Source organism: Thermodesulforhabdus norvegica (assembly GCF_900114975.1).
GTDB lineage: Bacteria > Desulfobacterota > Syntrophobacteria > Syntrophobacterales > Thermodesulforhabdaceae > Thermodesulforhabdus > Thermodesulforhabdus norvegica.
Genome location: NZ_FOUU01000002.1, coordinates 46,649 through 161,991, shown reverse-complemented (window position 1 = coordinate 161,991; position 115,343 = coordinate 46,649). Strand labels below are relative to the sequence as shown.

Here is a 115,343-nt window from a genome sequence, read left to right as displayed (position 1 = left end):
GTTGGAATAATCACCCACGACGACGCGGCCGACATCATTACCCAGGAACATACCGAAGACTTGGAAAAATTCACGGCAATCGGCGGTCCTCACGAAGCCGGGGTTTACATGAAAACCCCCGTGTGGCATTACTTCCGCTATCGCGCCCCCTGGGTTATAGGGCTCGCCGGCCTGGAACTTATTTCCGGTTTCATTATTCACAGCTTTGAAGAAACCCTTTCCAGCCTTATAATCCTGGCCATGTACCTTCCCATGATGGCCGCAACAGGTGGAAACACCGGGAGTCAGACCGCGGCACTCGTAATAAGAGCCCTGGCGCTTGGAGAAGTATCGGCAAGGAACTTTTTTAAAGTGATCTTTAAAGAACTACAGGTGGGACTTCTCATCGGCCTCCTTTTGGGCCTGCTTCTGTGGCTAAAGGTCAGTCTGTTTGCCCAGTACGGCCAAATCCCTGCAGGCCTTTCTGCATCAAAAGTGGGCTTTGCCATAGCTCTTGCTTTTTCCCTTCAGGTTCTCCTGGCAACTTTCCTTGGAGCCTCGCTCCCCCTGGCCGCATCGGCTTTAAAACTCGATCCGGCATTCGTTGCAGGCCCGACACTCGCAACACTGATGGACATTCTGGGAATGCTTATATACTTTTCGTCGGCAAAAATTATCCTGAACCTCTGAAGCTGAAAACAGGGGTAACCTCAACGGGTTACCCCACGCAGTAATGCTCAAAAACCCCGAATCGCTAAACGTACCGGCCGGGTTTTGAACGCTATAGAGCTTCCCGCGAAAAATAACCTGCCGAGCGGGTTTTCATATCCTTTCCATTTGGCTACATTAAGACGCTATCTTACTTTAACATCTAAAAGGAGGTATCCATGCAGGGTAAGCGGGTACTTGTTACCGGAGCCGGAAGCGGCATAGGAGAAGCAGTAGCCAGGGCCTTTGCAGAAAAGGGGGCTAAGGTCATTGTGAACGATCTCAGAAGCGATGCATCTTCCGTAGCAGATGAGATAGGCGGTGAGTTTATAAAAGCCGACCTTTCCGTAACCGGGGAGGTCATCTCACTTGCCCGGCAGGCTCTGGCCGGAGGACCCGTTCACATTCTCATCAACAATGCCGGCTTTCAACACATAGATCCCGTAGAAGATTTTCCCATAGAAACCTGGCAAAAGATGCTACAGGTAATGCTAACGGCTCCTTTTATATTGATCCGTGAACTAGTCCCCGCAATGAAGCGGCTCAGATGGGGAAGAATAATAAACATCGCAAGCATTCACGGCCTTGTAGCCAGCCCTTTTAAATCGGCCTACATCAGCGCAAAGCACGGCCTGATCGGCCTGACAAAGACGGTTGCTCTGGAAGTAGCGGAATTCGGAATCACAGTAAATGCAATATGTCCGGCCTACGTAAGAACGCCTCTCGTGGAAAACCAGATAGCCGATCAATCCCGCACGCTTGGAATTCCCGAAAAGGAGGTCATAGAAAAGGTAATGCTTGCCCAGGCGGCGATAAAACGCCTTATTGAGCCCGACGAGATAGCCTCCTATGCTCTGTTTCTCGCCTCTGAAGCCGCCTCGGCAATAACGGGAAGCACCCAGGTAATCGACCTTGGGTGGACCGCCAGGTAAGGAGGACTGCCGCCGATGATCATAGATGTACATACCCACGCATTTCCACCGGAAGTATGCCGTTATCGTGAAAAATACATGGAAAACGAGTGGGCCTTTAAAACCCTTTATGGTCATCCCAGGGCACGAATGGTAACCTCGGAAGAACTGGTGCAGGCTATGGACGAGCATGGGGTGGACATGTCCTTCGTCTTTGGTTTTCCCTGGGTCGATAAAGAGCTTGCAAGGCGTCACAACGATTACATTCTGGAAAGCGCCTCGAAATATCCCCATAGATTAATTCCCCTTGTCTGCGTGAATCCTGCCCGTGATTACGCTACGCAGGAAGTCGAAAGGTGTCTGAAGGCCGGTGCCAGAGGAGCCGGAGAACTGGCAGTTTACGGAAATTGCGACGCCGATGCCCTGATCGAACGATACAGAGACATCGGAGAAGTTACCAGAAGGCACGGGGGGTTCTTGCTCATACATGCCAACGAACCGGTGGGACACAAATACCCGGGTAAGGCCCCACAGGGGCTTCAATTTTACTACGAAGTGGTAAAAGCCCTTCCGGAAATCCCGGTGATACTCGCCCACTGGGGAGGGGGGCTCTTTTTCTTCGAGCTCTTAAAAAAAGAAGCGAAAGACATTCTAAAAAACGTTTACTACGATACCGCCGCATCCCCTTTTCTGTACGACAGCCGTATCTATTCCATTGCGGCCGAGATCCTGGGTGCAAACAAAATACTTCTCGGAACCGACTATCCTTTACTTCCCCCTGAAAGATACATCAAGGAAATGCAAGAATCGGGCATTCCGGAAGACCGGGTAAGGGCAATTTCGGGAGGGAACGCCCTGAGAATCCTTGATTTTTACAGAGCCCACTCCGGTTGACAGGATCAGAACCGGTGTGTCATAGTCACTGGACGCAAAAGGAACTTCCTGGAGATGAAAAGACGGAACCCCATGGACAGGGAATCTCTCATTACAGGTTGCTGGATTCACGGTCGAGAGGTGGTAACGCATCGTTTCTGGAGCGTGGAGGATCCTGCCGAAAGGGCTGTTATTGCCAGAGTTCATACGGCTTCTGAGGAAGAAGTAAACCAGGCCGTCTGCTCTTCCGCTCAGGCCTTCGCAAACTGGCGGATGCTGTCCCCCGAAAAACGATCCGAACTGATCAAAAAATGGGCAGAGCTGCTGAAGAGGAATGCCGAAAGGTTATCAGAAGTACTTTCGTTGGAAGTGGGTAAACCCATTCGATCCGCCCGATCCGAGGTTGTAAGTGCCGCCGATTTTCTGGATTACTGCGCCACTGAAGGAATCAGAATTTCCGCAAGATATTCGGATAGCGGATTTATCGTAATTCGAGAACCCGTAGGTATCTGCGGAATCATTACCCCCTACAACTATCCTTTAAGCACACTGGCGGTAAAGGTCGGGCCTGCTTTGATGGCAGGATGTACGGCTATCGTAAAACCCGATGAGCACACGCCTCTTTCCTCTTTAATGGCAGCCAAACTCGCACTGGATGCGGGGATACCTCCTGGGGTTATAAACGTCCTGTGCGGGCCCGGAGAGGAAGCCGGACGGCTTCTGGTTCGTCATCCATCGGTACGGTTAATTTCCTTTACGGGCAGCACGAAGGTGGGCAAGGAAATATATGCGGAATGCTCGGCCTACATAAAAAGAGTGATTCTGGAACTCGGAGGTAACTGCCCTGCCATCATAGCTTCAGATGCATCATGGGAAAGACATCTCGATTCAATAACCCAACAAACTTTTAAAAACACGGGTCAATACTGTTATCGAATTACGAGAATTATCGTGCACAAATCCATCTACGAATCCTTTACGGCCCGTTTTGTCGAAAAGACCAGGAACCTCAGGGTGGGCAACCCCAAATCGGAAGAAACCCAGCTGGGACCTCTCAATAACCTGAAAATCTACGAAAACTTCCGCAGACAGATTCTTTCGGTCCTGGAACACGGAGGTGAAATGCTCTTAGGCGAAGTTCCCGAAGAAACGCCTTCAGGGGGCTACTTCGTCAGGCCTGTGGTCTTTCGAAATGTCCCGACTTCGGCCAGAATCGGTTTTCAGGAGTACTTCGGGCCCGTTGCTTTTATCATACCCTTCTCCGACGACGATGAGGCTCTTGAGCTGGCAAACGATACCATTTTTGGGCTTGCCGCTTACATCTTTACAGAAGACTACCGCCGCGCACTAAGGTGGTCGCGTAACATCGAGGCAGGTAGCATCTGGGTTAACCGAATCCATCAGGCCAGATTTGATGCACCCTTCGGAGGATTCAAACAGAGCGGCATAGGTCGGGAGAAGTCTCTTCACGGCATTGAAGCCTTTACAGAGTTGAAAACCCTGTACTTTAAGCTTGATGGAGATCACCGCTAATGCACTGGAGGTAAGCTGTGATACCCGTTGTTTGCATTGTCGGCGCCAAAAAAACGGGCAAAACGACTTTAATGGAAAAGCTGATACCGGAACTCAGGAAGCGAGGCCACAGGGTTGGCACCGTTAAGCACGATGTTCACGATTTTTCAATAGACCACGAAGGAAAAGATACCTGGCGACATCGGCAGGCCGGATCGCGCACCGTTGTCATCTCTTCTCCAGGTAAGGTTGCCGTGATAAAAGAAGTTTCGCAGGAAATGACCCTATCCGAGATAGTGCAACGCTTCTTCTGGGAAGAAGATATAGTGATTGCAGAGGGATATAAGAATTCACCATTCCCGAAGATTGAAGTGCTGAGCCGTGAGAAAAACATTGTCCCTTTGTGCGGCGTCAAAGATCACCTGATAGCCACCTACGGAGGCGCACCGGAAAAATCCGAGGTGCCGCACTTCGGCTACGACTCTGTTGAAAGCCTGGCCCGGCTTATTGAAGACAGATACCTTAAAAGCAGGAAGCGCCGTTTTGTTTCGGTTGTTGCAGACGGGAAAAACATTCCGTTAAACGACTTCGTTGAAACAATCGTCGGAAACACGGTGGAAGGGCTTTTGAAATCCCTTAAGGGGTGGGGAAGCCCTATGCAGGTAACGATAACCCTGCTCAACAGAGAGGCGACCGATAAGGAGTAATGGAGAAGAAGGTTACGGGGGTTATTCTTGCAGGAGGCAAGAGTAGCCGTTTTGGTCAAAATAAGGCACTGGTCGAAATCGGGGGTGAGCGTCTAATTGACAGAAGCCTCCGTATGTTAAGTAAAAGCTTTTCCCCCCTGTTGATAGTCGCATCGGATCTGCTCAACTATGCGGGCCTTCCTGCCATCCTGACAAAAGATGTCGTGCCCGTTCCGGGCCCTTTAACCGGAATATATACTGCTCTCCTGTTCAGCCCCAACGAGTGGATTTTCGTTCGAGCCGTTGACATGCCCTTCCTGAACGGCTCATTGGTTGAGCTGTTTTTCGGCACTCTGTCCGACTCGATAGATGCCGTTATTCCCGTTACCGGACGGGGATACGAACCTCTTTGCGCTTTTTACCGTCGCACCTGTCTAAAACACATAGCAAAAGTGCTGGAGTCAGGAGGGGGCAGAATTATCGAGTTTTTCCCCAAAATTCGTGTGCGCGAGATAAGGGAAGAAGACTGGAAAAATGTCGATCCAGGGGGGATGAGCTTTTACAACATCAACACCCGAGAAGACCTGCTGGAGCTTCGACGGAGTGGACTTTTATAAAGCCCTGTCAACGGTGAAAAGTTTTGCAGAGGAGCTCGAAAAGGAGTGGGTCTCTCTGGATCGAGCTCCGGGAAGAGTTTGTGGTTCGACGATCCGTGCTTCTCTGTCCGTTCCGTCATCTCCTCTGTCCAGATGGGACGGATTTGCCGTCGGGTCGATAGACACTGCCACCGCTTCGGTTAGTCGGCCCGTAGCCCTTGAGATAGTTCAGAGCGAACCCATAACAGCGGGCTCTTACACAGAACCTGAAGTTGCTCCCGGAAGGTGCGCAAAAATAATGACCGGAGGGCTCATACCCCCGGGATGCGACGCCGTGGTCAGGTATGAGGACGTAACGGAAAGAGAAGGCAGGATTTTCGTCAGGTCACCCGTTTCTGCCGGGGATGGGATCATAAAGACAGGTCAATTAATCCGTAAAGGCCAGATCATTACACGGAAGGGAACGGTGATCTCGCCATACAATCTCTGCATACTGGCGGAAACGGGTGCGGCAACGCTACCGGCTTTCAGGAAGCCTCGAATAGGTATTCTGGCCATAGGAGACGAACTCCTTCTTCCCGGCGAAAGGCTTGATGGTCCAAAAAGGTATGCAGGAGGGCAATACTTTCTTGCAGGCCTCGCCGAGAAGGTTTTCGGAGCTTTTGTACTGAATCTCGGGATAGTCAGGGACAGCCCCGAAGAAATCGAAAAGACGGTAAAATCGGTGAAGTGCATCGATCTTCTCGTTACCACCGGAGGAACCGGCAAAGGTACAAAGGACCACATAGATGCCCTGTGGAAAACCCTCAATGTTAAGGAGTTGTTTTCGGGTTTAAACATAAAACCCGGAAAATCTTCCAGATGTGGAATTTTTAACGACACGCTCTGGCTTGCCCTGCCGGGGGGTGCAATGGGCGGTGTGGTGATTTTTACCGAAGTTCTCAACGAAATTGCGAAAATATGGTATGATCGCCGGGAAGTCTTGACCCCAAGGATACGGGTTGAGGTTTCCCTGACCCCTGATGGCAACGGTTTTGAACCGGGTAGTAATTATCTGAGTTTTTTGGGGTTTGTTGAGAGAAAGGACGGAGAGTTTATGTTCCGTCTTCAAGACGATAATATCTACAGATCCGTAAATGCTTACATTATCGTTCCACCCGGAGAGAACATTGTACCGGGTTATACCACCGAAGCTACTTTGCTCATGTCAGGATGGGATTGAGGGTATTATGCTCAAAGGCTCTTTCCTTGAAACTCACTACTATTCTTTCCTGGAAAAAACCTTTGTACCGGTGCTCGTCAAATTGAAGCTTCGCCCCAATCACCTAAGTATCATGGGGCTGATAAGCAGTGTTATTTCAGGAATCTGTTTTGCCTTCTCACCTTTCTGGGGAGGGGTATTTGCACTTCTTTCCGGTCTCTTCGATACTCTGGACGGATCTCTTGCAAGAAGCACGGGTCAGACAAAGAAAGCCGGCGCTTTTCTGGATTCCGTGCTTGATCGGTACACAGAACTCGTGATCTTCCTTGGGATATGGACTTACTTTTACCGTATTAACTACCACATACACTTGGTATCTCTTCTAATAATACTGATTCTGTTCGGATCACTTATGGTAAGTTACACCCGTGCCCGAGCAGAAGGCCTGGGCGAAAAATGCATGGTAGGTGCCTTCCAGAGAGCCGAAAGGATTATTCTTCTCGGGTGCACGGGTATAATTAATCTTTTTTATCCCAATCCGGGCATTGTTTTCGCAATACTCTGGGTTTTCCTGATCGGTACCAACACGACCGCCCTGTGGCGTTTTTTTCACGTTCTCAGAAACCTGAAACGCCAGGGACGGTAGACACCTTCAAAATCGGCACGAATTCAATAGCCCTCCGGCTCTTTGCACAGCCCGGATTCTCCGCGTGAACTACTCCGCCCTTACGGACGGAGCTTCTGTTAGGGATTAAGCCATCTGACGAGAGTTCTCCCACCCAGAAGACTCGCAAGGGGTTTCCTGCTTCAACGGGGGTTGACCGGTCCCCTCATCTGAGGAGACCCCGCCAGTGTCCTCTCCACAGGCGTAAGTTCGGGTCGCTCCGACCCTACTACCCGTGAGGTGGGTGAGCCCTTTTTTAATATGTTCACACTCGCAGCAATGCCTGTCAACAACAACGCCTTACGGCGTCGCTATGTATCCCCTCCTTTGCGCAATGGGACTTACAGCGTAAATTCAGTTAAAAACCGGGCATCCTGAACGCCGGGATTTCCTGTTTTGCCTAATCCTTTACTGTATCAACAAGAAATAAACTGCCTTATGGAACTTCATGAAGATCTATCTTCTGTAGCACTATCCTGTCATCCTCACGATAAATCTCAAAGGCGTCCCCTATGGAAAAACCCAGCTGGTCAATAAGAAGCGATTTATTCAAGGTGATGCTTCCACTCTGGCCTATAGTTCTCAGATTCTGAGTCTTTATAACAACTCCGGGTTTGCGTTCACGCCTGCGGATAACCACAGGCCTTTCACTCCGGGGCTCTCTTTCAGGCATTTCTGCAGGAATTGAGAGTTCCGGCTTCCTGTGCTCAACATATTCAACCACAGGAGCAGCCGGCTGGCCTCTATGAGCTAAACCCTGCTGCGCGGTCTTTGCCTGAACCTGAGGCTGAGACGAACCCTGAACACCCGAAGGTTTGCTACCTGCCGATTGTGCCTTCTTTCTTCCGAAATCCACAGGCGGAATTTCCCCGAGCTCCATTAATCCCTTCATGTAAAGATCCTGAACCTCACTTTTAAAGCGCAATCCAAAAAGCTTTTGAACCGCTTCTATGGATCGGCCATTTCTGATCTCATTGACAATGAGCTTGGGATCTATGTTTTTGTACTCAACTTCCATCTGCCAAACCCTCCTATGGGCCTATTTTCCGATTCAGGACAAAATACCCCATCTTTGTTCCAATATACGAAACACTGTCCTGATATTTTAAGCAATTTGAGACCGGGGGCGGCGATAACCTAAGAACGCACCCCCAATTTGTCAATATGAAAAAAACGAATTAAAACCCAAAATAATCACGGATATTATCTGAAGTCCCTATTAAAAGCTCAATAACCCGTTCCGCCGCCTTTTCACTTAAAGTGCCGCACCCACAACTGGGAGTAATTATAGCACGCTCCGCCACCCACCTATCCGGAGCTCCCAACTTTCCAAAAAGCGCTATTGCCCGCTCGAACAACTCCCTCGAAGTCTCACAAAAGACCTTTTCTTCTTCGTCAGTGGGAATCAATCCCCATGCAACCAGACCACCTCGCTCCAGGAAGGAAACTATCTGTGACCCGTAAATAAGAAATTTTTCGCCATAATTATATGCATCAAAATTCACAATATCAATGGAAGAATTCAACAGAAGGGACCAATCGGTATTGGCGCAAACGTGGATTCCGATAAGAGCTCCCGCAGGCTTCAAGATCGACACAACCTCGTTAATAAGGTTGCTCACGAAACCATGCGAAATGCTTATGAAAGCCGAAGAACCGAACCCCGCCAGAGCGGGTTCATCGTAAAATATAATTACCCTGTCGCTAAGCTCCTTCAACTGATAAAGCTGCCACAAACCTTTCATGGCCAGATGTCGGGTAACGACGTCCACCATGCGGTCATCGTATAACAGGAGCCTTCCACGATGATCCCTGAGACCGCTCAACAGTGTAAAGGGTCCAACAACCTGACCCTTAACGGCCTTAACGGGAAGCCTTTTTTTCAGTGCTTCCACAAAAAAACGAAAAGTTCGGCCCGTTTCGGGGCCGAAGGCAAATCTTTCCGATTTCTTGATCGACGGCGGGTCCTCGGAAATCCTTACGCAGTCGTCATAAAAATCATACAATTCCTTCTCAAAAAGCTCATCTTCCGTGTTAACAAAAACCCTTCCGTCGGTCTTCCGCAGTCCCGGAAGGCCTTCTAAATATTGCTCCATCATACTTTCTGCAGGATATGGAGAAAGCTGAGGCCAGAAAGGCATGTCCCTTACGTTAGACAGGACGAGATCCATCACGACGGTTCTATCCTTGTGAGGCATTGATCCGACCATTGTCGGTACCGCACGGGGTAACCACGAACCTGACACGGGCAAATCCTCCTTTTCTTCGCACAGCCGAAAAGTTTGCACCAGAAGCAAGGGTACAGGCAAAAAGGGGCTTCGTAAAGAGTACCCCCTATAATAAATAGCTAATTTCACCCCCACCGTCCCGATACGAAATAACCCCTCTTAAAAAGTTATCGAATATCCTTTATTTTGACTTTACATTCCTGAGCCCTCTCGGCAAAGACTATTTGTCGATTTTTATCAGGGTAGCCAAATCTGTAATCGGCACAGCAGGAGGAAAGGCTTATGACGCAGGATTTAAGGCAAATGTACCGCAGGATCGTATCGGATCACTTTCCTGAGGAAATAACCATAACCTTTGGCAATCAGAAGCTGGTTTACAAAAAACGGACCTGGAAGATCAGGCAGGATTCCGGGGAAATCGTTGAACAGGGCCTAAGATACGGCGAAAACCCCGATCAGCAGGCGGCATTGTACGAACTGGTAGGAGGAAACCTGATTCTTGGAGACTGCCAGTACATCGATCCGGGAAAAGGTCTGGTGAGCTCAATTACGGAAGAAGATCTTTTACAGTCCGGAAAGCACCCCGGGAAAATAAATCTCACAGATGTGGATAACGGTCTTAACGTGTTAAAATTTCTCATGGAAAAACCAACGGCCCTGATCCTGAAACACAACAACCCCTGTGGGGCTGCATCCGGTGGGTCTCTTGCCGAGGCATTCCTCAGAGCCTATCGTGCGGACCGCGTAGCGGCTTTTGGCGGTTGCGTGGTCCTGAACAGACCGATCGATAAAGAAACGGCAGAAGCGATTTCCGCTCACTATCTCGAGGTAGTCGCCGCCCCGGAGTTCGAGGACGGCACGCTTGAGATTCTCAAAAAAAGGAAGGATCTCAGGCTCATACGCATAAGTAGGATAGACAGACTGGCCGACTATTGCAAATACCGCTACATCGATTTTAAATCCCTGATAGACGGAGGTTTAATAGTCCAGCAGTCTCAAATTAACCGTATAATGACCCCCGATGACTTCATTCCCGCCACGGCGGAACATAACGGAAGGGTTTACAAAATCAAGCGCAAACCGACAGAACGGGAAGCCAGAGACCTCCTGTTCGGGTGGTTCGTGGAGCAGGGCGTAACGTCCAATTCAGTTCTATACGTTAAAGACGAGTGCACGGTAGCCATAGGCACGGGAGAACAGGATCGCGTGGGTGTTGCCGAAATTGCCGTTTTTAAGGCTTACCAGAAGTATGCCGACGCCCTGTGCTACGATCGCCACAAAATGTCTTACAAAGAGCTTGAGCTTGCCGTTCGAAAGGGCGAAAAGTCCGAAGAGCTTCTGAAGGAAATTGACGACGAAACCAGAGAGGCTCGAGGGGGTCTAAATGGGGCCGTAATGGTTTCGGACGGCTTCTTTCCTTTCAGGGACGGAGTGGACGTGGGCATCAGAGAAGGTATAACGGCGGTGATACAGCCCGGTGGCTCGGTCAGAGACTGGGAAGTAATAGAAGCCTGCAACGAAGCAAATGTGGCCATGGTATTTACCGGACAGAGGGCCTTTAAACACTGATAAGCCATGAATACACAAAGAACCCTTGAGGAGCGGGCAATATCGTACCGTCTCGACGACTACGACTATGATCTGCCTCCGGAGCTTATAGCTCAGATGCCGGCAGACCGCCGTGATGAATCTCGACTTATGGTTCTGGATCGACGATCACGCACGTGGGAGCACAGGGTCTTTTCCGAGATCGTCCACCTTTTGAGGCCCGGTGACGTTCTTGTGTTAAACAATACCAGGGTGGTCCGGGCACGGCTTACGGCAAGGAAGCCCTCCGGCGGTAAAGTAGAACTCCTGATACTAAACCCCTTTGAAGGCCGGGAAAGTCAGAAAGGAAAAGAGTATGGGTGCATAACCCGGTCCTCTAAACCGTTAAAACCCGGAATGATACTTACCCTGGAAAACGCTTCCGAAGATATTCAAATAGAGATAGCCGAAGTTCCCGAACCCGGGAAAGCACACATCAGATTACGCACAGACCTTCCGCTTCTTTCGGTATTAGAACGGTTTGGCTCCGTACCGCTTCCACCATACATCCGGAGAAATGAGGCGAACAGGAAAAAGCTGTTGAGTCTCGACCTGAGCCGTTATCAAACCGTATATGCCCTGAAGCCCGGCGCCGTGGCCGCCCCGACTGCCGGATTTCACTTTACGGAAAACCTTCTCGAGGAACTCCGGAATAAAGGAATTTTTCTGGCTTACCTGACCCTGCATGTGGGTTACGGAACCTTTGCGCCTGTTAGATCAGAAGACATACGCCATCACGTAATGCACTCTGAATGGTGCGAAATAGATGATTCCTGTGTTAACACAATCGAAGAAGCAAGGCGTTCCGGCGGAAGGGTGATCGCCGTAGGCACGACCTGCGTAAGAGCCCTCGAGTGGGTGATGACAAACCTTGGAAAGCTGCAACCCCATGCGGGCTGGTGTGATCACTACATCTACCCGGGCTACCGGTTCAAGATTGTGGATGCCATGGTCACAAACTTCCACTTACCCCGTTCAACTCTTCTTCTACTGGTTGCGGCTTTTGCAGGTAAAGACTTCATCCTGGCCGCTTACCGGGAAGCAGTAAGAGAGCGCTATCGCTTTTTTAGCTATGGCGACGCCATGCTGATAACCTAAAAATCCAGGGGTGATCGATCCGATGGATAGGGTTTTCTCCTTTTCCGTTTTGAATAAAGATCCGTCGTGCAATGCAAGACTGGGCCGCCTTCATACGGCTCACGGTTCCGTGGATACTCCCGTCTTCATGCCCGTGGGTACCCAGGCAACGGTAAAAAGTCTTGACCCCGAGGATCTTCAAAAAATGAACTGCCGCATTATTCTCGGCAACACCTATCATCTTTACCTGAGGCCGGGGACAGAGGTGATTTCTCGATTTGGCGGTCTCCACGGCTTCATGGGATGGGATGGGGCTATTCTTACGGACAGTGGAGGCTTTCAGGTTTTCAGCCTTGCGAAAATCCGGGAAATATCCGAGGAAGGAGTCCTGTTCCATTCCCACATCGACGGGTCCAGGCATATGATGACGCCGGAAAAGGCGATAGAGATTCAGGAAATCCTTGGATCCGACATTGCCATGAGTTTTGACGAGTGTACCCCCTACCCCGTTGACAGGGAATATGCTCGCCTGTCGATGGAGCGCACCTTGAGGTGGGCTATCAGGGGCAAAAAGAGGCATGGGAAGGTGGATCAGGCCCTTTTCGGGATAGTTCAGGGCAGTGTTTTTGCTGACCTTCGCATGGAATGCCTTGAACGGCTTGTGGAAATCGGTTTTGACGGCTACGCTCTGGGAAGCCTTTCGGTAGGAGAACCGAAAGAGATGATGCTGGAAGTTCTCGAAAAAACGCTCCCCCAGTTTCCCGAAGATGCACCAAGGTATCTGATGGGGGTTGGGACTCCCGAAGACATCGTCGAAGGAGTAAGGCTCGGTGTGGATATGTTCGATTGCGTACTGCCCACGAGAAATGCCCGTAATGGAACTCTTTTCACCTCCTTCGGCAGGATAAATATCAAAAATTCCGCCTATGTTGTGGACGGATCTCCCGTAGATCCCGAGTGTGACTGCTATACCTGTCGAAAATTCAGCAGGGCCTATTTAAGGCATCTTTATGTGTCTAGAGAGCTTCTCGCTTACCGCCTGAACACCATCCACAATGTTCATTATTACCTGTCCCTGATGGAGAAAATTCGGGAAGCCATTACAAAAGGGAATTTCATGGAGTGGCGAAAGGAATTTTACGCAAAAAGATGGGAACAAAATGAAGCTGAACTTCATTTTCGTGGGTAAAACGGGGCACAGGGACATGGGGCGGTTGATTAAATTCTATGCAGATAGGTTGGCCCGTTTTACCCGAATTGAGATCAAAACGGTACGTGAAGAAAAAATTACCTCTTCAAAAACCCCCGAATTGATACTACAGGCAGAAGGAAAGCGCATTCTGGACGCCACCGATCCTTCCGACGTACTGGTAGTCTGGGATTCCAGCGGTGAAATGATGTCATCGGTTGAGTATGCGGAGGTCCTTGGTGCATGGGAACGGCAGGGAATAAAGCGGGTCTCGATGGTTATCGGAGGACCCCTTGGCATCGGCTCGGAAGTAAAAAAAGCGGCTCAGAAAATTTTCTCCCTATCACCGATGACGTTTCCTCACGATCTGGCGCGTGTTATAGTACTTGAGCAAACTTACAGGGCCTTTTCAATTATCCGGGGGATACCCTATCATAAGTAGTCAACGATAAGTGTAATCGGAGTAAACCATGGAGCACGAATTCGACTTTCTCGTGATCGGAAGTGGCATAGCAGGGCTTACCTTTGCACTGAAAGCGGCATCCATGGGCACGGTCGCCATCGTAACCAAAAAAGACAAGCTTGAGACGTCAACCAATTATGCCCAGGGGGGCATAGCTTCTGCCCTGGGGCCCGACGACTCTTTTGATCTGCACATTCAGGACACCCTTGCAGCCGGAGACGGTCTCTGCAAGAGAGAAATCGTAGAACTGGTCGTAAGATCGGCTCCGGAGCGTATAAAAGAACTCGTTGAGTGGGGAGTTGAGTTTACCCGAAGAGGTGATGGCCCTCTGGAATTCGATCTGGGTAGAGAAGGAGGACACAGCAGGAACCGCATTGTCCACGCCCAGGATATGACGGGTCAGGCCATCGAAAAAGCACTTATCAGGGCCGCAGAAAAACACCCTAACATAACCATCTTTGAAAATACCTTTGCCATAGACCTCATAGTTGAGTACGAGGGCTTCAGGATTGGAGACATTCTCAGAAATCAGAGAAAAACCTGCTGGGGGGTTTATGCCCTGAGGAGAGAGTCTTCGGAGGTTGATGTTTTTCTGGCAAAAGCTACGGTTCTGTGTACCGGAGGAGCCGGAAAGGTATATCTTTACACCAGCAACCCCGACGTTGCTACGGGAGACGGACTTGCAATGGCTTATCGGGCAGGTGCCCGTCTGGCAAATCTGGAATTCGTGCAATTCCATCCAACCTGCCTTTACCATCCCAAGGCGAAGAACTTCCTCATATCGGAAGCCGTAAGAGGTGAAGGCGGGAGGCTCATAGACCGGCATGGCCGACCTTTCATGCACAAGTATCATCCTCTTGGGGATCTCGCCTTCAGAGACGTCGTTGCTAGGGCAATAGATACCGAAATGAAGCAGAGCGGCGATGACTGCGTATTCCTGGACATAACCCATCGCGGCAGAGACTTCCTGATCAAGCGATTCCCCAACATCTATCAAAAATGCCTCTCTTTGGGCATCGATATGGCAAAGGAACCGATTCCCGTCGTCCCTGCGGCTCACTACATGTGTGGCGGCATACAAACGGACAGCTTCGGAAGAACTTCCATAGAACGAGCTTATGCTATCGGTGAGTGTGCATGCACAGGGCTACACGGCGCAAATCGCCTTGCAAGTAATTCTTTGCTGGAAGCGGTGGTCTTCGCCCATCAGGCCTATCTGGATATTGCTGCCAACGCCGAATCCTTGAAAAAAGTAAAGTTCCCCGATGTAAAAAGTCTGGACAATCCCTTCCGGACAGCCCTGGAAGCCAACCAGAGTGAAATGGTCTTTATTGCCCACAATTGGGATGTTATCAGGAAAATTATGTGGAATTACGTGGGAATCGTAAGGCGTGATAAGAGGCTGGAGCTGGCTCAAAACCACATCGCACAGATACGAAGAGAAATCGAAGAACACATGCCGAATATACCCCTTAATACGGACGCCCTCGAATTACGCAATCTGTCTCTTGTAGCCCAGCTCATCGTGTCCTGTGCACTGAAACGAAAAGAAAGTCGGGGACTGCATTATAATCTGGATCACCCCAAAAAGGACGACGAAAAATGGCAAAAAGATACGATTATCGTAAGGGACAATGAATCAGAATAAGGGCTTCCTTTTTCTCGTCATTACATGTCTGGCTCTATGTTCCGTAGCTTCCTTTCTGGGAATCAGGATTTACAACGCCTTATCCACGGCATCGCCATGGCGCATTCAACGCATAGACATTAAGGGGAACAAACACCTTAGCAGGTCCGAAATATACGATGCTCTTGGGATACCTCAGGGAGCCTCGATATGGTGGTACTCCCTGCCGGACCTTGCGCAACGGCTGGAAAATCATCCATGGATACGGGAAGCCTTTGTAAGATGGGATTTTCCGCAGGTTCTATCCGTTGAGGTTCTTGAGCGCCAGCCCTTTGTCACACTGTGCTGTAATGAATGTTATTATATTGACAATTTCGGCGCAGTTTTCGATAAATGCAATGAGTGTTATTTGAGCTCCCGGGTTGTTAAAGTGGAACAGTGCAACGATGTCGTTATCGGTCAGGGAAAGATCGGCTATCTGCGTTCAGAGTTTCTTCAAAGGCTTTCCTCTTTGTTGAGGGCTGTGGCAGAAAATCGCTTCCCTGCTGGATCTTATGCTTTGAATTATAGTGCCGAAAGGGGGTTTTTGATAGATACCGAAAATATCCAGATTGTCCTTGGTTTTGAAGATTTTGACAGGCGCATCAAAATCGCCAAGAGGATTATGCAGAGGAATCTGATCAATTCCGAAAGGGACATAAAACTGGAACTCGATATCAGATATAGGCGGAAAGCCTATGTACGCCCGTGCTTGACGGACGGAAAGGAAAAACATGGCACGCGGTAATGAGATAATAGTTGGTCTTGATGTGGGTACCACCAAGATCTGCGCCGTAGTGGGTGAAGTCAACCCCGAGGGATTGAACATTATTGGCGTCGGAACTTCACCGTCCTACGGCATGCGCGGTGGTATGGTAATAAACGTGGACAAAACCGTCCAGGCAATAAAAAGAGCCGTCTCGGATGCCCAGTTTATGGCGGGCTGTGAAATTGAGCGTGTACATGTGGGAATTGCCGGAACGCACATCAAGAGCGAGAACAGCACGGGGGTTGTGGCAATAAAAAACCGTGAGGTTATGCCCGGTGATATCGAGCGGGTGATGGATGCCGCTCAAGCAATAGCCCTTCCCCACGATCGAGAAATTCTCCATGTCATCCCTCAGGAATTTATAGTGGACGATCAAAAGGGAATCATGGACCCTCTGGGCATGAGTGGGGTCAGATTGGAGGTCAGGGTTCACATAGTCACGGTTGCATCAACAGCCCTCAGGAACATTGAAAAATGCTGTGAGAAAGCAGGATTATATGTCGAGAGCTTTTCTCTGGAGTCTCTTGCATCGAGCAAAGCCGTACTGTACCCGGACGAAAAGGAACTGGGAGTCGCCGTAATTGACATGGGGGGAGGAACCACGGACATTGCAATCTTCAGTCGCGGTTCGGTGAGACATACTGCGGTAATAGGTCTGGGGGGGAATAACATAACCAGTGACATCTCCGTGGGGCTGCGTACTTCCCTGGATGAAGCCGAACGCATCAAACGAGCTTACGGAAATGCTCTGGCCAGCAGGATAGATAAATCGGCCGATATAAGAGTTGGATCGGTAAGCGGTCACCACATGAAAAAGGTTGACCCACAGCTTCTGGGACGAATTATCGAAGCCAGAGTTGACGAAATACTCACCATCGTGGACTGGGAACTCACGAGATCGGGCTACGGAGACCAACTCCACGCCGGGATAGTCCTGACCGGTGGAGTTGCGCTGCTTCCGGGCATTAGAGAACTGGCCGAAACCATATTTGAGCTTCCCGTAAGAATAGGTTTTCCTTATGCCTTCGGGGGACTTCAAGATACCATCAAAAACCCCATGTTTTCCACTGCCGCCGGTTTGATTATGTCGGCCATTTCGGACTCAGAATATTCGGAGAAGATTTTTTCAAGAAGGAGTGTAGAATCAGAAGGATGGCTTGGAAGGATCTGGCAAAAATTGAAAACATGGCTGAATGAGCTTTAATAAACAAGGGGGATGAAAATGGATGGGAAAAAAAACCGGCCCAGGTATGATTTTTCCGGCTCCCATGGTAACGAAATGATGAACTCGGGGGATTTTGTAGAAACCCAGGCCCGAATTAAGGTTTTCGGGATTGGCGGTGCCGGAAACAACGCCATAAATAACATGATAAACTCGGGACTCGACGGAGTTGAATTCATAGCGGCCAATACAGATTACCAGATACTGCAAAGGTGTCACGCTCCGGTAAAGATTCAGCTCGGCACCACCCTTACCCGCGGTCTGGGAGCAGGAGGCAATCCGGAGCTCGGCGCCAAGGCGACAGAGGAAGAAGTGGAAAAAATCAAACAGGTACTGGACGGAAGCGATATGGTCTTCATTACTGCCGGTCTCGGTGGAGGAACCGGTACAGGAGGAGCTCCCGTAGTTGCAAGAGTCTGCAAGGAACTGGGCATATTGACCGTCGCCGTCGTAACCAAGCCTTTTTCTTTCGAAGGACGGGCCCGTATGAAAAATGCCATGGAAGGCCTATCAAGGCTTGAAGAGGTGGTGGATACCATCATCACCATACCCAACGACAGACTAACGACTCTTGCAGATAAACGGGCAACCTTCCTGGAAATGTTTAAGAAAGCCGACGATGTACTCTACTACGCCGTCAAAGGCATATCGGATCTCATCGTCAATCCCGGATACATAAACCTGGATTTTGCAGATGTTCGTTCCGTGATGAGCGAAGGCGGAATGGCGCTTATGGGCACCGGAATCGGCAGAGGAGAAAACCGTGCCTCCGATGCAGCAAATCAGGCCATTTCAAGCCCACTACTGGAAGATATTTCCATACACGGAGCAAAATCCATACTCGTAAATATCACCGCCGGCCCCGATCTGACCATGCACGAGTTCGAGGAGGTATCCAGCATTATAAACAGCGAGGTTGACGAAGACGCAGAGATATTCCTCGGAACTGCCATTGATCCGTCCTTTGGAGAGGAGCTTCGCGTTACCGTCATAGCTACCGGCATGGGATCGACGAGGAAACAGCAGGAAGGACGGGTTCAGCAGAGTCCCCGGGTTGTGAGACCCACGCGGGTCAGAACGGCGGACCCGATTGCCGAAAACATGATACCCGATCCGGATTATGTTTATCTCGAAGTTCCCCCCTTCGAAAGGCAGGGCCGTGGAAGAGGAGCGGAGATCCGCAGGGATCTAAACCGGAATCCCGACGAGGATCTGCAGGAAGATCGCCAGCAGAAAAAGCAATCCATTTTCAGGCGAATCCGAAAGGCCATAACGGAGGATGAGGATCTCACGATTCCAACCTTCATACGCAGGCAGGTTGATTGATGAAATGAGTCAATACCTTTTCCGGAGCATGGTTGAACCCCCAACGAAACCCAACAAGCTTCCTGTAGGTTTCGAACCCGAATCGGCAATCCGGCGCTTACGGGTCCATGTCGAAAGTTTCAGACCATGCTCTGGAAATTAAAACAAACCCAGCTTGAATGGCTTAAGCACGAACGAGGTACCGTCAAAAAAGACTGGGGAGGCAAGATAACCGTAGCTCTGGCCTTTCCCAACCGATATCATCTCGGCATGTCTAACCTGGGTTATCAGACCGTCTACGGCCTGTTTAATGTCCCGGACGATGTTGTCTGTGAAAGAGTCTTTTTTCCGGAACCCGAGGACGAAAAAATTCTGGAAAATGATCAAGGACCTCTTATCTCACTGGAATCTCAAAAACCCGTAAGAGACTTTGATTTTCTTATATTTTCCGTCCCTTTCGAAAACGATTACACAAACGTTTTGAAAATACTCAAGTGGGCCAAAATTCCTTTAAGATCGAAAGAGCGGACTGCCGAACACCCACTGGTTGCAATGGGAGGGGTGACGGCTTTTCTCAATCCCCAGGTCCTGGCCCCCTTCATGGATTTCGTATTCGTTGGAGAAGCAGAAGTATTCCAGAAAACATTCCTGGATTACTGCAGGTCTCAGCCCAGAGGCAAAAACCGCAGAGAATGGCTTCTTGAGCTTGCCCGTTCCGTAAAAGGAATTTATGTCCCTCAATTTTACCGTGAGGAGTACAACTCAGACGGCACATTGCGAACCGTTGAACCGGAATTTAAGGACCTCCCGGAGCGAATTCCCGTTCAAAAGGCCTTATCGGATTCCTTTACCATTGCCCGGTCCGTCATAACAACTCCCAAAACGGAATTCAGCGATGTTACCCTGGTTGAAATAGGCAGGGGATGCGGCAGAGGATGCAGATTTTGTGCTGCCGGTTACATCTACCGTCCCCCGAGGTTTCATCCGGGAGACTCAGTCGTCTCTTCTGTCCTGGGCAGAAGTTCCAGATGTGGCCTTATCAGTGCCGCAGTGGGAGATCATCCCGATATAGACCTTATATGCTCTGCACTTGCAGGGGAAAACATTCAGGTCTCCTTTTCGTCCCTGCGGGCAGACGGCCTCAGAGAATCGATCGTAAAAGCCCTTCAAACAGGCGATCATCACTCGGCCGCCATTGCTCCGGAGGCAGGGTCGGAAAAACTCAGGCGCTCTGTAAACAAGAAAATCAATGAAGAAACGATAATAAACGCCGTAGAAAGCTTCGTAAGGGCTCAGATGCGAAGCATCAAACTCTATTTTATGATAGGTCTCCCGACGGAAACACGTGAAGATGTGGAAGACATCGTAAGACTGGTAAAAAAAATCCGCCATGAGATGATGAAAACGGCCAGAGGAAAAGGAAACGCAGGAAATCTCGTGGTAAACGTTAACTGCTTCGTTCCCAAGCCATTTACCCCCTTTCAATGGGCATCTTTCGAACGGGTCGAAGAGCTGAAAGAAAGGATCAAGATACTCCGCAAAGGACTTGGAAAAGTCCCTAACGTCAGGTTTCACTCCGATATGCCCAAATGGGCCTACGTACAGGCTTTACTGGCCAGAGGAGACAGTCGAGTGGGAGATATCGTTGCAGCCGCGGTCGAATCAGGCTGGCAGCGTGCCATGAAGCAAAGCCAGTGGAATCCCGACTTCTGGGTTTACAGAGAACGGGGGGAAAGAGAATTTTTCCCCTGGGAAATTATAGATCATGGGATTCGCAAAGAATTTCTTCGCTCGGAGTACGAGCGGGCACTTCAGGGGATAGAGTCGCCGGGGTGTAATGAAAGGCCGTCATGCAAAATCTGTGGAGTCTGCAACAGGTATCGACAGGGCGGACAATAAAAAGTGTGGATTGCCCATCAGGAATGGATATAATTTAGCCGTCCTAATGCTAATTTTGCACAAAGCGGAAGGTAACCATGAGGTTTGCAGCAGAAGATTACTACGAAATCCTCGGCGTACCCCCAAACGCAACGAAGGAAGAAATAAAAAGAGCCTACAGGAAACTGGCTTTAGAATACCATCCCGACAGGAATCCCGGTAACCCGGAGGCAGAAGAACGATTCAAAAAAATCAGCGAAGCCTATGCCGTACTGATAGATCCGACCAAAAGAGCCGAATATGACAGGATGCGAGAGTTTTCCGGGAAGGGGCGGGACTACGAAAGATACGGCAGAAGGTTCTACTATTCTCAGGAAGATCTCTTTCAGACTCTTTTCCGTAATCCCGAAACCCTGGATCTTTTCCGGGAAATTCAGAGAGAACTTTCCAGAATGGGAATACGTTTCGACGAACAATTTTTTAACCGCATCTTTTTCGGTGGAAGAACCGTCCTCTTCGGGGGCTTCATATTCGGCCCCATGCATATCCAATACGGCCACAGGGAACGGAAAAGTGAAAGTTTCCAAAAGATTAACCTGGACGACTACATACCGAAACAAAGTAAACCGTCAATCTTGGAAAAGGGCCTTCGGCTTGTAGGATCTCTCGGAAAGAAGATCGGAGGTTTTATTCTCGAAAAAAGCGGGGTTCTTCCGCCGGCCCGTACTGCGCCACCAGAAGAACCCGAATCCGACGTATTTATGGACATAAACCTTCCCCGGGACGTAGCCGAAAAAGGCGGAAATATAACCGTGAAATTACCTCACCTTGATTCTTTAAAAACCGTAGAGGTTAAAATACCTGCCGGAGTAAGAGAGGGTGTAAAAATCCGACTTAAGGGCATGGGCCACGTAAGCTCTAACGACGGCAAGCGAGGCGATCTGTACCTCAGGGTAAAGCTCACCTGAAAACCCCAAAAAAGACCCTCGCCCGATTATCCCACTTGTAAACCAATCCACATTAGGCTATTAACATTAATCCGTAACTTAACTGCTGGCGGAGGTGGTGGTTAAATGCGTCAGATGGTTTATTCTGCCCTGTTCGCTTCTATGATGTGCATCGGAGCTTATATTTACATTCCCATTGGGCCCGTCCCCATAATTTTGAACAACTTCTTCGTGCTTCTCTCAGGCCTGGTTTTAGGACCCCTCTGGGGCGCTCTGAGCGTAATACTTTATCTCGTTATAGGAGCAATGGGGTTTCCGGTTTTTGCCGGAGGGAAAAGCGGTCTTGCCCATCTCGTGGGGCCGACAGGAGGATACCTGTTCGGCTTTGTGGCTTCGGCATGGATTGCCGGCCTTATTTCCCATTCGCAAGCCTTTGGCAATCAAAGATGGCGTAACGTTCTGGCCGTGCTGGCAGGAGGGCTTATAGTTTACATTCCCGGGCTCCTGTGGCTACACGTGGTTACCGGGATGAGCTGGGCTAAAACCTTGGCCGTGGGCTGCTTTCCTTTCCTGCCCGGAGACGCCCTCAAGGCCGCCGGAGCAGCTATAGTGGCATCCAGATTAAATAAAGTGATCCTACCTGCCGGGACTCATACCACATGATAGAGATAAGAAATCTTACGTTCACATACCCAGACGGCACCGTAGCCTTTGAAAGTGTGGATCTTTCAATTCCTCCAGGATCTATCTTTCTAGTATGCGGACCCAACGGTAGTGGTAAGTCATCACTCCTGAAAGCAATGGCGGGGCTACTGAAGCCCCAACAGGGTGAAATCACGGTCACCGGTTGCCCGGATGAAGGCAAAAAGGGCAAATTGAAATCGCCGACATTCGGCCTGGTCTTTCAGAATCCAGAGCACCAGATCCTCGGCGAAACCGTTAAAGAAGACGTTTCACTGGGGTTGAAGTATATGGGATTACCGGAGCAAGAAATTGAAAAACGGGTCTTCGAGGCCCTGGAGTTCTGCAATCTCCTGCATCTCGCCGAAAAACCCTGCCACCTTCTTTCCGGCGGTGAGAAAAAAAGGCTCTCAATTGCTTCGGTACTTGCAATGAAACCACGGGTCTTTCTGCTTGACGAACCTTTTGCGAACCTCGACTATCCTTCAACCAGATCGGTTCTCGACTGCCTTATAAGGCTTAATCGAGAAGGACATACCCTGGTGGTAGCAACCCACGACCTCGATGTGGTTGCTCCTTATGCAACGGCCCTGGCTATTCTCAACAACGGACGAGTTGCCTGTGTATCCCACAGGCCGGAAGAACTCTTCCCGGGACTTGAAAAATACGGAGTACGCCCGCCATGCTATGCTTTATACGGCCTTCGGCCAGCGGCGCGGATCATGAGCTAATTTTCCACTATATCCCTTCGGAAGGATGGCTTTACCGATGGGATGCACGATGCAAATGGCTATCCTTTATGACGATGAGCACACTGGTTTTAAAAACCGGCCCTCCGGGGCTGGCCGTCTTTACTCTGACGGCCCTCACGGTATTTGCGACACACAAACCCATTCTGCGCCATTTCCGAATGCCGGCAACCTGGTGGTACCTGCTCCTCCTGATTCTCCTGATGAACGCATTGAAACTACCTCCTGACAGATCAATCTTCAGCACCGAAGGGATTATCAGTGGATGTGTGGTATGCTGGAAGATAATGACACTCATATCTTTTGCGGTAATCCTCACGGCCACTACCTCTCCATCAGAAACGGTTCAGGCTATCAATTCCTTTTTCCGGTTTCTACCTCTGCACTGGAACCACAGGCTTACTACTATGATCACTTTAACCCTGCGTTTCGTACCCTACCTTATGGGTGAATACCGCAAAATTGAACTGGCCGCCCGAGCCCGCACGGGGTCGTCCGGCCCGGGCATTATAATACGCCATGTTATGCCCGCTTTCGTAAGGCGAAGCCTTACAATAGCAGAAGACATAGCCACGGCCCTGCAGGCCAGAGGCTACCGGGAGGATCTCCCTGTAAAGGCCAATCCTTTGAAGAAGCAGGACATTTTTGCATTGATTGCCATTATGGTATTTGCAATACTTACCTTTGCAATCGATTGGGCTTTAGGGGCTAAATTATCGTAAAGAGGGAAAAAGATGGCAGAGCTAAACGAAATTATCATTACCAGAGCTATTATCGATCGTTATCATGCTAAGATCACTGGCAATCTCGATGTTGATGTGGCGATTGTAGGCGCAGGGCCTTCGGGGCTTGTTGCCGGCTACCATCTGGCTCAAAAGGGTTACAGGGTAACCATTTTCGAAAGGAAGCTCAGCGTTGGAGGCGGAATCTGGGGTGGAGGCATGCTTTTCAATGAGATAGTGGTTCAGGATGAAGCGAGGAGGATACTCGAAGAGTTCGGCGTGAGGGTGAACCGTTATGAAGAGAACTACTACACGGCCGATGCCATTGAAACCGTCAGCCTTCTTGCCGCAAGAGCCATCCAGAAAGGCGTAACGATCCTTAACGGCATCACCGTAGAAGACGTCGTTATGCGCCCCAACAGGGTTATCGGTCTTGTCATACTGTGGTCCGCCGTGGAAATTGCGGGATTGCATGTGGATCCCCTCGCAATAAGAGCAAAATACATTGTGGACGCCACGGGGCACGATACCGAAGTGGTTAAAGTGGTTCACAAGAAGGTTCCGGGAAGATTAATGACACCAACGGGTAATATCGAAGGCGAAAAGTCAATGTGGTCCGAGGAGGCCGAAAAACTAACACTGGAAAATACCCGAGAAGTTTTTCCCGGTCTGTTCGTTGCCGGAATGGCAGCAAACGCTACTTTTGGCGGTCCGAGAATGGGTCCCATCTTCGGAGGTATGCTTCTTTCCGGCGAAAAAGTAGCCCATCTGATCGACGAGCGCCTCAAGCAGGGAAGCTGAGAACATGCCCCCGGGGGCTTTTCACTTCCCCGGGGGTTCAAGAAAGAATTTCATAAAGTCAAGCACGTTTTTCAGGTACTTCAATCTTCTCGAGAACTCCCGGCAATCGATCCACATACCTCCCACAAGGATCAGCACATTTTCCGGGAGATTCTGATCAAGGCTCTTCAGATCCATCAGGCTGGACTCATGGAGAACTGTAAGTCCCAGAACACCCGGTCGAAGTTCTTCGCATTTCCTGATTATGACTTCGGGTGAAACGATCAACCCCAGAAAAACATAAGGGATACCCAGAACATCACAGGCGGCGTGAATTACCTCAATGCCCACTCCCCATCCGTCATCAAGAGTTGCAGTCAGGATCAAAGGAGGGCTTTCAAAAAGAGAGGCAACTACCGTATCGCGGCGTTTCTTGAGTTCTTTAAGAGTGTTTATAAGGGTCCACCGGGGAGGTAGCCCACGGAGCTCCCAGCGACGGATAACTCCCAGTACTTCGTTTCTGAAACCGTCAGCGGTCATCATGTCCGATCGTGATCATGGATTAAGCCTAAAATACGCCTTTCTTCTTCAAGCCTCTGACGTATCCACACCAAAACCTTATCGAACTCATCCCTGAGTTCTCTCAGAGCCTTTCCACGATGGCTGACGGCCGATTTTTCCTCCATGGTCATCTCGGCAAAGGTCTTTCCAAGAGGAGGATAATAAAAGAGGGGATCGTAACCAAAGCCGTTACGACCTCTCGGTTCCGTCACAATCTCACCCTCACAGACACCCTCGTAGGTTAAGGCAAAACCGGTGGGCACGGCAATCGATATCACACAGCAAAACCTGGCCCTCCTGTTTTCAACCCCCTCCAGCTCCCTCAAAAGCTTTGCGTTGTTTTCTTCGTCTGTGGCGTTAGGACCGGCAAACCTTGCGGACATTACCCCAGGGCGACCTCCAAGAGCCTCCACCTCCAGACCTGAATCATCGGCAAGGGCGGGTAACCCCAAAATCCTGGCAGTAAAGGATGCCTTCTTGTAAGCGTTTTCTTCGAAGGTCTTTCCGTCTTCCTCGACTTCCGGTATGGGCCCGAAATCGTTCAAATCTCTAATTTCAACGGGAAAGTCCTTAAGAAGTGCCTTTATTTCCCGGGATTTACCCCTGTTTCGCGTGGCAATTACCAGAATAATCGGCTCACTCATTTGAATTCACCTCTTCCTTCTCCCCATTCTCCGCATTACCCCTTCGTCCAAAAAAGTAGGCAATCCAGACACTTATTTCATAAAGCACAAGAAGCGGCCCAGCCATAAGGAGCTGGGTAAACACATCGGGAGGGGTTAAAACGGCGGCAACAATAAATATGACCAAGATAGCATACTTTCTCTGCCGTTTAAGAAACCTGTCGGTTATCAGCCCGAGTCTGGCGAGGAAAAAAACTATAAGGGGTAACTCAAAAACAAGACCGAAAACCAATAGAAGCCGCACGGCAAAGGAAAGGAACTCCTTCGTGGAAATCATGGGGGTAATGAAGTCCGTGGCAAAGGAAGTAAAGAACTTAAACCCAAAGGGAAAGACCACGAAATAACCAAAAAGGGAGCCTCCCAGAAAGAAAATAACGGAAGCGGCTACGATGGGAAAGAGGTATCTCTTTTCGTGTTCGTACAAACCGGGAGCAACGAACCTCCAGAACTCAAAGATGATGACAGGACTTGCGAGGCCAACCCCTGCCAGGACGGCCACTTTCAGGTAGGTCACAAAGGCCTCGTGGGGAGCCGTGTAAATCAATGTGTGCCCCGAAGACTGGGGCAGGGCTTCAACCAGGGGCCGAACGAGAATTCTGAAAATCTTTTCTTTAAAACCAAAACTTATCACGGTCCCGACCAGGACCGCTGCTATACAGACGATTATCCGCCGCCTTAACTCTTCCAGATGATCCAGAAAGGGAGCCCTGTCTTCAGGTGTCCGAAGGTTTGTCATCAGACAGCTCTACGCCTTTGCTCTGAGTATCAGGGTTCTGTAATCCGTCTTCTTTTTTAGAATTCGTCTCCAGAGGACGAACCTTTATGCCGTGTTGAGCCTGATAAAACTCTTTGCGAAACTCTCTTACGACATCCGTGGATTCAACGGTCTGCTGGAGCTCGTTCATCGCTCTCCGGAATTCCGCAAAAGCCCTTCCCAGAGCCCTTGCAACATTGGGCAAATTCCTGGGGCCGACCACAACAAGGGCAATCAACAGTATAAGCAATAGCTCTTGAAAACCTATATTAAACATAGCCTATCGCCACCTTATTTTGTGGCGTAAGAGTGAAGCCCACTCAGAAGAAAATTTACACCGAAGTAGGTGAATAAAACACAACAAAATCCGGCTATCGAGAACCAGGCCACCCTGGTTCCCCGCCAATTACGAACGGCTCTTGCGTGCAGAAGTGCCGCATAAACAAGCCAGGTAATGAGAGACCAGGTTTCCTTGGGATCCCAGCTCCAGTAAGAACCCCACGCCGAATTGGCCCAGATCGATCCCGTAATTATCCCAAGAGTGAGCCATATAAAACCGAACATGACAACCCTGTAGTTAAGATCTTCGATCACCCGCGGGGCAGGAAATACTTCCAGGAGCTTCGAATGTTCGAACTTCTTTCTGGCGAGGAATATCAGGCTCAATCCGAAAGAAACCGCAAAAGCCGCATATCCCAGAAAACAGGTAATCACATGAGCTATAAGCCAGTTGCTCTTAAGGGCAGGAACGAGAGGTTGAATACGATCATCCACTCTTGGTGAAAAGGAAGCATAGGCCATAGCCAGAAAAGCAAGAAGAGACGGTATAACCCCAAAAGAGCGAAAGCGGGAACGGTATTCCAGAAGGAGATATATGACCATAATCGCCCAGGCTCCAAAGACAAGAGATTCGTACAGATTGGATAGCGGTGCGTGGCCTATGCCTAAATCGTAGGATTCCTTCCATCTGAGCAAAATCCCTATTGTCTGAAGGCATAAAACCAGAAAGGAAACCAGCGTACCAAGTTTGCCAAACCTCTCCCTGCGAAAAATCACCATGATCATGTATAAAAGGGCTGAAACCAGCCAACCAAAAGTAACAACACTCAAAATCAGCGAACTCTTCATCAGGCACCAACTCCACCGTCTTCCCTAGTTTCCAGCCTTTCCCTGAGGCTACTCACCAATTCTCTAAACTCCGACTCGAAAGCCAGGGTATTTTTACTCGACCTGGCCGCTATGTACACAACCGATCCGGGATTTCTTTCCTCCACAACAACCCATATCCTTTTATATGACCAGAGATAGGTGGCAAGTAGAAAAAGAGCAAAAGCGCAAAACCCCGCTATGACTATACCCACTCCCGGGTCTCTCTTTACCTGGAGCCCCGTATAAAACCTGGTTTTCATCTCCTCTACAACAACCCTGAAATTGTTTATTCTGTTGCCGTGAAACTTCGGAAACCTGGCCAGGATCCACGAACCCTCAGGTTCCTTCCCCTGCCCCGTAAGAACGATCCCGAGAGCAGGGCCAAAACCGCTGAAATCCTCACGGAAATCGACCAGATGGGCGACGATGCCTGTATCCCCTAACGGTGCCGATCGATTCATCCCAAGAACTACACGATAGCTCTGCCCTCCGGTCTCATCCCTGAAGGTTACGGCGGCCTCCTCAAGTATCGAGCCGTAAGAGGCCTGGTAAAAGGTAATTCCCCGGTATGTGAACGGTTCGTTTACCCGGATGTGTGCACGGGCCACTTCACGCTGATTTTCGAGAACGACCACCTCAGACCGGTATTCCTTGGGTGTGCCCTGAGGATAAAACTCTACGGTGAACTTTTCGCACTTTATTTCATAGGGCAGTCGAATTGCTCTATCCTTCCCAAATATTCGGACGATCCTTTCAGCTTCACCCTCCGGAATGTTCATAATGCCTCTAAAACCCAAAATCGAACCGATAAGGGCTCCAAAGAGAATCAATATAATCGATGCGTGGATACCGTAAACGGTAAAAAGAGAAAGCTTTCCCTTGGAAAGGGAAAAACCCGTCAGATTGTCCTGGCGATAGACCGCATCGAGTCTGCCACCAAATCGCTCCGAAAGGGTTCTTTTACTTTCCTCCAGGGTGTCATCAAAATTCCGCGTGCTGGCAATGGTCTCAAAGAGCCCGAACTTTTTTATTCGTTCGGGTGTAATGTTCGTTTCTTTGTGAGACCAGAGGCGCAGGGTTCCGGGAAGCCGCTCCAGAGTGCAGAGGATCAAGTTCAGTGCAAGGGCGGCAAGAACGGCTCTGAACCAGAGGGAATGATATACATCGTTAAAATTCATGGCCGTTATAATTTTTGTCAGAAAAGCATCTGCTCCGTATTTTACCTTAACCGCCTCATCGGGCATACCCTGAGGAACCAGGGTTCCGATACAGGACGCTACAGCAATGATAATCAGTAGCAAAATGGCACACCGCAAAGAAATGCAGAAGCTATAGAAGGAACGAAGAAGTGATCTCATTTCAATCTCCCGTAAAAAATATCCGGGGAGCCCGCACCGTACAGCCAAAAGCACCCTTACGGACCCGCCTTTTAGCCCGGGAGTCCCAATCTAATCCGGGCTGACGGGCCCCGGGCAGTCGATTGCGGGTAAGGCACTATTTCTAGCCTTTTTCTTCCTTTCCGGACAAGCAAAAGTTTCGGGCTTTTTTGTTTTCTTCTATAAAAGACACGAACATTCTTGCGGCAGGAGACAAATGACGTTTTTTTCTCCTTACGAAGTAAAAGGGTCTTAATAAACGCAGGCCTTTTATACGAAGGGGTACAATTTCACCGACATCTCCTCCATCCTTAAGTGCAAAACGAGATATAAACGATCCCCCCAGACCTGCACGAATTCCCTGTTTAACCGCTTCTGTGCTTCCTAACTCCGCCACAACCCTGAAGGAATCCGTCGAGATACCGTGACTCTTCAATATTTCTTCGGCCATTTTTCTGGTGCCCGACCCGGGTTCTCGAACAATTAACGGAATTCTACTGAGATCTTCTCCCGAAATTTCCTCATCCTTCCCAAAAGGACTATCTTTAGGTACGGCAAGAACAATTTCATCAAGACAGAATTCATCCCATTCGAGCTTTGGATCATTCCACCTTGCTCCGGTAAAGCCGATCTCGATCTCTCCGTTCAAAATCATATCCACGACGGCCCGTGATCCTCCTATTTTCAGAGACACGGTAACATCAGGGAATTGAAGGCGAAACCCGGCAATTAGCTCAGGTAGAATGTAAGTTCCGGGTATGGTACTGGCTCCAAGGTAGATTTTGCCGGAGACGGTACCACGATGATCCCTGAGGGCCTGAACCATCTGCTCTCTAAGCCGCAACATTCTTCTGGCGTAATCATAAAATATACGCCCTGCCTGTGTAGGCTGAACCTCCCGACCCATGCGATCCAGAAGGGGTTCTCCCAGAATTTCCTCCAAGTATCGAATGTGTTCGCTAACCGTCGGCTGCGACAGGTACATGGACTCGGCAGCCCGGGTAAAGCTCTTAAGCTCCACGACTTTGCAGAAGATCTCCATTCTGTGAAGATCGAGAAGCGATTCCATTTATCTCACCTCTTCTCCGCAATATCTTAATATTTCTTGATTTTATACCACATTTGTATCGATTTTTTTTATTTTTAAAATAGAAAAATGTCCAGAGGAATTGATCTGATGGAATGATCAAAGGCGAGATTTTTTCCTTCAGACCCTCTTGATTTTCTCCGGGGATGTTTTTATATGTTATTAGCACTCAACAATGATGAGTGCTAATGAGGGAAGGTGTGGCAAATACAACACCATGGAGGGAGGAGAGGAGATATGAGGCTGAGACCGCTTCATGATCGGGTCATTGTCCAGAGAGTGGAAGAGGAGAATAAAACCCCCGGTGGAATTATCATCCCCGACACCGCCAAAGAGAAACCTCAGCAGGGCAAGGTCATAGCCGTAGGTAACGGAAAACTCCTGGACGACGGCAAGACCGTTCCTCTGACCGTAAAAGAAGGCGATAGAGTGCTCTTTTCCAAGTATGCCGGTACGGAAGTAAAAATTGAAGGTGAAGAATTCCTGATCATGAGAGAAGATGACATCCTCGCCATTATTGAAGATTCCTCTAAATAACGATAGGGAGGAGGGATAGCTATGCCCGCCAAGATGATCGCTTACGGAATGAATGCCCGTGAAAAAATTATTCGAGGTGTGGATATCCTGGCTGATGCCGTCAAGGTAACGCTTGGACCAAAGGGTCGTAACGTCGTTATAGAAAAAGCTTTTGGATCTCCTCTGGTAACCAAAGACGGAGTAACCGTCGCCAAAGAAATTGAGCTGGAAGACAAGTTCGAAAATATGGGAGCCCAGATGGTTAAAGAGGTTGCCAGCAAAACCAGCGACGTGGCCGGCGACGGTACGACAACGGCAACCATTCTCGCCCAGGCAATCTTCCACGAAGGTTCCAAACTCGTTGCCGCAGGCCACAATCCGATGGCCCTGAAAAGAGGAATTGACAAGGCGGTGGAAAAAGTAGTCGAGGCTCTGAAAGCCCAGAGTAAAGAGGTCAAAGATCAGAAAGAGATTGCTCAGGTCGGAACCATTTCTGCAAACAACGACCCTGAAATCGGCAACATCATCGCCGAGGCCATGAGCAAGGTCGGAAAAGAAGGCGTCATAACCGTAGAAGAAGCCAAGAGCATGGAGACCACCCTTGATGTGGTCGAAGGTATGCAGTTTGACCGTGGGTACATCTCTCCGTATTTCATAACGGATCCCGAAAAGATGGAAGTGGTTCTGGAGGATGCCTATGTTCTGTGCCACGAGAAGAAGATCAGCAATATGAAAGATCTTCTTCCGCTCCTCGAACAGGTGGCCCGCATGAACAAGCCCCTGCTCATCATTGCCGAAGATGTCGAAGGCGAAGCCCTTGCGACCCTCGTTGTGAATAAGCTCCGCGGAACTCTTAAGGTCTGTGCCGTAAAAGCCCCCGGATTCGGAGAACGGCGTAAAGCCATGCTACAGGACATTGCAATCCTCACGGGTGGTCAGGTCGTATCGGAAGACCTGGGCGTAAAGCTCGAAAACGTAACGCTCAATGATCTTGGAACGGCCAAGCGAATTGTCGTAGATAAGGATAACACGACCATAATTGACGGCGGCGGAAGCAAAGAACAGATCGAAGCCCGGATTAAGCAGATCCGTACTCAAATCGAAGAAACCACCAGCGATTACGACCGGGAGAAACTTCAGGAGCGTCTGGCCAAGCTGGTCGGAGGCGTTGCGGTCATTCGTGTAGGTGCGGCAACGGAGACGGAGCTCAAAGAAAAGAAGGCTCGAGTTGAAGATGCCCTGAACGCCACAAGAGCTGCCGTCGAAGAAGGTATCGTTGCGGGAGGCGGTGTTGCCCTTCTCCGCTGTCAGAAAGCCCTTGAAGAACTGCAGCTCGACGGAGAAGAGCGTTTCGGAAAGGATATCGTGATGAAGGCCCTTGAGGCTCCGCTCCGCCAGATTGCCCAGAACGCCGGTTACGAGGGCTCCATCGTGGTGGAACGGGTCAAAGAAGGCGAAGGAGCTTTTGGATTCAACGCCCAGACCGAGCAGTACGAAGACCTCATTGAGGCGGGCGTTATCGATCCCACAAAGGTGGTCAGGTTTGCGATCCAGAACGCCGCAAGCGTGGCATCTCTCCTTCTGACCACCGAAGCTATGGTTGCCGAAAAGCCCGAAGAAAAGAAGAAAGAATCCACACCGCCAATGCCTGAATACTAATTGATCAAAAACCTCTTACCCCGCTCAATGGCCGGGGTAAGAGGTTTACTTTACCGGAATTACGGTTTATCCCGAAAATAATCCTGGTACATCTTTCTAAGATCCCTTTTAAGGATTTTCCCGGTGGGAGTCTTGGGCAGGGTATCCACTACTATCACGGCCTTGGGTACTTTAAAACCGGCAAGCTCTTTTTTGCAAAGATCGATAATTTCCCTTTCGTCTATTCTCTGATCGGGTTTTGGCACCACAATTGCCGTTACTGCCTCAATCCACCTGGGATAAGGCAAACCGACCACGGCCACTTCTGACACCCTGGGATCTTTGTATATCACCTCTTCAACTTCACGGGTCGAAACGTTTTCACCGCCCGTTTTTATCATGTCCTTCTTGCGATCAACCACCGTTATGTAACGATCCTCGTCGTAAACCCCTATGTCACCGGAGTGAAACCAGCCGCCTTTCATGGCTTCATCGGTTTTGTCCGGATCTTTGAAGTACATGAGCATGACGTGAGGTCCCCTTCCGCATATCTCCCCGGGCACCCCCGGTTTATCTATAGGCCGACACTCGTCGTCGAGCAGAACCGTTTCCATGTTCAACCCTGGTTACCTGAACTGCACATTTCTGCAAATGTGCAGTCGTCCCTGCACCAGGAGCAGGAACTGGCCTTTTTGCTACCCTCTTCCAATCCCCTGAAACCAACACCGGTCTCAAGGGAGAGAAGTCTCTGGCAAAAGACTTCCCAAGAAGAGGGATAGCAAGGGCTACCCTGAGAACTCGCCAGGCTTTTTGTCCCTCATGAGAGGAACCCCTCACCTGTTCCTTCCGCTGGTTGACAGGGTGTTGGGTGCCTGACTCACCCTCAAGGCTTTGCAAATGTTCCTCCAAAAGTTTTATGTCCCTGTTCAGCTTGATTATTTCCCCTCTTATTGCTCTCCTCTTGTATTCGTTCCTTTCATCCTTTAGCCTGCCCTTCAGGTCTTCTCTTTCCTCAATCAATCTTTGCAGAGAACAGAGGAGATACTCCCTGTCTGAAAGAAGTCCGGCATAGTTTCGAGGCACTCTTTCTTTCAGCCCCAAGGCCCTTCTTCCAACCACATAGGCCCCAGCAATGTCTTTGTCTATCAGATGATTGGGGCAGTATTTTAGAGTTCCAATAACCGATGTATAAGCAGGACTTGCCTTTACTACTTCTATCCCCTCTCTCCCTGCCAAAACCTCTATCTTCTGAAGCAGGCTCTTATATACAAACTGACCCAATCTCCTTCTTAACCTCGCTTTTCCGTCTCCCCTCGTACCCCCTGGCAGTTTCCTCAAGTCCTCAAAAGCTATGGCTTTTCCCTTCTCCTTCGCAATCTCCACAATCCGGTGAGCTATCTCCCATAAAAGGTTTTCCCTCTGGTTCCTGTTCTTTCCTATTAACTCGTGAAGGTCTATCCTCCCATACTCCATGAGATTCCCATCCCCTCCCACCTCCGCCCAGGCAATATGCAAGGGGCTTGCATTCAGGTCTATCCCGATTGCTCCGCAGTCCCTTGCGATGCTTACGGGAGGCAATACTTCTTCATAGCTCGCAAAGGCGTAAACCTTTCCATCTTTTAACTTCAGCTCCACAGAGTAGGGAAACCAGCTACCCGTTGCCTCTGCCTGAGCCAACCTCCAGACAAAATCTGTCCACCTGTCGTTTTCTCTCTTCAACCTTACAGACCTTACCACCCTTGCATGCACATACTCTCTTTTTCCCACCGTTACTCTCAGACAGGTGTTATTTCCTGTTCTTTCAAATCTGAGGTTTAGATTTCCCTTTTTGCTTTTATCCCCCCTGGAGTAGAGCTTCCCTTTCCTTTTCTCCTGCCACTTTCTTCTATACTCCTCTCTTTTCTTTCCGCTCACATGGACACTTCTGAGCCTTTGAAAGAGCTTCCTCCCCCCGAAGATGACCTTCCCGGGATCCTGTCCTCTCTCTTTGCAGGAGGAAATGACGCTTTTGGCCCGAAATACCGCATCTCCTGCATACCTTGTGTTTATTCCAAAAAGTTCAGCCACTTCCTTCTTGATCTCTTTTCCCTCTTTGCCTTCCAACAACCTCCTGTAGCTGTAACGCACAGCGGAGGAAAACTTCCTCATCAGGTAAAGAACCTTCTCCCTGTCTTCCTTGCTTTCAAACTCCAGCCTGCATTGCAGGGTTATCATGTTTTTTCATCCCCCTGCTACCGTAAACCCTCGCCACAAAATGTGAGATATAAGATGTGAGATGTAAGCAAATGCTCACATCTTACATTTTACATCTCACATCTCAAGTAGATTCTCTTGCCTCCGGGTGTTTTCAGGGGCTTGAGCAGACTCTTTTCTCCCAGTTCAGAAGAGTATTCCCGTGGATGCTATAAAGTTCTTTTATCTTCTGTGTGGTTAACAGCGCCGATAGTAAATGTACGGCTAATGTGCAGTTTTGTCAACGCAACCACAACTGTTGTTAGCCTCCTGCCTTCGCTGTCCCCAGCCAGGTCATCACGTGGTGCACGGTGTTATGAGCCAGAATGGCAACCCGACCGTGCCGCCTCAGCCCCAGCGCAAGAAGCCCGTTGGCAACTCTGTTTATCGCTTCGTCCAGTTGAGAATAGGTAAGGGTTGTGTCGCCATAGATAAGCGCCGGTTTCTCAGGATAACGATAGGCACTACGGCTAACAATGTCCGCTATCACCCATCGGGTTATGTAGTTGTAGCGTTTCCTCAAAAACCGCACGGTTTCCGGCTCCAGATGATTAAAAAGCTCTCGCTCTTGGGGAGTTAAGCCGGGAAATTCTACAAACCCTCTCATAGCGGTTCCCTCCCCGTTATTGAACCACCTGTTTTTAATGCCACCCGTAACAGTCCTTTATATTTTCGGTATCAGCTATCTCTACGATTAGTCGATCGTCTGCTTTTCCCCGGACCTATTACGTTTTACATATTCAGCGGCCTCTATCCCTGCAACACATCCTTCTCCTACGGCCTTTGCGATCTGCCAGGGCGGGCCGCAAATATCTCCGGCAGCATAAACTCCCGGAATATTCGTCTCCTGCTTCTTGTTGGTCACGACAAACTGCATAGTTTCCGGATCCAGCTCAACTCCCAGATTCATGGCCAGTTCAATCGCTCCTTTAGCACCGAGCTCGATAAAAACGCCGTTCACCGCAATTTCCCTGCCATCACGCAATCTTACAGCAGTAACCCCCTTATCATCACCGACGATCTCTTTAACGGCACTATTTTCGAGCACATGCACTGCGCTGTCCTTAAGTCGTGATGCCAGTTCCGGAGATACATTAAGCTGATCGGGGCAAATGAGAAAAACATCCCTGGCGTAAAAGGTCAGCGTAAGAGATCCCGCTACGGCGGCACTTTCGCATCCCACTACGGCCACCACTTTATCTCGGAAGAAACCGGCGTCGCACTCAACGCAGTAACTGACCCCCTTTCCGAGAAACTCCTTTTCACCGGGAACCCCAAGGCGATTGCGTGAAACCCCCATCGCCAGAACGATAGCCCTGGCGTGAATGGTCATCCCACCTTCGGTTAATACAACAAAACGATCCCCTGCCCTTTCAATGTTAAGCACGTCTTCATCGATGAATTCGGCACCGGCCTTCTCCGCCTGTTTTCTTCCCTGCTCTATCAGTTCGGCTCCGGACACATGGGGGATACAGCAGTAGTTTTCCACATGAGCACGATATGCACTGCTCCGATGAACCTTTCCGACCACCGTCACCCGCACCTTTTTTCTGGCGGCATGAATTGCCGCCTGAAGTCCCGCCGGTCCGGAACCGATTATAAGCACCTCGGTCTCGACAACCCTCATGACTCACCCCTGCTTCAGAAGATCGATTACCTGCTGACGCATAACCTTCTTATCGAGCTTTCCTACACTCGTCTTCGGTATCTGATCAACCATTAAAATCCTATCAGGAACACCCCACTTGGAAATGACGCCCTTATCGACGAAATCCATGTAAAAATTCCTCAAATCCTCTTCGCTTACCTTACCTCTGTATTCAGGCTTCAATACCACGAGAACCACGGGGCGCTCTCCCCATTTTTCATGTGGTACGCCGATTGCCGCCGCTTCGCTAACCGCTTCGTGTTTGAGTATTATATTCTCCAGATCGAGCGAAGAAATCCATTCCCCACCGGTCTTTATTACGTCTTTTATTCTATCCGTGATTTTCAGGTAACCCTTTTCGTCTATATGACCGACGTCGCCTGTATGGAGCCAGCCACCATGCCACAGTTCCTCACTGCGCTCCGTTTCCTTGAAATAGCCCTGAGTAAGCCATGGGCAGCGAACCACTATCTCACCCGTGCTTTTACCATCATGAGGAAGCGGCTTCCCTTCCGGATCGACCACGTGAATATCCACAAGGGGTACGGGAAGGCCGGTCTTACAGCGAACGGGAATCTGTTCGTCTTTGCTCCAGCCCACCATTTCGGGCCTAAGATGTGCCAGGGTAAGCACGGGGCATGTTTCCGACATTCCGTATCCAGTGTACACGTCGATTCCTCTGTCAAGGGCCGCTTTACAGAGTGCCTCGGGCAGGGCAGACCCGCCTATTATCACTCTCCAGCTGGACAGATCGATTTCTTTAGAGGCCGGGTGAGAAAGGAGCATATGAAGGATGGTCGGCACGCAGTGACTGAAGGTCACTTTTTCTTTTTCTATAAGCCTCAAGAGCATCTCAGGTTCGTACCTTCCGGGATAAACCTGCTTCACCCCGATCATGGTTGCAGCATAGGGCAATCCCCAAGCGTGAACGTGAAACATAGGCGTAATGGGCATGTAAACGTCGTCGCTACGAAATCCAACACCGTAGGGCTTTAAAGCGTTAGCCCCGGCAAGCACCGAAATGGTATGAAGAACCAACTGCCGGTGGCTGAAGTAAACTCCCTTGGGAAGTCCTGTTGTTCCGGTTGTGTAGAAAGTCGTCGCCCTGGCATTTTCGTCGAAATCGGGGAAATCGTAACCTTCCGATGCCGAAGATACCAGATCCTCATATTCACCCGCCAACTCAAGGGTCGTGGAAATCTCACCGGGTACATCCTGCAGAAGAACTATTTTTTTGACCGTGGTAAATTCAGGTTGGATCATTTCAACAAGCTTGAGAAAGTCACTGTGAACGAGCAGAACGTCATCTTCTGCATGATTAATAGTGTAGACTATTTGCTCCGGCGCAAGTCTTACATTGACGGTGTGCAGTATGGCTCCCATCATGGGCACGGCAAAGTAGCATTCCAGATATCTGTGGGAATCCCAGTCCATAACTCCCACGGTGCTTCCGGGGCCGACGCCGAGAGCTTTAAGCATATTGGCCACTTTCCCGATCCTGCCCATAAATTCCCCATAGGTGTATCTTTTGAGATCCCGATAAACGATTTCCTGGTCTCGTGCTATTCGTTGTGGGGTGTGCAACAGGTGTTTGATAAGCAGAGGGTAATCATAAGCCGATCTGGTTCTTTCTATAACCTTTACCGACGTAGCCATACAAACCACCTCCGGTACTTGAATTGTTTAAGTAGACTTATTAGCGACAAGGTTTAAGGCTCGGGGGATGGGTCAACAGGAGTTATGGTTACGAAGGAATGAGCGGGTTAACGGAACCGAGAGTATCTCCCCCTCCATGTACAAAGTACAAAGTACAAATCGCATACTACGCAATATGTTTATGCCTGTCAACAACTTTTCTACGGCTTGTTCCACAAAAAGAAACAGACCTGCTATTGAACGAAAATGGGAACCGATAACGGAAATAGCCCCGACTTTGAAAAAACCCGACACTTCCCCGAAGTAAGCAAACGAACCACCTCGCCTTTCACGGCGAAGTGATTCGCACTGGATAACACCTGGTAAGTCAAGATTTACTAACAGAGGCTCTTCTCTGCCCCGGGCTGTTCCTCGTAGTAAGGCCTTTCAACAACGGGGAGTTCGTCTCTTGGCTTGAGCTTTTCCGGCTCCAGCAGGGCTTTATTCAGCACTTCGTCAACATTATCTACCAGCTCAACGGTCAATTCGTCACGAATCTGATCGGGTATCTCCTTGAGATCCTTTTCGTTATCTCTCGGAATAATAACGGTCCTCATCTTTGCCCTGTGAGCGGCAAGAATCTTTTCCTTCAGCCCCCCTATGGGAAGTACCCTGCCCCGGAGAGTGATCTCTCCCGTCATGGCTACATCGTGACGGACGGGAATCCCCGTAAGTGCCGAAACTATGGATGTGGCCATCGTAATACCCGCAGAAGGCCCGTCTTTCGGTACTGCACCTTCAGGGACGTGGATGTGGATGTCCAGCTTATCATAAAACTCCGGATCTATCCCAAACTGCCTGGCCCTCGACCTTACGTAACTGATAGCAGCCTGAGCAGATTCCTGCATCACCTCGCCGAGCTTACCCGTAATGTTCACCTTACCCTTGCCGGGCATCGTCACGGTTTCGATCGCAAGGATCTCACCACCGAACTCCGTCCAGGCAAGACCAAAAGCAACACCAACATCGTCCCTGTGCTCTTCCACCTGACTGTGCCTGTACTTTATAACCCCAAGATATTCTTCTACCTTCGCCTCATCCAGTACAATTCTGGTTTCACGCCCCCTGGCAACCACTTCCCTGGCAACCTTACGACAAATCGATGCAACCTCTCTCTCGAGATTTCTCACGCCCGCTTCCCGGGTGTAATGACGGATTATGTAGAGGATAATGTCGTCAGAAAAAACAACATTGTCTTCTGTAATCCCGTGTTGCTGACACTGCTTCCTGATAAGGAAATGACGGGCAATCTGTAACTTTTCCCATTCCGTATATCCGGGAATTCTTATAATCTCCATCCGATCTTGAAGAGGCATCGGTATGGTGTGGAGAACGTTGGCCGTGGTTATGAAAAACACCTTTGAAAGGTCGTAATCCAGATCCAGGTAATGATCGTTGAAGGAATGATTCTGCTCCGGATCCAGAACCTCCAGAAGGGCCGCCGACGGATCGCCTCTGAAGTCGGAACTCAGCTTATCCACCTCGTCAAGGCATATTACGGGATTTACGGTGCCGGCCTTTTTCATGCTCTGGATAATTTTTCCGGGAAGAGCCCCAATGTAAGTCCTCCTGTGACCACGAATCTCGGCTTCGTCACGAACCCCACCCAAAGACAGCCTGACGAACTTTCTGTTCATTGCACGGGCAATGGAACGGGCTAAAGAGGTTTTCCCTACTCCCGGAGGACCAACAAAACATAAGATTGGGCCCTTCATTTCCTTAACCAGAGCCTGAACCGCAAGGTATTCCAGGATGCGCTCTTTGGGCTTCTCAAGGCCGTAGTGATCTTCATCCAGCACCCTGGCCGCTTCTTCTATGTCAATTTTGTCCCTGGTACGCTCATACCACGGCAGTGATAAAATCCAGTCGATATAATTCCTCACCACCGTGGCCTCAGCACTCATGGGAGACATCAGTTTCAGTTTTCTAAATTCATGACGGACCTTGGCTGCGGCCTCTTTAGGGAGCTTCTTCCGCTTGATTCGTTTTTCAAGCTCCTCCAGCTCTGCCCTGAAGTCGTCCTTCTCTCCCATCTCCTTCTGAATGGCCCGCATCTGCTCTGTGAGATAATACTCCCGCTGAGTCTTTTCCATCTGTTTCCGAACACGGCCCTTTATGCGCTCCTCCGTCTTTATGATCTCTATCTCAGCCCTTATGTGTCCGAAAACCAGTTCCAGAAGCTTGGGAAGATGGGAGGTCTCAAGAAGCTTCTGCTTTATTTCCAGTTTAAAAGGCATATAGGCTGCAACGGTATCGGCAAGCCTGTAAGGATCATCTATAGACTGAACGGTTTCAACGATTTCCTGAGATATCTTTTTATTGTACTTTGCATACTCCTGAAAAGCTTCTAATATACCACGGCACAGAGCCTCAACCTCCACCGCTTCCTTTTCGGTTATCTCATACTCCGGAAAGAGTTCCACCCGTACCATGAAGGTTTCGCTGGATAGTAAGTACTCGATAACCCGGGCGCGAGCCTCACCTTCTACGAGTACCTTAACGGTTCCATCGGGAAGACGCAGAATTTGCAGTATCGTTGCAACGGTACCAATCCGATAGATGTCGTCTTCTCTTGGATTGTCCACTTTTGCCTTTTTTTGTGCGGCAAGAAAAATCCGTTTCTGCCTTGCCATGGCAAGTTCAAGAGCCCGAATGGACTTCTCTCTTCCCACGAACAAAGGCATAGGCACCGACGGGAATAACACTATGTCCCGAAGTGGAAGCAGAGGAAGCTCCAGAACGGTTTGCCCCTCTGAACCCTTTTCCCTACCTTTAATTATCTTAAACATAATCCTCCAAACTCCTTACGCAAAAATCTCAGGCCGTTTCTCTGTTTTGACCTTCATAAATGAGCATAGGCCGCTCGCCTTTTAAGACAACATCTTCATTAATGATGCATTCCTGTACACCGGAAATTGAAGGTATCTCGTACATCACATCGAGCATTATATTTTCCATTATTGCCCTTAAGCCACGAGCTCCAGACTTTCGTTCCAGAGCCTTACGGGCAATGGCCCGAAGAGCTCCTTCCGTAAATCTAAGCCTGACGTTCTCCATCTCAAATAATTTCTGATATTGCTTGACCAGGGCATTTCTCGGTTCCACGAGAATTTTAACCAGCTCCTCTTCGGTTAACTCGTCCAGAGTCGCAATTACGGGAAGCCGTCCGACAAACTCGGGAATCATGCCGAACTTTATAAGATCTTCCGGCTGAACTTCCGCAAGAATCTCACCGATCCGTCGTTCCTTTCTGCTTGAAATATCGGCACCGAAACCAAGCCCCTTTGTGCCCAGGCGTCTCTGTATAATCTGATCGAGATAGACAAAAGCTCCACCGCAAATGAAGAGAATATTGGTTGTGTCTATCTTGATAAAATCCTGTTGGGGGTGCTTTCTCCCGCCTTTAGGAGGCACATTGGCAACCGTTCCTTCTAGAATCTTTAAAAGAGCCTGTTGCACACCCTCTCCGGAGACATCTCTGGTTATAGAGGGGCTATCGGACTTCTTGGCTATCTTATCTATTTCATCTATGTAAACTATTCCCTTCGATGCCCTTTCAACATCGTAATCTGCTGCCTGTATAAGGCTCACCAGAATATTTTCAACGTCTTCACCAACGTAGCCCGCTTCGGTAAGGGTCGTGGCATCTGCGATGGTAAAGGGAACGTTTAATATTTTCGCCAGGGTCTGAGCAAGCAGGGTTTTACCCGAACCCGTAGGCCCGATCATCAAGATATTGCTCTTTTCAAGCTCCACATCACCCTTCCGCCTGTCGGTGCGGGTCTCAATTCGTTTGTAGTGATTATATACGGCAACGGACAGAATCTTCTTCGCCTGTTCTTGGCCTATAACGTACTGATCAAGAATGGCTTTTATTTCAGAAGGTTTTGGAAGCTGGGACGTCCTTTCTGCTTCCTCCCGTTCGTTTTCCTCCGCAAGGATATCATTACAAAGCTCCACACACTCATCACAAATATATACCGTCGGGCCCGCGATGAGCTTCCTCACTTCATCCTGACTTTTCCCGCAAAAGGAACATCTTAACTCACCGGGCCGATCGTCTCTTCTACGAGCCATCAATTATCCTCCTTCTCCGAAATTCTCAAAGGCGCCGACCTTCTCTACCGGGAAGGTGAACGCCCTCTGCTAAACTCCTGTCTTCAATTATAATCACTCACGCCGGTAAATCCACCGATACTGGCTCTTACATGTGTCCTTATTTTGTACCCGACAATCTTCAGGAAGCACAGAGAAATTTTTCAGGCGATATTTTACAAACAGGAAATCATGCTCCTTATCCCGATAGGGGATTAAAATATAACCTCCTCTGTCCCATAACACAGGAAGAATTAAAGAGCTCCAGCCACCGGCAGTTTCTTTTTTTTCGGAAGCAGGATAACTCCCTTTGGAAAAACCCGCAAGCTCCATAACGCTCTTGTGTTAGCAACACATTAACTGTCCGGTTTTTGTAGCACATAGATTGTCGTATTCAGGGTTGTAGCGATGGCGGTGATATGAGGTGTTTTTTATGTGCCATCGGTATTATCTCTTTGGTGTGGCTTCATAAAGTGATACCAGGAGTGGCGCTGGGCGTAGGCCCGGAACGCCGGCAATCATGACTCTTCGATGTTCCTGAAGGCATTTCGCAGTCCGTTTTTTCGTGCCCACTTTCCGGGTTTTATGGCCCCGGGAGGTCATGGCCTTACGACGACACCCGGAAATCTTTTCAGAAGTCGCACCACATCGCCGACTTCGTAAAAAACCAACGCCCTCGCCTTCCGCTCTCACCACAGCGATGAAGACATCAGGCGTGAGTTTGCAAATCGTCATTCGCCGGGACGAGAAGCTGACGGAAGCCGTCTGGCACAATCATGAAGTACTCTGAGAGCATGAACCGCCCTCTCCCGGGTTTATGCCTGCAGGCATAAAGACCTCAAGGACCGCAAAACACCCAGCACAGCAACCGGGTTAACGAATCTGTAATCAAAAGCTAAAGCCTTAATTACGATGTGTCCTGGATATGAAGAACTGGTGGCGGTGCAGGGCTTCGAACCCCGGACACTGCGGATATGAGCCGCATGCTCTGACCAACTGAGCTACACCGCCACGCCGTTGATTTGCTACTTTATTTATGGAAAAACACCTTTGCTGTCAACATCGAATTAAAGGTCATGAAGACCCCGATCCGCCAAATTCACAGGGTCTCAGGTACTCCAGCTCGTCACGGAATGCCGGCCTCACCTTGACCACCTTCACCCAGTATATCAGGCTCTGACCGGCCAAGGGGTGGTTGAAATCCAAAACCACTCCGTCAGCCCTTTTCTCTTTAACATAATACCCATAACTTGCCTTCGTTCGGGAATCCTTCGCAACCACCCACCGCCCTTGCTCAAGGTTACGGCCTTCGGGGAATTCTTCATAGGAACGAAACTTTACCAGCTCGTGCCGATAAGGCCCGAAGGCCTCTTCACAGGGTATCTCAAACTCCGCCTCTTCCCCTTCCTTCATACCCAGAAGCCTTCGCTCCAGAGAATGCATTACCTGATCATAACCCACGACGAAATTCATGGAAACCGGCTCTACCTCTCCTTTCACGTAAGTACCGTCCTTAAGGCGCACTCGATATTCAATCACCACAAAGGTATCCTTCGCTATCTCCTTCATAATCATAAATCCTGCTCGGAGTCCACCGGGTACCCAAGGGAAATTGCTTTCTGCCTGTAATTTCTCGCCTCGTCTTCCAGGCCCATCCTGTCGCAAACAAGACTCAGATGAAAGTAGGCAGGAGCAAAATCGGGTTTTGCCTCAAGACTTTTCAAAAAGGCTTCTTTTGCAGCATCCAGTTTATCCAGATGAAAGTAAGCAAGTCCCAGATTGTGATGGGCCTGAAAGAGTTGAGGCATGAGCTGAACGGCCTTCTTACAGGCTTCAACGGCTTTTTCGTACTGGTTCGTTCGGAGATAAACGAAACCAAGGTTGTTGTACGCCATCGGCAGATTTTCATCCACTTCCAGGGCCTTTAGGTTGTATTCTATACACCTTTCGAAATCTCCCTGCTGAAGGTATATACCGGCCATATTAACGTAGGCCTGAGCCAGGCGGGGGTCGCATTGGACGGCCTGTTTGAATTCCGAAAGGGCCTCTTCCCGAAGCCCCTTTCTCAAATAGGCTACCCCAAGGTTATAATGAAGCACACCCGAGTCGGGTTCAAAAAAAAGCCTCTCCTTCAGAAACTTTATGTACTTCTCCAGGTCCTTCATATCCTGGTCAACAGGCGCTCTGGTCATAGACCCTCGCTTTCTTTATTTTGCAATTAACCGGAGAAAACACAACTCCAAATAAATTCGAACAAAAGCGTATCAGCGATGACATAACAGGGTCAAGACAAAAGCCCGAAAATTTTAAGCCCCTGCATTTGTGACAAATGTCACTATCTCCATAGGTTTTCAGACCGAAATCTCAAGACGTCAGTTCTAGCTTTTTGGTTGACAATGCTCCAAACTAAAGAGTATAGATGCTACGGCAGGTGAACATATTCACTAAATGTGTTATTCGTAGAAGGGGGTGAAATACCCCGGCGCCGGGGTGTGGAGATATTCAACAGTACAGCGGGGTGCTTCCGTCAGGGCGACCCCGAAAGGAGGATTTCAAATGAGTGAAGAAGCAAAACAAAAGATTCTGGATTGGATGAAACAGCAGAAGAAAACGAAGCATTATTTCAACGACCTCTGCAAAGCCGTTCCCGAGCTCAGCATGCGTCAGGCAAAAAAGATTATCAACGAGCTGGTTAGTGAAGGTAAGCTCCGCTACTGGACCAGCGGTAGCACGACAATGTATATGTTGCCCGGGGTGGATGATGTAAAGGATGAAGAAGAGAAGATGGTTTAACGTAAGGGAGGTAAGCGAATGGCGTTAAAACACCAGACCCCCATGCTCGATGAACTGACCAAGGGGCCGTGGCCGAGTTTTGTTGCCGACATCAAGAGAGTGGCGGAAAGGAAGCCGCAATGTGACGATCTCCTGGGACTTCTCGAGCTTTCTTACAAAGACAAGGAAGGCCACTGGAAGCACGGCGGAATAGTCGGTGTTTTCGGTTACGGCGGCGGCGTTATCGGACGATACTGCGACAGACCCGACCTGTTTCCCAATGTTGCCCATTTCCACACGATGCGTGTTAATCAGCCGGCAAGCAAGTTTTACACTACCGACGTCCTCAGAAAGCTTTGCGACATCTGGGAAGAAAAGGGAAGCGGGCTTTTCAATTTCCATGGTTCCACCGGAGACATCATTCTTCTGGGAACCACGACGGATCAGCTGGAGCCGGTGTTCTACGATCTGACCCATGAACTGGGAATGGACCTTGGCGGTTCGGGTTCCAACATGAGAACTCCATCCTGCTGTGTCGGAAGGGCACGCTGCGAGTGGTCCTGCCTTGATACCCAGGACATAACCTATGACATTACCATGAGGTATCAGGACGAGTTGCATCGTCCAATGTTCCCTTACAAGTTCAAGTTCAAGGTGTCGGGATGTCCCAATGATTGTGTTGCCGCCATAGCAAGAGCGGACTGCTCGATAATCGGAACGTGGCGGGACAACATAAGGATCGACCAGGAAGCCGTGCGTGCCTACGTTGCCGGTGAGCTTGTGCCCAACGGCGGTGCTCACGGATTCGAGAAAAGACCTCTTGACATACAGGCGGAAGTAATCGACAAGTGCCCCACCCGCTGCATGGAATGGGACGGCAAGAACCTGAAGATCTGGGATGAAGATTGTGTAAGGTGTATGCACTGCATCAACGTAATGCCCAGAGCTCTTCGTCCCGGCGAAGACGTGGGAGCAACAATTCTGGTCGGCGCCAAAGCACCGATCCTTGAAGGAGCCCAGCTTTCCAGCGTGATTATCCCCTTCATGAAGATGGAGCCTCCTTATGAGGAATTCCACGAATTCGTCGAAAAGATGTGGGATTGGTGGATGGAGCACGGCAAGAACCGTGAGCGACTCGGTGAATTGATCCAGCGGCTGGGCCTGCGTGAATTCCTCAAGGCTGTGGGCGTTAAACCCGATCCGAGGATGATCAATACTCCGAGGTACAATCCTTACATCTTCTACGATCCGGCGGATGTGCCCGGCGGTTGGGAGCGCGACCCTGTTGCTTATCGCCAGCGTCATCAGCCGTAACATAAAGGAAACCATATTGGACCGTGGTCATGTAACACGCATAAGGAGGTGAAGAAATGCCTTTCGATCCCAAGGATATAATGAAGGATCGTTTAACCGACATTGGTCCCCCGAAGTATGATAAGTTCTTCCCGCCGATAGTGAAGAAGAACTACGGGAAGTGGAAATATCATGAGATCATTCAGCCCGGGGTGCTCGTACATGTATCGGAGACGGGTGATGAACTCTATTCTGTCCGCGTAGGAACGCCTCGACTCGTAAGTGTTGACTACATCAGGGAAGTTTGCGACATCGCCGATAAGTACTGCGATGGCTATGTCCGCTGGACGACCCGAAACAACATTGAGTTCCTCGTAAGCGACAAGTCCAAACTGCAACCGCTTATTGATGATCTCAAAAGCCGCGGCAACTGGTTCCCCATTGGCGGTACCGGTGCCTCTGTTACCAACATAGTACACACTCAGGGATGGGTACACTGCCACACCCCCGCTATTGACGCATCGGGTATCGTAAAGGCTGTTATGGATGAACTATTCGAGTATTTCGGGTCCCACAAGCTTCCCGCTCAGGTTCGCATCTCTCTTGCCTGCTGCCTTAACATGTGCGGTGCCGTCCACTGCTCGGACATTGCCATTCTGGGTGTCCACAGGAAGCCGCCCTTCATCGAGCACGAACGCGTTCAGAACGTCTGCGAAATCCCCCTGGTTATAGCAGCATGTCCAACAGCGGCAATTAAGCCCAAGAAGGTCGAGATAGACGGTAAGGAATACAAGAGTGTCGAGATCAACAATGCCCGGTGCATGTTCTGCGGAAACTGCTACACCATGTGTCCTGCCCTTCCCATTGCCGACGGCGACGGAGACGGTATTGCTTTGTGGGTGGGCGGAAAGGTTTCCAACAGCCGAGTACCTCCTATGTTCTCCAAGCTGGCCGTTCCCTACATCCCCAATGAGCCTCCACGTTGGCCGACTGTTGTGCAAGCCGTAAAGAAGATCCTGGAAACTTACGCCTCCGATGCCCGTCGTTATGAACGCATCGGCGAATGGATTAACCGGATAGGCTGGGAAAAGTTCTTTGAGAAGACGGGAATTGAGTTCCGTCACGAGCACATTGACGATTATCGTCTGGCCATGACCACATGGCGAACGACAACCCAGTTCAAGTGGTAAAAAGACAAAGTTGACGAAAGGGATCCCCGGCTGTGGGATCCCTTTCTACCTTTTGAGGCAAACGCATACATGCAGAGTGCTTTCGTCGTAGGAGCCTTGAGGGGAGGTTCGGGAAAAACGGTTGTATCCGTTGGGCTGGCGGCTTCTATGGTTTCCCGGGGATTGAGGGTTGCTCCTTTCAAAAAGGGGCCTGACTACATCGATGCTGGATGGCTTACGGTAGCTGCAGGTCGTCCCTGCTATAACCTCGATTTGTTCCTGATGACTCCTGATGACGTAATAGGATCTTTCAGATTACGTTCGGCAAACGCAGATGTTGCCCTCGTTGAAGGTAATCGCGGTCTTTTTGACGGTCTCGATCATGATGGGACCTGTTCAACGGCTGAACTTGCAAGGCTTCTTGATCTCCCCGTCGTTCTGGTTGTGGATGTGACCAAAACAACCCGGACGTCCGCTGCCCTGGTTCTGGGCTGTATTAAACTGGACGAAAGAATAAAAATAGTCGGCGTTATAGCAAACAACGTTGCGACGGCCCGTCAGGAAAAGATCGTTCGAAGCTCGATAGAAAAAGAGTGCTCCATTCCTCTGATCGGAGCAATTCCGAGGCAACGGAAAAACCCTTTTCCTGAAAGGCATCTCGGGCTCGTTCCCGCCGTTGAGCACGGAAGTATAGAGGAAGCCGTCGGTGCAATGGGCAGTTTGATTGAAAGATATGTGGACCTGGCAAGCCTGCTCGATTGTACCAGTAGCGACAATACCGTCTGGAAACGGGATAACGGGAAGGCAGACCCGCCGGCTTTTGACGACGGCAGGCCTGAGGATTCAGAAAAAAGGGTAAATATCGGTATCTTACAGGATCGAGTTTTTCAGTTTTATTATCCTGAAAATCTGGAGGCTCTGGAGTTTGCGGGCGCCAGGCTCGTAAGAATCACCTCCTCTGACAGCGACCTTCCCGATAACATTGATGGTCTTTACATTGGCGGGGGCTTCCCGGAAACTCACCTTGAGATCCTCGCCGATAATTCGACCCTCAAGAGCGCCATAAGAGACAGGATAGAAAGCGGCATGCCCGTTTATGCCGAATGCGGCGGTTTGATGTACCTTTCCAGGGGTATTATATCGGGGAAGCGTTTTTATCCTATGGTTGGAATCTTTCCCGTCGATGTAGAGATGTGCCGTAAGCCTCAGGGACACGGATACGGTGTGGGGCTGGTTGTCGCAGAGAATCCCTTCTGGTTAAAGGGAACATGGATTAAAGGCCACGAGTTTCACTATTCCCGCATAAGCAGGTTCCACGGTTCCGTCAGCTTCTCCGTCAAATTAAAAAAAGGTCACGGAATTATTGAACAATTCGACGGTATGATATATAAAAATTGTGCAGCCTTTTATACTCATGTTCACGCAGTGGGCAATGATGAGTGGGCACGAAGGTTTGTCAATATCGCGAGATGGTACAGAGAATTGGAATCGGCCGTTATAGGAGGTAAGGGGGTTGAAATCCCCAGAAGAGCTGATAATCTTTTAGCCGGTTAGATTTATGACTCGAAAGGAGGGACAAGGAATGGCCCAGACAATTGAGTTCAAAGGTAAGGTTTTTGAGGTCGATGAAGACGGTTTCATTCAGAGCTTTGATCAGTGGTGTCCTGAGTGGGTAGAATATGTGAAGCAGAGCGAGGGAATCGAAGAGCTTACGGAAGCTCACTGGAAGATCATCCACATGCTTCAGGACTACTACAAGAAGCACGGTATTGCTCCGATGGTCCGAATTTTGACCAAGGTTACCGGTTACAAGCTCAAAGAGATTTACGAGCTCTTTCCGTCTGGACCCGGCAAGGGTGCCTGTAAGATGGCCGGTTTGCCCAAGCCGACCGGTTGCGTATAGTGTGTCATCCGGCTGCAAATTGCAGCTGTAGCGGGCGCTGGATTGGACCAGCGACGGGATTGGTGAATGTGCTATCGTAGAGAGGAGGAAATCAATAATGTGGAAAGTGACCGTTGACAAGGACAAGTGCACCGGTGATGGCGAGTGCGTAGAGGTTTGCCCCGTGGACGTTTATGAGCTGGTCGACGGAAAAGCCGAGCCGGTAAATGAAGAGGAATGCCTCGGATGTGAGAGCTGCGTCGAAGTTTGTGAGCAGGGCGCAATCACCGTTGAAGAGGTCTGATTATCTACTTTATCATTCAGAAAGATTTTGTTCTCAAGGGGCCGCATTTATGCGGCCTTTTTGTTTTGAAGGTTATGCCCTATTTCCGAAAGCATTAATAGAACCCATCTCATAAATGGTGCCGCAGCAAGATGATAATGCAGGCAAGCGCACGAAGCCGAGGTAGTTGGTCAGATGGCGCTCGTGACGGACTATCGGTCGTCGAAAGTTGTCCAGTCAGGCAAACAGCCGCTCGATTTTCCAGCGCCGCTTGTACCGCCACAACTTCCGGCCATCCCGGGTGCGGAGCTTGCGCCGGTTGCCCAGGTGGGGTGCAATTATCTCGATCCCGCGTGCTTTCAGGCATGCGTCCAGCGGGTCACTGTCATACGCCCGATCGATGATCAGCCTCTTAGGCCTTTCTCGGACCAAGCACGCCGCCAGCCTCACTTCATGCGGGCGAGCACCCATGACGCATACGGCGATAGGAAGACCAGAATCGTCTGCCACTACCATGAGCTTCGTACCTTTGCCCCGCTTGGCCTTCCCCATTTCGCCACCACAAAGGCGCAATCAATGAAGCACTCCTTCAGATTCGGACCCCCGCGCGGCCTTCAGGTCATGCGTCATGGCACGCAAAATCGTCTCCATAAGCCCAGTCCTCACCCGGCGTTGGAATCGACAACGGCACGTCTGGTATGGCGGGTATCGATCCGGCAGGTCTTTCCAGGGCGAACCGGTACGCAGGACCCACAAAATGCCGTTTGACACCTCTCGGGGATCCAGCCAGGGACATCCCCGCCTGCGCCTCGGGCTCCGTTCTTCCTCGGGCAATAGCCGCTCCACCAAGGTTCACTGTTCGTCTGTCAGGTCCATCGCTCACCTCCTTCATCACGGTAAGGTGGGCATAGTATGCACCAGTTTCGTGGATTTATGAGAATGGGTTCTAGAAAACTTGATTTCTCTTTTTACAATTTATATATTCTTCTGCAATTCATAGGAAATGTAGTTGTTTTGCCTGTTATGATTTTAGAGGAGTGCTGAAATGATGCCTTGCATAGCAGGTCTTCTCGCAACGGGATTATGGTATCTTCTTGTGTATTATGCAATTCCTTCACATAGATTAGAGCAAATATTTCTCCAGAGGGGGTTGATAAATGTTATTATAACGTGCACTGGCTTTATAGGGCTTGCAATGATCGGGCATACAATCTTTCAGACAAAGTCGATTATATCATCCACATCCCGTAAGATTTTAAGCTATGCGCATAACGGTAATGGCGCGCAGGTTGCGCTTCTGGATTTTTACAAAAATTCTGTAATAGAAAAGATTAACCGTGATTATGAATACCTCTCATTTTTTCCCACACTTTGCATTTCCTTGGGTTTTCTTGGAACCGTTATCGGCATAGCTGGTGGTATAGGCAGTCTTTCTGCAGTTTTTGCTGACTCGACAGATCTAGTCAAAGTAAAAAATAATATCTTTAACCTGGTGGCTTCCCTTGGTATTGCCTTTGACTCCACCTTACTTGGTCTCGTTTCTAGTATAATTCTGGCGGTAATTATATCCTTTGGAAAGCGTCGTACAATAAAAGAAGTAGTGTCCTTGTTTGAAGGCGCAATAGGTGAAGTATTAAATAATCCAGAAACACAGAAAAATGTATATCAAAATAAAAACAATTTAAATCCATTGGCAGGGAATGTCCCTCAAGAAAAATTAGAACAATACATTGAAGTGATGACATCTTTAGGAGAAAAGCTCAGGTCTCTAATGGAACTCGAAGAGCGAATAGCTATTAGTGTCGAACACTCAGCAATTTTATCAACCATGACAGATTATACTCGTGAAAACGCTGCTCTGCTTAAAGCTATTCTAAAGGTATTAAAAGATTTGTTAAAACCCAAAAAATATCGAATCGTTGAAGAATAAAGGTTCTTTTGATGGATCTAGAACGGCCTCTTATGGACATAATTACTGGTGCAATTGGTATTTTTGCATTAGCTATCATTATTATTGTAACTCACAATTTATCCAATGCTCGTATTATGCTAGATGTTCAAGCAACGTTGCAACATAACCGCTATCCCCTGTTCGTAATTTGCGAAAAAGATAAAGCCATCCTTTTATGCAATCCTTCTTATCTACCAGAAGAAAATGCAAAAAAGGCTCTTAGGGATATGTGTGACTATTTAGAACTTACAGGAATTAACAAAGCATCTCCGGAAGAATCCTGGAAGATAATGGGCACTTTTATTTCTTCTAAATGGTTTGATAGAAAGCTATTTTACATATTTGCACTAATACGACCGAGTGGAGTTAAAACATTTTACAAACTTGATAATTTACTTGTTTCACTTACCATCGAGAGTGGCTATATGCCCATTCCAGAAGATTGGGATATTAAAGTAGCATTAAAACGAGACCAGATGTAAGAAGCTATGGATAGAAGTTTTATTGATATACTTACGAATACATTGGGAATATTCTCTTTGATTATCCTTTATCTTCTGACAAACATGACAGGCCAAGAAACGATGACAGTTGAAGGTATCTTGTTACCTCTGGAAAAAAAGATTGACGAAAGTTTTTATTATGTGGAACTTGATAGACATCTGGCAATCCCTGTTGGATTAGGTGGAGAATGTGACCCCGACCTCTACAAAACCGTAAAGCTCTCTGATTACTCATATATGTGCGCTGTTCCAGAAGATGTACTAAACAAGCATATTGCAGATCTAGATTATTACAATCCTTCTTCACGTTTTCATAAGTTGCTAAGTTCGACAAATCCATCGAACATATACTTGGTTTTTATAGTAAGACCATCAGCTTTCGGTATGTATCACGAAATTGCAAAGAAAGCAAAAGAAAGAGGCTTTCGTATCGGATGGTACCCGGTGGAGCAAAGGGCTCCTCTGGTTTTCAGCGTTTACGGAAGAAATATAGGGGCGCAGTAGGATGGCCGTGGAATCATTTCTGAAGGCTTTATTTTTATTTTTTCTTGTTGTTGCAATAACTTACGGCTGTTCCAGAACCGAGCCCCTTGACTATGATGAACTTATGCCCGAAGAACTGGAAATACTGGTGCGATCGGGCAAAACCGGATTAATGCCACGGCTTTGTTATGCCTATGCCCGCGCCTATCTCGAAACCCCTTACGAAGAATGGTGGGTTGTCGGGGAAGACTATAAAGAAGAAATAAAAGGTCGGTTCACTGCTTACTGCGCCGATCTCTACAAATCCACCGGGGATTCGACTGCGGCATGTTATCTCGAGAATTATTACCGTTCTACCGTGGAGGAAGGAGAAATCTATCTCGCCGAGTTGATTTACTACCGTAAGGGTTGCGGTAAATCGGATCCAGTTGAGGTTTTCCTCCAAAGTGATGCCCGTGTTCTGGCTGTTGTGGAACATATTCCATCGACCTTGACCTATCTAAAGAACGCAACGAGTGATTACGATTTGTACACAAGGATTGACAGGGCGGTAAATCTTTTCAACCGTTACTTATCAGACCTAAAGACTGCTCAGGAAAACGCCGTGTTATACCAAAACTACGTTCCCGCGCTTATAGAATCACTTAAGGGGTTAAATACCACGTTTATCAGGTTAAAATTATCCTTAAAAAATCTTCTAAACAGCACTTATGTGACTGAGGTTATTGCAGAAATCTCGAGAATTCGAAGCCTAATCGAAGACCTTTCCACGGATGTGTCCCTGTTGAGTGGACATATTAATAAAATCAAAATGACTACGGCCGATGCTTACAGAACGAATAAGGATATCATGCTCAAGGTAGGCAAAGAATTAGAGCAGTTCAGGCAAAATAAAGAAAAATTTCTTCAGGAGTACAACAGGTACCTGGAATAACATGAGAGACGAAATAAACGACATGCAGGAACAGGAAGTTCAGGAAAAGCGAAAGTTCAGGCTTAAGCGCCGTCACGTAATAGCCCTTTCAATATGTCTAATAATAGGTTGCCTGACCATTACAAATCTTGCCCTGATTAAATCCTCCAGAGAAAGAATGCAGGATTACGCAAATCTAATAGAGGGCCTCAAGAACCTGGGGGACCGGGCATTGAAGAAAGGGAACTACATCCTTGCCTATCGTTATTACGCACGAATTCTTGAACTTTCGGAAAGAACGGCAAAGAGCCCTGAAACCGACAAAATCGTAAAAGAAGTTAAACAGAGGGTTACAACTGATAAGGTGCTGGTTAATGCCTCAAAGGGGCTTGTTTATACCGGTGGGACCTGGGTGCCAAGAGAGGAATTTCTCAGAATTTACAGGGAGCTGAGAGATTTAAAAAGTGAGATACGAACGCTTTTGCGCCAGGCCGTCCTCGCTTCAATGGAAGGACGTCAAAAAGATTCGGTAAAATACTACGAAGAAGCCCTTAAGAAGATCGATAAGTACCCGGATTATCTTAGAGATGATTTCAACAGGGACGAAATCGAAAAAGCTTATGAAAAGGCTCTTGTTTATATGCATAAAGAAGAAGCAGAAATATCGTTCGGTAAAGGTTCCTACGCCTTAGCCGCATACCACTTTGAAAAGGCACTGAAAGGAGCTTATAAGGTAAATATAGATGAAGGCTTAAGAACGAATTTATTGGAGATGACGATTACAGCCCTTACCAAGAAAGCATCGGAGGAAGCAAAGCAGAATCAGTATGAGGAAGCCCAGAATTCCATAGACGAAATAGACAGACTCATTAAAGCTTACACAAATCCGGAATCAGCAGATCGAGCGAAGTTCGTCGGCCTGCTTATTTCCGCCTGGAAAAACCTGTTGAACGAAATGATCGAGTCACTCGAAAAGAAGGCTCAGAGCATGATTTCTCTTGGAGATTATGAAAGAGCCCTCCAGATCTTGCGTTTGACTCTGGATAACATCCAAGATAGCGAATATTCAAATCATCCGGAAATCAGGAAAATATCGGAACAGCTTCTTAAACGAATGATGTTCATTCAGGCCGCCAGGATTGAGTCTATAAAAAATTTTGCCCATGAACTGGCGCTTCAGGGACAGTACGACGAAGCTAAAAAAATCCTGACCGACGACGCACTGAAGCTCTGCAACGAGCCTCCTTTAAAAGGAACCGAATACGCCCTGGAGTTGCGGCAGTCCATAGCGAAAGAGATCGAATTTGTAACATCCAGAAAGCAGAAGGATTTTCGGGATAGAAAAGCCCTGATTGCTTCAGTCGAGGAAAAAATCCGGAAAGCATCGGTGCTCGAAAACCGAGGCTCCTGGACCGAGGCTATTTTGCTTTATGACGATGCCCTGGAAGATCTGAAAGAAAGCCGTTTTTCCGAAATTCCCGAGATAAAGAAAGTCATAACCGATCTGGAAGCCAGAAAAGACCTGACTCTGAAAAATTTTACCATAGCAACGGTAAAAGCCCTTTACAAACAGGCCTACGAAAATCTCAAAAGCTCAAACCTGCCCGATGCAATGGATGCCTGTTCAAGCATTCTTCGCCTTACTGCAACGAATCCCTGGAATAACGAAACACTGAAATCCTATCGTGAAAAAGCCACCAGGCTTAAAGAATTCCTCAGCACCATTGATCTCATATTTTCCAGGGCCGTTCATAAAGAAGCGGAAAAGTTTTTTTCTCGAATGTATGGCCCGAAGGTGGCGATAAGTATAGATAATGTGTCGGTTGAATTCGTAAAGCCTGAGGGTTCTCAAAAGGAGAGCTGTTTGCCTCTTGAAATCGGTGGTTTGACGGCAGCTTATGTCAGTCTATCAGATCGGACGGGTTTCTTTCCTTTAACCTGCACGGTAAATCTGACCGAATGCAACGATGGTTCACAAATTGAGTACCGCGGAGTAAGATGTCGAGAGCACAGAGTTAAAAGTGCCTATTACGGGCCGGAGCCCATATCCTTCGGTACGGAGATAACCGGAAAGGAAGAAAAGTAAAGAAAACTGTAATCCGACCTTTCGCCGGAACCGAGTCCACATACCCGGTCACGACAGCTTAAATAACTTCATTGAGAAATCTCATGCGATGCCATAAAAGCAAACCAAAGCTCTGTCCGACTTTTTCGGCAAAAGCAGAGAGATAGGACAAACGCGAAAGTTAGAGATAATTTCCACTGACAATTCGGACCTAATCTGAGTTAGAGTAGATTAAACGGTGGGTGACCGGTTAAGGGGAGAGAATGCAGTGGAGCCGTGCTGCATTCTGTCTTTGGGGACGGTTTCAAGTCACCCACCTTTTGTTTTGCTACGTTACACCTCCATATCCACACCGAGCTTTTCCCACTGACGCCTGGCTTCTTCTTTTGCCCTGGCGATCTCTTCTTCACTCCAGGGCTCTAAGACCAGAGTTTCGGCCACGAGCTGCCATATGTACTTAACTTCGTAGTTGCAATCTTCCGGATAGTACTTGGGGAGCCGTTTCATCATCTGGTCTCGACAATTGGAGCAACCCACGACCACCACATTTGCACCGCTATTTTTTATCTGGCGAACCTTGTATCTCCCGTGATAGGCCGATTCGTCCTCATAAGGCATGGGCCACATGCCACCGCCGGCCCCACAACAGTAGTTCATACTCCTGTTGGGTTCCATATCGACGAAGTTATCCACACATTGCTGGATAATCCATCGGGGTTCTTCGTAGTATCCCTTGCCGAAATTTCGCTCCAGCTCTCTACCGTGCTTACAGGAATCGTGCCAGGTAAACACCTTACCGGCATTCCTGCTCTTGTCCAACTTGATCCGCCCCGTCTCTATTATCTCTTTCAGATAGTCGTAGAGATATATGTAATCAACACGATTGCCGGGATCTTCCATCACGCAGGCTTTCATACCCTTACGGCATCCGTAAGAACCACCACCGCAATCCGGCATAATCATACGCCTGGCCTTTAGGCGTTTCATGTGCTCTATTTTACGCTTCGCAAGAATCTTGGTGGCCTCATAATTCCCCGTAAAAAGCCCCCAATCCACGGCTTCCCAGTTTTCCGAGGGAATCGTCCAGTTTTCGCGGGCTGCGTAAAAGATCTTCCACCACCACTTCATGTCATCGTTATCGGCAAAAACCTCTTTGCTGTTCGGGAAAAATAGAATATCGGCCCCTTCCTTATCGATTGGAACATAAAATCCGGGACATTCCTCTTCTGCCAGCTCCGCACCCAGGTCGGCCATCAAAAAGAAGTAGTCTTCCCTGGGGATAGCCATATTGTTACCTGTTTTAAGAACATTCTCGACTCCCTTGTGCAGTATTCCCGGCACCTGATCTCTGGGCCTGAGATGTTTCATATGAGTCAAGATGGCGACTATATCTATCCCCATCGGACAGGCGTAAGCACAACGGCCGCATCCGGTGCATATCCAGGGAAACTTTGACTGCACGACTTCGTCAACCAACCCCAGAGCCAGCATGCGAATTACCTTACGGGTATCCCATCCTTCCATACCCGGCGTACCGGTTATGGGGCACCCATTGGAACAGGTACCACAGGTGAGGCAACGATTCAGATCAAACTGGTTAAGATAATCCTGAATCTCCTGCTTTAGCTTTCGGGGCACCAATATTTCCATTACCAATCCTCCTGTCCCACCCTTCCACAAGCAATCCCTCGACGATAAACCTTTATTCGACATCTGCTCATGAGAGCTTTATTTGACTTCATCCCATAGTTCAAATAGGAAATTCCTATCCATCTCGGCTTGATGTATAGCCATCATACCGACAATGGATGATTAAAAGAGAAAAGTTACCTGATTTTGGTCCTGAACAGTTTTTCTCTTATGGGATTCTGGTCAGGACGGTAACTCAGGACGAGAAAATAATCAGGAAACTACAAAGTATAAAAAATCAGAAAACTCTGAATTTTTGTGATGTGTTATTATAGTTTCAGTCTGGCAAAAAAAACAAAGAGGGCGACTGATTGGGAATTATCAAAAAGGAGGGGGTCACGATGTTAAGTGTAAGTAACTACGATAAGGTTACCGTAGGAGACGGAAGGGTAGCAATACCGGGAATTTTTTCTCTCAGAGTATTTCTATATCATCTGGACGGCCTGCTAATAGATACCGGCCCGTCCCGGCTCAGCAAAGCAATAAGGCTTTTTGTTATGCAATACAAGCCGGAGCAGGTAGCCGTAACCCACACTCACGAAGATCATTGTGGTCTTGCATCGTGGATCAACGAAAAATTCCCGTCGACGCCGATCTATACGCACCCTTCAGGTGTCCAATTTGCCGGACGCCCTGCCTGTCTTCCCTTCTACCGAAGAATATTCTGGGGAAAAAGGGAGCCCTTTAAAGCCCGGCCTTACGACGGAGAAGTGCTGAGAACGGACAGGTACCTGTTCAGGGTCATCCATGTGGGCGGACATTGCCCGGACCATGTCGTGCTTTACGAAGAACGCAAGGGCTGGCTGTTTACGGGGGATCTTTTCGTTACTCCATACCCGCGGATCGGATTTTTTGAAGAAAACTACAGCGAGCATATAAAAGCTCTTGAATTTCTTCTGTCTCTAAAACCCGAAGTGATTTTCTGTGCTCATTCGGGAGTGCACCGGGAAGCACAAACTCTGTTGAAGGAACGTCTTGACTATCTTAAGGAAATCAGAAGTAAAGTGGTTGAATTGAGGAATGCGGGGCTTTCAGACGAAAAAATCGTCAAAATAATATTTCCCCAGAAGCCGCCGATAGTCTATCTTTCTAGAGGTGAGTGGTCGGCTTATCACATAGTCAGGTCATTGTAACCGGGGGAAGGTGGTCATGCTTGAGGCAAAAGCTGAAATTCTCATCGTTGGTGCCGGGATATTAGGGCTTACGGTAGCTCGAGAACTTATAAGGCGCGGTGCCGACCGTATTATTATCGTGGAAAAAGAATCCGAGGTAGGTCTCCACGCCTCAGGACGCAATAGCGGGGTTCTTCATGGCGGCGTCTATTACACACCGGACAGCCTGAAGGCAAAGTCGTGCCTTCGTGGAAATATGTTAATGAAGGAATACTGCGCCGAAAGGGGCATTCCCTGCGTCGAAAACGGGAAGGTTATTGTCACGTCCCGTGAAAAAGAGATCCCTGTGCTGGAGGAGCTGGAGCGAAGGGCGCGTGCAAACGGGGCTTCCGTAGAAATGCTGGACGAAAAAAGCCTGCGCGAAATAGAACCGGCTGCAAGGACCGTAGGTAAAGCCCTCTGGGTTAAAAACACCGCCGCCGTGGAGCCGAAAGATGTGCTGAAGGCGCTGGTTAAGGACCTGATCCGCTCCCGCAGGGTATCTTTGAGGTTTACGACGGCCTTTGATTCACTACTCGGTTCCGGAAAGGCGCGCACGACAAAGGGCACCATTTCCTTCGATTATTTTGTTAACACCGCAGGTGCTTATTCCGATGTGATAGCCCACAGATTCGGACTTGCCGGGGAATACAGGCTTGTTCCCTTTAAAGGCATTTATCGTAAGCTCAACCCCCGGACGCCACTTGCCTCACAGATTAACGGAAACATATATCCCGTGCCCGACTTGCGTAACCCCTTTTTAGGGGTGCATTTTTCCAGGAATGTTAGAGGAGAAGTTTATGTTGGGCCTACGGCAATGCCGGCTTTTGGAAGGGAACATTACGGTATTTTACGCGGAATAAACGGAGAGGCTTTTCGCTTTTTCTGGTACGACTGGATGCTCTTCATGTCTCAGCCTTCCTTCCGACGTGTTGCACTTACAGAACCGATGAAATACTTCAAAAGTCGGTTTTACAGGGATGCGGCAAAGCTCCTGCGCGGTCTCTCCCCTCACGATCTTCTTCCCTCAAATAAATCGGGCATAAGACCTCAGCTGGTAAACAGGAAGACGAAGAAGCTGGAAATGGACTTCATTCTCCTGAGAGACGCCTCGGCGGTTCACGTGCTCAATCCAATTTCCCCCGCCTTTACGTCGTCAATGGATCTTGCCGAAAAAATATGCGATGCACTGGAAGGTCGTCATGAGTACAAAACGCGATCGTGACCGTGGGGTTTTCATATGCTCCGAATGCGGCTACGAATCTGCCAAGTGGCTGGGAAAATGCCCGGAATGTGGCGGATGGAATACCTTTGAAGAATCAGAGCCCATCGGGCCGGCCTTGAAGTTTCCCGGCCATCTTTTAAAGCGGCCGCTTCCAGAAGTAAAAAGCCTTTCCGAGATATCTCTGGAAAGAGAGTTCAGAATTCAAACACCGATTCTGGAATGGGACAGAGTTCTCGGCGGAGGGCTCGTCCCCTCCTCGCTGGTTCTGATCTCCGGCGACCCCGGAATGGGAAAATCGACCCTTCTGCTTCAGGTACTTGCCCACCTGGCAAGGAGACACACCGTCCTTTACATCTCAGGGGAAGAAAGTGATCGACAGATCCGATTGAGAGCCGAAAGGCTGGGACTCGCCGAATCGAAGGTTCTGGTGGCCTGTGAGACTTCTCTGGAAAGGATAATAGAACTTGCCGAAAGCTACGAGGTTGACATACTCGCAATTGACTCCATTCAAACCATTGCATCTTCTTTCCTTGACGCCACGCCGGGAACGGTTTCACAGATCCGCTACTGTACGGATCGGCTCCTTCAGATGGCCAAGCTCAGAAATGTCACGGTGATCATTGTGGGTCACGTAACCAAGGAAGGCATCGTTGCCGGTCCCAAGGCTCTGGAGCATCTCGTCGACGTAGTTCTTTACCTGGAAGGAGATCCCACGCATTCTTTTCGCCTGCTTCGATCCGTAAAGAACCGCTACGGTTCCACAAACGAAATCGGCGTCTTCGAAATGAAGGAAACGGGCCTTCACGAATTGACCAACCCGTCTCAACTCCTTCTGGCGGAAAGGCCTGTCGGAGTTCCGGGATCGGTGGTCATGCCCGCCGTTGAAGGAACGCGGGCTCTGCTCGTGGAAATACAGGCTCTTGTAACTTACAGCAGCCTGGCTATGCCAAGGCGAACCACGCTGGGATTCGACGGAAGTCGCGCTTCTCTGCTTATGGCAGTACTGGAAAAACGGCTTGGTCTGTCCTTTGCCCAGGAAGATGTTTTCATAAACGTGGCCGGAGGATTAAGGCTTCGGGAGCCTGCGGCCGATCTACCTGTGTGTCTGGCGCTGATGAGCAGCCACTTTGACACGCCCGTCTCGGCTTCTCTTGTCGCCTGGGGTGAGGTCGGTCTTACGGGCGAAGTCAGGGCGGTAGGATACGGAAGTATCCGGCTTAATGAAGCGGTGAGGCTCGGTTTCAACGAATTTGTAATACCTGCATCGACAGCAGAACAGATGAAAAAAGAATTTCCGTCATTCGAAGCAAGGTTGATAGGCGTAGCGTCTCTCAGAGAAGCGGTCCTCCGGGTTTTTCCCGATGTGAAGGGCGCTGTGAAATGATAAAGGGGGAATGCTCGATTATGAGCACCAGAAATGAAGAATTAGCGGCATTACTTCATCAGATGGCGGTTATGCTCGAGATTCTGGAAGATAACGACTACCGGGCAAGAGCCTATGCCAGAGCGGCGGGGGTGGTGGAAAAACTCCAGGAAGACGTCTGTGCCGTGGCCGCCCGTGGTGAACTGGAAACCCTTCCCGGGATAGGGAAAACCCTTGCCAGAAATATTACAACCTGGTGCAAACAAGGAACCTTCCAGGATTTCGAAAAGGTCAAAATCCGTTTTCCCGAAGGATTGCTCGATCTCATTAAAATCCCCGGCCTTGGTCCTAAAAAAATAAAGGTTCTTTACAGAGCCCTGGGAATAACATCTCTGGGAGAGCTCGAGTACGCATGCCTTGAAAACCGCCTGATCGACATAAAAGGATTCGGATTAAAGACGCAGGAAAAGATTCTTAAAGGCATAGACCATTTGAAGCAATTTGCACGTTTCAGGCTCTCATCGGAGGCTTATGCCCTGGCAGAAGGTTTTCAACGAATTCTGCGGGCGGAGCTACCATCAGAGGTCGAAATTTATCTGGTCGGCGGTCTCAGGCGTTTTCAGGAAATAGCTTCTGACATGGACTTTCTCGTCATATGCGAAGACATCAACTTCCTGAAGCGCCTCGAAGACAGGAAAATTATCTCGAATCTGAAGGAAATATCCCGAAACCACATAATGCTATCCTTCGACGGATTTCATGTCGATTTGTTCCGATCCCGGGTCAAGAACAATGCAGCCCCTATCCTTTTTTACACAGGTTCCAAAACACACGTGGAAAAACTGATCGCAAGAGCCGAAAAACTCGGTCTCAAAATTACAAATGAGGGCTTTCTAAAAGAGGAGTCTTTTCTGGAGACGCCGACGGAGGAAAGCTGTTACGATCTGCTGGGTCTTCCCTACATCCCACCAGAACTCAGAGAGTCCGGCGAGGAAGTGGAATTTGCCGAGAAAGGTCAATTACCTCAACTGATTACGGAAAAGGACATCAGAGGCCTCTTCCACATTCATACGGTGGCAAGCGACGGGGTAATGGATCTCGAGCGGGTTATTCATGAAGCCATAGCAAGGGGTTACGAATACATAGGCATAGCGGACCACTCCCAGAGCGCTTATTATGCCCGGGGTCTTACACCCGATAGGCTCCAGGCCCAATACAAAGAAATCGTAGAAATGAGACGGAAATACCCTCAGGTGGACATATACTGGGGAATAGAGTCGGATATTCTTCCGGACGGATCTCTGGATTTCCCTCCGGAGATCCTTGAAAGATTTGACTTCGTAATAGGCTCCGTCCATTCCCACTTCAACATGAGCAAAGCCGAAATGACCGATAGACTGATAAAGGCCCTTGAAAACCCCTACCTTACAATTCTCGGCCATCCAACGGGAAGGCTCCTGCTGGGACGCCCTCCCTATGAGCTCTCAATGGAAAAGCTACTGGAAAAGGCGGCAGAAAGGGGAAAAATCATCGAGCTCAATGCCCATCCTCACAGGCTCGATCTGGACTGGAGATGGTGCAGAAAGGCTCGTGAAATGAAGATTCCGGTTAGTATCAACCCGGATGCCCACAAACCACACGACTTTGACATAAGCTACGGTGTTATGACGGCCCGAAAGGGGTGGCTTGAACCCCGAAACGTTTGGAATAGCCTTAACAGGGAGGAGATGCGTTTGGTCATGTCGAGAAAGCCCTGGAGAGGTGCATAGCTCGTGAGCGTTATAAGTGTTAAAAATCTCCGCAAATATTATGAGGTGCATTATAAAGAACCCGGCGTCTGGGGATCGATTAAAAGCCTTATTTCGAGAAAGTACCGTCTCGTCAAGGCCGTTGATAACGTAAGTTTTGAAATAGAGCGGGGTGAAATCGTAGGATTTTTGGGCCCCAACGGTGCAGGAAAAACTACGACCCTGAAGGTCCTAGCAGGTTTACTTTACCCGACTGAAGGTACGGTTTCGGTCCTGGGCTATACTCCTTTTGAGCGACATCCCGAATTTCTTAAAAAAATAACCCTTGTAATGGGGCAAAAAAATCAGCTCATATGGGACCTCCCGCCCATGGAAACGTTCATTCTAAACAAAACGATTTACGAACTCTCGGAAAAGGAGTTTTCCGAAAACCTGCAGGAACTCACAGAGCTTCTTGACCTTAATCCTTTACTGAAAAAGCAGGTCAGAAAGCTTTCTCTAGGCGAACGCATGAAGTGCGAGCTCACCGCCGCTCTGCTCCATCGCCCGTCGATACTCTTTCTGGACGAACCCACCATCGGGCTGGACGTTACCATGCAGCAACGGATACATAAGTTCATTCGCGAATACAATTCACGCCACAGGGCCACGGTACTGCTGACCAGTCATTACATGCAGGACGTCGTGGCACTCTGCACACGGATTTTGATAATAAACGAAGGTCGGATACTTTACGACGGAGACCTGAACACCCTTTCAGAAAAAATTGCTCCTTACAAGATTTTACGGATACATCTTTCCAGACCGGCAACTTTAGATGAATTATCACCCTACGGTCTGGTCGAACATTTGAATACACATAGGGCGGTTCTACGGGTTTCCCGCTCCGAGGCCCCTGCAACTGCTTCGAACATACTGAAAAATCTGCCGATTCACGATCTGACCATTGAAGAACCCCCAATAGAGGATGTGATTGCAAGGGTGTTTACTGAAGGAAAGGTAGAGCATCAATAACAGAGACATTTCCTTACCGTTTACTCCGTTCCGGGTTTTTCGTACATGGGGGGCCAGAGGGTCTTTGCCGTTGGGAAACATGGCACCGTAAGGATCTTGCTTTCCCACCTCAACAACGGTGCAGTAGTTCATTTCCTTATAGCCGCCGACCATCATCAGCGGGTATGCCATGCCAACGTCCAGAGAGCCGTCGGGCTTTAGAACCCTATCGGAGACCTCCAGTCGTTTCACCTCTCCCACTACAAGCACATAGGCCGGCTCGGCGTATTCCTTATGAAGCGTACACTCCATCCAGGCATAGGCGCCCTTAATGCCGGGAGCACTAACGATCTCAGAAGGCTTTTCTTCTAAACCCGCTATCTCGAATTCGTCCACTTCTGGAGGATTGAATCTGGCCGTGGGTATAACATTGTCTATAAAATCGGTCCCCACCAGATTCACCACAAACTCGCCCGTTTCTCTTATGTTCTTCAGGGTGTCCCGCCTGTGAGCAGAAGCGAAACAAACAAAAGGCAAAGGTCGCAGAACCGGCATGATGCAGGAATAAGGAGCAATATTGCGAATTCCTTCTCTGCTTATTGTGGAGATAAACGTTACAGGCAAGGGGATGAAATGCTCTCTCATAAACGGTTTAAATATCATCTCAAAGCCTCCCTCATGCTGTTCACCCCAAAAACATGAAAACTCTGTTCGGACAAAAAAGAAAAGGATTCTACGAGAAAATATCCTTCCTTCTTCATTTCTGATTTTATAACTTCTTCTGGTGTGTAGTGTCTGAAAAAGCTTACGAAATCAAATCCGAACCTGGGTTTATAGTCAATGATCGCGACCCTTCCATCAGCTTTCAAGGATTTCTTCAGATTGGAAAAATACTTAGAAGGCTCTTTCAGGTGATGGAATACATTTCTGCAGAAAATAAGGTCCAGGGCGTTTTCCGGCAATTCTACACGATCTTTCTTGGACAGTAGTAAAACAATATTATCAATGCCCTCCTCTCTGGCCCGGCTTTTTACAAACTGAAGGTATTTCGACCTAATGTCTACTGCATATACTCTACCCGTATTGCCAACTCTTTTAGCGAATTCGAGAGTAAAGTAGCCTCCACCTGAACCAATATCCGCAATTATATCACCCTCCCGTATTCTGAGGACTTGTATAATCTTCTGAGCATCTTGAGATGCTGCTTCCCGGTTCAGCATCTTCAAGAACCACTTCGTGAGCACGGCATCACTCCCTCCTGGGCCAGCCAGCATTTCGTGATCAACATGCAAATCTCCGGATGCTTAAAAGCTATTCCATTCTACATTCCCAATTGTACGGTATGATGTCGTTATCAAGAGGATGAACTCTAACTTCGTCAACATTATCCGGATCATACAACAATGAAGGCATACCTATAACGACGGCAATCTCCTGCCCGATGTTTTTAACTCCATGGAAAACTCCCGGGGGTATGAATACAGCCCTTGGATATCGCTCCCCCATAAATATTTCGTTTACCTGGCGGTATGTGGGAGAGTTATGTCGGTAATCGTATAGAACCAGTTTAACCATGCCTTTTACACAGACAAGCCTATCTTCCTGTTTGGTATGCAAATGCCATCCCTTAATCACTCCAGGATAGGAATAGGAAGCTATAATCTGCCTAATGTTAGATGCCTTCATTTCATTATCATTCATTCTTATAACTTCCAGAAGAAACCCTCTTTCATCAGCGTAAAGTGTTATATCTTTCAGCACAACACCGTCTATGAGTCTCTCGCCATAAAATCCGGGAATTTTCTGTACTCTGGGTCTGCCTATTCCTGGACCGGTAAGATTCCGTATTGTCATGGCCTCCTCCCCTGCAGTTTAAAAGGAAGCTCTTAACCCCACCAGCACGGTTGCTCCGGGCATGGGGTAACCGGCTTCTTCCTCATAATCCTCGCCCAGAATGTTGTGGGCAGATAAAATGAGATCCCAGTTGCCCCATTTCGAATTGTTCAAAAAGTTGTAAGAAACGAAGGCATTGATGAGAACGTAGTCTCCCATCTCCACAAGGTCTTTTCCATCGTAATGTTCTCTTTTACCCACGTAATTAAGCCAGAGCCTTGCCTTGAGTTTTTCCGACCGGTAATCCACGCCACAGTTCAGTAACTTCTCAGGAAAATCGGGAAGCTGGTTTTCAAGCCTGTTCTCTGTATCCCAGGGATCTTTGTCTTTGCTTCCATCCTGAAGGGTGAGGTTGATCCAGCCCTGAAGGCTATCGGTAAAGCTCAAGGTGGATTCAATCTCGATTCCTTTAATGTCCACATTTTCGATATTATAAACCACCATTCCCGTGCCCGGTACGGTCACGGAGCTTATGTAATCGTCTATGTCATAGTAATATCCCCTCACGGTTATTCGTGCCTTTTTGGAAAAGATCTGCTCTACTGCCAGTTCGTACTGTTCGGCCTCTTCCGGCTTGAGCTCGGTATTAAAAAATTCCGTTCCCTTGTTGAGATACCACCAAAAATGCTCGGGGGATGTGGGATACCTATGGGCAATTCCGAATCTTGCGTTAATGCTTCCTCCCTCCCAGGGGCGAAACGTCAAACCCAAACGGGGATCCAGATGGCTCTCGTCTATCTCGGCCTCTTCGGTCGTCCAATCAAATCCAAAGGCTTCCGGATCAATCTCGTCGGCCCGGAACCATTCCTGACGCACCCCCAACTCAACGCTCCACCTCGGGTGTAAGTTCCAGGTGTCCTGAAGGTATAAAGCGGCGTACTGCTTATTTTTGGGCTGTCCTTCAAACCCCTCCTGAATATATTTCGGGAAATTTATGGCGGGGCTGAAATAGGCAGTGTCTATGAAATGAACGGTCTGATCACCCCAGCCATACTGCTTTAGCTCTCCTCCCAACTCCAGGTGATGACGCCCCAGTAAGTAGTCTGCCTGTCCTTTGAGCAACCAATTATTATCTTCAACATCTGTCTCCCGTTCGTATATTTTCTTCTCGGGATCTTCGGCAGCGTAGTAATACTCCGTTCTTTTTTGGTTCCAGATCCTGAAATCCAGTCGGGCGCTACCTTTATCAAATTTCTTATGCAAATAGGTAGAGAAGGCGTAATTCTCATCATCTACGTGCGATCCGTCCCCCCAGGTAAGATCTCCTCTAATCCACTGAGGGTACGGGCCTCCAATCATACTGGCATCGGAGTCGGGATCATCATCGTCGTAGAAGGGACTATCGGGGCGGTTATACACAATTAACCCCGATTCCATGTCCGAGTATTCAAAACCGGCACCGGCTTCTAAGCTAAAAGGTAGCTCCACTGCTACATTGGCCCTTACGTTGTTCCTGTGGTTGTCGTTATTTCGGAGATACCCATCCGTCTGAAAGTGGCTTCCCCCGATCGACCATTTCAAAGGTCCGTATTTCTGATTATAGACAAGCCTGGTGTCCCAGGTATTGAAACTGCCGTAGACGGAACTCACCGATATTTCCGGAGCTTCTGTAGGTTCCTTGGTAACGATGTTGATAACCCCGCCCAGCGTGTTTCCGTACTTTGCGGGAACCACCCCTCTTCTTATCTCAATTCTTTCGACATTCTCGGAAGAAAGAATGCTCCAGTGTACCGGGCCGGTGCCGTAGGAGCCGTCCCGGTTTATGGGGACGCCGTTCAGCTCAACCCTTAACCGTGTCTCATCAAACCCCCGTAGTCTGAGCTTGTTATATTCCGAATGTGTGGGTGATGTACGTCTGAGCTGAACCCCTGCCTGACTTTCGAGAGCATCAAGAAGAGAACTCCCCATTGTCGGGATGTTTATCTCTTCTTCAGGGACTATGCTTGCCTCATACAAGGGTGTTCCGATAACAAGGATTTCCTCTGCCCTGTAAACTCTTTCCCCCCTTCCTTCTCCATCTTGCGCGAAACCCATTCCGTGAAAAAACAGCACAACGCCCACCAGGCCAAAGGAAACGAATCGCTTCATCTCCGCCCCCTTTCCATTTCATCGTGCCAGCCCCAGTTCTTTGAGTGGGTCAACCCCGGGTCTTGCCCAATCCTGAGGGGTTATGCCGGAAGGCAGTTCAAATTGTTTTATTACCTTGACGAATTCTTCAGGACGATCGAGCCGATCCAGGTACCAGAGATCCATGCACAGCATTCTGTCCAGACTTCTGCCGCTTCCCGGACAGGTCGGATCCCCCCAGGAAAAAGAAAGCACAACTCCCTCCCAGCTTCCGTCTTCTCTTTGCCTGTAGGCTATCGTAGAAGCATCCCGACCTTCGTCGGTTCTCTGCGCCCTGTCGTCGTCGGAAGGATAATAGACGGCGTACTGCTTCTTGCCCGGTGTTGCATTCAGTATGGTCAGAAAAGCGTCCTCCTTACACCAGGGATCAACCCCGTGAATGAAATAACCACTCCCGTTGCGAGGTGGAAAATGTTCCAGAAGATAAAGTGCCATGATAATGCCCGATGTTACTCCGGGACAATAATGATCGTGAAATTCAAAGGCTCTTACGGCGAGTTCAGGTGCTCCTTCGGCAACGGCATTGGCTATGCTGATGATCCGAAACTCATTTCCGCCGAAAACCTTGTTGGCCTGTTTTTCAGTCCACTCACCCACATGGGAAATGACATAATCGGCATCTATCCTTTCAGCGGAAATCTTGATGGTAAGGTGGTTGGCTCCCGATCCCTCGGCAAGTTCAATGTAAACGCAGTACCCGCTTTTTTTGTCAAACAGGGCGGACCAGAGAGGTGCCCACGATGAAGAATGGACCTCAATCAGGCTCCCCTTTCCACGCTTAACACCGAGCACATCAGAAAAACCGTCAACGACGGCATGTGTTGATTCTCCGTAAATCTGCGCATAGGCCGCATTGGTTATTAAGACCAGATCCTCCGGAACGGGAGAAAAGCCCAGAGATCGAAAATAATCGAGCGAGAAGGAAGCAATCAGTTTTCCTCTATCGTACCAGGTATTATAAGAGCCGACACCTGCAAAAGCTCGATGAGGCCCCAAAAGGAGTGCGAAGATAAGTAAAATTGCAGGAACGAAGCTTTTCCCTCTCATCGTTACATCCTCCCCAACTTCCGAAAACCCGTCAGGTTTTTATCCTTTTTTTCCACGAAAGGAAGCCCCTAAGCCCTACTTAAAGATCCTATCGACAATCGGGACCATCTCGGCCGTAGCACGATCACAAGTCGGCGGCATTCCCGCGAGCGAAGCCTTTTGAATTTCCTGATAATATCCGATACGACCGATGACAGGGACTTTAGATTCGTCGAGAAGGGAGCGGAGATTCATCTCCTGATCCTCGTCCATAACCTTATTGAGCACGCACCCCTTAAAAGAAGCACCTGATGAACTGGTCAGTTTCATAACATTCTGCGCAATGAGCACGGATTCGTATGAAGGCTCCACAACGCAAACAACTCCATCTACACCGGTTTCGATACCCCGGCCGAAGTGCTCAATCCCCGCCTCCATGTCCACAAGCATTATTTCGCCGGTGTGAAGAGAAAACTTTTTCAGAAACTCTCTCGTAACCACACCCATAGGGCAGGCACATCCTTCCATACTTCGTTCGATCTTGCCTGTTTGAATAAGGTAAATCCCTCTATTTTCAGCCACATAGTCAGAAGGAAGATCCTTCAAGCTCATAGAATCCTGCTGCCAGATGGATAACGCCGGCTCTTCCTCCCCTCGGGCCATGGCAGCCCGCATTTTCTCCTGAACGGCCCTTTTACCGCCTAATGATTCCATGAGAGAACAGGGCGGGGCAGATAGTCCCAGAGCCCGATAAAGAGCCGGATTTGATTCGTCCGAGTCAAGTACAATCACCTTACATCCCCGATCTCTCAGAACATCGGCCATGAGCTTTATAATTGTCGTTTTTCCGCTACCGCCCTTCCCGCACACACAGATCTTCATCTCTGTTCCTCCTTGTCAGCCGGTCTAAAAGCAAAAAGGCCACGAGCCTCCACCGCCTTCAGGGCATCGGAGGCCTTCGTGGCCTCTATTTTTTACCTGTTACGCTACAGGTCAGCTGTTAATTATATTGACCACTTTCCGTACAAGCTTGTATCATTATAAAGTCCATATGTCAATGTCTTTTAAAATGCGTGTTAGCGACACATTAATTGTCCGTTTTTTTATAGCACATAGATTGTCCGATTTTTGGTTGTAGCGATGGCAGAGGTGGAGGTGTTTTTTATATGCCATCGGAATTACTCCACGCTGGCTGTGCTTAACAAGGGGCGCCGAAAATGGGCCCGCCATGTAGCCAGCCGGAGGCGCCCCCAAAGTCAATTTCTTATTCTTTTCAATGCCCATGAGTGTCCCATCAGGAGGCGTATTCGGCCGGCTTTCGCGGACCATGGGAAACCGCCATACTTAGACTCCCAACCGGACCGGCAAAAAGAGATGGAAATGGTCATGGAAAGAGGGCCAATGGTGGAAGGGAAAGACGTTAAGCCGGGTCGTATCCAGATGATGACGGCCAGTCGTAAAAAGGAGATCCTGCTGGAAGTCCTCAAGGGTCACAAAACCGTTGTGGACATGGCGCACGAGCACAATGTCAGACAGAGCGAAACCCCGCAGTGGATCGATGGGCCTACCGCCCTGGGCACGCAGGCCATTAAGGCCAATCCGAAGTCCACGGAATCGGTCTACCAAAAGGAGTTCCTGCGCCACCGGGAAGAGGTCGGTGAAGTAATGCTGCAGATCGATGTAAAAAATCCAAAACCACTCTCGCCTAGAAAGAGAACCGGTGTTCCGGGTAAGAAAGGAGCGTCAGACCCAGGGCTACAAGGAAATGGTCAGACGTGCCCTGATCCACGGTGCACTAGAAACCTCGAAAGCACAAATCTAGAGCAGTTGACCGCAAGATCCAACAGGCTGCCCATCGACTTACAGAGCGTTATCTCCGTTACGGTTATCGGAGAACCACCGTAGTGCTTCACCAGCGCATCTGTTTGATCGGACCATGCAGTGAAATGGTTGGACGGCAGTCAAAGGTCCTTGACTTCGTGTCCAGAACCCCCAATGTGCATCGGGCCACGGACAGGACACGCTTTTTCTGCTCGGATTCCGGATGGTGTCATGTGGTTGCGGTGATCGATTTTTGGAACCGGGAGGTTGTGGGTTATCGTATCAGACGCTGGCAAGATACCAGACATAATTCGCCAATGTAGCCGAAACACAGCCGCATCCTGAAACTTTCGCTCAGAAATGACAACGGACTCATCTTTACCTCAAAACACTACCTAAAAATTTTCTACCGCCAGGGTCTGCCGCCCCAAAAACATTACTGGAGCAAAACGGGCTAATTGAGCGGTTTATGAGAGCCCTGAAAAAAGATGAGTACACCCGGCTCAACCCGATTTCGAGCTTTGCCGAGGAGATGGCGATCATTAAGGCATGGATCCAGGAGTACAAAACTAAGAAAGCACATCAGGAGCAGGGTTACGCGTGTTCGGTTGCTACCGCTGTAAATCGGCCGCTTGGCTGTGGCATGATGAACGATGAATTCAGATGGTTTATCGCCTCTTCCTCACTGCAACCGCCAAAACCACCATTCAGCCACCAGACACTAAACCCGTTGCCAACCGGAGCGAAGGCCGAAGAGGAACGAGTTTTTATTTTAACAACCGGGACGGGAGAGGGGGTAGGAACAACGCGTTTCCCGCGATGCGAATTTTAGTCTTAAAGGGGTTAATTAAACTTTTTAAATGAGATATTTTGAAAAAACTTCTCTCAAAACCGTAATCAGGATTGAGAGCAGAACGGACAAAATCAAAATAGAGAGGGATAAAATGGTACTTGATGTCGAACGACTGGGATTTGCCGCTCTCTTACATGATGTCGGCAAGCTGGTGCAATTTGCTGAAAAAGTACCTGAAAGCTACAGAAAAAATAATATGGACCTCTATCAACCCAAATGGAACGGACACCCTACTCATTCGCATGCCCTTTATACTGCTTACTTCATCGAAAAATTTCAGGAGTATTTCCCAGAAAAACTCTGTAAGGGAAAAGGATATGACGACAGTTTCATAAATCTTGCGGCAATGCACCACAAGCCGGAGAGTCCGCTTCAGTGGATCATTGCGGAAGCAGATAGGCTCAGTAGTGGCATTGACCGGGAGGAATTTCCAGAGGGAAAGTCAATCCCGCCATCAGATGCTGTAAAAACCCGTCTAATTCCACCCTTTGATGTTCTGTTTAAAGACATAAAGGCCGGTAATTTTAACTGGCGATACAGATTGGAACCCTTATCGGTTATGAGCATTTTTCCAGAGAAAAATACGAGCAACGCCACCGAGAAAGATTACATCGAACTTTACAATAAACTTAAAGATGGACTGAAGGAATTAAAGCACCGCGAAAACCCTGTTCTGTGGTTACAGCATTTTGATTCTCTTTACCGGATTGTGACCTCTCACATTCCTTCGGCCCGGGTTGGGCGAGTCATTCCTGATGTGTCTCTGTACGATCACAGCCGTTCGACTGCAGCACTGGCAGTGGCTCTTTACAAATGGCACAGAGAAATGGGGAACCTCAACGATATTGATGAAATAAAAAACCGAAAAGAAAAAAAGTTTTTACTCCTATCCGGTGATTTCTACGGAATTCAGAATTTTATTTTTAGCTCTGGAGGGGAGCAACGGGGACGTCGCTCAAAAATTCTTAGAGGCAGGTCCTTTGTGATATCGCTACTAACCGAACTTGCGGCTTGTGAACTTTGCATAGAACTGGGATTGAGCTTTCTTTCTGTGGTTATATGTGCTGGAGGGAAATTTCATATAATCGCTCACAATACTGAAAATAGCCGCAATAAGATTGATGAGGTTTCAGCACGCATAAACGACTGGCTTATTGATGTTTCCTTCGGGGAAAACTCTATCGGTATAAGCGCAACGGAGCTTTCTCCTGAAGAGTTTCTCGATGGCCGTTTTAGAGACATCTGGAATAAACATGTCGAAAACATGGATGAAAAAAAATTCAAACGCTTCGACATTGCAAAACATGGCGGAGTCAAAAGCAGTTTTCTCGATAGCTTTAGGAATGATCTTCACAGGCCGTTATGTCCTTTTTGTGCAAAACGGCCGTCTGAGCAGGAAGTTGAAAACGATCCTCTTCTTAGCGGTCCGAATGAAAGGGCTTCTGCCTGCAGGCTGTGCAGGGACCAGATACTTATTGGGACAAAACTGGTAAAAAACAATTACATCACTTTGTTGGAATCTACAAATGGGGATCTGGAAAAGCCTCTTTTTGGGCGTTATCAGGTAAAATTTTCCAGAGATCTGGACAGATTAAACATAAAAGACGCCGTCAAACTGTGGGCTATTAACACGGAGGAGAATGGAAGCTTACCGGTCGATGTAACCTTCATGCCCCTTAATGGATACGTCCCGGTTTACGGTAAAGAAGACGAGAAAGATGAGAGAATACTTGCGGGAGCACGAAGTGAAGACAAAAAGCTGGAACTTATAGACATGATTCGCTCCGGTGACCCCATGACGTTTGCCCATATTGCAAGTAAGGCTTTAAAGCTGGACGGTGGCCGGTTTTATGGAATTGATGTTCTGGGAGTCCTGAAAGCAGATGTTGACAATCTGGGAGCCATTTTTTCCTGTGGCTTCACCGGTAACATGTTTACTCTGTCCAGACTTGCAACACTCAGCAGAGCACTCAACAACTTCTTCGCCATCTATCTTCCTTATGCTTTGAAACACGAAGCTAATGGAAAATTCAGGAACATTTACACAGTTTTTGCGGGAGGAGATGATCTCTTTCTAATAGGTCCCTGGAATGTAATCCTTGATGTGGTAGGTTTTATCAGAAAAAAATTTGGGGAATATACGTGCAACCGGGAAGAAATCCACATCTCCGCCGGTATAACCCTTCATAAACCCTATGTACCGGTGGATATAATAGCGGAAAAAGCCGAAGAAAGCCTTGAAGCCTCAAAGAGCGTAGATGGTAAAGACGCCGTAACCATATTTAACCGAACGGTAAAGTGGAGTGATTTTGATGAACTCATGAGCGAAGTTTATACGGCCATGAAAAACTGGATGAATGATGACTGCATCTCCACAGCATTTTTACACCGACTGAACAGTTTTGCTGATATGGCAGAAAGAGAATTGTATTATCTCAACTCGGCGGCTGGTCGCACTATCAAGGACATTGAGTGCTTTAAGTGGAGAGCCTTTCTTTGTTACCAGGTGTTCAGAAATGTTGCCTCCGGCCTGGGAATTGACCGTGCCCGGCAGGAAGAAATACGCAGAAATACTGCAATTAAGCTGGCCGGATGGCTGGAAAAATTCAGAGGAACATTCATCATTCCTCTGTGGACAATACTTTATGAGCACAGAATAAGGAAAAGTTAAAAAACGTTACGATTAAGACGAAAAATAAGGAGGCCTTTCATGAGCAATGTAAATTACGTTGAAAAGCTCTGGATGGATAAGAAAAACAATATCCCAAATCCAAAGGCGTTTTCCGAGGAAGCAGAAAAACTTGCCCGGCAAGTGTCTACTAATAGTAAGGGACGAGGAGTTAATAAGTCTTCCCAGTTGCGAAAGTTCTACGACGAGCTTTTCAGGCTAAATCAAATTGCCAAGCCAGAAAACTGGGACGTGGTGCTTCCTCAGGTGCACATGGTAATCGCAAAAGCAGCTTATGCCAGAGGACGCGGTTTAATTACGGATGATTTTTTAAACCCCTTGCGGGAATTGATAAAAGCGGTCGAAAAACCGGAGCACCTGAATACTGTTGTGTCCTTTTTTGAGGCTTTTACAGCATTCTACAGACAGTACCGCAGAGACTAAAATAAAAGGAGGAACGCAATGAAACTTATCGCCATAAAAGAATACCGTGGAACAATTGAACTGAAAACAGGGCTTCATATAGGCGCCGGAGATATTGAAATGCACATCGGCGGAACGGACAATCCGGTGGTAAAACACCCCTTTACCTTTGAGCCTTATATTCCGGGATCTTCCCTGAAGGGAAAAATCCGCTCGCTCCTCGAACTCAAAAGCGGTCTCATTGCTTACACGGAAGGGAAACCTCTATCAATAAAAAGCCTAGAAAATGCAAATGGAAACAGCAGAAAGCTTGGCGAAGCCATAATAAAGATATTCGGTACCAGTGGAGCGGAGGAAGAAGCCCTCAAAGGGTTTGGTCCCACGAGGATTTCCGTATCAGACTGCATGCTATCCGAAAGATGCCGTGAACAGGCAAGAGAAGGCAAAATGGTTCTAACCGAAGTGAAGCCGGAAAACTCCATAAATAGAATAACGGGAACGGCTCAGAATCCGAGGTTTACGGAAAGGGTACCTGCTGGAGTGGAGTTCGATTTCTTTATCTCTCTCAAGATATTCGATGGAGATGACAGCAAATATCTTGAAAAAGTACTTCTTGAGGGTATGAAACTCCTAGAACTTGACACTCTTGGTGGAAATGGAAGCAGGGGTTACGGGCGCATTAAGTTTCACTTTGAAAATAGTAACCTGCAGAAAAGATTCGAAGAAATACTTCCTTTCAGTAAGGAATAAAAGGAAAAGGACAGAACCATGAAGCTGTGTGAAGTCGTCATAGAGCCAGTTTCAGCCTTTGGTACACCTCTTAAGGGTGATACCCTGTTCGGACATTTCTGCTGGCAGGCAGAAATGAACAGTAATTTACTTAATGGTGGTCTCAAAACATGGCTTAAAGTCTATGATAGTAAACCCTTTATCGTTTTTTCCTCAGCCTTTCCGGTTCTCAGAGAAAATAAAAGGACAGTAAAGTACTTCTTCCCGACTCCTGCCTGTCCTCTTCATTTCTATAACATATCCAACTCCGAAAAGGATAAAAACTGTTTTGATATGGTAAGCTCACTAAAGGAGCTGAAAAAGAAGAAATGGATTGCTGTCTCCTCGGAAAGACTGGTACTGGAAGTGGATCTAAATAGAAGGTTGAGCGATAGGGATGTGGTCAGAGAGCTCGGTCTCGGAGATGGTCTATGGAAACGAATTTCTCAGCCTCACAATAGTATCAATCGTCTAAGCTTTACCACTTCAGGACGCAATTTTGCTCCCTATACCCAGGAAAACACCTGGTTTGCTCCTGGGCTTGAACTGGTTATTTTTGTACTCTATATGGAAGACGCTCTGGATGTAGAAAAGATATCGAAGGCTATGAAAAATATCGGTAGATTGGGCTTCGGCCGGGATGCATCCACAGGACTTGGAAGATTTAGAGTTAAAGACTACCGGGAAATTCCACTACCCAACATTCAAGGATACAAGTTTCTCTATACTCTTTCCCCCTTTGTCCCACTTCCCGGGCGTAATGAACAAATCTGGTTTCAACCCTTCATACGATTTGGAAGGCATGGAAATTACCTGGCAGTCTCAGATCATCCCTTCAAGAACCCCGTCATTATGGCAGACGAAGGAGCGGTAATTGAATGTTCTGATGGATGGACAAAACCTTATGTGGGGAGGGCTTTAAGGGGCCTTTCAAAAATTCAGCCAGAAGCTGTTGGTCAGGGTTATACGATGGTTATCCCCTGTGAGCTTAAAGGGAGGACCGAACGGTGAAAGTGCTGGAGAGTAAAGAGCTAAGAATCAGGATAAAATCGCCGGTTCACGTAGGATGCGGAGAAGTCTACGATCCCTTCTCCTTTATCGTTGATGATCAGAAACGGGAACTTCTGATCTTGGATATGAGCACCTTCATAAAAAATCTTCCGCCAGATTTGATTAATGAATTTTCCCGTATATGCCAAAAAGGGACTCCAGACTCACTCCTGGAAATGTACAAATTCCTGAGGAGAATCGGTGAAAGAAGAGATATTGTGTCCAAAAATGGAGTTGTCGCCAGAAGGGTCTCACTGGTTGAGGGCTTTATTAATCATTACAACGAAGTTGTCGGAGCAGAAGTTAGAAACACAAACGGTAAAGTGATAACGAAGTTTGCTATTGAAAGAACAGCCTACGACCCCATTGGTGGCTTTAAACCCATTATTCCAGGCTCTTCCATCAAGGGGGCGTTAAGAACCGCTGTTTTGAATGTGTGGAAAAGCAAAGCTTCTTTAAAAAACAGTTACAGTGATAATGAATCTCTACAGCTTGAAAAAGACATTCTGGGAGGTAGTTTTAGTTCAGACCCCTTTAGTCTGGTTAAAGTGTCAGATTTTTTGCCTGTTGGAGAGGTTAAAACAAAGATTGTTTATGCAGTAAATTGTAAAAAAGCAGAAGGTGAAGAAGGTAAAGGTCCATGTCAAATATTTGAAACCGTTATTGAGGGCGAGTTTAAAGGAACCATTTCAGTTATGAGATCCCTTGCCCGAGAGAGGGGAATAAAAAAACCTCTCTCAATTGAAGAACTTCTCATTGCTTCCCGGAAGTTCTATACAGGTGAACTCAAAAGAGAAGTTGAGGAAATGAAGAAAATGAAAGGTGTTTACTTCAACTGGAAGTCCCGTTTTGACCTTCAAAAAGAAGTACCTTTAAGGATTGGCCGACACAGCGGAGCAGAATGCGTTACCATTGAGGGTTTCAGAAGAATAAAAATAATGGGATCAAATAAAAAACTCGATCATGCCACAACATTATGGCTGGCTTCAGCCGACAGAAAGCCAAAAGCCTGTGCTCCCTTTGGCTGGTGCGTGCTGGTCAATTAACGACCAGCTGACAGGAAACGGTTCGTGAAACCTTCGGAAAACTATAGCTCAAGTTTTCCGCAACCCCTCAACACGAAACCGGTCAACCAATGTGTTTTAAAAATTATTTTAACCTTTTTCTCAAGTCATGGGGCTTTCCTCCTTTCTTCCTCGGGTTAACAATATTCACGGAGAGGAAAGCCTCTTCTCCCCCTCATGTCAACGAGACACAATTAATGAAACACTACCTCGGAAACCTGTAGGAGAAGTGTGGGTGCAGGAAGGTTTTTTGAAGCGACGCCCTAAGGAAAGGAGATTTAAAAAAGCCCGGACTTAAAAACAAATCCGGGCCTTTTTAATTTGCTCTGCAGGAAGAGATATCAGAACAGGGCCCTATCGATTTTTACATCCCTCACGTATGAAGAATAGGCCTTGTCGGTCTGAAGTATGTGGTTTTTCAGCCATCCCGTCAAAAAATCGAGAAGTTCCAGAGCAAGCCCCGGTTCCCCTTTTTCATACCTCTCCATGTAATCTTTTACTTTTGCAGTAAGGCGCCTGTGAATGTCTTTATGCCGTTCCAGTTCCGGATAATTCACGGCCTCCATGTAGGCCTCCTCGGTAGCAAAATGTCGCTGAACATAGTCCCCAAGGTTGAAAAGTATCTGATCAACCACCTGTTTGCCGCGGCCCAATTTCATCGCCTCGTTGAGCCGGTTAAGCATAGAAACAAGGCGTTTGTGTTGCTCGTCGATTTCATGAACCCCAACGCTGAAATCATCCGTCCATTCTATCAAAGGTCTTATTTTGCCCTGCTGAGGTCTTACCCGAGCAGACTCACCCTGTGTTTTCGGGAGAGCTTTTTTAAGTCCTCCTCCAGACTTTCGGAATACATATTGAGTGTGTACGGGCTTCCGCGGCTCATAGGTTTCGCCCGATGTTTTATCTTCCTGCGAAACGAGCCCGGAGGCACGATCACCGTATATCAACTTTTTGAGTGCTTCAAGCTCCGCAGCAAGAGCCGAAACCTGGGAAACCAGATCACCCGATGAAGCAGCAAGCTCTTCCGCCTGAGCAGCCGTATTCTGAACAACCGTATCGATATCCGAAACCGCCCTGTTGATCTGGGCTATACCGTCGGCCTGCTCGGCAGAAGTGGCCGATATCTCATCGATAATATTCTGAACCTTTTGAGTATTATCCTCTATCCTGCCGAATCCCTCACTCACGGCTTCAACAATGGATCCGCCTTCTCTGATTCTTTTCAGCGTATTTTCGATTAGCTCAGAGGTGGTCCTGGCCGCCTCGGCCGACCTCATGGCAAGGCTTCTGACCTCATCGGCCACCACCGCAAAGCCCGCGCCGGCTTCACCCGCCCGGGCCGCTTCCACGGCGGCGTTAAGGGCAAGCAGGTTTGTCTGAAAGGCAATTTCGTCGATGGTTTTTACGATCTTCACCGTCTCTTCGCTTGCCCTGGTAATACCGTCCATGGCCTCAATAAGCTTCTTCATGGACAGGCTGGCTTCATTAACTGCCTGTGCAGTCTGGGCCACAAGTTCATTCGCCCGTTTTGTATGCTCAGAATTCTGTGCAGCCATGGATGAAAGTTCTTCTATCGCCGCTGCGGTCTCTTCTATGGAAGCAGCCTGTCTGGATGTTCCCTCTGAAAGAACGGTGCCCACTTCGGAAATCTCTTTTGAAGCTTGATCAACCCGTACCGTGGCGGACTCAAGGGTGGTGACGGTTCGCCTGAGCTGACGTCGTGTCGAAATCAGAGTAAGCAAAGCGCCGATAACAATAATGCCTACCAGAAGAAGGGCCGTCAGAGAATTCAACATAAGCGAGCGACGGGCCTCGGATTTGATGGACATCGTGTATTTCATAAGGCTCGAGTTGAGGTCGGATATAATCCCGTTTATGTCCGAAATCATATCGCTGTAAGTCTTAAACACTTCTTCGGTACTGAGATACAGATGGCCACCGGATATAATATCCCCAAAATATTTTGCCCCCTTTTGCCATGTCGGCGATAACGGGAGTTCCGAAAGGCGGCGTTCCAGGTCGGCAGGTAAAACCAGAGCCGGGGAGCTGAGCCCTCCCTGAAAGATCGCCCATGCCTTTATCAGATCCTCCCGCTGTTTTTCATCGGCCTGTTTTTTTGAAGCAACCAGATAAGAGGCCATACCTCTAAGACGCCCAAGATGTTCTTTGGACGTTTCAAGGATCACGAAGGTTGCCATTCTTTTTCCGACACCTTTTGTCGTTTTTGCGTTGGCAACAGCCTTATCCAGAAGTAGTGCCGCCTCTATCATCTTTGTGTAGTCTGAAAAGATCTCCTCGGTGAGCCCCCGGTTATCGACACGGTTCCTTACATCACCCAGCATCTGCAAAACACGGAGGAAATCATCCTTGTCCTTTTCCGGTATCGTAGAGGCTCTGAGAACAGGATAAAGCTCCTGTAAGCTTCTATCGGTGACTTCTCTCGCTTCCCTGACCTCGGAAACCTCAACGCCTCCACCCAGAAAGGCCGAGGAAAGTCCACGCTCACGCTGTAAAGAGGTCAGCACATCGGAAAGGCGGGACATCAGGATAAGGTTGGTGTGCATCTGACCTGCTATTCGGTAATCTCTGAAAGCGGAAATGATTACGTGGCTTGCAAAAAAAGCAACTACAGCGACAAAGGCGACAATAAACAGAATCATCCGCTGCGAAAGAGTTAGCTTTTTCATAACCCCTCCACTTAAGAAAAATTTTCCTCCGGAAAGCCAAGCCCGCACAGGCCTTGCGGCACTCACATTATCAACGGCAAAGACGCAGGTCAACCGTTAAAAAAAGCGCAGGGAGAGAGATGCTTAAAAAACCTTACAAAAGGTCCTTAATTCGTTGTAGTAATATCGTTTTAAGTCCTGTGCTTGCGTCAACCTTAAGGAAATCAGGAGGAAAAAAGTGCAAGACTTTCTTAAGAAATACTTTTCCCGAGATCGCTATGCCGCTCATGCAGGAATTGAGATTCTTGAAGCTGCTCCGGGTTATGCAAAAGCCAGAATGGTCATAAGGGATTTCCACCTCAACGGAGTGGGCATAGTGCACGGAGCGGCCATATTCACTCTTGCAGACCTGGTTTTCGCCGTGGCATCGAACTCTCACGGTCAGGTTGCCCTGGCCATAAACGCAACCATTTCCTATTTTAAGGCGGTCTCATCGGGCACTCTATACGCTGAAGCGGAGGAGATATCCCTGTCGCCACGGCTTGCCACCTATGCAATCCGGGTCATCCACGACCGGGAGGGACTTATTGCACTCTTTCAGGGTACGGTTTACCGAAAGAAAGAGCGGCTGGAGGACATGGGAGACTGACAGGGTCATGCCCAATTCGTCCTTCTCTGAGTATCATGACTCGTTCTGTTAAGGCATGTACGGTTTCCATGTGGTGAGATACCACGAGAAGTGAGACACCCCAGAAGTTAAATAGTTCTCCGAGAAGCAAAAGAAGTCTTCGTTTCTCGGGAAGGTGCAAACCGTTGAGGGGTTCGTCCGCAAGAACACAGCGGGGATACGTTACGATGCTTCTGGCAATGGCAACCCTCTGAGCCTCTCCTCCACTCAATTGCCAGGGATACTGATCGAGTAGCTTCGCTTTTATACCTAGGAAATTGCATATTTGATGAACTGTCGTTTCACATCGTTTTCCGGAGTGGGCATCGGATTTAATAGGCTCTTCGATAATTTTTCTGACAGGCCTGTGCGGTGGAAGCGTGGTATAAGGATCCTGCCATATAATCTGAATGTCCCGTCTAAATTTATAAGGAAAAGGTATAAGGGAAGATCCCTTCCAGGTGATTTTCCCTGCATCGGGCTTTTCTACTCCTCCCACACACCTTATCAGGGTGGTTTTTCCCGAACCGGAGGGCCCGATCAGACCAACGCGTTCTCCGGGACTTATTTCAAAGGAAACAGAGTCAAGTACCCTTCCGACAGAAGGGTAAGACTTCGTCAGGTGGTGAACCTGCAACAATCCTCCCCCATCCTTCCTGCACGGGGGAATGTCAGGCAGTAAAAGGTTCGTCTCAAAGCTCTGACCGCTCCTGTTGAGTAAGTTGACTACTTCTGGAAGTGTACCCCTTATAATTTTCTTTGAGAAAAGCAAAAGAGTTTTTAAGGGGGACACTCCGCCCAATTCCTGAAGCATCTCCAGGCTTTCCAAATCATGGGTAATAATCAGGATGGCCGTTTCACTTTCTTTCACGAGTTTCACAAAGAGGCGGAGCATTTCTTCTTTGGTTTCTGCATCAAGTCCTTCCGTAGGTTCATCGGCAATAAGAACCCTGGGACCGAGAGCCCGGGCCATGGCAATGAGAACCCGTCGCTTCATCCCGCCGCTGAGCTGATGGGGATAAAACCCGGCATAGACACGGGAAAGACCCACTTCTTCGAGGTACAATCCAACATTTTGATTACCTGCCACTTCCCTTATCTGCTCCCCCACGGTTCTATAGGGATTGAGACATGCCGAAGGGCTCTGAGGCATAAGGAATATACCCCTTCCCAGGAGTGATCGTAATTTGTCGGGATTTCTGGCAATATCGATAGCACAGCCTTCCACAAACCTGATTATCCCACTTTCAACTTCCGGGACCAGCCTTGAATAGGTGCGATAGGGAAGGATGTTCAAAAGGCCGCAAAGGGCATGGGCTATGGTTGTCTTGCCGGAGCCGCTTTCGCCCAGAAAGCCCACAATTTCGGCATTTTCAACAGAGAAATCGCCATTTTCCACAATTATTTTCTTTTTATCTCCGAAGGAAATGCCGATCTTCAGGTTCTCAACAATCAGAGCTTTCATGAATCCCCGGGAGAAAGGCGAGATATCCGGTCGGCACTAAAAACCAGTATCCCCCCGCAGATCGTAAACCCCGCGAAAGGACCAAGAATAAGCCATGGTGCCCTATGAAGGTACGGTATGCCCTCTCTCAGCATACCACCCCATTCGGGAATTGAAGCGAACCCGGCAAAACCGATGAAGCCTACAGTCCCAAAAAGCAGCATAAATCTTGCCGTGCGAATAAGGAAGGCCGTCATGATCGGAGGTACGATACAGGGCATCACGCAATGGCACATCAGACGAAAACCTCTAACACCTGCCACACGTGTTGCCACGACGAAATCTCTCTCATAAGCAGAAGGTACAACATGACTTAAGAATCGTACCCACCAGGGCACCCCGTAAAGACCGATGCCCATTATTGCAGTTACATCAGCACCGCCTTTGGCGGAAATTAGCCCCAAAACGATGAAAATCGACGGGACGGCAAGAAGTGCGTCGTTAACCGTCATGACTACTAAGCCGAGCCACCTTCCGCCCAACCGAGCAATACAATAAATAAGAACTCCACCCAGGAGGGAGCAAAGGCTTGCAATGATACCCCTGCCGATGGTTGTTCGGGCGGCCGTTAAGGATCTTGATAAATGACAGCGCCCGAGGGCGTCGGTCCCCAGAGGATATTCCGGACAGGGAGGCCTGAACCGGTCCGCTAACGAAATTCTGGAAGGATCATTGGGAGCCATTGATGGAGAAATCAAAGCAAAGACTATCAGACCTCCCAGAACAAAAACCACATGCAGAATTATTGTCTTCATAACAAATAACTGCGGGCTTTATCGGGTTGTATCCTTGGATTCAGCAGGGGCAACAAAAAATCGGAAAGCTCCATCAAAATTCCCACTGAACAGCCGCTCAAAAAAATCAGAGCCTGAATAACGGGATAATCCCTGGAAGCCACGGCCTCGACAAAAAGTTCACCAATTCCGGGCAGACCGAAAAGCACTTCCACGACAACGGAGCCTCCAAGGAGTCGCCCGATACTCATGAACCAGAGGACCAATATCTGCGGCAAAAGTGCAGGTAGCACATGCCCTAAAAAGACCTTCCACTCGGATAAGCCCTTTGCATAGGCAAAGCGCAGGTATTCCGAAAAAAGTATGTCCAGCATAAACCCCCGACTGATGTAAGTATAAAATCCGCACATAGGAAGCCCGAGGGTAAAAGAGGCGAACAGGAGAGAATTCACACCTTCGTAAGCAACATTGGAGTGAAGAACTCCTGCCAGAAGGAGTATAATGCTCCCCAGAAGGTAAGCCGGAACGACCAACCCTGCGTAGGCAAGGCCCCTGAACAGTAAGCCCACCCGGAACCGATCCCTCACCATAATCCAGGCTCCCAGGAGGGACATGGGGATAACCCAGCTCACCGTCAAAAAGGTTAGAGCAAAAGTCACAGGAATACGCCTGGCTATTTCGTCAAGTACAGGCTCACCAGATCGATAGGAAACCCCGAAATCCAGCACCATGATGCCTCTAAGCCATTCCAGAGCCCTATGAAAAGGATGAACGTCGGTTTTTAGATACTCCTGCATTTGACGCAGCTTCTCAGGGTCGGGCGCATCCGAAATACCCGCAAGAACGGCTTCGGCCGGATCACCCGGAAGAAGCGTTTCAATAACAAAGCATATGAGCACAACGGCCGACACTATGGAAAGAAGTCGAAGAAGCTTCACGAAAACCCACGAAAGCTTCACAGACACCATAATTTCTACTACCACCACCAGATCAAGCAAAACCTCATATTTCGCTCCCATGTCACCTGAGAGGTCTCGCCGGTATTCCTGCTAAGAAGCAAGGGAAACAATCTTTCTGTTGTGGTATTTTTTACTCCAAAGATTGCAAAATAGAGCTTATAGAATTCCAGAAGCTCCTTTATTTCAATTTCCACTCTTGAACTACATTCTAGGGTCTTCATATTGGGCAGGATGTTCCTGCTCAAAAGAAGTCCGACGAGCCACAGCACAAGCAACCGTCCGGTGTTTGGAGGCTTTACACGGAGAACATCAACGGCAACTTTACGCCTGAATTCAAGATCGGCATTCAAGGCTTCATCCACAAGCGTAATCGAGCATCGAACAGAGGCATATCTTTCCACCTGAGAGACACCCCGTACGGAAAAAAGCGGTGGAAAGTTCATTGCAATACACAGGTCGTAAGGTACAGAAGGACAAAAGGCAAGGAAGTCGGAACACACCGTTTCGACCTGCATACCTCCGGACAAGCGTTTTTTCAAAAAATTTATCATCTCCGCAGATGAATCCACGGCCAGGACACGATAACCACGCCTTGCCAGTTCTAGAGTTAACAGGCCCGTCCCACAACCCAGATCGACGACAGAACCACCCGAAGAGAGAAGATCCTGTTTTTCAAGCTGGTCCACGATTAGAGCGGCAACGGCATCGGGATCTCCCCACAGCTTGTGTATTAATGTAGCAGCACGATCGTAAAAAAGAGCCCATCGTCGGGGATGTAATTTCTGGCTTTTAAGTATGAAATTGTTCTGGTGTAATTCGTCGATAATGTGCCTCCAGAACCGATCTTTCACGAGATCTTCCGGGTGCATCTACGTTCAGGCTCCCTCTTCATAAAAAGGTCTAAAAAGCGCATCCATCCCTATAGCACCTGAGGACTTCCTGTAAGCATAAAGGGTCTCTTCGTGAAATAGAGGAATGATTAGAGCGTGAGTCGCAATGAGTTTCTGAAGGTTCCTGTATATTACCCTCTTTTCCGAAACACTTTTTGTGGCATTTGCCCGATCAATCAACATATCCACACACGGGCACTTCCAACCGGTATTCCTGATCCCTTTTGAATATAAGAAGGCGGAATAGAACAGGCAGGGATCACCGGTCATCAGAGTAAAGGGCATTATGGTAAGGTTATAGCTTCCGTCTTTTAATAGAGCGAAATAAAGGGCCTTTTCCGCAACGAAAATCTCCGTTTTTAAGCCCTTCGATCTCAGAATAGAAGCAACATATTCGGCTATTTCTCTATAAGGCCACCTCTGTACGGTTCCGGCATGAAGGAGAATAAGCACGGGCTTATCAATCTGCGGAAGCACCTCCTCTTCGGGAAAGGGCACGGCCCTGAAGGACACCGAAGAAAAACTCCACCGGCAATTAAGATCGCTATAAGGATCATACGCAACCCTGCCATGCCCTTCCATTATGGTTTCAACAACGAGTTCCCTGTCCACCGACGATGCAAACCATCTGCGGAATTTTTCATTGCTGAAAGGATAAGCCCGGTTATTCGGTATCAGGTAATGAGTCGTAGCAACCCTGGACGTTTTAACCGCTATGCCAGGACTACGGATCAAAACCTTCTTCTGATGGGGTAAAATTCCTCCGACGTCGAGTATCGCATCGATCGTTCCTGCAAGAAGAGCGTTTAAACGAGCATGAGGGTCCGGAATAGAACGGAAAATCACCCGGGCGTAGGGAGGAATCCTTCCCCAATACCGATCATTCCGCTCAAGAACGATTGATTCTTCCCAGATCTTCCTGACTTCCACAAGTCTGTAAGGCCCTGTGGCGATAAACCGCTTTATTTTCCCTTCGGCATCCCATCCGCCGGGATGCAAAATAGGGCTTCCGTAGTACGAAATTAACTGAGGGAAGTTCAAACAGGACCTTTTCAGTAAAAAAAGAATGTTCAGATCATCGAGCGCGTAAAGCTTTTCAACGATGCCATACCTGTCGAGGGGGTCATATTTCGGGTTGAGTTTAAGCCTTTTAATATTGGCAATTACGTGATCGGCAGTAAGAAGGTCTCCGTTGTGAAACCTGACGTTTTTTCTCAACGTGAACTTCCACTCGGTATAGTCCCGGTTGTGGCTCCAGGATTGGGCCAGCCATGGAACGGGGCGAAAGTCGGAGTCCAGATCCACAAGAGCTTCCCAGGTTCTGGTCGAACCGTGCAAAAAAGTTGCACTTTCCGGGCCTTCGTAAAAATTTCTTCCTATGCCGATAATCAGGGTACCCTCGTTGACGCCGGCGCAAATCGAAATACTGTGGACACACAGAAGAAGGAAGACCGGCAAGAAGGCCGAGCTTTTTATCTTCCGGTTACCCCCTGTTATGGAGGCTTTCAGAACAACCACCGGATCCCCACCGCACCTTCGATGTACCGCCCCGGGTTGACATAAACAATTTCCGTTTCGTAATCTTCATCGAAGATGTTCACTGCCGAAATAGAGGTCGTTAAAATCCATCGGCGAGCGATCTGCCAGTCTCTCCATACCTTCACGTCAACCGTCTTGTAAGACTTCATGTGGAAAAAGGGGAGTTCCGTATTCTCGTCGTCGTAATAGCGATCATCGGAAAAGCGAACAATTAGACTGCAGTTCAGCAACTCGGGATTTTCGTAGTAAAGGCCCACACTACCCCAGTAATCCGGGGCATTCCTGAGTTCGTTGCCTTCATTCTTCGGGTCCTCAACTATTTCCGAATGATTTAACGTAAGCGAAGCCTGAAGCCTCAAATTTTCCGTGATTTTCTGTCTGGCATATAATTCCACACCGTAGATTTCGGCCTCTCCAAGGTTTTGCGTTCTTATTATGGTTCCCCCCTCAACATAGGGATTTTCGTCATACCGATAGGATACCATGTCCCTTATTCTGCCGTAGTAACCCGTTACACCGAACTCGGTACCCGTTGTGGGCACCTTCCCATCAACTCCGGCATCAACCATCCAGGTTTTTTCGGGTTTTAAATCCGGATTCGCCTCACGCCAGGTCTTACCAGTCCTGATCTCCTGAAAATACCAAAGAGGAAGGCCGGGCCAGTAAGCGGTTCCCGCCGACGAATGCAACGAAATGTTGTCGTTGAGCCTGAACCTTACACCCCCTCTGTAAGTCCACGTATCCTTGGAAACTGAATCCGGTTCCTGCGGCTCTGCCTGGGTCACGAAGATGTCGTGAAATTTCCAGTAGTCGTACCTTAATCCGCCTATCAGAGAAAGCCTGCCGTCCAAAAGCAGAATCTGGTCCTGAACATAGAAGGCCCACTGGTCTGTGGTAACCTCATAGAGGGAACTTGTCCCGCTTTGAGGGTAATCATCTCTGCGATATTCCTCTTCCCGGCTGAAGAACGACCCCACCGTGAAAATCATATTATTGAAGGGACATAGATCTACCTGAGCCTCAACGGGATAGCGCTTAACTTCCCAATCTCGCTTTCTTTCTACAGACGAATCGAGAACAAGGTTTCCATCCGCATCAAGAGATAATCCGGAGTTATACTGCTGAGGATGATCGTAGTATTGATACGCTACCGACACTTTGGCCTTTGCCGCAGAAGCTATGGGGGTTTCCACATGGGCCGTTACGATAGCCTGATCGCCGTGATCGTTCAGGACCAGGTTTGGCTGTCCTCCGTCCAGATAACGATTGGCGTAATGGAAAGCCACCCAGGCCTTTGTTCCCGACTCCCCGTCCCAATTTACCTTACCGGAGAAGAATGAATGCTCGTAAGAGTTATCTTCCAGAGATGCATCCCTGAGGTACTGCTTTTTGCCGAGCTTCCACAGCATAATCATGTCATCAACGGGTTTCATCCTGTACCCGTCGGAATAATCACCGGTGTAGGACAGGAAATACCTGAGGTTGCCTTTTTTCCCTCCGGCGTGAACATGAGGCCTGTAGGTGTCGTTGCTGCCGTAAGCCATTTCAACAACCGCTCCCATTCCTTCTCTACCCTCTCGGGTGATGAAATTAACAGCGCCACCCGATGCATTGGCTCCGTAAAGAGCAGAAGAAGGGCCCAGAAGCACATCAGCGCGTTCTATGTGTTTGGGATGAACCGTCGTGGAAAGGAAAGACCAGGCAGGAAGACCGTCTATCAGATAGACGGTTCGACCTATGAAATAGCCCGTACCGCGAAGATGAATCCAAGGCGGTCCCCAGGGATAGTATTGCGCGACATGAACGCCGGGAAGATCCCGAATAAGCTCACCCACATTTGCCATGTAAAAATCCGGTTGTTGCTCAATATCTTCTCTATCCACCGAGAAAAACGAAAAGGGAACGGTTTCGGGGTCTACCTCCGTTTTCGTCGCCGTAACGGTTATCCCGGGAAGGACGGAGGTAACGACCTCTCTATTTTCGTAGGCCTCACAGAACGGGACGATACAACCCAGTACCGCGATCAGCAGGACGATCAACCCACGGCAGGTCATAGCATCCTCCTTGCTCAAAAACAAAAGGCCATCGTCCTCTCCTTGAGGACAATGGCCTTCTTAGCCTTCGGTTTCCGGTATCCAGTGTTAACGACGGTAAAATCGCTTCATGCGATTTCCATTTGCCGACTTTTTATAGCAGTTATCCGGCAAAGTCAACACCGTTCAGCCGGACCCGGCAAACCCGGGTCAATCTGCAGGATTCTGATCATCCCCAACCTTTTCCATCCATTCAACGGACCTGCCGTCAACAGCTTCCTGAATTGCAATGTGGGTCATCATTGCGTGAGGCGCAGCGCCGTGCCAGTGTTTTGAGTCTGGCGGTATCCATACAACATCGCCCGGGAAGATCTCCTGCGGCTCTTTTCCCCACTCCTGAACAATTCCATGACCTGAAGTCACTATGAGGATCTGCCCCGAAGGATGCCTGTGCCATGCCGTTCTGGAACCCGGTTCGAAAGTTACCAGGGCACAGGTCACCCTCGAAGGCTCCGCAGGCTTAAACAACAAGGGATCTATCAAGACCCTCCCGCTGAATAACTCTTCGGCTCCAATCATCGTCTTTCGAGAACCGTTTCTGATTATCTTCATCTTACCCTCTCCGGAGGTATTAACGATCACATTGCAAGGCGCAGTATTTCAATTATATCTTCCTTCGTAAGAGCCGGATAACCCGGCAATCTTCCTTCTCTGTCCCGGCGTACCTTCAAGGTATCCTCTGCAATTTGTTGAAGTGTTGCATCATCGGGATCTCCGATCCCGAGTTCTGAAAGACGCGTAGGACAGCCTATTGTTTTTAGAAAATCTTCAAAGCGTTTTACTCCTTCAACGGCCCGATCCTCCAGAGAACCTCCGGTAACTCCAAAAATCCGTTCGGCAAATTTCGCAAACCGCCCGGGAGCACTCCTTAAGGCAAAACGCATCCAGGCAGGATTCAACACCGCAAGGCCTGCTCCATGCGGAACGTCGTAAAGCGCAGAAAGGGTGTGTTCAATCATGTGCACCGGTGCCAGCAACCTTATTCCCGCCTGTATCCAGCCGTTCAGAGCCACTATAGAAGCCCATTGAACATGGGCACGGGCATCAACATTTTGTCCGTCTCTGACCGCTATTGGTCCCCATTCCAGAAGAGTTAGAATTATCCCTTCGGCAAACCTGTCCTGAATTGGAAATTCCTCCACATTGCAAAAATAGGTTTCGGTTACGTGGGCCAGTATATCGGATATGCCATAAGCCGTGAAATCGGGAGGAACGGTTACGGTAAGTTCGGGATCCACGACGGCAACCCTTGGGTAAAGCACTTCCGCCATCACGAAGGTCTTGAGCCTTTCCCCGCCTTCGTCAATTGTTATCACGGAACCGTTGTTCATCTCCGATCCCGTTGCGGCCAGAGTCGGAACGGTCACAACGGGGAGGGCGCGATCGGGAAGCCTCTGCTTCCTTTCGGCCCGCACAAACATCTCCGTAAGATCTCCCTCGTAATACACACCCGCCGCTATGACTTTTGAAGCGTCCATCACACTTCCGCCACCCAGCCCCACGACGACATCACAACCGCTTTTCAGAACCTCAGACACCGCACGCTTCACCGTTGAAAGCCTGGGATTCGGCTCAATTCCCGAAAACTCAACCACCGACACACCGGCTTTCTCAAGAGACGAAACCGCTCTGTCAAAGGCCCCACTCCTCTTGACACTACCCCCACCGATGACCAGGAGTGCTTTCTTGCCGTAGTGCCGCACTGCATCTCCGAGCTGTTCAACCGAACCCGCCCCGAAGATAATCCTCGTGGGATTGAAAAACTCAAATCTCATCATGGCAAAACTCCTCCATCAATGTTCAGATCCCGTAGCCAGGTATCAATCATTTGCTCTGTCTCCAACGACCTTGCTTCAGTTCCCCTTATGGCGATAGCTTTAAGTATTGTTGAATCCGGGCATAATCGGGCTATATCTCGCACGCTCCTTCCCAGTTTGCTTCCTTCGTGAGTACAGAAGGGCACAATAACCTTCCCGGAAAAGCCACATTCCTCCAGAAACGAAAACACGATCATGGGCATTGTACCTCACCAGATAGGATAGCCCAGAAAAATCACATCAAAGGATTGTGGATTCTCGAGCATAAGAGCAAGCGCCGGCCTGAAATCCCTTTCGAGCTCTTCTCTTGCCTGTTTAACACACTCACCGTAATCGTAAGGATATGGGTTTGCCGGAACCATTCTGAAAATATTACCTCCCACTTTTTCGTGAATGATTCGGGCAACCGCTTCGGTATTGCCCGTGCGGGAGAAATAGGCCACCAGCAAGCCACCGGAATCCTTTCTACTCATCTTCGCCTCCCGACCCGGGGTCCGAAAACACAGGCCGAAACCGAAAAAAGTCCCCAAAATCTTCACGAACAACCTGCGACTAACGGCATTGTTCTCTCCGGACATATTCAGTTCAAGCAAATCAGAGATAGGTCATTTTTTCCAGTTCCTCGGGATATCGGTTTCCGTGAATCGTTATAGCAGCAAGTTTTTCGTCGATCTCTCTGAGTTCTTCCGGCGTCAGATCAATGTAAGCTGCACCGATGTTTTCCACGAGCCGATCAAGTTTGGTGGTTCCCGGGATTGGAACAATCCACGGCCTCTGAGCAAGTACCCAGCCAAGGGCAATTTGTGCAAGGGTCGCACCCTTTCGCAGTGCAATTACTTTTACGGCGTCCAGGAGCGCCCGATTTGCCCTTCCCGCCTCAGGCGAAAACCGGGGAACGATATTTCTGAAATCGGAGTCGTCAAAACGCACATCTTCGGTAATCGTCCCCGTAAGGTAGCCCTTACCAAGTGGGCTATAAGGAACAAAGCCTATGCCCAATTCTTCGCAGACCGGAATAATTTCCTGTTCGGGTTTTCGCCACCAGAGGGAGTATTCGTACTGTACGACATCAACGGGGCACACACTGTGAGCGCGGCGAAGGGTATTTGCAGATGCTTCGCAAAGCCCAAAGTGTTTGACCTTACCGGCTTCTATAAGTTCTTTTACGGCACCGGCCACTTCCTCGATGGGAACCGCAGGGTCCACCCTGTGTTGATAGTAAATGTCGATGGCCTCGGTCCTGAGTCTCTTTAAAGATCCTTCAACGGCTCTTTTGATATGTTCCGGACGACTGTTAAGTACCAGTCTGCCTCTGACGGCATCGGTGCCGGTGTCGAAACCGAACTTGGTGGCTACAATCACTTCTCCTCGAAAAGGCTCAAGTGCCTCCCCAACGAGTTCTTCGTTTGTGTACGGTCCATAGACTTCCGCCGTGTCAAAAAAATTCACACCCAACTCCACTGCTTTGCGAATAAGGCCAATCATTTCTTTCCTGTCCTTCGGCGGTCCGTAACCAAAGCTCATTCCCATACAACCAAGCCCCAGGGCCGAGACTTCCGGCCCTCTTTGCCCCAATTTTCGCTTCGGCAAGCCCATGATCTTACCTCCCGGACCTGAACTTTTTCATGCCCCTGTACAGAAAGGAGTATTCATAGAACCTTGAAAGGGCTATAAAGTTTTTCCTGAATTTTTGTCTGATTTTCCGTACATTGCCAGACCGGAAACGGCCCGTTAAGGAGCAATTACGGATAATGAGTGGTGAAACAGGCAGTTTGAGGGCACTTTTAATCGGCAAAATATGCGGGCTTACGGAAAAACAATCACCTGTGACCCCGCTCCCCGGCCTAACCCTGAGCCGGATAGAAAGCCCTACGGAGCCAACCAGCTATATTTTACCGCCCAGTATTTGCCTATCCCTTCAGGGAGCAAAAAGGGTTTTGATCGGAAACGAGGCTTACACTTATAATGCAGAAAGCCTGCTTATCACTTCTCTCGACCTTCCCGTAACGGCCCAGGTTGTAGAAGCCTCTGAGGAGAGGCCCTACGTAGGAATCACCTGGGAGATCGACATGAGAAGCCTTACGGAGTTAATCGTAGAATCGGGAATAGGGCTTACGGCACCCGGGCAGGTCTACCGAGGAATGGCACTCGGCAGGGTGACGAGACAAATCCTTGACGCCTTCAGAAGGCTTGTAGAACTCGTTGATGAAGCCGAGCATGCTCAGGTTCTCGCACCGATAATCCGAAAAGAAATACTCTATCGCCTTCTTACGAGCCCTCAGGGCCCCAGGCTTATCCAGATAGCCTTATCGACCAACCGAAGTCGTCAAATTGCAAAGGCCGTTACATACCTGAAGAAGAATTTTCAAAAAACCCTGAAGATGAGAGAACTGGCTTCATTCGTGGGGATGAGCACTTCCAGTTTCTACCAGCATTTTAAGACAGCTACCGGAATGAGCCCTCTCCAGTATCAGAAGAAGCTTAGACTCTGCGAGGCGAGAAGGCTTCTGCTTGCCGGCTGTGACGTAACAACTGCCGCCTTCAAGGTCGGTTACGAGAGTTCCTCTCAATTTACCAGAGATTACAGAAAATTCTTCGGGCTTCCTCCTTCGAGGGATGCTCAGAAGCTCCAAAACGAAACTTACGCCGCTGGAGAGCTGAATTCTGAAGAAGATCATTAGCACCAACCCTTCCTTGACACCTCCAAAACCGAACTTATAATGCAACCGGGAAAGGTTGAAGTGCAAATACTTCAAAGGCCTGGAGGTGGTGGGATGCCCATATACGAATACGAATGCACCAGATGTGGTAAGGTTATTGAGGTTATGCAGAAGTTTTCCGATCCTCCTTTAACCGAATGCGAGGCCTGCCACGGAAGTTTGCGCAAGCTCATTTCCATGAGTACCTTTCATCTTAAAGGCACCGGCTGGTACGTGACGGACTATGCCCGCAAGGGCACGAGTTCCCCGTCTTCGAGTGACAAAAAAGAAGGTAAAGATTCGTCCGGTTCAACCGAAAAGGATTAACAAATTTTTTCATGAACATTACCGTAGAACCGGCCTGAAAAGGTCGGTTCGTTTTTTTGCCCTTTCAATGCAAAATCCCGCCTCATCCTGGGGAGATTGATTCAGTCTTGATCGGCTTTATCTGTAGCCGTTTCGTGGTCATGTTTTATTAACTAATTATTGTAACTAGGCCTATTTATCTGATAGTAAGGTTAATGGGAATGTCCGCTTTTTATATACAGCACAAGGGAGTTTTCTAATCGCAATGTTCAGGCTCTTCGTTGAATATATCCGCAGTCATAAGGCCGGCGTGTGTCTTATTTCCCTGTGTCTTTTGCTACAGGCCCTGCTGTCCATTCTGGAGCCGTGGCCTTTGCAGGCCCTCTTTGATTACGTTTTGCTGAAAAAAGAACCGCCTCCCATCATTGCTTCTCTGGTCCCTCAAAAGGCCCTGCTACTCTCACTTTCAGCGGCCATGATGCTTATCGCCCTGCTTACGGGGCTGGCAATGGTGGGTCAGAACGTGCTCCTTAACAGATCTGCCCAGGAATTGATTCGCGGCTTACGCCTGCGTGTTTTTTCCCATGTTCTAAATCTTCCTCCAAAATACTTCCAGAGTGTCGGCTCTGGCGAAATCATTTCGCGCGTGGTCTCAGACACCGACAATTTACAGCCTCTTGTGGAGGGCGGAGCTTTACTGGTCTTTAGAAGCATACCCACTGCGGCTGGAATCCTTACCGTTATGCTGCTCCTGGACCCACTCTTCGCCCTAATAGTGGCTCTTATCGTTCCGGCTCTGGCCCTGAGTACGGACTACTTTTCGGGGAAAATTAAGGATTTTACAAAGTACAAACGGAAGCAGGAAAGCGCTATTGTTGCGCTAACCGAGACGGCAACGAGAACTCTAAGATGTCTGAAGGTTCTGGGGCTGAGTGATCACGAAACGAGAAGGTTTGAAAAATTTTGTAGTGAAAGCGCCAGAGCCAGCACAAAAGCCGGTCTGTGGGAGGGGCTGTATAGTGCTTCGGTTACGGTAATTCTTGCGGCCGGAACGGTGGGGGTTGTCGTCGCAGGGGCCTGGCGAATTGAAGCGGGCAGGATAACACCCGGCGAGCTTTTGGTTTTTATGAGCTATCTCAGAAGTCTTTATAAACCTATAAGAGAATTGACCAAGTATCTCGGAAAGTTCTCAAAGGCTTCGGCAAGTTACGAGCGCATCTCAGATGTTTTAAAGGTTACCCCCTGTGAAATGGGGGTATGTGAAGCCGAGAATGCCGTACCGGCTCCCCCTTTCAGGGAGGAAATTCGATTCGAGAAGGTTTCATTCGCCTACCGCCCTGAAGAGCTAATCCTGAAAGACATATCCTTTACCGTAAGGAAAGGGGAAAAAATCGCCATAGTGGGAGATTCCGGATCCGGCAAATCGACCCTGCTGAACCTGATCCCCCGGTTTATCGACCCAGTCGGGGGTCGAATACTGATGGACGGAATGGATATAAGGCAATACACACTAACATCCTTAAGAAAAAACATAGCCATTGTTCCGCAAGAACACGTTATATTTCATGCAACGGTATTCGAAAACATCGCCCTCGGCAGCCCGGAAAGGTCTGTTACGCGAGAAGAAGTTGTAAAAGCGGCGGTAGATGCCAACGCACACGAGTTCATACTCCAGCTACCCGACGGTTACGATACCCTTCTGGGGCCGGGAGGCGTTGAGTTATCGGGCGGACAGGCAAAGCGCATACACATCGCCCGGGCTCTTTTAAGAGACGCTCCCATCATACTTCTCGACGAGCCCACAGCAGGACTGGACCCCTGCGCCGAAGGGAAGGTTATGGAAGCCTTTGACCGCCTCATGCAGAAAAGGACCATTCTTATTGTGACCCACTACCTGCCGCTAATCGTCAACGCTGATCGTATAATCGTCTTAAGGGAAGGATCCATAGTCGAAGAGGGAACTCACGAAGAACTTATTAAGGCAAAGGGTATCTATCGTTCCTTCTGGTTTGAACAGCTCCAGCGTGCCGTACCAGGATGCTATCTGGAGAAAATTGAAGCATGATTCATAACCCATCACGGGGAAGAATGTTGCTGAATTGATATTCCTGAACGTATTCGCCTATTGCCGCTTCGAAGTCCGTATCGCCCCATTGCTCAATCGTAAGAACCCTTTCTCCTTCTTCAGATTCGTAGTCCCAATAAAGAAAAGGAATTCCCGGTCCCGTTCCGTTTCTGTAAAAATACCCGCCGCCGTAGCTCTCCATTTCATATCTCACTCCCTGAAAGTCGATCACCTCGGGAGGATCTTCGTACTTTAGTATGTGGTTTCTCAGGTTCGGATCTATAACCCCCAGAGCTTCCTTGCGCATCCATGTCCAGTATATCCCGTCGTCTTCCTCACGACACAAATATCTGGTTTCCGCACCACTACGAAGCTCCCACTCAATCATCTCAAAGCCATCCCCCATGTCGTAGCGATGCCGGGCCACCACCTGCCAGGTCTTCATATCAAAATCGACCATCCATCCCGGTTGCATCTGTTCAAGTGTGAGGTTCGTGGGGTCAAAGGAAGCTTCCTTTTTTCCTTTATTTTTCTTACCAAAAGGCCAGAATATCATCTACGCCCTCCCTCGAGAAACATCAAAACTCCCGCCGGTTAGCAACGCAGAACGCGGGGTTTGCCCCGCTTTTCGGCAACTTCACCGACGAGCTCTTCGTTTCCAGCAAAGCCTCGCAATCGCAAAGTTCGGCACACTTCAGGGCAATATTTTTCAGGTTCCACTGCCTTTTCCAGTAACGCACATTTATCCGTCCTGGTCCTACGCACTCGCTTATAAATTTCCTGGAAACCACAATGGTAACACTTTCCCTGTCCTCTATTGACGCAATTGCAGCATCGACACATTTCCTCCAAACATGCACCTTTACGAGATACCCAAAGGCAGGATGATAAGGGCCTGCAACGACGGAGCCTCTGTTTAAATCTTCCGTTGCCTGAAGACCCATTCTTATGACCTTAATTCCCGAAGACTCGAACTCCGTAAATGCCTGAACGCACCAATTGATGGCTTCTTTCAAAGACAGGGGTCTGTACGCACCTTCATGGTACCACTTTTCAAGGAGTGTACCCCTTAAGACGATTGTCGGATATATCCTTACGAAGTCCGGTTTTATTGCACAGGTTTCCCTGACCGTTTTTCCGAAGACATCAAGTGTATCTTCCGGAAGGCCGGGCATTAACTGTATTCCCAGCTTCCATCCAGAGGACCTTACCTGAAAAGCAGCTTCGTACACCACCGGGCTCTCATAGCCCCGCCGGCTTGCCCGTAAGACCCGATCGTCCAGGCTTTGAACCCCAAGTTCAACGGTCGATATCGGGTAATCCATCAGTATGTTCATGACCTGCCGGCCCAGGGCATCGGGTCTCGTGGAAAACCTGATCCCGGTAAAAATCCCCTTCTCCACATAATCCGATGCAAGCTCTAAAAGGGTCGTCATGGTTTTCACGGGTAGAGCGGTAAATGTTCCCCCGTAAAAGGCGAGTTCTGAAGGCCTTTCCGCCCCCGAAATGATCCTCTCCGCAAGCCGCCGGATCATTTTTACGGCCCGGTCCGGAGTACCGCAGGCATCAGAAGTCGTGGCATACTGATTGCAGTAAACGCACCTGTAGGGACATCCCATGAAGGGTATAAAAACGGGAAAAACCTTCACTTATTTCCCCCAATGGAGGCTTCCGCCGACTGAACCAGGCGTTTGTAAGCAACCTGGGCAGCTCTTTGCTGTGCTTCCTTCTTGGATCTTCCCCGTCCCCGTCCAACAACTTCGGTATCGATCAAAACACTTACATAGAAAGTCTTATCGTGATCTGGCCCTTCTTCGCGATCCAGACGGTAAACTGGGGTTTTTTTAAACTGGGCTTGAGCCCACTCCTGCAACTTGGTTTTATAGTCTTTGTCGATTTCGGCCAGGGGATCTTCTGCCGAAAAGGCTTCAAGAAGAGGCACGAAGTGTTCCTCCACAACCTTCAGCACACTCTCCCAACCCCCGTCCAGATAAATCGCCCCGAGGACGGCCTCAACGGCATCAGCCAGTATGGACGGTTTTTCACGACCGCCCGTATTTTCTTCTCCTTTTCCGAGAAGCAAGAAGCGCCCAACGTTGAGTTTTCTTGCAATGTGGGCCAACTCCGTTTCGTTTACGACGGCAGACCTCAGCCTGGATAGCTCTCCTTCCGAGTAGTGAGGGTAACGATGCCAGAGAAGATGGCTCATGGCGAGTCCCAACACGGCATCCCCCAGGAATTCCAGCCTTTCGTTGTCCGAGTTTTTCGGATCGAGATTATGCTCGTAGGCGTAAGAACGATGTGTCAGAGCCTGCTCCAGTAGTTCGGGATTTTTAAAGTTGTACCCCAGGATTTCTTCAAGTTCCCTCCTAGTACTCATCTGCCATTAGCCCCCATCAGCGTAATCATTTCTGCGATCTTTATTTTAGAAAGCCTCGGACGTATTTCCAGGCCTTTTTGAAGTTTTATGCATTTTCTGCCCTTCGGCAGGGCAGAGCGTTTTTACTTTACAGGCCCTTTCAAAATCGTTATATAGATAGTGTTTTACAGGCCAGTAGCTCGAACGGCTAGAGCACCGGACTCCAAATCCGGGGGTTGGGGGTTCGAATCCCTCCTGGCCTGCCATCTGGGTGGTGGATGTAGCTCAACAGGTCAGAGCACTGGGTTGTGGCCCCAGAGGCTGGCGGTTCGAGTCCGCTCATCCACCCCATCTTAATGTTTGTCTTTCCCGTCTTCCTCTTCGATCACCTCGAGATCTTCAAAATCGATCTCCAGATCGTCCACATCGGTAATCTCGATATCCAGGTTCTCATCGGTTTCTTCCGAAGTTTCTTCTGCAATTATTTCCGGCCGGGTTATCTTTATAGATTCTTCTACGACGGGTTTATCCGTCACGTCGGCTTCATTCTTTTCCCCTTCGAGATCCTCGATAATCTCGCCTATATCCTCGTCTTCTCCTTCTCCAAGCCCGGCCAGTATCTCATCCAGATTGTCTTCGTCGTCGGCCTTCGGCTCCGGCCCTCTGTCTATTTCCACCCTGTCGGAAGCATCAGCTTCCCTTTCAAACACTGAAAGCTCAATATCTACGGTATCTACAGCCTTAACAGGTTCCGGTTCGGCTTTCACGGTATCCTCCTCGACAGGAGCCACCTCAATCAGGTCATCGTCAACAACCAGCACCAGATCGTCCTCATCTGTTATACTTTCGGCCGCTTCAGGAAGGGAACCATCTTCAATCGAAACCCCAAGCTCCACCCCCTGATCTCTTTCCCGCTTGGCTTCACCGGCAGGAACCTGAAGCCACATCCATATCGAATATCGCGGCTCTCCCCGAAACTGAAAAAGTTTAGATCCGACCTGCGACAGATCCGCACCACATTTAGGGCACACATCCAGGTGATCGAAAGTTATGTACTTACAACCGGGACATCTCATAACCGACTCCTTCTTTACTTCCCAGGTCTCCCCACAAATATTGACACAAACCGGCCAGAACAACACCGGCAGTTTCATAACGTAATATTCTGGGTCCAAGGCCGATGCTCAAAAAACCGGCATCGATCAAAGAGCACAATTCATCCTCACCCCATCCCCCTTCGGGTCCCAGGCAGCAACATACCTCGGAGACCTTTTCATATTCATCTGCAAGATCTTTCAGGGACACATTCCTTTCCTTCTCGAAAGCCACAAGCTTCAGAGCCCGTTCCCACTTTTGTAAGTATTCTTTAGCATATCCGATGGCTTCCGCAAGAGAATTAACAAACAGGATCTGTGGCTCCACACTCCTACCGCATTGGCAAAGAGCCTCTCTGGAAATCTTCTTCCATCTTTTCACCTTTCCGGTAGCCCGCTCCGTCGTCATCGGTATACTCATGCGAGCCGGGAAAAAAACGAGAGCTTTAACACCCAGCTCTGTCGTTTGCCTTACCAAAAGATCCATTTTTTCCGGCCGGGCCAGGGCGCTAAGGAGTACAAGGTTCAACAGGGATTCGTTAACAGCATCGATTTTTTCGATCAGGCTAACCGTCACCCGACCGTCCGATCGTGAAATGCTCACAATTTCGGCCACCCATCGGCCGCCATGCCCGTCAATAAGCTCAATCCGATCGCCGGAACGACGCCGGTGTACCCTCACAACATGATGGGATACCTCTCTAGACAGCTCAATGAGTCTTCTGCCCGGATCAATCTTCTCACAAAAAAAGGTACATCGCGTCACGCTCTTACCAGCTTCCCAGTGTGAGGTAAGCGTGAATTATTTCCTTCTGCCACAGATAGGCAACGAGACCGCCCAGGGCGAGAAAGGGGCCATAGGGTATCGCCGTTTTTAAGCCCTGTCTTTTGACGGCCATCACAATGAGACCTGCGGCCAGGCCCGAGAGAGCAGAGACGAAAAGGGCGATTATAACCCCTTTCCATCCGGTGAAAGCCCCGATCATACCCAGAAGTTTAATGTCTCCACCGCCCATGCCTTCGTGACCTCGAATTTTACCGTAGCCGCAGGCAATTGCAAGGAGCACCCCGGCTCCGATCAACACCCCCACAAGTGCTTCCTTCCAGGTAACCTGAGGGTTGAAACCACTTAGAGCAAGTCCCAGAAAGATTCCCCCTATGGAATAAAGGTCGGGGATTAAAAAGGTTTCAAGGTCCGTAAAGGTAACCAGAATAAGCAGAGAAAAGAAGAGGGATTCGACGAAAAACTGAGGGCTCAATCCGTTCCTGAAAAAAGCGAAGCAGAGGGCAAAAGAAGTAACGATTTCGACCACAAGATAACGAGGAGATATGAATTTCTTACAGCTTCTACACCTTCCCGCCAACAGAATATAGCTTAATATCGGAATGTTATCGTACCAGGCAATGGCACTGTTGCAATATGGACAGGATGACCGGGGCCTTACGATGGACATACCCCTGGGGACTCTGTAAATCAATACGTTAAAAAAACTTCCCAACACGGCCCCAAAAAGAGCCACTGTTATGAAGGGCAGTACACTCATGATAACTTTCCCCGTCAAAACGAAGGCTTACATAGATGGTGTACTTTCATCAATCGGCTCACTGTGCTTGCACTCCTTACGGGGGCACACCAGCTTTGATCCCTGTTTCCTGGTAACGCGCAAAAGAGTAACGGGATATCCACATTTCGAGCAGGGATGGGAAACGGGCTTGCTGGAAAAGACGGTGCGGCATGCCGGATAACGGGAACAACCGTAAAATACTCTTCCCTTTTTAGACCGCCTTTCGACGATTTCGCCGTCACAACCATCGGCGGGACAGTTTATTCCCAGTCCTAAAGGCTGTGTGTTTTTGCATTCGGGGTAGCCGGTGCAGGCGAGAAAAGCTCCGAAACGCCCATGCTTGATCTGCATGGGTCTGCCGCACTTTTCGCACACTTTATCGGTCTTTTCAGGCTCCACAACCCGGATATTACCCTTTTCGTCTCTTTCGTAATCTGACGTGAAGCCACACTGATGGCAGGACAAAAAGGACGATCCATTCTGACCCAGCCTGATCACCAGAGGGTTCCCGCACCTGGGACATTCGACACCGGAAGGGATTCCGCTTTTCCGCAGATTTTCCATCTTTGCCTTTGCATCATCGAGCATTGGTTTAAAGCGAGAGTAAAACTCCTGAAGGAGTCCCAGGGCCGAGTAATCCCCCTGCTCGATGCGATCCAGTTTGGCTTCCATTTCTGCCGTGAAGGCAATATCTACGATTTCCGGAAAGTGCTGAACCAGCGCATCGTTGACCACAAAACCGAGTTCCGTAGGCTTCAGAGCCTTTCCTTCCTTAACAACATAGCCTCGTTCCTGAATGGTGGAAACGATGGTGGCATAAGTACTGGGTCGCCCTACTCCGTTTTGTTCCAGTTCTTTTACGAGATTGGCCTCCGTGTAGCGGGGTGGAGGCTGGGTAAAGTGTTGTTTTTCTTCGAGCTGTAGCAATTGCAGGGGTTGGCCTTCTAACAGAATCGGCAGCAATCCGTTCTCGGCATCCTCATCATCTCCTTCTTCCACATAAAGGGCCATAAATCCCGGGAAGGTTATAACCGATCCGGTCGCACGAAAGACCGAATTGGGGTACTGGCGAGAGGAGATATCAACAGAAGTCCTCAGAATCTCGGCATGCTTCATCTGGCATGCCACAAAGCGTTTCCAGATTAATTCGTAAAGAGCGTACTGATCGGCCGTCAGATGGGGCTTCAAGGCTTCCGGCACCCTGAAGACGTCGGTCGGCCGGATGGCCTCGTGAGCATCCTGTGCACCCGCCTTGCTCTTAAACTCTCTAGCTTTTCCCGGAAGATATTCCTTCCCCCAGGTTTCGGCGATGTATTCCCTTGCGGCCGCCACGGCCTCCTGGGATATACGGGTGGAGTCCGTTCTCATGTAAGTGATCAAGCCCACGGAACCCTCTTCGGGAAGTTCCACACCCTCGTAAAGCTGTTGGGCAATGGTCATCGTTCTTTTCGGAGAAAAACCCAGCTTCCTTGAAGCTTCCTGCTGTAGTGTGCTGGTGATGAAAGGCGGAGGAGGATTCCGTCGCTGTTTCTTCTGTTCGATACCGGCGACAATGTAGTCTTCCAGAGATCTAAAAAAATCCCCCAGAGCTCTGGCATCTTCGGCATTGGCGATATTTATCTTCCTGCCTTCATGGCTTATGAGCTTTGCACTGATGGGAGAGTCGTTATCCTGCTTTCTGAAAAGAGCCTCAATCGTCCAGTATTCTCTGGGTACAAACTGCTGAATCTCCCGTTCTCGTTCGCAAACAAGCCTCAAGGCCACAGACTGGACCCTTCCGGCACTGAGCCCCCGCCTGATCTTCTGCCACAGTATTGGAGAAATCAGATACCCGACCAGCCGATCAAGAATTCGCCTGGCCTGCTGGGCCTCGTAGAGATTGCGGTTGAGCTGGGTCGGGCGTTCCAGAGCTTCGGCTATCCCCTTTCGCGTAAGCTCGTAAAAAAGCACACGAAGTATTTCCTTTTTCCTGCGCTTTCCGTTACCGGCAATTTCTTCACTTATGTGCCAGGCTATGGCCTCGCCTTCTCTATCAGGATCGGGTCCCAGAAGAATCCTATCGACCTCTTTTGCGGCCTTTCGCAACTCACGAACTATCTTTTCCTTACCCGGTATGATAACGTAGTCGGCTCTGAAGTTGTTGCTTACATCCACACCGAGCTTATTTTCCGGTAGATCCTTGATATGGCCTTTTGAAGCCTTAACGACAAAGTCCCTTCCCAGATATCGGTTAAGAGTCTTCGCCTTGGTTGGTGACTCCACAATCAACAAGGACTTCCCCATGTCGCTACCTTCTCCGAACGAAAAAATTGCCCGCCAGTCTGGAAACCTTACCTTTCATCTCCAGCATCGTAAGAACCGGTAAGAGTTCCTGGGGTTGCAAGTTTAACATTCTACACAATACATCGACATGACGGGGTTCTTCTTCAAGCATTTTTAATATTTTTTGTTCCAGCTCGTTATCGCCATCGTTACCCTTTTTCTCAACTTCACCGGAAGGTCTGAGTATTTCAAGTTCCCGAAAAATGTCCTCAACGGTTTCAACAAGTACCGCCCCCTCTTTGATGAGGTTGTTTGTACCAATGCTCCGATAATCTCCGGGATTTCCCGGGACGGCGAATACTTCCCTGCCCTGCTCCAGGGCGAGACGCGCGGTTATGAGAGCGCCGCTTCTCGGCCCGGCTTCCACCACAACCACACCCAGAGCAAGCCCGCTCACAATTCTGTTCCTCAAGGGAAACCGCCATTTTTCGGGGTATGTCCCCAGGGGATACTCTGATATCACGGCGCCCGAGCGGGTTATCCGGTTTTTCAGCTCAACGTGATGCCTTGGATAGGGCACATCGATGCCACATCCCAGTACGGCTATGGTTCTACCCCCTGCTTTCAGGGCACCCCTGTGAGCCGCACCGTCTATTCCGACTGCCAGACCGCTTACCACGGTAACTCCTGCGGAAGCAAGCCCCATAGCAAGCCGTTCCGCCATGGCAATCCCCCCAGGCGAGGGATATCTGGTACCCACAATGGCTACGGCCAGTGCGTCTTCAGGTTGATACCCACCGCTTACAAAAAGATAAAGCGGCGGGTCGGGAATGTATCTGAGCGGTTCGGGGTAATTTTCATCTTCCCAGCACACAAAATCAATCCCCAGAGCATTAAGCCTCGTGATTTCGTCATCAACATCACGAATAGTCTGCTTTTTTAAAATAGCCTGGATTACCGTCCAATTGACTCCGGAAAGACCTCTTAACTCCTCAGCGGAGGCTTTAATAATTAAAGCGGGATCCCCAAATCGCCTGTAAAGCTTCCAGAGAGTACGGGAACCCACACCGGGAGTCAGTGCCAGTGTAAGCCATGCCCTGCGGCGTTCGTACCCTTTAAATCTATCAATACCGCCCTTCACCACATTAACAACCCTTGCTCAATTTGTGTAAGCAATGTTAACTACAAAGCCGCAAAGGGTTTGTCAAATTTCTTAACAGATCGACGGTGAAATCAGGAATGAAGGAAAGAATTACGCAAAAACCCGAACTACTTGCGCCGGGAGGCAGCCTTACATCGGCCATCATTGCAATCATTTACGGAGCCGATGCGGTATATACGGGCATTCCCGAACTCAGTCTCAGAGACGGCAAGGCCAACCTGGGCGATGAGGAAATTGCCCATCTCGTTTATTATGCCCGAAAAAAGAAGAAACGAGTCTACGTCGCCTTAAACGTTTTTGCCCGGAATAAACACATAAAAATCATACCCTCCTGGCTTGAGTATCTCAGCGATCTTAAGCCCGACGGCATTATAGTCAGCGACCCCGGAGTCATAAGGCTTTGTAAAAGATATGCTCCTGACCTGCCCGTTCATCTCAGCACACAGGCCAACACCACCAATAAAGAGAGCCTTTTTTTCTGGAAAGAAGTCGGGGTAAGTCGGGTTAATCTAGCAAGAGAACTGTCCTACGACGAGTTAAGAGAAATCTGCGAGGATCCCCCTGTGGAAGTGGAAATATTCGTCCACGGGGCCATGTGTGTTTCTTACAGCGGCAGATGTCTTCTGAGCGCCCTCTTTACCAACAGGAGTGCAAACCTGGGAAAGTGCGCTCATCCGTGCCGGTGGTCTTACTTGCTTGTAGAGCCCGGGCGACCTGACGAACCCCTGACGCTGATCCAGGAAGGCAGCGAGTCTTACATTCTCAATTCCCGCGATCTATGCCTTCTGGAAAAGGTCGGCGACATCATTCGGCTGGGCGTTCACGCCCTAAAAATTGAAGGCCGCCGTAAAAGCTTTCTTTACGCCGCAACGGTAACCAATGTTTATCGGAGGGCCATCGATGCATGGACCTGCGGAAGCGTTGATGAGCGGCAGTTGAAGAGCTGGCGCAAAGAGCTGGAAATGGTAAGCCATCGGCCCTACACGACGGGATTTCTGTTTCCCGACTACGGAAGCTTAACCGAAGAAAAAAGCAGCTCTTATAGCAGAATCCGGGCACTTGCCGGTATCGTCATACCCCGGCCTGAAGATCGGCCCGATTTCGACGATATTGGACTTTCCTCAAGAGGTGAAATTTGCATTCAGGTGAGACACACTCTTGATATAGGTAACGAGCTGGAATTTCTGTTTCCCGATGGTTCGGTTCACGGTGAGAAACTTAAGGCAATGGAAACTCTTCAGGGAAGCTTGCTGAAAAGAGCTCATCCCGGTATGATCGTCAGGATTCCGGTTGAATGTACGACCTTTCCGTATCAGGTAATAAGGTTGAAAACATAAACACTCAGGAAAAGCGGGAGACACCGATGTCTGCTGGAGTAATCGGATTTATCGGAGCCGGAAATATGGGCAGTGCCCTCATAGGGGGTATCGTAAAGGCCCGCTGTGCCGGCCCGGAGAACATCATTGTGTACGATGTGATAAGGGAGAAAAGTTTAGATCTCAGGAACCGATACAATGTCACGATTGCCGAAAGCCTGAGCGAGGTCGTGATACGGGCGGGAACCGTCGTTCTGGCCGTGAAACCTCAGAACATGAGCGAAGTTCTGGATGAAATAAGCACTACCCTCAAAAATGTGTATGAATCCGGAGCATATCCGTTGATGATCTCTATAGCCGCAGGTATATCTCTGGGCTATCTCGAAGAGAGACTTCCGGAGGGCGTTCCTTTAATTCGGGTCATGCCAAACACGCCCGCTCTGGTTCTAAAAGGAGCGTCCGCCCTTGCGAGAAACGCCCACGTAAGAGATCATCAGATGGAGTGGGCTCTGAAAATATTTCAATCGGTGGGCTTTGCCTGCGAAGTGGAAGAGAAACTCATGGATGCGGTGACCGGTTTAAGTGGAAGTGGCCCCGCATATGTTTTGCTCTTTCTGGAGGCTCTGACGGATGCCGGAGTTTTTACAGGACTCCCGAGGCCGCTTGCCAGAGAGCTCGTTTTGCACACCGTTGCCGGTACCGTTGCCCTTGTGCAGGAGACGAATAAACACTTCGCCGACTTAAAAGATATGGTAACATCTCCCGGCGGCACCACCATTCACGGGTTGAGGGTACTGGAGTGCGCCGGGTTTAGAGGAAACATCTTTGATGCGGTGATGGCAGCCGCAAGGAGGTCGAAGGAACTCGGCACATAGGCCGAAAAGGAGGCCGTCATGGAGATCGATGATCTCTACGCCATGATACCCAGGGTACCGTGCCCGCCAGGATGCATTACCTGCTGCGAGAATTTCGGGGTTCCCTCCAGAACTCCTGTGGAAGACGAGCGCATAAAGGCCTATTTGAAAGAAAAGGGTATGTCCGTGAAAGAAGCAACGGGTACCAGATGCCCTTACGTTACCGAAAGAGGCTGTAGCATTTACCCTGTAAGGCCCTTTATCTGCCGTCTATATGGAACCTCCCCCAACTACATGTGTATTGAAAACTACAGGCCGGAAAGGCTACTATCCCTTGAGGAAGAAGAAGAACTTCTTCACCTCTATTATCTCCACTTTTCGGAGGAAAGGCGGTAAGAGATGCAGGTCATAAGAGCGATGACGTTCAATATTCGTTTTGACAACCCCGAGGATGGTGAGCGTAGATGGGGCTATCGCAGGGAAATGGTAGCCTCCGTGATCGAGCGCTATCACCCGGACATCGTCGGTCTTCAGGAAGCCACATGGAGGCAGATCTTCGATCTTAGAGAGCTGCTTCCCGGTTACGGATTTTGTTTGAAAAACCGTGTCTGGGACGATACGTGCCAGTATCCCACATTGGTTTACAGGCGGGATACCGTCGAATGTCTGGGCAATTCGGAATTCTGGCTTTCGACCACTCCGGGTGTTCACCGCAGTAAAGACTGGGGAAGCGCATTTCCCCGCATGTTTAGCTACGGGCAATTCCGGATAAAAGAAATTCCACAGGTAGTAACAGCGGGTGTTTCGCACCTTGACAACAGATCGGATCGAGCCAGGTCCCGCCAGGCCATGATGATAGCGGACTGGTACAAAAGCCAGGACACTCCCTGCATAATTATGGGAGACTTTAACGAACAGCCGGACGGTAACGTCCATTCCATCCTCTGTTCTTCTTCCCTGGAGGATACCTGGAAGTCCCTGGGGTTTCCCGAGGATGAACTTGCCATGACGCATCACGACTTTGAAGGGAACCCCGACAAAGGGAGACTAGACTGGATTCTTGTAAGCCCTCACTTTATGGTCTTAAACGGGGAGATCGTTCGAGACTCGGCAGACGGAAAGTATCCTTCAGACCATTTCCCCTACTATGTTGATCTTGCTCCCAAGGATCTGAGTTAGTTATCCGGAGTTGATACCCATGAAGGATTTGATAAAGGTTGCCATAGTTCAGCCTAAACCATACCCTTCTTATGACGATCCTCATAATGTGGTACACGCTCTCTTCCTGCTTGACCAGTGCAGGGGCGAGCAACTGGATGTGGTCTGTCTTCCGGAGTATTTCCCCTTTCAGGGAGAAGAAGAGCTTGCCAAGGCGGCCCGTCGCCTCAGGGCTTACGTGGTGGCGGGGCTTGTGGAAGAGGACAACGGCCTCTGGTACAACACGGCAACTCTTTTCGACCGGGAAGGCCGGATACTGGGACGCCAGAGGAAACTCTGTGTCGGAAGTCTGGAAAGAAACCTTTTCGGCATAAGCCCGGGTGACGGTACCTACAGAGCCTTCGTAACCGACTTCGGGAAAATCGGCATACCTATCTGTATAGACTTCTGGGGTCATCCCGAAGCAGCGAGGCAACTGGCGAAACAAGAAGTGGACGTGATTTTCAATCCCAGTATATTTCCATTGTTGAGAGGTCACTGGAAATGCGGGGCTCTGGTGCGTGCTTTCGATCACTTCGTTCCCGTTGTAGGCGTTAACACTGCAAGCTTTAATGCCCACTTTCGGGGCCGAAAGATTCATCACTTTGGAGGCCACAGCTTTGTAATACAGCCGCCAAGGCTATTGGACAAGGATCACTTCAGGCGCTGGATCCGCAGTCTGGACACCCTTGAGGAGTGGGTAACGGTGGAACTCGATGAGTTCGAATGCGTCAAAATCGTGGAAGTGGATTTGAGAACTTGCAGGCGGTTCCGAGGAGAATTCCGTAAAAGATTCGGACTGCCGGATTGATGAGGACGGGAGATGGAGCGGAAAGCAAGAAAAGTTTACCTGAGGATGAAAACCCTCAAGGAAGCTCAAGATATATGGACGGATCGCTTTAAAGCCACAAGAACCGGAATCGAAGAAATAGAAGTGACGGAGGCTCTAAACCGCGTTACCGCTTCTCCGGTTTTTGCCAGAAGATCGGTTCCTCATTATCACGGGGCCGCAATGGACGGCTACGCCGTCGATGCCGCATTAACCTTCGGAGCCTCTGATGTGAAACCTCTTCGCCTTAAAGTCGGCTCAGAAGCCTTCCCGGTGGACACGGGAGATCCTCTACCCGACGGCACGAATGCCGTCATAATGATAGAGCACGTATTCCCGATAAAGGAAGACGAAATAGAGATAAGAAGCCCTGCTTATCCATGGCAACATGTGCGGAAGGTCGGTGAAGATATAGTAGCGGGTGAACTCATTCTTCCGGAACGGCATCTGTTGAAACCGGCCGATCTGGCATGCCTGCTTGCGGCCGGTATAAAAACGGTGAAGGTTTACAGAAAACCCCTGGTATGGATTCAACCCACGGGCAGTGAACTCGTACCTCCTTCAAAAGCCGACCTGCTTAAGCCGGGAGACATTATAGAATTCAACGGAACAATGATAAAAGCAATGGTCGAAGAATGTAATGCTCTTGGGATCCTGCAGGAAATCGTGCCTGACGAAAAAGATGCAATATCGGAAGCGGTTAAGAAAGCCCTGAAGTCGGAGGTGGACCTGCTCATAATCAACGCCGGTTCTTCTGCCGGAAGTGAGGATTATACGGCTCAGATAGTCGATGAACTTGGCCGCGTGCTGGTACACGGCGTTACGATGATGCCCGGAAAGCCGGTGGTTCTGGGAGAAATTGACGGAAAACCCGTCGTGGGACTCCCCGGGTATCCCGTATCCGCTTTGCTTGCCTTTGATCAGTTCGTTCGCCCTCTTCTGTGGCAGCTTCAAGGAATATGGCCTCCTGCAAAGAAATATGTCGATGCCGTCGTGGGACGCAAAATAGCTTCAAAGCTCGGCCTAGATGAGTTCGTACGGGTAATTGTCGGGAGGGTTGCCGACAGGCTTGTAGCCATGCCCATTCAGAGAGGCGCCGGAGTTATTACGTCTCTTACCAGGGCCGATGGCATTGTGGTGGTTTCTCAGGAAAAGGAAGGCTTCCGGGATGGAGAAACGGTGAAGGTGGAACTGCTTCGACCGGAGTACTCAGTCGACTGGAATCTTCTTATGATCGGAAGCCACGATAATACGATAGACGTACTTGCCAGTGAATTGAAAAGGGCAGACAGCAGGATACGGCTGGTTTCGAGCAACGTGGGAAGCCTTGGGGGGCTGATGGCTCTCCGTCGTGGTTTAGCCCATCTTGCCGGATCACATCTTCTGAACACAGCCGACGGATCCTACAACTTCTCTTATGTGGAACAATACCTTAAAGGCATTCCGGTAAGACTGATCGAGCTGGCAAAAAGGCAACAGGGATTTATAGTTCAAAAAGGCAACCCCAAGAACATCCGGGACGTAAAAGATCTGGCCCGGGGTGATGTGACATTCATAAACCGCCAGGGTGGTGCCGGAACCAGAATTCTTCTTGACTACGAGCTTGAAAAAGCCGGCATTCAGCCCGAGTCGATAAAGGGCTACGATCAGGAAGAGTACACTCACATGGCCGTTGCCGTTGCGGTGGTCAGCGGCAGGGCGGATGCCGGAATGGGCATATTTGCCGCCGCCAGAGCACTGGAGTTGGATTTCGTTCCCGTTACCGAGGAGCGTTACGACCTGATCATACGTGAGGACATGTGGGAAGATCGAAAAATTCGAACACTCCTGGACATCGTCTCATCGGATCGGTTTCGTGGCATTGTTCGGGATCTCGGCGGATACGACCCTTCAAACTCCGGAACCGTGAGGGGTATCTGGAATGGAACAGAGTGGGTGGAAAGACGGGATTGAGAATTTAGAATCCTTTCCGGTAAGGGTTTCGGCGTCATGGGTTATGGAGCGTGCCCGCCATGTTCAAATAAACATCGAAGCGATAAAGGAACTGGCAGATCGCTGGGAAAGATCCTTCAATCCGATTCAATGGCATAACGAAGTCCACTTCTTCGACGGTACCGAAAAAACTCTTTTCTGGATATTTGTGCTTGACACTCTGAATTTCTGCTTCTGGCCGGATCCGGGAAAGCCTGCCTGGACGGTAGTGTACCGGGGAAAAAATTTCTCGGGCTATATGGCCCTTGCGGCCAGCCTGAAGCGGGCAATCGAAGAAGCCGTCCCCGTAACGGATCCAGCGTTTCTTGCCGACATCGACATACAAACGGTTAAGTGGATCTTTCGAGGAAAGGGCGATCTGCCTTTGATGGAGCAGCGGGTTCAGAATCTTCGCGAGCTCGGAAGGGTTTTGCTTGAACAGTGGAACGGAAGCGTGATGTCCATGGTTGAAGAAGCCCGCCAGAGCAGCGCATCCCTTGTAAGGCTCGTCGTGGACAGCTTTTCATCCTTTCGCGATGAGGCATCTTATGACGGCCGCAAGGTTTACTTCTGGAAGAGGGCCCAGATTCTGGCTTCGGACATTTTCCATGCCTTTGAAGGAAAGGGGCCGGGGGCATTTAAGGACATTCACCTTCTGACCGCCTGTGCCGATTACAAACTTCCTCAGGTTTTACGGGTTCTTGGAGTTATTCAATATTCTGATGAGCTTGCCAGAAGAATTGATTCACTTGATTACCTTAAACCGGGTAGCCCGGAAGAAGTGGAGATAAGGTCGGCTACAGTGGTGGCAGTAGAGAAAATCCGGGAATTCCTTGAAAAAAGGGGTATTTTTGTAACCAGCCTGGAAATTGATCATCATCTTTGGGAGCTGGGCCAGAAAGACGAATTCCGACGATACCCCTATCATCGATGTAGAACCGTTTTTTACTGAACTCCGGGTCAAAAAATGATAGTCTGGATTGATCCCATTCGTATAAGGCTCCGGAAAAAAACCATATTTCTGGACAGGGATGGAGTAATAAACGAAGATCGAGAATACTATGTAAAAAGGCCGGATGAGTTTGTTCTCTACCCGGAAGCAGCTACGGCACTGCGACTATTTCTGCAACTGGGCTTTCAGCTGATCATCATAAGCAATCAGTCGGGTCTGGGTCGTGGCATTATAAGCTGGGATAACTTCCAGAAGATTCACAACATTATGATAAAAAGGCTCAGTTTTTACGGGTGCCCACCGGCTGCAGTTTTTTATTGCCCTCACAGGCCTGAAGACAACTGTTTTTGCAGAAAACCCAGACCGGGAATGTTAGTGGAAGCTATTTCTAACTTTGACATCCCCTCTTTAGAGTGCTTCTTTATAGGTGACAGAAAGACGGATATGGAAGCCGCTACTCAGGCAGGATGCAGGGGCATAAGGATTGTTCGTAAAGGAAGGAGAACCCCGAAAAACCGCTTTGAAGTGCAAAACTTGCTTGAGGCGGTGAGCCTGATTACAAAGTTTAGGCTACAGGGAGATTGAATATGGATCTGGACAAAGACCGGGAGATTCTTGCCTGTCATGGGTTCCGAAACCTGAAATCTGTTCATAGAAACCTTTGCCCGCCTAAGCTTTATGAACATGCCATTCGCCGTTCAGAAGGAGTGATCGCCCACATGGGACCTCTTGTGGTCAGAACGGGCAAATACACAGGTCGTACTCCAAGAGATCGGTTTATAGTACAAGAGCCTTCTTCGGAGGGTCAGATCTGGTGGGGTGAGATCAATAAACCCTTCGATCCGGAGAAGTTCGAACATCTTCTGCACAGGCTACTGGCCTACTTTGAACGGCGGTCAGTTTTTGTCCAGGACTGCTATGTGGGGGCTGAAGAGAAATACCGGGTGCCCTTAAGGGTCATCACGGAACATGCCTGGCAGAGCCTCTTCGCCTATAACATGTTTCTGCGAATTCCAGGCAATTCCGATCTTGATACTTTCAAGCCCGAGTTTGTAGTAATTGCGGCACCCAATTTTGAAGCAGATCCTGCCATAGACGGAACGGCTTCCGAAGCATTTATTCTAATTCATCTTGCCCGAAGAATTGTCATAATCGGTGGAACCGGTTACGGTGGCGAAATAAAAAAGTCCATCTTCACCATCATGAATTACCTTATGCCCCAGCAGGGTGTTTTCCCCATGCACTGTTCGGCAAACGTTGGACGTAACGGCCGTTCTGCCGTGTTTTTCGGACTGTCAGGCACAGGCAAAACGAGTCTTTCTGCAGATCCGAACAGAGCCCTTGTTGGGGACGATGAACACGGGTGGACCGAAAAGGGGGTTTTTAATTTTGAGGGTGGCTGCTATGCAAAGGTGATAAGGCTATCTCCCGAAGCGGAACCACAGATATACAAATGCACGAGGATGTTTGGAACCATCCTTGAAAACGTTATCTACGATGAAGAAACCAGAATGCTGGATCTTGATGACGCGTCCATAACAGAGAACACAAGGGCAGCCTTTCCCATTCATTATATCGACAATGCTTTGCAGGACGGACGGGCAGACCATCCAACCGATGTTGTCATGCTGACCTGTGATGCCTTTGGTGTATTGCCGCCTATCGCAAAATTGACGGTTGAGCAGGCAGTTTATCACTTTCTATCGGGGTACACTGCCAAGGTTGCGGGAACCGAAGCCGGTATAGTTGAACCCGTTGCGACCTTCAGTACCTGTTTCGGAGCCCCTTTCATGATTCTTTCGCCCCTTCGATATGCAGAGCTTCTCAGGGAAAAGATCGAGCTTTATAAACCGAACTGCTGGCTTATCAATACCGGATGGATTAGAGGACCTTACGGTGTAGGAGAACGAATTCCCATCCGTTACACGAGGAGTATGGTTACCGCCGCTCTCGACGGGATGCTCGAGAATGTTCCTTTCGAGAAAGAACCTTATTTCGGTCTTTACATACCCAGGGCCTGCCCGGAAGTTCCAGACGAACTGCTAAGACCTTATGCAACCTGGGAGAACCTGAAACGGTACGAAGAGCAGGTGACAAAGTTAAAAGGCCTGTTTCGAGATAACTTCCGTCAGTTTGCTCCTCACGTAGAACCTTCCGTAAGAGACGTGATGTGACCTACTTCCAGGAGAATGCTATGCTATTCTTCCCGCCTTTTCTGTTCCTTTTTTTCATCATCTTTCTCTTTTTGCTTTTTCTGCTCTTCGTTTTCGTCAAATGGGGGATAATCACCATTGCCTTTTCCAAGCTGGGTATACCTCCCGACATGCTTTTTCTACTGCTCCTGCTGTCAATGCTTGGGAGTATGATAAACATACCTATCAGGCGTGTTCGCGTGGCCGATCACGTTCCTGAATTCGACATTATCACCTTTTTCGGAATCAGGTACCGTCCGCCGAGGTGGTTTTATGAAAGAGAGATGATAATCGCAGTGAACGTGGGGGGAGCCGTAATCCCCGTGCTATTATCTTTACATCTATGGCTTCAATCACCCGTCTTCTTTAGAACTCTAATTGCCGTCATCATTGTAACGGCGGTGGTACACAAGATGGCAAGGCCTATACCGGGAATTGGAATAGCAACACCCATGCTAATTCCCCCGTTGGTAGCCGCCATCGTCGCATTGATTCTTGCTCCCGACTGGGCTCCCGGTACGGCTTATATCGGAGGTACTCTGGGAACACTTATAGGCGCCGACATCCTGAACCTGAAAAGGATACAGGAGCTCAGAGCTCCTGTTGTATCCATAGGCGGTGCAGGAACATTCGATGGAATTTTTCTAACGGGAGTCATAGCCGTTCTACTTGCCTGATCCCTTTCATCTTTCGTAGATGCCAATGAGTTTTGCCGTACCAAGAACGTGGGGTTTTACCGCTTTTTCAAATTCGTCGGCGTCAGGCGACTCCGGCACTGTGACTGTTTCAACATCAAGGGCGTAAACGGTAAAGACGTAACGATGAGGGCCGGTGCCGGGTGGGGGTTGAGGCCCACCGTAACCGATGAAGCCATAAGAATTTCTGAGCTCCGTTGCCCCATCAGGCATTGCCTTTAAGGAAGCCCCTCTTTTTAAAGATCGGACATCGGCAGGAATATTCACAACCAGCCAATGAACCCACCTGCGTGCAACGGGATGTTCGTCGATAACGGCAAGGGCAAAAGACCTGGTCCCTTCAGGAGGATTACTCCATTCAAGAGCAGGTGACAGATTCTCTCCTCCGGCTGCCTTCATCACGGACCATACAGGAAGGCTTTTTCCGTTCTGGAAATCAGGGCTGACGAGAACGAAATCTGATGCGATAAGAGGGGTTGACCAGGCCGTTAAAACCGTCAGAAGGCAACACGATATAAACACTATTGATTTTATCCTGCAAGAACACATAAAAAATCCCTCCCGATAAGGTTCACTCCTTTGCCATACCCACACACATGAGGGCGCAGACAAAACACAGCGCCCCCATTGCAGCCAGTATCACATAAGATTCAGTATCGGGCACTTTTCCCATAGCTGCATCTCTCATCGCCCTGGCTGCATGGGTTATCGGAAGATAATAAAGAATGCTTTGAACCCAGGAAGGCATCTTCTCAACCGGGAAGAAAGTTCCTCCGAGAAATCCCATCGGGGTGATGACGAAATTAACCAGCAAAGCTTGATCGGCGTGAGATCTGACAAGCATCGCAAGTGCTACTGCCAAAGATGCAAACAAGAAGGCATTCAGGGTCATGGCCGACCAGAAATAAAAGTTGTAGGAGAGGCGGATGCCGAACATCCATCCCAGACCGGTAATGATCGTCACTCCGAGAATGGCCCTGGTTATACCGTAAAGGACTTCCGCCGTAACGTAGGCAATACTCCTCAGAGGTGCGGCCTGAAACTCTTCAAAAACGCGCCAGTAAAAACGGGTAATGTTTATTTCGCTTGCTATGTTAAATCCCTGTATCATACTGCTCATTGCGGCGAGGCCGGGAAGCAGAAAAGCCATATAAGTTGTGCCTGCTACGGTAACATCTTTTCCAAGCCCGTACCCAAAGGCCACAATGTAGAGTAAAGGCATAACAGACATGGATGCAATCTGACGGAAAATCCGCTTACGAAGGATAAGAATCTCTCTGTAATATACAGCACTCCACCCTCTCATAAACATCCCCATTAATTTTCACCACCCCGAACATCAAAGACACCTACTGACACAATCTCTGAAAGGAATTTACCACTCCCGAAAATTACAATTCCGAAAGGGCTTCACCGGCTTCCTCTGCGTAACTGTAAACTTCAATTCCCAGCCTGTCGGCTACTTCACGAGCTTTTTTATCCACCATGGGCGATATTACAATGAGCTTGTGGGCTTTTTTCCCATGACGCTTTTCGTAAAAACGCGCTTTACGCTCGAAAAGGTACATATCCGCTTTGCTCATTGACGATTTGATTTCGCATATGATCAAGACACCATCTTTTATTATCAGATCCAGCTCTATCTGATCAGGTCTGCCGAATACTTCGCCTTCTTCGTCGTATTCGGTAACTCCGACAACCTCGACATTAAAGAACTCTTCCAGAATCCCTTTTAGGGCATTTCTGAAGGACTGCTCCGTATAAAGCCCCCACCTGGCGCCAAGAGCACCAATGGTTGAATCAAATTTTCGATCGAGTGCTTCCAGGCGGTTGAGTATTTTGTGGATAACTTTCTGATTTTCTTCCCACCTACGATTTTGTTCTTCCCATCTTTTTTCCTGCTCTTCCCACTTCTTATCCTGCTCATGCCACCTGCGTACCTGCTCCTCCCAC

The 115,343-nt window shown here is 49.0% G+C and carries 108 protein-coding genes, 3 tRNA genes and 3 pseudogenes (1 of these 114 cut by a window edge); 63 read left to right on the top strand and 51 right to left on the bottom strand.

What is annotated here, in order from left to right:
• The 8 genes from mgtE to BM091_RS04315 form a co-directional block, all read left to right on the top strand.
• On the top strand, positions 1 to 669 hold the 3' end of the coding sequence (gene mgtE, locus BM091_RS04350; RefSeq protein ID WP_093393766.1) for a magnesium transporter. The gene continues 711 nt to the left of window position 1, outside the view; only the last 669 of its 1,380 coding nucleotides appear in the window; its start codon lies beyond the left edge, outside the window; it ends in the stop codon at positions 667 to 669.
• A gap of 197 nt (positions 670 to 866) precedes the next feature.
• Positions 867 to 1,619, top strand: a complete 753-nt coding sequence (locus tag BM091_RS04345) for a 3-hydroxybutyrate dehydrogenase (RefSeq protein WP_093393765.1) — start codon at positions 867 to 869, stop codon at positions 1,617 to 1,619.
• A 15-nt stretch (positions 1,620 to 1,634) separates the two neighbouring features.
• Entirely contained in the window at positions 1,635 to 2,492 is an 858-nt protein-coding gene (locus tag BM091_RS04340) for an amidohydrolase family protein (RefSeq protein WP_245735258.1), read from the top strand.
• Positions 2,493 to 2,546: 54 nt separating this feature from the next.
• Entirely contained in the window at positions 2,547 to 4,004 is a 1,458-nt protein-coding gene (locus BM091_RS04335) for an aldehyde dehydrogenase family protein (protein ID WP_093393763.1), read from the top strand.
• Positions 4,005 to 4,021: 17 nt separating this feature from the next.
• Positions 4,022 to 4,690 carry a molybdopterin-guanine dinucleotide biosynthesis protein B gene (mobB, locus tag BM091_RS04330; RefSeq protein ID WP_218148808.1) on the top strand — a complete coding sequence of 223 codons (669 nt, stop codon included), beginning with the start codon at positions 4,022 to 4,024 and terminating at the stop codon, positions 4,688 to 4,690.
• Complete coding sequence (mobA, locus tag BM091_RS04325) at positions 4,690 to 5,286, top strand: molybdenum cofactor guanylyltransferase (protein WP_093393762.1); 597 nt, start codon at positions 4,690 to 4,692, stop codon at positions 5,284 to 5,286. Before mobB ends, mobA begins: the two co-directional genes overlap by 1 nt.
• Positions 5,273 to 6,487 carry a molybdopterin molybdotransferase MoeA gene (locus BM091_RS04320; protein WP_093393760.1) on the top strand — a complete coding sequence of 405 codons (1,215 nt, stop codon included), beginning with the start codon at positions 5,273 to 5,275 and terminating at the stop codon, positions 6,485 to 6,487. The genes mobA and BM091_RS04320 overlap by 14 nt, the downstream gene beginning before the upstream one ends.
• Positions 6,488 to 6,494: 7 nt before the next feature.
• Complete coding sequence (locus BM091_RS04315; protein ID WP_177193522.1) at positions 6,495 to 7,112, top strand: CDP-alcohol phosphatidyltransferase family protein; 618 nt, start codon at positions 6,495 to 6,497, stop codon at positions 7,110 to 7,112.
• Positions 7,113 to 7,566: 454 nt separating this feature from the next.
• Here the strand turns inward: BM091_RS04315 and BM091_RS04310 are convergent, their stop codons facing one another.
• A complete protein-coding gene (locus BM091_RS04310; protein WP_093393757.1) occupies positions 7,567 to 8,148 on the bottom strand; it encodes an AbrB/MazE/SpoVT family DNA-binding domain-containing protein in 582 nt (193 codons plus the stop codon).
• 160 nt (positions 8,149 to 8,308) lie between these two features.
• Positions 8,309 to 9,376, bottom strand: a complete 1,068-nt coding sequence (locus BM091_RS04305; RefSeq protein ID WP_093393756.1) for a uroporphyrinogen decarboxylase/cobalamine-independent methonine synthase family protein — start codon at positions 9,374 to 9,376, stop codon at positions 8,309 to 8,311.
• A 264-nt stretch (positions 9,377 to 9,640) separates the two neighbouring features.
• Here BM091_RS04305 and BM091_RS04300 point away from each other — a divergent pair, with 264 nt between their 5' ends.
• The 14 genes from BM091_RS04300 (at position 9,641) to BM091_RS04235 (ending at position 24,414) form a co-directional block, all read left to right on the top strand.
• Entirely contained in the window at positions 9,641 to 10,927 is a 1,287-nt protein-coding gene (locus tag BM091_RS04300) for an IMP cyclohydrolase (RefSeq protein WP_093393754.1), read from the top strand.
• 6 nt (positions 10,928 to 10,933) lie between these two features.
• A complete protein-coding gene (gene queA, locus BM091_RS04295; protein ID WP_093393753.1) occupies positions 10,934 to 12,043 on the top strand; it encodes a tRNA preQ1(34) S-adenosylmethionine ribosyltransferase-isomerase QueA in 1,110 nt (369 codons plus the stop codon).
• Positions 12,044 to 12,065: 22 nt separating this feature from the next.
• The gene (gene tgt / locus BM091_RS04290) at positions 12,066 to 13,211 is read left to right on the top strand and encodes a tRNA guanosine(34) transglycosylase Tgt (RefSeq protein ID WP_093393751.1); all 1,146 of its coding nucleotides are present in this window, start codon (positions 12,066 to 12,068) and stop codon (positions 13,209 to 13,211) included.
• Positions 13,183 to 13,653 (top strand): 23S rRNA (pseudouridine(1915)-N(3))-methyltransferase RlmH, encoded by a 471-nt coding sequence (locus tag BM091_RS04285; RefSeq protein WP_093393750.1) that lies wholly within the window; start codon positions 13,183 to 13,185, stop codon positions 13,651 to 13,653. The genes tgt and BM091_RS04285 overlap by 29 nt, the downstream gene beginning before the upstream one ends.
• A gap of 28 nt (positions 13,654 to 13,681) precedes the next feature.
• A complete protein-coding gene (gene nadB, locus BM091_RS04280) occupies positions 13,682 to 15,322 on the top strand; it encodes an L-aspartate oxidase (RefSeq protein WP_093393748.1) in 1,641 nt (546 codons plus the stop codon).
• Positions 15,309 to 16,088, top strand: a complete 780-nt coding sequence (locus BM091_RS04275) for a cell division protein FtsQ/DivIB (RefSeq protein ID WP_093393747.1) — start codon at positions 15,309 to 15,311, stop codon at positions 16,086 to 16,088. Before nadB ends, BM091_RS04275 begins: the two co-directional genes overlap by 14 nt.
• Complete coding sequence (gene ftsA, locus BM091_RS04270; protein ID WP_093393745.1) at positions 16,075 to 17,313, top strand: cell division protein FtsA; 1,239 nt, start codon at positions 16,075 to 16,077, stop codon at positions 17,311 to 17,313. Before BM091_RS04275 ends, ftsA begins: the two co-directional genes overlap by 14 nt.
• A gap of 18 nt (positions 17,314 to 17,331) precedes the next feature.
• Positions 17,332 to 18,657: a cell division protein FtsZ gene (gene ftsZ, locus BM091_RS04265; protein WP_245735256.1), complete on the top strand. Its 1,326-nt coding sequence runs from the start codon at positions 17,332 to 17,334 to the stop codon at positions 18,655 to 18,657.
• Positions 18,658 to 18,783: 126 nt separating this feature from the next.
• Entirely contained in the window at positions 18,784 to 20,535 is a 1,752-nt protein-coding gene (locus tag BM091_RS04260; RefSeq protein WP_093393744.1) for a radical SAM protein, read from the top strand.
• Between the two features lie 77 nt (positions 20,536 to 20,612).
• Entirely contained in the window at positions 20,613 to 21,482 is an 870-nt protein-coding gene (locus BM091_RS14385) for a DnaJ domain-containing protein (RefSeq protein ID WP_093393742.1), read from the top strand.
• Positions 21,483 to 21,587: 105 nt separating this feature from the next.
• Positions 21,588 to 22,124 (top strand): biotin transporter BioY, encoded by a 537-nt coding sequence (locus tag BM091_RS04250; protein WP_093393741.1) that lies wholly within the window; start codon positions 21,588 to 21,590, stop codon positions 22,122 to 22,124.
• Complete coding sequence (locus BM091_RS04245; protein WP_093393740.1) at positions 22,121 to 22,873, top strand: energy-coupling factor ABC transporter ATP-binding protein; 753 nt, start codon at positions 22,121 to 22,123, stop codon at positions 22,871 to 22,873. The genes BM091_RS04250 and BM091_RS04245 overlap by 4 nt, the downstream gene beginning before the upstream one ends.
• Positions 22,825 to 23,613: an energy-coupling factor transporter transmembrane component T family protein gene (locus tag BM091_RS04240; RefSeq protein ID WP_093393738.1), complete on the top strand. Its 789-nt coding sequence runs from the start codon at positions 22,825 to 22,827 to the stop codon at positions 23,611 to 23,613. Before BM091_RS04245 ends, BM091_RS04240 begins: the two co-directional genes overlap by 49 nt.
• A 12-nt stretch (positions 23,614 to 23,625) precedes the next feature.
• Positions 23,626 to 24,414 (top strand): sulfide-dependent adenosine diphosphate thiazole synthase, encoded by a 789-nt coding sequence (locus tag BM091_RS04235; RefSeq protein WP_093393737.1) that lies wholly within the window; start codon positions 23,626 to 23,628, stop codon positions 24,412 to 24,414.
• Positions 24,415 to 24,435: 21 nt separating this feature from the next.
• Here BM091_RS04235 and BM091_RS04230 read toward each other — a convergent pair whose 3' ends face one another.
• From BM091_RS04230 to BM091_RS04200, 7 genes are all read right to left on the bottom strand, one after another.
• Positions 24,436 to 24,933, bottom strand: coding sequence for a hypothetical protein (locus BM091_RS04230; protein ID WP_143083095.1), 498 nt, complete (start codon positions 24,931 to 24,933; stop codon positions 24,436 to 24,438).
• On the bottom strand, positions 24,933 to 25,598 hold the full coding sequence (locus BM091_RS04225) for an XTP/dITP diphosphatase (protein WP_093393734.1): 666 nt from the start codon (positions 25,596 to 25,598) through the stop codon (positions 24,933 to 24,935). Before BM091_RS04225 ends, BM091_RS04230 begins: the two co-directional genes overlap by 1 nt.
• Positions 25,591 to 26,373 carry a twin-arginine translocase subunit TatC gene (gene tatC / locus BM091_RS04220; protein WP_093393733.1) on the bottom strand — a complete coding sequence of 261 codons (783 nt, stop codon included), beginning with the start codon at positions 26,371 to 26,373 and terminating at the stop codon, positions 25,591 to 25,593. The genes BM091_RS04225 and tatC overlap by 8 nt, the downstream gene beginning before the upstream one ends.
• Positions 26,351 to 26,668, bottom strand: coding sequence for a Sec-independent protein translocase protein TatB (tatB, locus tag BM091_RS04215; RefSeq protein ID WP_093393732.1), 318 nt, complete (start codon positions 26,666 to 26,668; stop codon positions 26,351 to 26,353). Before tatB ends, tatC begins: the two co-directional genes overlap by 23 nt.
• 14 nt (positions 26,669 to 26,682) lie before the next feature.
• Positions 26,683 to 27,519 carry a c-type cytochrome biogenesis protein CcsB gene (ccsB, locus tag BM091_RS04210; protein ID WP_093393731.1) on the bottom strand — a complete coding sequence of 279 codons (837 nt, stop codon included), beginning with the start codon at positions 27,517 to 27,519 and terminating at the stop codon, positions 26,683 to 26,685.
• Positions 27,519 to 28,898, bottom strand: coding sequence for a cytochrome c biogenesis protein ResB (locus BM091_RS04205; RefSeq protein WP_093393729.1), 1,380 nt, complete (start codon positions 28,896 to 28,898; stop codon positions 27,519 to 27,521). Before BM091_RS04205 ends, ccsB begins: the two co-directional genes overlap by 1 nt.
• A 142-nt stretch (positions 28,899 to 29,040) precedes the next feature.
• Positions 29,041 to 29,985 (bottom strand): selenium metabolism-associated LysR family transcriptional regulator, encoded by a 945-nt coding sequence (locus tag BM091_RS04200; RefSeq protein WP_093393728.1) that lies wholly within the window; start codon positions 29,983 to 29,985, stop codon positions 29,041 to 29,043.
• 255 nt (positions 29,986 to 30,240) lie between these two features.
• Between BM091_RS04200 and groES the strand changes: the two genes are divergently transcribed.
• Both groES and groL read left to right on the top strand, forming a co-directional pair.
• Positions 30,241 to 30,540, top strand: coding sequence for a co-chaperone GroES (gene groES / locus BM091_RS04195; protein ID WP_093393726.1), 300 nt, complete (start codon positions 30,241 to 30,243; stop codon positions 30,538 to 30,540).
• A 21-nt stretch (positions 30,541 to 30,561) separates the two neighbouring features.
• Positions 30,562 to 32,178 (top strand): chaperonin GroEL, encoded by a 1,617-nt coding sequence (gene groL, locus BM091_RS04190; protein WP_093393725.1) that lies wholly within the window; start codon positions 30,562 to 30,564, stop codon positions 32,176 to 32,178.
• A gap of 59 nt (positions 32,179 to 32,237) precedes the next feature.
• Here groL and BM091_RS04185 read toward each other — a convergent pair whose 3' ends face one another.
• The 11 genes and pseudogenes from BM091_RS04185 to BM091_RS04135 form a co-directional block, all read right to left on the bottom strand.
• Positions 32,238 to 32,771: an AMP-binding enzyme gene (locus BM091_RS04185; RefSeq protein WP_093393723.1), complete on the bottom strand. Its 534-nt coding sequence runs from the start codon at positions 32,769 to 32,771 to the stop codon at positions 32,238 to 32,240.
• Entirely contained in the window at positions 32,728 to 33,792 is a 1,065-nt protein-coding gene (locus BM091_RS14220; RefSeq protein WP_245735255.1) for an IS200/IS605 family accessory protein TnpB-related protein, read from the bottom strand. The genes BM091_RS04185 and BM091_RS14220 overlap by 44 nt, the downstream gene beginning before the upstream one ends.
• 360 nt (positions 33,793 to 34,152) lie before the next feature.
• Positions 34,153 to 34,371, bottom strand: a pseudogene (locus tag BM091_RS14470) (hypothetical protein); the annotation flags it as partial.
• Positions 34,372 to 34,651: 280 nt separating this feature from the next.
• Positions 34,652 to 34,996, bottom strand: a complete 345-nt coding sequence (locus tag BM091_RS04175; protein ID WP_093393722.1) for an AMP-binding protein — start codon at positions 34,994 to 34,996, stop codon at positions 34,652 to 34,654.
• A gap of 87 nt (positions 34,997 to 35,083) precedes the next feature.
• A complete protein-coding gene (locus tag BM091_RS04170) occupies positions 35,084 to 36,016 on the bottom strand; it encodes an NAD(P)/FAD-dependent oxidoreductase (RefSeq protein ID WP_093393720.1) in 933 nt (310 codons plus the stop codon).
• A gap of 3 nt (positions 36,017 to 36,019) precedes the next feature.
• Positions 36,020 to 37,693, bottom strand: coding sequence for a fatty acid--CoA ligase (locus BM091_RS04165; protein ID WP_093393719.1), 1,674 nt, complete (start codon positions 37,691 to 37,693; stop codon positions 36,020 to 36,022).
• Positions 37,694 to 38,070: 377 nt separating this feature from the next.
• On the bottom strand, positions 38,071 to 40,521 hold the full coding sequence (gene lon, locus BM091_RS04160) for an endopeptidase La (protein ID WP_093393717.1): 2,451 nt from the start codon (positions 40,519 to 40,521) through the stop codon (positions 38,071 to 38,073).
• Positions 40,522 to 40,549: 28 nt separating this feature from the next.
• Positions 40,550 to 41,809, bottom strand: coding sequence for an ATP-dependent Clp protease ATP-binding subunit ClpX (gene clpX / locus BM091_RS04155; protein WP_093393716.1), 1,260 nt, complete (start codon positions 41,807 to 41,809; stop codon positions 40,550 to 40,552).
• A 952-nt stretch (positions 41,810 to 42,761) separates the two neighbouring features.
• Positions 42,762 to 42,838, bottom strand: a tRNA-Met gene (locus tag BM091_RS04145).
• Positions 42,839 to 42,901: 63 nt separating this feature from the next.
• Positions 42,902 to 43,396 (bottom strand): FKBP-type peptidyl-prolyl cis-trans isomerase, encoded by a 495-nt coding sequence (locus BM091_RS04140; protein WP_177193521.1) that lies wholly within the window; start codon positions 43,394 to 43,396, stop codon positions 42,902 to 42,904.
• Positions 43,397 to 43,398: 2 nt separating this feature from the next.
• A complete protein-coding gene (locus BM091_RS04135) occupies positions 43,399 to 44,019 on the bottom strand; it encodes a tetratricopeptide repeat protein (protein ID WP_093393711.1) in 621 nt (206 codons plus the stop codon).
• 364 nt (positions 44,020 to 44,383) lie between these two features.
• Between BM091_RS04135 and BM091_RS04130 the strand changes: the two genes are divergently transcribed.
• The 6 genes from BM091_RS04130 to BM091_RS04105 all read left to right on the top strand — a co-directional run bounded on the left by BM091_RS04130 (position 44,384) and on the right by BM091_RS04105 (position 49,247).
• Positions 44,384 to 44,620 (top strand): dissimilatory sulfite reductase D family protein, encoded by a 237-nt coding sequence (locus BM091_RS04130; protein ID WP_093393710.1) that lies wholly within the window; start codon positions 44,384 to 44,386, stop codon positions 44,618 to 44,620.
• Between the two features lie 18 nt (positions 44,621 to 44,638).
• Positions 44,639 to 45,913 carry a dissimilatory-type sulfite reductase subunit alpha gene (gene dsrA / locus BM091_RS04125; RefSeq protein WP_093393708.1) on the top strand — a complete coding sequence of 425 codons (1,275 nt, stop codon included), beginning with the start codon at positions 44,639 to 44,641 and terminating at the stop codon, positions 45,911 to 45,913.
• 56 nt (positions 45,914 to 45,969) lie between these two features.
• Complete coding sequence (dsrB, locus tag BM091_RS04120) at positions 45,970 to 47,082, top strand: dissimilatory-type sulfite reductase subunit beta (protein ID WP_093393707.1); 1,113 nt, start codon at positions 45,970 to 45,972, stop codon at positions 47,080 to 47,082.
• Positions 47,083 to 47,151: 69 nt separating this feature from the next.
• Complete coding sequence (locus BM091_RS04115; RefSeq protein WP_093393705.1) at positions 47,152 to 48,615, top strand: cobyrinic acid a,c-diamide synthase CobB; 1,464 nt, start codon at positions 47,152 to 47,154, stop codon at positions 48,613 to 48,615.
• A 28-nt stretch (positions 48,616 to 48,643) separates the two neighbouring features.
• Entirely contained in the window at positions 48,644 to 48,964 is a 321-nt protein-coding gene (locus BM091_RS04110; RefSeq protein WP_093393704.1) for a TusE/DsrC/DsvC family sulfur relay protein, read from the top strand.
• A 97-nt stretch (positions 48,965 to 49,061) separates the two neighbouring features.
• On the top strand, positions 49,062 to 49,247 hold the full coding sequence (locus BM091_RS04105) for a ferredoxin (protein ID WP_218148806.1): 186 nt from the start codon (positions 49,062 to 49,064) through the stop codon (positions 49,245 to 49,247).
• Positions 49,248 to 49,463: 216 nt separating this feature from the next.
• On the opposite strand, the gene BM091_RS14465 is transcribed toward BM091_RS04105, so the two are convergent.
• Together BM091_RS14465 and BM091_RS14075 are read right to left on the bottom strand one after the other, a co-directional pair.
• Positions 49,464 to 49,742 carry a transposase gene (locus tag BM091_RS14465; protein WP_342745452.1) on the bottom strand — a complete coding sequence of 93 codons (279 nt, stop codon included), beginning with the start codon at positions 49,740 to 49,742 and terminating at the stop codon, positions 49,464 to 49,466.
• Between the two features lie 57 nt (positions 49,743 to 49,799).
• Entirely contained in the window at positions 49,800 to 50,072 is a 273-nt protein-coding gene (locus tag BM091_RS14075; RefSeq protein ID WP_342745446.1) for a transposase, read from the bottom strand.
• A 199-nt stretch (positions 50,073 to 50,271) separates the two neighbouring features.
• On the opposite strand from BM091_RS14075, the gene BM091_RS04090 reads away from it, so the two are divergent.
• Genes BM091_RS04090 through BM091_RS04070 form a run of 5 tightly spaced genes read left to right on the top strand, consistent with a single transcriptional unit; the run spans position 50,272 to position 55,162 of the window.
• Positions 50,272 to 51,156 carry a MotA/TolQ/ExbB proton channel family protein gene (locus tag BM091_RS04090; protein WP_093393698.1) on the top strand — a complete coding sequence of 295 codons (885 nt, stop codon included), beginning with the start codon at positions 50,272 to 50,274 and terminating at the stop codon, positions 51,154 to 51,156.
• A 32-nt stretch (positions 51,157 to 51,188) separates the two neighbouring features.
• Positions 51,189 to 51,659: a hypothetical protein gene (locus tag BM091_RS04085; RefSeq protein ID WP_177193520.1), complete on the top strand. Its 471-nt coding sequence runs from the start codon at positions 51,189 to 51,191 to the stop codon at positions 51,657 to 51,659.
• Positions 51,660 to 51,665: 6 nt separating this feature from the next.
• Positions 51,666 to 52,184, top strand: coding sequence for a hypothetical protein (locus BM091_RS04080; RefSeq protein WP_093393695.1), 519 nt, complete (start codon positions 51,666 to 51,668; stop codon positions 52,182 to 52,184).
• Position 52,185: 1 nt separating this feature from the next.
• Positions 52,186 to 53,097 (top strand): hypothetical protein, encoded by a 912-nt coding sequence (locus BM091_RS04075; protein ID WP_093393693.1) that lies wholly within the window; start codon positions 52,186 to 52,188, stop codon positions 53,095 to 53,097.
• Between the two features lies 1 nt (position 53,098).
• Positions 53,099 to 55,162: a tetratricopeptide repeat protein gene (locus BM091_RS04070; protein ID WP_093393692.1), complete on the top strand. Its 2,064-nt coding sequence runs from the start codon at positions 53,099 to 53,101 to the stop codon at positions 55,160 to 55,162.
• A gap of 312 nt (positions 55,163 to 55,474) precedes the next feature.
• On the opposite strand, the gene BM091_RS04065 is transcribed toward BM091_RS04070, so the two are convergent.
• On the bottom strand, positions 55,475 to 56,791 hold the full coding sequence (locus tag BM091_RS04065) for a (Fe-S)-binding protein (protein ID WP_093393690.1): 1,317 nt from the start codon (positions 56,789 to 56,791) through the stop codon (positions 55,475 to 55,477).
• A 380-nt stretch (positions 56,792 to 57,171) separates the two neighbouring features.
• Here BM091_RS04065 and BM091_RS04060 point away from each other — a divergent pair, with 380 nt between their 5' ends.
• Genes BM091_RS04060 through BM091_RS14215 form a run of 5 tightly spaced genes read left to right on the top strand, consistent with a single transcriptional unit; the run spans position 57,172 to position 63,331 of the window.
• Positions 57,172 to 57,963 carry an MBL fold metallo-hydrolase gene (locus BM091_RS04060; protein WP_093393689.1) on the top strand — a complete coding sequence of 264 codons (792 nt, stop codon included), beginning with the start codon at positions 57,172 to 57,174 and terminating at the stop codon, positions 57,961 to 57,963.
• A 16-nt stretch (positions 57,964 to 57,979) separates the two neighbouring features.
• Positions 57,980 to 59,206, top strand: coding sequence for an L-2-hydroxyglutarate oxidase (gene lhgO, locus BM091_RS04055; RefSeq protein ID WP_093393687.1), 1,227 nt, complete (start codon positions 57,980 to 57,982; stop codon positions 59,204 to 59,206).
• Complete coding sequence (gene radA / locus BM091_RS04050; RefSeq protein ID WP_093393686.1) at positions 59,184 to 60,590, top strand: DNA repair protein RadA; 1,407 nt, start codon at positions 59,184 to 59,186, stop codon at positions 60,588 to 60,590. The genes lhgO and radA overlap by 23 nt, the downstream gene beginning before the upstream one ends.
• Positions 60,591 to 60,610: 20 nt before the next feature.
• Entirely contained in the window at positions 60,611 to 62,338 is a 1,728-nt protein-coding gene (gene polX, locus BM091_RS04045; protein WP_177193519.1) for a DNA polymerase/3'-5' exonuclease PolX, read from the top strand.
• A 3-nt stretch (positions 62,339 to 62,341) separates the two neighbouring features.
• Positions 62,342 to 63,331 carry an ABC transporter ATP-binding protein gene (locus BM091_RS14215; protein WP_093393683.1) on the top strand — a complete coding sequence of 330 codons (990 nt, stop codon included), beginning with the start codon at positions 62,342 to 62,344 and terminating at the stop codon, positions 63,329 to 63,331.
• Positions 63,332 to 63,538: 207 nt separating this feature from the next.
• Here the strand turns inward: BM091_RS14215 and BM091_RS14210 are convergent.
• From BM091_RS14210 to BM091_RS04010, 6 genes and pseudogenes are all read right to left on the bottom strand, one after another.
• Positions 63,539 to 63,955, bottom strand: a pseudogene (locus BM091_RS14210) (flavin reductase family protein); the annotation flags it as partial.
• 14 nt (positions 63,956 to 63,969) lie between these two features.
• On the bottom strand, positions 63,970 to 64,554 hold the full coding sequence (locus tag BM091_RS04030; protein ID WP_177193518.1) for a class I SAM-dependent methyltransferase: 585 nt from the start codon (positions 64,552 to 64,554) through the stop codon (positions 63,970 to 63,972).
• Positions 64,555 to 64,621: 67 nt separating this feature from the next.
• Positions 64,622 to 65,164 carry a dTDP-4-dehydrorhamnose 3,5-epimerase family protein gene (locus tag BM091_RS04025; RefSeq protein WP_093393680.1) on the bottom strand — a complete coding sequence of 181 codons (543 nt, stop codon included), beginning with the start codon at positions 65,162 to 65,164 and terminating at the stop codon, positions 64,622 to 64,624.
• An 18-nt stretch (positions 65,165 to 65,182) separates the two neighbouring features.
• The gene (locus tag BM091_RS04020; RefSeq protein ID WP_093393678.1) at positions 65,183 to 67,291 is read right to left on the bottom strand and encodes a TonB-dependent receptor; all 2,109 of its coding nucleotides are present in this window, start codon (positions 67,289 to 67,291) and stop codon (positions 65,183 to 65,185) included.
• An 18-nt stretch (positions 67,292 to 67,309) separates the two neighbouring features.
• On the bottom strand, positions 67,310 to 68,377 hold the full coding sequence (locus BM091_RS04015; protein ID WP_093393677.1) for an FmdE family protein: 1,068 nt from the start codon (positions 68,375 to 68,377) through the stop codon (positions 67,310 to 67,312).
• A 75-nt stretch (positions 68,378 to 68,452) separates the two neighbouring features.
• Positions 68,453 to 69,238: an ATP-binding protein gene (locus BM091_RS04010; protein ID WP_093393675.1), complete on the bottom strand. Its 786-nt coding sequence runs from the start codon at positions 69,236 to 69,238 to the stop codon at positions 68,453 to 68,455.
• Positions 69,239 to 69,736: 498 nt separating this feature from the next.
• Between BM091_RS04010 and BM091_RS04005 the strand changes: the two genes are divergently transcribed.
• From BM091_RS04005 to csm5, 7 genes are all read left to right on the top strand, one after another.
• The gene (locus tag BM091_RS04005) at positions 69,737 to 70,261 is read left to right on the top strand and encodes a hypothetical protein (RefSeq protein WP_143083091.1); all 525 of its coding nucleotides are present in this window, start codon (positions 69,737 to 69,739) and stop codon (positions 70,259 to 70,261) included.
• Between the two features lie 355 nt (positions 70,262 to 70,616).
• Complete coding sequence (locus BM091_RS04000) at positions 70,617 to 71,009, top strand: integrase core domain-containing protein (protein ID WP_281243975.1); 393 nt, start codon at positions 70,617 to 70,619, stop codon at positions 71,007 to 71,009.
• A 112-nt stretch (positions 71,010 to 71,121) separates the two neighbouring features.
• Entirely contained in the window at positions 71,122 to 73,701 is a 2,580-nt protein-coding gene (gene cas10, locus BM091_RS03995; RefSeq protein ID WP_177193517.1) for a type III-A CRISPR-associated protein Cas10/Csm1, read from the top strand.
• 39 nt (positions 73,702 to 73,740) lie between these two features.
• On the top strand, positions 73,741 to 74,142 hold the full coding sequence (csm2, locus tag BM091_RS03990) for a type III-A CRISPR-associated protein Csm2 (RefSeq protein ID WP_093393669.1): 402 nt from the start codon (positions 73,741 to 73,743) through the stop codon (positions 74,140 to 74,142).
• A gap of 18 nt (positions 74,143 to 74,160) precedes the next feature.
• A complete protein-coding gene (gene csm3 / locus BM091_RS03985) occupies positions 74,161 to 74,871 on the top strand; it encodes a type III-A CRISPR-associated RAMP protein Csm3 (protein WP_093393667.1) in 711 nt (236 codons plus the stop codon).
• Between the two features lie 18 nt (positions 74,872 to 74,889).
• Positions 74,890 to 75,900 (top strand): type III-A CRISPR-associated RAMP protein Csm4, encoded by a 1,011-nt coding sequence (csm4, locus tag BM091_RS03980; protein WP_093393665.1) that lies wholly within the window; start codon positions 74,890 to 74,892, stop codon positions 75,898 to 75,900.
• A complete protein-coding gene (csm5, locus tag BM091_RS03975) occupies positions 75,897 to 76,985 on the top strand; it encodes a type III-A CRISPR-associated RAMP protein Csm5 (RefSeq protein ID WP_093393664.1) in 1,089 nt (362 codons plus the stop codon). Before csm4 ends, csm5 begins: the two co-directional genes overlap by 4 nt.
• A 359-nt stretch (positions 76,986 to 77,344) precedes the next feature.
• Here csm5 and BM091_RS03970 read toward each other — a convergent pair whose 3' ends face one another.
• The gene (locus BM091_RS03970; protein ID WP_093393662.1) at positions 77,345 to 79,690 is read right to left on the bottom strand and encodes a bacteriohemerythrin; all 2,346 of its coding nucleotides are present in this window, start codon (positions 79,688 to 79,690) and stop codon (positions 77,345 to 77,347) included.
• A 217-nt stretch (positions 79,691 to 79,907) separates the two neighbouring features.
• Between BM091_RS03970 and BM091_RS03965 the strand changes: the two genes are divergently transcribed.
• Positions 79,908 to 80,318: a PaaI family thioesterase gene (locus tag BM091_RS03965; RefSeq protein WP_218148803.1), complete on the top strand. Its 411-nt coding sequence runs from the start codon at positions 79,908 to 79,910 to the stop codon at positions 80,316 to 80,318.
• Here BM091_RS03965 and BM091_RS03960 read toward each other — a convergent pair.
• From BM091_RS03960 to BM091_RS03915, 10 genes and pseudogenes are all read right to left on the bottom strand, one after another.
• Complete coding sequence (locus BM091_RS03960) at positions 80,254 to 81,801, bottom strand: ABC transporter ATP-binding protein (protein ID WP_093393659.1); 1,548 nt, start codon at positions 81,799 to 81,801, stop codon at positions 80,254 to 80,256. The genes BM091_RS03965 and BM091_RS03960 overlap by 65 nt on opposite strands.
• Positions 81,798 to 82,595 carry an ABC transporter permease gene (locus tag BM091_RS03955; RefSeq protein WP_093393657.1) on the bottom strand — a complete coding sequence of 266 codons (798 nt, stop codon included), beginning with the start codon at positions 82,593 to 82,595 and terminating at the stop codon, positions 81,798 to 81,800. Before BM091_RS03955 ends, BM091_RS03960 begins: the two co-directional genes overlap by 4 nt.
• On the bottom strand, positions 82,592 to 83,593 hold the full coding sequence (locus BM091_RS03950; RefSeq protein WP_093393655.1) for an ABC transporter permease: 1,002 nt from the start codon (positions 83,591 to 83,593) through the stop codon (positions 82,592 to 82,594). The genes BM091_RS03955 and BM091_RS03950 overlap by 4 nt, the downstream gene beginning before the upstream one ends.
• Positions 83,551 to 84,402 (bottom strand): class I SAM-dependent methyltransferase, encoded by an 852-nt coding sequence (locus BM091_RS03945; protein WP_093393654.1) that lies wholly within the window; start codon positions 84,400 to 84,402, stop codon positions 83,551 to 83,553. The genes BM091_RS03950 and BM091_RS03945 overlap by 43 nt, the downstream gene beginning before the upstream one ends.
• 6 nt (positions 84,403 to 84,408) lie before the next feature.
• Positions 84,409 to 85,941, bottom strand: a complete 1,533-nt coding sequence (locus BM091_RS03940; protein ID WP_093393652.1) for an ABC transporter substrate-binding protein — start codon at positions 85,939 to 85,941, stop codon at positions 84,409 to 84,411.
• Positions 85,929 to 88,016: a TonB-dependent receptor gene (locus BM091_RS03935; RefSeq protein ID WP_093393651.1), complete on the bottom strand. Its 2,088-nt coding sequence runs from the start codon at positions 88,014 to 88,016 to the stop codon at positions 85,929 to 85,931. Before BM091_RS03935 ends, BM091_RS03940 begins: the two co-directional genes overlap by 13 nt.
• A gap of 189 nt (positions 88,017 to 88,205) precedes the next feature.
• Entirely contained in the window at positions 88,206 to 88,607 is a 402-nt protein-coding gene (locus tag BM091_RS03930) for a (R)-mandelonitrile lyase (protein WP_093393649.1), read from the bottom strand.
• A gap of 26 nt (positions 88,608 to 88,633) precedes the next feature.
• Positions 88,634 to 89,833, bottom strand: coding sequence for an iron-containing alcohol dehydrogenase (locus BM091_RS03925; RefSeq protein ID WP_093393648.1), 1,200 nt, complete (start codon positions 89,831 to 89,833; stop codon positions 88,634 to 88,636).
• Positions 89,830 to 90,345: pseudogene (locus BM091_RS14205) on the bottom strand (flavodoxin). Before BM091_RS14205 ends, BM091_RS03925 begins: the two are co-directional and overlap by 4 nt.
• A 121-nt stretch (positions 90,346 to 90,466) precedes the next feature.
• Positions 90,467 to 91,468 carry an aldo/keto reductase gene (locus tag BM091_RS03915; protein WP_093393646.1) on the bottom strand — a complete coding sequence of 334 codons (1,002 nt, stop codon included), beginning with the start codon at positions 91,466 to 91,468 and terminating at the stop codon, positions 90,467 to 90,469.
• Positions 91,469 to 91,623: 155 nt separating this feature from the next.
• On the opposite strand from BM091_RS03915, the gene BM091_RS03910 reads away from it, so the two are divergent.
• The 3 genes from BM091_RS03910 to BM091_RS03900 all read left to right on the top strand — a co-directional run bounded on the left by BM091_RS03910 (position 91,624) and on the right by BM091_RS03900 (position 94,942).
• Positions 91,624 to 92,553: an AraC family transcriptional regulator gene (locus tag BM091_RS03910; RefSeq protein ID WP_093393645.1), complete on the top strand. Its 930-nt coding sequence runs from the start codon at positions 91,624 to 91,626 to the stop codon at positions 92,551 to 92,553.
• A gap of 93 nt (positions 92,554 to 92,646) precedes the next feature.
• Positions 92,647 to 92,898, top strand: coding sequence for an FmdB family zinc ribbon protein (locus BM091_RS03905; RefSeq protein ID WP_093393643.1), 252 nt, complete (start codon positions 92,647 to 92,649; stop codon positions 92,896 to 92,898).
• Between the two features lie 244 nt (positions 92,899 to 93,142).
• Positions 93,143 to 94,942 carry an ABC transporter ATP-binding protein gene (locus tag BM091_RS03900; RefSeq protein ID WP_093393642.1) on the top strand — a complete coding sequence of 600 codons (1,800 nt, stop codon included), beginning with the start codon at positions 93,143 to 93,145 and terminating at the stop codon, positions 94,940 to 94,942.
• 1 nt (position 94,943) lies between these two features.
• Here the strand turns inward: BM091_RS03900 and BM091_RS03895 are convergent, their stop codons facing one another.
• From BM091_RS03895 to rnc, 3 genes are read right to left on the bottom strand one after another with little or no spacing between them, the layout of a single operon-like run.
• Positions 94,944 to 95,498 (bottom strand): DUF4178 domain-containing protein, encoded by a 555-nt coding sequence (locus BM091_RS03895; RefSeq protein ID WP_093393641.1) that lies wholly within the window; start codon positions 95,496 to 95,498, stop codon positions 94,944 to 94,946.
• Positions 95,499 to 95,520: 22 nt separating this feature from the next.
• Positions 95,521 to 96,591, bottom strand: coding sequence for an elongator complex protein 3 (locus tag BM091_RS03890; protein WP_093393639.1), 1,071 nt, complete (start codon positions 96,589 to 96,591; stop codon positions 95,521 to 95,523).
• Positions 96,588 to 97,322, bottom strand: a complete 735-nt coding sequence (gene rnc, locus BM091_RS03885) for a ribonuclease III (protein ID WP_093393638.1) — start codon at positions 97,320 to 97,322, stop codon at positions 96,588 to 96,590. The genes BM091_RS03890 and rnc overlap by 4 nt, the downstream gene beginning before the upstream one ends.
• 168 nt (positions 97,323 to 97,490) lie before the next feature.
• Between rnc and BM091_RS03880 the strand changes: the two genes are divergently transcribed.
• Positions 97,491 to 97,567: transfer RNA gene (locus BM091_RS03880), tRNA-Trp, on the top strand.
• Positions 97,568 to 97,575: 8 nt separating this feature from the next.
• A tRNA-His gene (locus BM091_RS03875) sits at positions 97,576 to 97,652 on the top strand.
• Between the two features lie 2 nt (positions 97,653 to 97,654).
• On the opposite strand, the gene BM091_RS03870 is transcribed toward BM091_RS03875, so the two are convergent.
• From BM091_RS03870 to dprA, 5 genes are read right to left on the bottom strand one after another with little or no spacing between them, the layout of a single operon-like run.
• A complete protein-coding gene (locus tag BM091_RS03870; protein ID WP_093393636.1) occupies positions 97,655 to 98,377 on the bottom strand; it encodes a hypothetical protein in 723 nt (240 codons plus the stop codon).
• Positions 98,358 to 99,161, bottom strand: a complete 804-nt coding sequence (locus BM091_RS03865; protein ID WP_093393634.1) for an RsmE family RNA methyltransferase — start codon at positions 99,159 to 99,161, stop codon at positions 98,358 to 98,360. The genes BM091_RS03870 and BM091_RS03865 overlap by 20 nt, the downstream gene beginning before the upstream one ends.
• A gap of 4 nt (positions 99,162 to 99,165) precedes the next feature.
• Complete coding sequence (locus tag BM091_RS03860) at positions 99,166 to 99,939, bottom strand: prepilin peptidase (protein ID WP_093393633.1); 774 nt, start codon at positions 99,937 to 99,939, stop codon at positions 99,166 to 99,168.
• Between the two features lie 27 nt (positions 99,940 to 99,966).
• Complete coding sequence (gene topA / locus BM091_RS03855; protein WP_093393632.1) at positions 99,967 to 102,243, bottom strand: type I DNA topoisomerase; 2,277 nt, start codon at positions 102,241 to 102,243, stop codon at positions 99,967 to 99,969.
• Positions 102,244 to 102,247: 4 nt separating this feature from the next.
• Positions 102,248 to 103,366 carry a DNA-processing protein DprA gene (dprA, locus tag BM091_RS03850; RefSeq protein ID WP_093393631.1) on the bottom strand — a complete coding sequence of 373 codons (1,119 nt, stop codon included), beginning with the start codon at positions 103,364 to 103,366 and terminating at the stop codon, positions 102,248 to 102,250.
• A gap of 95 nt (positions 103,367 to 103,461) precedes the next feature.
• Between dprA and BM091_RS03845 the strand changes: the two genes are divergently transcribed.
• From BM091_RS03845 to BM091_RS03800, 10 genes are read left to right on the top strand one after another with little or no spacing between them, the layout of a single operon-like run.
• Positions 103,462 to 104,721: a U32 family peptidase C-terminal domain-containing protein gene (locus BM091_RS03845; RefSeq protein WP_093393629.1), complete on the top strand. Its 1,260-nt coding sequence runs from the start codon at positions 103,462 to 103,464 to the stop codon at positions 104,719 to 104,721.
• A gap of 26 nt (positions 104,722 to 104,747) precedes the next feature.
• On the top strand, positions 104,748 to 105,575 hold the full coding sequence (proC, locus tag BM091_RS03840) for a pyrroline-5-carboxylate reductase (RefSeq protein WP_093393628.1): 828 nt from the start codon (positions 104,748 to 104,750) through the stop codon (positions 105,573 to 105,575).
• Between the two features lie 18 nt (positions 105,576 to 105,593).
• Positions 105,594 to 105,950 (top strand): YkgJ family cysteine cluster protein, encoded by a 357-nt coding sequence (locus BM091_RS03835; protein ID WP_093393627.1) that lies wholly within the window; start codon positions 105,594 to 105,596, stop codon positions 105,948 to 105,950.
• Positions 105,951 to 105,953: 3 nt separating this feature from the next.
• Entirely contained in the window at positions 105,954 to 106,733 is a 780-nt protein-coding gene (locus BM091_RS03830; RefSeq protein WP_093393626.1) for an endonuclease/exonuclease/phosphatase family protein, read from the top strand.
• Positions 106,734 to 106,752: 19 nt separating this feature from the next.
• On the top strand, positions 106,753 to 107,562 hold the full coding sequence (locus BM091_RS03825; RefSeq protein ID WP_093393625.1) for a carbon-nitrogen hydrolase family protein: 810 nt from the start codon (positions 106,753 to 106,755) through the stop codon (positions 107,560 to 107,562).
• A 12-nt stretch (positions 107,563 to 107,574) separates the two neighbouring features.
• Positions 107,575 to 109,533 carry a molybdopterin biosynthesis protein gene (locus tag BM091_RS03820; protein WP_093393624.1) on the top strand — a complete coding sequence of 653 codons (1,959 nt, stop codon included), beginning with the start codon at positions 107,575 to 107,577 and terminating at the stop codon, positions 109,531 to 109,533.
• Positions 109,502 to 110,503, top strand: coding sequence for a queuosine 5'-phosphate N-glycosylase/hydrolase (locus tag BM091_RS03815; RefSeq protein ID WP_093393623.1), 1,002 nt, complete (start codon positions 109,502 to 109,504; stop codon positions 110,501 to 110,503). The genes BM091_RS03820 and BM091_RS03815 overlap by 32 nt, the downstream gene beginning before the upstream one ends.
• A gap of 15 nt (positions 110,504 to 110,518) precedes the next feature.
• Entirely contained in the window at positions 110,519 to 111,088 is a 570-nt protein-coding gene (locus tag BM091_RS03810) for a D-glycero-alpha-D-manno-heptose-1,7-bisphosphate 7-phosphatase (RefSeq protein ID WP_093393621.1), read from the top strand.
• Positions 111,089 to 111,090: 2 nt separating this feature from the next.
• Positions 111,091 to 112,677 carry a phosphoenolpyruvate carboxykinase (ATP) gene (pckA, locus tag BM091_RS03805; protein WP_093393620.1) on the top strand — a complete coding sequence of 529 codons (1,587 nt, stop codon included), beginning with the start codon at positions 111,091 to 111,093 and terminating at the stop codon, positions 112,675 to 112,677.
• A gap of 20 nt (positions 112,678 to 112,697) precedes the next feature.
• A complete protein-coding gene (locus BM091_RS03800; protein ID WP_093393618.1) occupies positions 112,698 to 113,372 on the top strand; it encodes a DUF1614 domain-containing protein in 675 nt (224 codons plus the stop codon).
• Positions 113,373 to 113,378: 6 nt separating this feature from the next.
• Here BM091_RS03800 and BM091_RS03795 read toward each other — a convergent pair whose 3' ends face one another.
• The 3 genes from BM091_RS03795 to BM091_RS14060 all read right to left on the bottom strand — a co-directional run.
• Positions 113,379 to 113,939: a YbhB/YbcL family Raf kinase inhibitor-like protein gene (locus BM091_RS03795; protein WP_093393617.1), complete on the bottom strand. Its 561-nt coding sequence runs from the start codon at positions 113,937 to 113,939 to the stop codon at positions 113,379 to 113,381.
• 22 nt (positions 113,940 to 113,961) lie between these two features.
• Entirely contained in the window at positions 113,962 to 114,696 is a 735-nt protein-coding gene (locus BM091_RS03790; protein ID WP_093394259.1) for an ABC transporter permease, read from the bottom strand.
• An 85-nt stretch (positions 114,697 to 114,781) separates the two neighbouring features.
• Positions 114,782 to 115,343, bottom strand: a 562-nt coding sequence (locus BM091_RS14060; RefSeq protein WP_218148800.1) for a PD-(D/E)XK nuclease family protein, incomplete at its 5' end; no start/stop codon positions are given.

Coding starts and splice junctions, on each gene's coding strand:
- BM091_RS04345 (WP_093393765.1), top strand. CDS start 867: ATGCAGGGTAAGCGGGTACTTGTTACCGGAGCCGGAAGCGGCATAGGA.
- BM091_RS04340 (WP_245735258.1), top strand. CDS start 1,635: ATGATCATAGATGTACATACCCACGCATTTCCACCGGAAGTATGCCGT.
- BM091_RS04335 (WP_093393763.1), top strand. CDS start 2,547: ATGAAAAGACGGAACCCCATGGACAGGGAATCTCTCATTACAGGTTGC.
- mobA (WP_093393762.1), top strand. CDS start 4,690: ATGGAGAAGAAGGTTACGGGGGTTATTCTTGCAGGAGGCAAGAGTAGC.
- BM091_RS04315 (WP_177193522.1), top strand. CDS start 6,495: ATGCTCAAAGGCTCTTTCCTTGAAACTCACTACTATTCTTTCCTGGAA.
- BM091_RS04310 (WP_093393757.1), bottom strand. CDS start 8,148: ATGGAAGTTGAGTACAAAAACATAGATCCCAAGCTCATTGTCAATGAG.
- BM091_RS04300 (WP_093393754.1), top strand. CDS start 9,641: ATGACGCAGGATTTAAGGCAAATGTACCGCAGGATCGTATCGGATCAC.
- queA (WP_093393753.1), top strand. CDS start 10,934: ATGAATACACAAAGAACCCTTGAGGAGCGGGCAATATCGTACCGTCTC.
- tgt (WP_093393751.1), top strand. CDS start 12,066: ATGGATAGGGTTTTCTCCTTTTCCGTTTTGAATAAAGATCCGTCGTGC.
- BM091_RS04285 (WP_093393750.1), top strand. CDS start 13,183: ATGAAGCTGAACTTCATTTTCGTGGGTAAAACGGGGCACAGGGACATG.
- nadB (WP_093393748.1), top strand. CDS start 13,682: ATGGAGCACGAATTCGACTTTCTCGTGATCGGAAGTGGCATAGCAGGG.
- BM091_RS04275 (WP_093393747.1), top strand. CDS start 15,309: ATGAATCAGAATAAGGGCTTCCTTTTTCTCGTCATTACATGTCTGGCT.
- ftsA (WP_093393745.1), top strand. CDS start 16,075: ATGGCACGCGGTAATGAGATAATAGTTGGTCTTGATGTGGGTACCACC.
- ftsZ (WP_245735256.1), top strand. CDS start 17,332: ATGGATGGGAAAAAAAACCGGCCCAGGTATGATTTTTCCGGCTCCCAT.
- BM091_RS04260 (WP_093393744.1), top strand. CDS start 18,784: ATGCTCTGGAAATTAAAACAAACCCAGCTTGAATGGCTTAAGCACGAA.
- BM091_RS14385 (WP_093393742.1), top strand. CDS start 20,613: ATGAGGTTTGCAGCAGAAGATTACTACGAAATCCTCGGCGTACCCCCA.
- BM091_RS04250 (WP_093393741.1), top strand. CDS start 21,588: ATGCGTCAGATGGTTTATTCTGCCCTGTTCGCTTCTATGATGTGCATC.
- BM091_RS04245 (WP_093393740.1), top strand. CDS start 22,121: ATGATAGAGATAAGAAATCTTACGTTCACATACCCAGACGGCACCGTA.
- BM091_RS04240 (WP_093393738.1), top strand. CDS start 22,825: ATGCTATGCTTTATACGGCCTTCGGCCAGCGGCGCGGATCATGAGCTA.
- BM091_RS04235 (WP_093393737.1), top strand. CDS start 23,626: ATGGCAGAGCTAAACGAAATTATCATTACCAGAGCTATTATCGATCGT.
- BM091_RS04230 (WP_143083095.1), bottom strand. CDS start 24,933: ATGACCGCTGACGGTTTCAGAAACGAAGTACTGGGAGTTATCCGTCGC.
- BM091_RS04225 (WP_093393734.1), bottom strand. CDS start 25,598: ATGAGTGAGCCGATTATTCTGGTAATTGCCACGCGAAACAGGGGTAAA.
- tatC (WP_093393733.1), bottom strand. CDS start 26,373: ATGACAAACCTTCGGACACCTGAAGACAGGGCTCCCTTTCTGGATCAT.
- tatB (WP_093393732.1), bottom strand. CDS start 26,668: ATGTTTAATATAGGTTTTCAAGAGCTATTGCTTATACTGTTGATTGCC.
- ccsB (WP_093393731.1), bottom strand. CDS start 27,519: ATGAAGAGTTCGCTGATTTTGAGTGTTGTTACTTTTGGTTGGCTGGTT.
- BM091_RS04205 (WP_093393729.1), bottom strand. CDS start 28,898: ATGAGATCACTTCTTCGTTCCTTCTATAGCTTCTGCATTTCTTTGCGG.
- BM091_RS04200 (WP_093393728.1), bottom strand. CDS start 29,985: ATGGAATCGCTTCTCGATCTTCACAGAATGGAGATCTTCTGCAAAGTC.
- groES (WP_093393726.1), top strand. CDS start 30,241: ATGAGGCTGAGACCGCTTCATGATCGGGTCATTGTCCAGAGAGTGGAA.
- groL (WP_093393725.1), top strand. CDS start 30,562: ATGCCCGCCAAGATGATCGCTTACGGAATGAATGCCCGTGAAAAAATT.
- BM091_RS04185 (WP_093393723.1), bottom strand. CDS start 32,771: ATGGAAACGGTTCTGCTCGACGACGAGTGTCGGCCTATAGATAAACCG.
- BM091_RS04175 (WP_093393722.1), bottom strand. CDS start 34,996: ATGAGAGGGTTTGTAGAATTTCCCGGCTTAACTCCCCAAGAGCGAGAG.
- BM091_RS04170 (WP_093393720.1), bottom strand. CDS start 36,016: ATGAGGGTTGTCGAGACCGAGGTGCTTATAATCGGTTCCGGACCGGCG.
- BM091_RS04165 (WP_093393719.1), bottom strand. CDS start 37,693: ATGGCTACGTCGGTAAAGGTTATAGAAAGAACCAGATCGGCTTATGAT.
- lon (WP_093393717.1), bottom strand. CDS start 40,521: ATGTTTAAGATAATTAAAGGTAGGGAAAAGGGTTCAGAGGGGCAAACC.
- clpX (WP_093393716.1), bottom strand. CDS start 41,809: ATGGCTCGTAGAAGAGACGATCGGCCCGGTGAGTTAAGATGTTCCTTT.
- BM091_RS04140 (WP_177193521.1), bottom strand. CDS start 43,396: ATGAAGGAGATAGCGAAGGATACCTTTGTGGTGATTGAATATCGAGTG.
- BM091_RS04135 (WP_093393711.1), bottom strand. CDS start 44,019: ATGACCAGAGCGCCTGTTGACCAGGATATGAAGGACCTGGAGAAGTAC.
- BM091_RS04130 (WP_093393710.1), top strand. CDS start 44,384: ATGAGTGAAGAAGCAAAACAAAAGATTCTGGATTGGATGAAACAGCAG.
- dsrA (WP_093393708.1), top strand. CDS start 44,639: ATGGCGTTAAAACACCAGACCCCCATGCTCGATGAACTGACCAAGGGG.
- dsrB (WP_093393707.1), top strand. CDS start 45,970: ATGCCTTTCGATCCCAAGGATATAATGAAGGATCGTTTAACCGACATT.
- BM091_RS04115 (WP_093393705.1), top strand. CDS start 47,152: ATGCAGAGTGCTTTCGTCGTAGGAGCCTTGAGGGGAGGTTCGGGAAAA.
- BM091_RS04110 (WP_093393704.1), top strand. CDS start 48,644: ATGGCCCAGACAATTGAGTTCAAAGGTAAGGTTTTTGAGGTCGATGAA.
- BM091_RS04105 (WP_218148806.1), top strand. CDS start 49,062: ATGTGGAAAGTGACCGTTGACAAGGACAAGTGCACCGGTGATGGCGAG.
- BM091_RS14465 (WP_342745452.1), bottom strand. CDS start 49,742: ATGGTAGTGGCAGACGATTCTGGTCTTCCTATCGCCGTATGCGTCATG.
- BM091_RS04090 (WP_093393698.1), top strand. CDS start 50,272: ATGATGCCTTGCATAGCAGGTCTTCTCGCAACGGGATTATGGTATCTT.
- BM091_RS04085 (WP_177193520.1), top strand. CDS start 51,189: ATGGACATAATTACTGGTGCAATTGGTATTTTTGCATTAGCTATCATT.
- BM091_RS04080 (WP_093393695.1), top strand. CDS start 51,666: ATGGATAGAAGTTTTATTGATATACTTACGAATACATTGGGAATATTC.
- BM091_RS04075 (WP_093393693.1), top strand. CDS start 52,186: ATGGCCGTGGAATCATTTCTGAAGGCTTTATTTTTATTTTTTCTTGTT.
- BM091_RS04070 (WP_093393692.1), top strand. CDS start 53,099: ATGAGAGACGAAATAAACGACATGCAGGAACAGGAAGTTCAGGAAAAG.
- BM091_RS04065 (WP_093393690.1), bottom strand. CDS start 56,791: ATGGAAATATTGGTGCCCCGAAAGCTAAAGCAGGAGATTCAGGATTAT.
- BM091_RS04060 (WP_093393689.1), top strand. CDS start 57,172: ATGTTAAGTGTAAGTAACTACGATAAGGTTACCGTAGGAGACGGAAGG.
- lhgO (WP_093393687.1), top strand. CDS start 57,980: ATGCTTGAGGCAAAAGCTGAAATTCTCATCGTTGGTGCCGGGATATTA.
- radA (WP_093393686.1), top strand. CDS start 59,184: ATGAGTACAAAACGCGATCGTGACCGTGGGGTTTTCATATGCTCCGAA.
- polX (WP_177193519.1), top strand. CDS start 60,611: ATGAGCACCAGAAATGAAGAATTAGCGGCATTACTTCATCAGATGGCG.
- BM091_RS04025 (WP_093393680.1), bottom strand. CDS start 65,164: ATGACAATACGGAATCTTACCGGTCCAGGAATAGGCAGACCCAGAGTA.
- BM091_RS04020 (WP_093393678.1), bottom strand. CDS start 67,291: ATGAAGCGATTCGTTTCCTTTGGCCTGGTGGGCGTTGTGCTGTTTTTT.
- BM091_RS04015 (WP_093393677.1), bottom strand. CDS start 68,377: ATGAGAGGGAAAAGCTTCGTTCCTGCAATTTTACTTATCTTCGCACTC.
- BM091_RS04010 (WP_093393675.1), bottom strand. CDS start 69,238: ATGAAGATCTGTGTGTGCGGGAAGGGCGGTAGCGGAAAAACGACAATT.
- BM091_RS04005 (WP_143083091.1), top strand. CDS start 69,737: ATGGTCATGGAAAGAGGGCCAATGGTGGAAGGGAAAGACGTTAAGCCG.
- cas10 (WP_177193517.1), top strand. CDS start 71,122: ATGGTACTTGATGTCGAACGACTGGGATTTGCCGCTCTCTTACATGAT.
- csm2 (WP_093393669.1), top strand. CDS start 73,741: ATGAGCAATGTAAATTACGTTGAAAAGCTCTGGATGGATAAGAAAAAC.
- csm3 (WP_093393667.1), top strand. CDS start 74,161: ATGAAACTTATCGCCATAAAAGAATACCGTGGAACAATTGAACTGAAA.
- csm4 (WP_093393665.1), top strand. CDS start 74,890: ATGAAGCTGTGTGAAGTCGTCATAGAGCCAGTTTCAGCCTTTGGTACA.
- BM091_RS03970 (WP_093393662.1), bottom strand. CDS start 79,690: ATGAAAAAGCTAACTCTTTCGCAGCGGATGATTCTGTTTATTGTCGCC.
- BM091_RS03960 (WP_093393659.1), bottom strand. CDS start 81,801: ATGAAAGCTCTGATTGTTGAGAACCTGAAGATCGGCATTTCCTTCGGA.
- BM091_RS03955 (WP_093393657.1), bottom strand. CDS start 82,595: ATGAAGACAATAATTCTGCATGTGGTTTTTGTTCTGGGAGGTCTGATA.
- BM091_RS03950 (WP_093393655.1), bottom strand. CDS start 83,593: ATGGGAGCGAAATATGAGGTTTTGCTTGATCTGGTGGTGGTAGTAGAA.
- BM091_RS03945 (WP_093393654.1), bottom strand. CDS start 84,402: ATGCACCCGGAAGATCTCGTGAAAGATCGGTTCTGGAGGCACATTATC.
- BM091_RS03935 (WP_093393651.1), bottom strand. CDS start 88,016: ATGACCTGCCGTGGGTTGATCGTCCTGCTGATCGCGGTACTGGGTTGT.
- BM091_RS03930 (WP_093393649.1), bottom strand. CDS start 88,607: ATGAAGATAATCAGAAACGGTTCTCGAAAGACGATGATTGGAGCCGAA.
- BM091_RS03925 (WP_093393648.1), bottom strand. CDS start 89,833: ATGATGAGATTTGAGTTTTTCAATCCCACGAGGATTATCTTCGGGGCG.
- BM091_RS03915 (WP_093393646.1), bottom strand. CDS start 91,468: ATGGGCTTGCCGAAGCGAAAATTGGGGCAAAGAGGGCCGGAAGTCTCG.
- BM091_RS03910 (WP_093393645.1), top strand. CDS start 91,624: ATGAGTGGTGAAACAGGCAGTTTGAGGGCACTTTTAATCGGCAAAATA.
- BM091_RS03905 (WP_093393643.1), top strand. CDS start 92,647: ATGCCCATATACGAATACGAATGCACCAGATGTGGTAAGGTTATTGAG.
- BM091_RS03900 (WP_093393642.1), top strand. CDS start 93,143: ATGTTCAGGCTCTTCGTTGAATATATCCGCAGTCATAAGGCCGGCGTG.
- BM091_RS03895 (WP_093393641.1), bottom strand. CDS start 95,498: ATGATATTCTGGCCTTTTGGTAAGAAAAATAAAGGAAAAAAGGAAGCT.
- rnc (WP_093393638.1), bottom strand. CDS start 97,322: ATGAGTACTAGGAGGGAACTTGAAGAAATCCTGGGGTACAACTTTAAA.
- BM091_RS03870 (WP_093393636.1), bottom strand. CDS start 98,377: ATGAGATGTCCCGGTTGTAAGTACATAACTTTCGATCACCTGGATGTG.
- BM091_RS03860 (WP_093393633.1), bottom strand. CDS start 99,939: ATGAGTGTACTGCCCTTCATAACAGTGGCTCTTTTTGGGGCCGTGTTG.
- topA (WP_093393632.1), bottom strand. CDS start 102,243: ATGGGGAAGTCCTTGTTGATTGTGGAGTCACCAACCAAGGCGAAGACT.
- BM091_RS03845 (WP_093393629.1), top strand. CDS start 103,462: ATGAAGGAAAGAATTACGCAAAAACCCGAACTACTTGCGCCGGGAGGC.
- proC (WP_093393628.1), top strand. CDS start 104,748: ATGTCTGCTGGAGTAATCGGATTTATCGGAGCCGGAAATATGGGCAGT.
- BM091_RS03835 (WP_093393627.1), top strand. CDS start 105,594: ATGGAGATCGATGATCTCTACGCCATGATACCCAGGGTACCGTGCCCG.
- BM091_RS03830 (WP_093393626.1), top strand. CDS start 105,954: ATGCAGGTCATAAGAGCGATGACGTTCAATATTCGTTTTGACAACCCC.
- BM091_RS03825 (WP_093393625.1), top strand. CDS start 106,753: ATGAAGGATTTGATAAAGGTTGCCATAGTTCAGCCTAAACCATACCCT.
- BM091_RS03820 (WP_093393624.1), top strand. CDS start 107,575: ATGGAGCGGAAAGCAAGAAAAGTTTACCTGAGGATGAAAACCCTCAAG.
- BM091_RS03815 (WP_093393623.1), top strand. CDS start 109,502: ATGGAACAGAGTGGGTGGAAAGACGGGATTGAGAATTTAGAATCCTTT.
- BM091_RS03810 (WP_093393621.1), top strand. CDS start 110,519: ATGATAGTCTGGATTGATCCCATTCGTATAAGGCTCCGGAAAAAAACC.
- pckA (WP_093393620.1), top strand. CDS start 111,091: ATGGATCTGGACAAAGACCGGGAGATTCTTGCCTGTCATGGGTTCCGA.
- BM091_RS03800 (WP_093393618.1), top strand. CDS start 112,698: ATGCTATTCTTCCCGCCTTTTCTGTTCCTTTTTTTCATCATCTTTCTC.
- BM091_RS03795 (WP_093393617.1), bottom strand. CDS start 113,939: ATGTGTTCTTGCAGGATAAAATCAATAGTGTTTATATCGTGTTGCCTT.
- BM091_RS03790 (WP_093394259.1), bottom strand. CDS start 114,696: ATGAGAGGGTGGAGTGCTGTATATTACAGAGAGATTCTTATCCTTCGT.